The sequence below is a fragment of the Pseudofrankia asymbiotica genome (assembly GCF_001983105.1).
Lineage (GTDB): Bacteria > Actinomycetota > Actinomycetes > Frankiales > Frankiaceae > Pseudofrankia > Pseudofrankia asymbiotica.
This window is the reverse complement of record NZ_MOMC01000031.1, coordinates 57,672-148,614: the sequence shown is the minus strand read 5'-3', so window position 1 is coordinate 148,614 and position 90,943 is coordinate 57,672. Positions and strand designations below refer to the sequence as shown.

Annotated in this window: 73 protein-coding genes, 1 tRNA gene and 1 pseudogene (1 of these 75 running past the window's edge); 46 read left to right on the top strand and 29 right to left on the bottom strand. The window is 72.5% G+C overall.

Annotated features, from left to right (window positions below):
• Window positions 1-115: 115 nt before the first annotated feature.
• The 3 genes from BL253_RS16570 to BL253_RS16560 all read right to left on the bottom strand — a co-directional run bounded on the left by BL253_RS16570 (window position 116) and on the right by BL253_RS16560 (window position 2,643).
• Entirely contained in the window at window positions 116-1,843 is a 1,728-nt protein-coding gene (locus BL253_RS16570; RefSeq protein WP_076817893.1) for an urease subunit alpha, read from the bottom strand.
• Window positions 1,844-1,914: 71 nt separating this feature from the next.
• Complete coding sequence (locus BL253_RS16565) at window positions 1,915-2,280, bottom strand: urease subunit beta (RefSeq protein ID WP_241834857.1); 366 nt, start codon at window positions 2,278-2,280, stop codon at window positions 1,915-1,917.
• Between the two features lie 60 nt (window positions 2,281-2,340).
• Window positions 2,341-2,643 (bottom strand): urease subunit gamma, encoded by a 303-nt coding sequence (locus tag BL253_RS16560; protein WP_076817891.1) that lies wholly within the window; start codon window positions 2,641-2,643, stop codon window positions 2,341-2,343.
• Between the two features lie 353 nt (window positions 2,644-2,996).
• On the opposite strand from BL253_RS16560, the gene BL253_RS16555 reads away from it, so the two are divergent.
• From BL253_RS16555 to BL253_RS16535, 5 genes are all read left to right on the top strand, one after another.
• Window positions 2,997-4,097, top strand: coding sequence for an ABC transporter substrate-binding protein (locus BL253_RS16555; RefSeq protein ID WP_076817889.1), 1,101 nt, complete (start codon window positions 2,997-2,999; stop codon window positions 4,095-4,097).
• A 73-nt stretch (window positions 4,098-4,170) separates the two neighbouring features.
• On the top strand, window positions 4,171-5,061 hold the full coding sequence (locus BL253_RS16550) for an ABC transporter ATP-binding protein (protein WP_076817887.1): 891 nt from the start codon (window positions 4,171-4,173) through the stop codon (window positions 5,059-5,061).
• A gap of 16 nt (window positions 5,062-5,077) precedes the next feature.
• Window positions 5,078-5,935: an ABC transporter permease gene (locus BL253_RS16545; protein ID WP_076817885.1), complete on the top strand. Its 858-nt coding sequence runs from the start codon at window positions 5,078-5,080 to the stop codon at window positions 5,933-5,935.
• A complete protein-coding gene (locus BL253_RS16540; RefSeq protein WP_076817883.1) occupies window positions 5,932-6,837 on the top strand; it encodes an ABC transporter permease in 906 nt (301 codons plus the stop codon). Before BL253_RS16545 ends, BL253_RS16540 begins: the two co-directional genes overlap by 4 nt.
• Before the next feature lie 296 nt (window positions 6,838-7,133).
• Window positions 7,134-8,750, top strand: coding sequence for an adenine deaminase C-terminal domain-containing protein (locus BL253_RS16535; protein WP_241834856.1), 1,617 nt, complete (start codon window positions 7,134-7,136; stop codon window positions 8,748-8,750).
• A gap of 21 nt (window positions 8,751-8,771) precedes the next feature.
• Here BL253_RS16535 and BL253_RS16530 read toward each other — a convergent pair whose 3' ends face one another.
• Window positions 8,772-10,052 carry an ATP-binding protein gene (locus BL253_RS16530; protein ID WP_241834855.1) on the bottom strand — a complete coding sequence of 427 codons (1,281 nt, stop codon included), beginning with the start codon at window positions 10,050-10,052 and terminating at the stop codon, window positions 8,772-8,774.
• Window positions 10,053-10,201: 149 nt separating this feature from the next.
• Window positions 10,202-11,317, bottom strand: a complete 1,116-nt coding sequence (locus BL253_RS16525) for an aromatic ring-hydroxylating oxygenase subunit alpha (protein ID WP_076817930.1) — start codon at window positions 11,315-11,317, stop codon at window positions 10,202-10,204.
• A gap of 408 nt (window positions 11,318-11,725) precedes the next feature.
• On the opposite strand from BL253_RS16525, the gene BL253_RS16520 reads away from it, so the two are divergent.
• From BL253_RS16520 to BL253_RS16500, 5 genes are all read left to right on the top strand, one after another.
• Complete coding sequence (locus BL253_RS16520; protein ID WP_096336021.1) at window positions 11,726-12,772, top strand: FAD binding domain-containing protein; 1,047 nt, start codon at window positions 11,726-11,728, stop codon at window positions 12,770-12,772.
• Entirely contained in the window at window positions 12,769-13,380 is a 612-nt protein-coding gene (locus tag BL253_RS16515; protein WP_081438370.1) for a (2Fe-2S)-binding protein, read from the top strand. Before BL253_RS16520 ends, BL253_RS16515 begins: the two co-directional genes overlap by 4 nt.
• Window positions 13,377-15,824: a xanthine dehydrogenase subunit D gene (pucD, locus tag BL253_RS16510; RefSeq protein WP_241834854.1), complete on the top strand. Its 2,448-nt coding sequence runs from the start codon at window positions 13,377-13,379 to the stop codon at window positions 15,822-15,824. The genes BL253_RS16515 and pucD overlap by 4 nt, the downstream gene beginning before the upstream one ends.
• A gap of 41 nt (window positions 15,825-15,865) precedes the next feature.
• Complete coding sequence (gene allB, locus BL253_RS16505; RefSeq protein WP_076817877.1) at window positions 15,866-17,242, top strand: allantoinase AllB; 1,377 nt, start codon at window positions 15,866-15,868, stop codon at window positions 17,240-17,242.
• Window positions 17,243-17,487: 245 nt separating this feature from the next.
• Window positions 17,488-19,038 carry an allantoicase gene (locus BL253_RS16500; protein WP_076817875.1) on the top strand — a complete coding sequence of 517 codons (1,551 nt, stop codon included), beginning with the start codon at window positions 17,488-17,490 and terminating at the stop codon, window positions 19,036-19,038.
• A gap of 375 nt (window positions 19,039-19,413) precedes the next feature.
• Here BL253_RS16500 and BL253_RS16495 read toward each other — a convergent pair whose 3' ends face one another.
• A complete protein-coding gene (locus tag BL253_RS16495; RefSeq protein WP_076817873.1) occupies window positions 19,414-22,668 on the bottom strand; it encodes an AAA family ATPase in 3,255 nt (1,084 codons plus the stop codon).
• Window positions 22,669-23,057: 389 nt separating this feature from the next.
• Here BL253_RS16495 and uraH point away from each other — a divergent pair, with 389 nt between their 5' ends.
• The 4 genes from uraH (at window position 23,058) to BL253_RS16475 (ending at window position 26,766) form a co-directional block, all read left to right on the top strand.
• Entirely contained in the window at window positions 23,058-23,384 is a 327-nt protein-coding gene (gene uraH / locus BL253_RS16490; RefSeq protein ID WP_076817871.1) for a hydroxyisourate hydrolase, read from the top strand.
• 62 nt (window positions 23,385-23,446) lie between these two features.
• Entirely contained in the window at window positions 23,447-24,730 is a 1,284-nt protein-coding gene (locus BL253_RS16485) for a DUF6986 family protein (RefSeq protein ID WP_076817869.1), read from the top strand.
• 516 nt (window positions 24,731-25,246) lie between these two features.
• Window positions 25,247-26,131: a tetratricopeptide repeat protein gene (locus BL253_RS16480; protein ID WP_081438369.1), complete on the top strand. Its 885-nt coding sequence runs from the start codon at window positions 25,247-25,249 to the stop codon at window positions 26,129-26,131.
• 134 nt (window positions 26,132-26,265) lie between these two features.
• Complete coding sequence (locus tag BL253_RS16475; protein ID WP_131831503.1) at window positions 26,266-26,766, top strand: hypothetical protein; 501 nt, start codon at window positions 26,266-26,268, stop codon at window positions 26,764-26,766.
• Window positions 26,767-26,825: 59 nt separating this feature from the next.
• On the opposite strand, the gene BL253_RS16470 is transcribed toward BL253_RS16475, so the two are convergent.
• The 4 genes from BL253_RS16470 to BL253_RS16455 form a co-directional block, all read right to left on the bottom strand.
• Window positions 26,826-27,101 carry a GNAT family N-acetyltransferase gene (locus BL253_RS16470; protein ID WP_076817864.1) on the bottom strand — a complete coding sequence of 92 codons (276 nt, stop codon included), beginning with the start codon at window positions 27,099-27,101 and terminating at the stop codon, window positions 26,826-26,828.
• Window positions 27,102-27,356: 255 nt separating this feature from the next.
• The gene (locus tag BL253_RS16465) at window positions 27,357-28,400 is read right to left on the bottom strand and encodes a hypothetical protein (RefSeq protein ID WP_131831502.1); all 1,044 of its coding nucleotides are present in this window, start codon (window positions 28,398-28,400) and stop codon (window positions 27,357-27,359) included.
• A gap of 245 nt (window positions 28,401-28,645) precedes the next feature.
• Window positions 28,646-29,731 (bottom strand): adenosine deaminase, encoded by a 1,086-nt coding sequence (add, locus tag BL253_RS16460; protein WP_076817924.1) that lies wholly within the window; start codon window positions 29,729-29,731, stop codon window positions 28,646-28,648.
• Window positions 29,732-30,100: 369 nt separating this feature from the next.
• Window positions 30,101-31,552, bottom strand: a complete 1,452-nt coding sequence (locus BL253_RS16455; protein WP_076817860.1) for an 8-oxoguanine deaminase — start codon at window positions 31,550-31,552, stop codon at window positions 30,101-30,103.
• A 35-nt stretch (window positions 31,553-31,587) separates the two neighbouring features.
• Here BL253_RS16455 and BL253_RS16450 point away from each other — a divergent pair, with 35 nt between their 5' ends.
• Window positions 31,588-32,559: a TrmH family RNA methyltransferase gene (locus tag BL253_RS16450; RefSeq protein ID WP_081438368.1), complete on the top strand. Its 972-nt coding sequence runs from the start codon at window positions 31,588-31,590 to the stop codon at window positions 32,557-32,559.
• A 243-nt stretch (window positions 32,560-32,802) separates the two neighbouring features.
• Here the strand turns inward: BL253_RS16450 and speB are convergent, their stop codons facing one another.
• Window positions 32,803-33,873, bottom strand: a complete 1,071-nt coding sequence (speB, locus tag BL253_RS16445; RefSeq protein ID WP_420801676.1) for an agmatinase — start codon at window positions 33,871-33,873, stop codon at window positions 32,803-32,805.
• Between the two features lie 136 nt (window positions 33,874-34,009).
• Here speB and BL253_RS16440 point away from each other — a divergent pair, with 136 nt between their 5' ends.
• From BL253_RS16440 to BL253_RS16420, 5 genes are all read left to right on the top strand, one after another.
• On the top strand, window positions 34,010-34,606 hold the full coding sequence (locus BL253_RS16440; protein ID WP_241834853.1) for a DUF2752 domain-containing protein: 597 nt from the start codon (window positions 34,010-34,012) through the stop codon (window positions 34,604-34,606).
• A gap of 159 nt (window positions 34,607-34,765) precedes the next feature.
• Window positions 34,766-35,608, top strand: a complete 843-nt coding sequence (locus BL253_RS16435; RefSeq protein WP_076817858.1) for an ABC transporter ATP-binding protein — start codon at window positions 34,766-34,768, stop codon at window positions 35,606-35,608.
• Window positions 35,609-35,896: 288 nt separating this feature from the next.
• Window positions 35,897-36,382: a hypothetical protein gene (locus BL253_RS16430; RefSeq protein ID WP_076817856.1), complete on the top strand. Its 486-nt coding sequence runs from the start codon at window positions 35,897-35,899 to the stop codon at window positions 36,380-36,382.
• A gap of 293 nt (window positions 36,383-36,675) precedes the next feature.
• On the top strand, window positions 36,676-37,557 hold the full coding sequence (locus tag BL253_RS16425; RefSeq protein WP_131831501.1) for a ribonuclease E domain-containing protein: 882 nt from the start codon (window positions 36,676-36,678) through the stop codon (window positions 37,555-37,557).
• Between the two features lie 142 nt (window positions 37,558-37,699).
• Window positions 37,700-39,073, top strand: a complete 1,374-nt coding sequence (locus BL253_RS16420) for an ABC transporter substrate-binding protein (protein ID WP_198946283.1) — start codon at window positions 37,700-37,702, stop codon at window positions 39,071-39,073.
• A gap of 260 nt (window positions 39,074-39,333) precedes the next feature.
• Here BL253_RS16420 and BL253_RS16415 read toward each other — a convergent pair whose 3' ends face one another.
• The 8 genes from BL253_RS16415 to BL253_RS16380 all read right to left on the bottom strand — a co-directional run bounded on the left by BL253_RS16415 (window position 39,334) and on the right by BL253_RS16380 (window position 47,597).
• Window positions 39,334-40,107, bottom strand: coding sequence for an ATP-binding cassette domain-containing protein (locus tag BL253_RS16415; protein WP_076817852.1), 774 nt, complete (start codon window positions 40,105-40,107; stop codon window positions 39,334-39,336).
• A complete protein-coding gene (locus BL253_RS16410; RefSeq protein WP_076817850.1) occupies window positions 40,104-40,868 on the bottom strand; it encodes an ABC transporter ATP-binding protein in 765 nt (254 codons plus the stop codon). Before BL253_RS16410 ends, BL253_RS16415 begins: the two co-directional genes overlap by 4 nt.
• The gene (locus tag BL253_RS16405) at window positions 40,865-43,135 is read right to left on the bottom strand and encodes an ABC transporter permease (protein ID WP_076817848.1); all 2,271 of its coding nucleotides are present in this window, start codon (window positions 43,133-43,135) and stop codon (window positions 40,865-40,867) included. The genes BL253_RS16410 and BL253_RS16405 overlap by 4 nt, the downstream gene beginning before the upstream one ends.
• Window positions 43,136-43,138: 3 nt before the next feature.
• A complete protein-coding gene (locus BL253_RS16400; RefSeq protein WP_198946282.1) occupies window positions 43,139-43,699 on the bottom strand; it encodes a hypothetical protein in 561 nt (186 codons plus the stop codon).
• Window positions 43,700-44,030: 331 nt separating this feature from the next.
• On the bottom strand, window positions 44,031-44,378 hold the full coding sequence (locus BL253_RS16395) for a hypothetical protein (protein WP_076817846.1): 348 nt from the start codon (window positions 44,376-44,378) through the stop codon (window positions 44,031-44,033).
• Between the two features lie 77 nt (window positions 44,379-44,455).
• Entirely contained in the window at window positions 44,456-45,550 is a 1,095-nt protein-coding gene (locus tag BL253_RS16390; protein WP_076817844.1) for an NAD-dependent epimerase/dehydratase family protein, read from the bottom strand.
• A complete protein-coding gene (locus tag BL253_RS16385; protein ID WP_076817843.1) occupies window positions 45,551-47,074 on the bottom strand; it encodes a helix-turn-helix domain-containing protein in 1,524 nt (507 codons plus the stop codon).
• Between the two features lie 274 nt (window positions 47,075-47,348).
• Complete coding sequence (locus BL253_RS16380; RefSeq protein ID WP_241834852.1) at window positions 47,349-47,597, bottom strand: hypothetical protein; 249 nt, start codon at window positions 47,595-47,597, stop codon at window positions 47,349-47,351.
• A gap of 454 nt (window positions 47,598-48,051) precedes the next feature.
• On the opposite strand from BL253_RS16380, the gene BL253_RS16375 reads away from it, so the two are divergent.
• The 10 genes from BL253_RS16375 (at window position 48,052) to BL253_RS16335 (ending at window position 56,925) form a co-directional block, all read left to right on the top strand.
• Window positions 48,052-49,458 (top strand): nicotinate phosphoribosyltransferase, encoded by a 1,407-nt coding sequence (locus tag BL253_RS16375; RefSeq protein ID WP_076817837.1) that lies wholly within the window; start codon window positions 48,052-48,054, stop codon window positions 49,456-49,458.
• 338 nt (window positions 49,459-49,796) lie between these two features.
• Entirely contained in the window at window positions 49,797-50,531 is a 735-nt protein-coding gene (locus BL253_RS16370) for an NUDIX hydrolase (protein WP_076817835.1), read from the top strand.
• A gap of 75 nt (window positions 50,532-50,606) precedes the next feature.
• Window positions 50,607-50,897 carry an ATP-dependent Clp protease adapter ClpS gene (gene clpS / locus BL253_RS16365; RefSeq protein ID WP_076817834.1) on the top strand — a complete coding sequence of 97 codons (291 nt, stop codon included), beginning with the start codon at window positions 50,607-50,609 and terminating at the stop codon, window positions 50,895-50,897.
• Between the two features lie 61 nt (window positions 50,898-50,958).
• Window positions 50,959-51,513, top strand: a complete 555-nt coding sequence (locus BL253_RS16360) for a DUF2017 domain-containing protein (RefSeq protein WP_076817913.1) — start codon at window positions 50,959-50,961, stop codon at window positions 51,511-51,513.
• 103 nt (window positions 51,514-51,616) lie between these two features.
• The gene (locus BL253_RS16355) at window positions 51,617-52,021 is read left to right on the top strand and encodes a M67 family metallopeptidase (RefSeq protein ID WP_076817911.1); all 405 of its coding nucleotides are present in this window, start codon (window positions 51,617-51,619) and stop codon (window positions 52,019-52,021) included.
• A 47-nt stretch (window positions 52,022-52,068) separates the two neighbouring features.
• On the top strand, window positions 52,069-52,200 hold the full coding sequence (locus tag BL253_RS44750; RefSeq protein ID WP_274535216.1) for a putative leader peptide: 132 nt from the start codon (window positions 52,069-52,071) through the stop codon (window positions 52,198-52,200).
• A gap of 286 nt (window positions 52,201-52,486) precedes the next feature.
• Complete coding sequence (locus BL253_RS16350; protein WP_076817832.1) at window positions 52,487-52,768, top strand: MoaD/ThiS family protein; 282 nt, start codon at window positions 52,487-52,489, stop codon at window positions 52,766-52,768.
• Window positions 52,769-52,805: 37 nt separating this feature from the next.
• Window positions 52,806-53,753, top strand: a complete 948-nt coding sequence (locus tag BL253_RS16345) for a PLP-dependent cysteine synthase family protein (RefSeq protein ID WP_076817830.1) — start codon at window positions 52,806-52,808, stop codon at window positions 53,751-53,753.
• Between the two features lie 194 nt (window positions 53,754-53,947).
• Window positions 53,948-55,576, top strand: a complete 1,629-nt coding sequence (locus BL253_RS16340; protein ID WP_241834850.1) for an NAD(P)H-binding protein — start codon at window positions 53,948-53,950, stop codon at window positions 55,574-55,576.
• The gene (locus tag BL253_RS16335; protein ID WP_076817827.1) at window positions 55,570-56,925 is read left to right on the top strand and encodes a cryptochrome/photolyase family protein; all 1,356 of its coding nucleotides are present in this window, start codon (window positions 55,570-55,572) and stop codon (window positions 56,923-56,925) included. The genes BL253_RS16340 and BL253_RS16335 overlap by 7 nt, the downstream gene beginning before the upstream one ends.
• Before the next feature lie 246 nt (window positions 56,926-57,171).
• Here the strand turns inward: BL253_RS16335 and BL253_RS16330 are convergent, their stop codons facing one another.
• Complete coding sequence (locus tag BL253_RS16330) at window positions 57,172-58,041, bottom strand: 1-aminocyclopropane-1-carboxylate deaminase/D-cysteine desulfhydrase (protein ID WP_241834849.1); 870 nt, start codon at window positions 58,039-58,041, stop codon at window positions 57,172-57,174.
• 286 nt (window positions 58,042-58,327) lie between these two features.
• On the opposite strand from BL253_RS16330, the gene BL253_RS16325 reads away from it, so the two are divergent.
• Window positions 58,328-58,759: an ATP-binding protein gene (locus BL253_RS16325; RefSeq protein ID WP_076817908.1), complete on the top strand. Its 432-nt coding sequence runs from the start codon at window positions 58,328-58,330 to the stop codon at window positions 58,757-58,759.
• A 76-nt stretch (window positions 58,760-58,835) separates the two neighbouring features.
• Here BL253_RS16325 and BL253_RS16320 read toward each other — a convergent pair.
• Window positions 58,836-58,919 (bottom strand) — tRNA-Leu (locus BL253_RS16320).
• 587 nt (window positions 58,920-59,506) lie between these two features.
• On the opposite strand from BL253_RS16320, the gene BL253_RS16315 reads away from it, so the two are divergent.
• The 6 genes and pseudogenes from BL253_RS16315 (at window position 59,507) to BL253_RS16290 (ending at window position 64,937) form a co-directional block, all read left to right on the top strand.
• Window positions 59,507-60,181, top strand: coding sequence for a hypothetical protein (locus tag BL253_RS16315; protein ID WP_076817825.1), 675 nt, complete (start codon window positions 59,507-59,509; stop codon window positions 60,179-60,181).
• A gap of 1,163 nt (window positions 60,182-61,344) precedes the next feature.
• Window positions 61,345-62,088: pseudogene (locus BL253_RS16310) on the top strand (glutamate racemase); the annotation flags it as partial.
• Window positions 62,085-62,831 carry an MBL fold metallo-hydrolase gene (locus BL253_RS16305; RefSeq protein ID WP_076817823.1) on the top strand — a complete coding sequence of 249 codons (747 nt, stop codon included), beginning with the start codon at window positions 62,085-62,087 and terminating at the stop codon, window positions 62,829-62,831. The pseudogene BL253_RS16310 and the gene BL253_RS16305, both read left to right, overlap by 4 nt.
• Before the next feature lie 94 nt (window positions 62,832-62,925).
• Complete coding sequence (rph, locus tag BL253_RS16300) at window positions 62,926-63,681, top strand: ribonuclease PH (RefSeq protein WP_076817822.1); 756 nt, start codon at window positions 62,926-62,928, stop codon at window positions 63,679-63,681.
• A complete protein-coding gene (gene rdgB, locus BL253_RS16295; RefSeq protein ID WP_076817821.1) occupies window positions 63,678-64,334 on the top strand; it encodes an RdgB/HAM1 family non-canonical purine NTP pyrophosphatase in 657 nt (218 codons plus the stop codon). The genes rph and rdgB overlap by 4 nt, the downstream gene beginning before the upstream one ends.
• Window positions 64,335-64,511: 177 nt before the next feature.
• Window positions 64,512-64,937 carry an RpiB/LacA/LacB family sugar-phosphate isomerase gene (locus BL253_RS16290; RefSeq protein WP_096336019.1) on the top strand — a complete coding sequence of 142 codons (426 nt, stop codon included), beginning with the start codon at window positions 64,512-64,514 and terminating at the stop codon, window positions 64,935-64,937.
• 40 nt (window positions 64,938-64,977) lie between these two features.
• Here BL253_RS16290 and BL253_RS16285 read toward each other — a convergent pair whose 3' ends face one another.
• Window positions 64,978-65,748, bottom strand: coding sequence for a tyrosine-protein phosphatase (locus BL253_RS16285; protein WP_076817820.1), 771 nt, complete (start codon window positions 65,746-65,748; stop codon window positions 64,978-64,980).
• Between the two features lie 98 nt (window positions 65,749-65,846).
• Window positions 65,847-66,881, bottom strand: a complete 1,035-nt coding sequence (locus BL253_RS43780) for an LbetaH domain-containing protein (protein ID WP_241834848.1) — start codon at window positions 66,879-66,881, stop codon at window positions 65,847-65,849.
• Window positions 66,882-67,166: 285 nt separating this feature from the next.
• Between BL253_RS43780 and BL253_RS16275 the strand changes: the two genes are divergently transcribed.
• Entirely contained in the window at window positions 67,167-68,138 is a 972-nt protein-coding gene (locus BL253_RS16275; RefSeq protein WP_076817818.1) for an NAD-dependent epimerase/dehydratase family protein, read from the top strand.
• Between the two features lie 162 nt (window positions 68,139-68,300).
• Here BL253_RS16275 and BL253_RS16270 read toward each other — a convergent pair whose 3' ends face one another.
• On the bottom strand, window positions 68,301-70,268 hold the full coding sequence (locus BL253_RS16270) for a nucleoside-diphosphate sugar epimerase/dehydratase (RefSeq protein ID WP_076817816.1): 1,968 nt from the start codon (window positions 70,266-70,268) through the stop codon (window positions 68,301-68,303).
• Window positions 70,269-70,782: 514 nt separating this feature from the next.
• On the opposite strand from BL253_RS16270, the gene BL253_RS16265 reads away from it, so the two are divergent.
• The 3 genes from BL253_RS16265 to BL253_RS43775 all read left to right on the top strand — a co-directional run bounded on the left by BL253_RS16265 (window position 70,783) and on the right by BL253_RS43775 (window position 75,561).
• Window positions 70,783-71,916 (top strand): CpsD/CapB family tyrosine-protein kinase, encoded by a 1,134-nt coding sequence (locus BL253_RS16265; RefSeq protein ID WP_076817814.1) that lies wholly within the window; start codon window positions 70,783-70,785, stop codon window positions 71,914-71,916.
• Entirely contained in the window at window positions 71,913-74,195 is a 2,283-nt protein-coding gene (locus BL253_RS16260) for a DUF4012 domain-containing protein (protein ID WP_081438365.1), read from the top strand. Before BL253_RS16265 ends, BL253_RS16260 begins: the two co-directional genes overlap by 4 nt.
• Window positions 74,196-74,292: 97 nt before the next feature.
• Window positions 74,293-75,561, top strand: coding sequence for a hypothetical protein (locus tag BL253_RS43775; RefSeq protein ID WP_241834847.1), 1,269 nt, complete (start codon window positions 74,293-74,295; stop codon window positions 75,559-75,561).
• A gap of 214 nt (window positions 75,562-75,775) precedes the next feature.
• Here BL253_RS43775 and BL253_RS16250 read toward each other — a convergent pair whose 3' ends face one another.
• The 3 genes from BL253_RS16250 to BL253_RS16240 all read right to left on the bottom strand — a co-directional run bounded on the left by BL253_RS16250 (window position 75,776) and on the right by BL253_RS16240 (window position 79,445).
• Complete coding sequence (locus BL253_RS16250) at window positions 75,776-76,555, bottom strand: succinate dehydrogenase/fumarate reductase iron-sulfur subunit (protein ID WP_076817813.1); 780 nt, start codon at window positions 76,553-76,555, stop codon at window positions 75,776-75,778.
• A 2-nt stretch (window positions 76,556-76,557) separates the two neighbouring features.
• A complete protein-coding gene (locus tag BL253_RS16245; protein WP_076817811.1) occupies window positions 76,558-78,498 on the bottom strand; it encodes a fumarate reductase/succinate dehydrogenase flavoprotein subunit in 1,941 nt (646 codons plus the stop codon).
• Between the two features lie 122 nt (window positions 78,499-78,620).
• A complete protein-coding gene (locus BL253_RS16240; RefSeq protein ID WP_076817809.1) occupies window positions 78,621-79,445 on the bottom strand; it encodes a hypothetical protein in 825 nt (274 codons plus the stop codon).
• 750 nt (window positions 79,446-80,195) lie between these two features.
• Here BL253_RS16240 and BL253_RS16235 point away from each other — a divergent pair.
• Both BL253_RS16235 and BL253_RS16230 read left to right on the top strand, forming a co-directional pair.
• Window positions 80,196-81,581, top strand: a complete 1,386-nt coding sequence (locus BL253_RS16235) for an alkaline phosphatase PhoX (RefSeq protein WP_076817807.1) — start codon at window positions 80,196-80,198, stop codon at window positions 81,579-81,581.
• A 152-nt stretch (window positions 81,582-81,733) separates the two neighbouring features.
• Window positions 81,734-82,864: an amidohydrolase family protein gene (locus tag BL253_RS16230; protein WP_241834846.1), complete on the top strand. Its 1,131-nt coding sequence runs from the start codon at window positions 81,734-81,736 to the stop codon at window positions 82,862-82,864.
• A gap of 60 nt (window positions 82,865-82,924) precedes the next feature.
• On the opposite strand, the gene BL253_RS16225 is transcribed toward BL253_RS16230, so the two are convergent.
• Entirely contained in the window at window positions 82,925-84,715 is a 1,791-nt protein-coding gene (locus BL253_RS16225; RefSeq protein ID WP_076817802.1) for an adenine deaminase, read from the bottom strand.
• Window positions 84,716-85,079: 364 nt separating this feature from the next.
• Here BL253_RS16225 and BL253_RS16220 point away from each other — a divergent pair, with 364 nt between their 5' ends.
• Together BL253_RS16220 and BL253_RS16215 are read left to right on the top strand one after the other, a co-directional pair.
• Window positions 85,080-85,793 (top strand): NADPH-dependent FMN reductase, encoded by a 714-nt coding sequence (locus BL253_RS16220; RefSeq protein WP_241834845.1) that lies wholly within the window; start codon window positions 85,080-85,082, stop codon window positions 85,791-85,793.
• Window positions 85,794-86,047: 254 nt separating this feature from the next.
• Window positions 86,048-87,313, top strand: a complete 1,266-nt coding sequence (locus BL253_RS16215; protein WP_076817800.1) for an ABC transporter substrate-binding protein — start codon at window positions 86,048-86,050, stop codon at window positions 87,311-87,313.
• 75 nt (window positions 87,314-87,388) lie between these two features.
• Here the strand turns inward: BL253_RS16215 and BL253_RS16210 are convergent, their stop codons facing one another.
• Window positions 87,389-88,645, bottom strand: coding sequence for a CAP domain-containing protein (locus tag BL253_RS16210; protein WP_076817799.1), 1,257 nt, complete (start codon window positions 88,643-88,645; stop codon window positions 87,389-87,391).
• Between the two features lie 686 nt (window positions 88,646-89,331).
• On the opposite strand from BL253_RS16210, the gene BL253_RS16205 reads away from it, so the two are divergent.
• Window positions 89,332-90,943 carry the beginning of an ABC transporter permease subunit gene (locus tag BL253_RS16205; RefSeq protein ID WP_081438364.1) on the top strand. The gene runs 1,811 nt beyond the window's last position, so 1,612 of the gene's 3,423 nt are visible here — the first part of the coding sequence; the start codon lies at window positions 89,332-89,334; the stop codon falls past the right edge of the window.

The following is a 90,943-nucleotide window of genomic DNA, read 5'->3' as shown; positions in this document are numbered from 1 at the left end:
CGATCACCGCACTCCGCCCCAGCCAACGTAGGCGGTCAGCGCACTAGCCCGCCGCAGGAGCAGAAGCCGCGATCATGTCGTGCGGTGGAAGGGCTGAGCTCGCCGACGGCCGGAGTCAGAACAGGAAGTAGCGCTGGGCCATGGGGAGTTCGCGGACGGGGTCGGGCTCGATGGCCTCGCCGTCGATGGTGACGGTGAAGGTGTCGGGGTCGACGCGGATGTCCGGGGTGGCGGCGTTGCCAGGCATGTCGGCCTTGCCTCGGGACCGGACGTCGCGAACTGCGACCATCGGGGTCGCGAGCTGGAGCTTCTCGGCCAGGCCGTCCTCGATCGCGGCGGGGGCGACGAAGGTGAGCGACCCGGCGGCGGCGGGGCCACGTGCGGCGCCGAACATCGGGCGGGGGAGCACCGGCTGCGGGGTCGGGATCGAGGCGTTCGCGTCACCCATCGCGGCCCAGGCGATGAGGCCGCCCTTGATGACCACCGACGGGCGGACGCCGAAGAACGCCGGCTCGTAGAGCACCAGGTCGGCGAGCTTGCCGGCCTCCACCGAGCCGACCTCGCCGTCCAGGCCGTGCGCGACGGCCGGGCAGATCGTGTACTTGGCGACGTAGCGCCGGGCCCGGAGGTTGTCGGCCCGGCCGTCGCCGGGYAGGGCGCCGCGCCGCTTCTTCATGACGTGCGCGGTCTGCCAGGTGCGTAGCACGACCTCGCCGATCCGGCCCATCGCCTGCGAGTCCGAGCCGATCATCGAGATCGCGCCCATGTCGTGCAGGAAGTCCTCGGCGGCGATCGTGGACGGCCGAATGCGGCTTTCGGCGAAGGCCAGGTCCTCGGGCACCGTCGGGTTCAGGTGATGGCAGACCATCAGCATGTCGAGGTGTTCGTCGAGCGTGTTGACGGTGTGCGGGCGGGTCGGGTTCGTCGACGACGGCAGCACGTTGCCGGCCGCGGCGACGGTGATGATGTCCGGCGCGTGCCCGCCGCCCGCACCCTCGGTGTGGTACGCGTGAATCGCCCGGCCGGCGATCGCGGCCAGCGTGCTCTCGACGTATCCGGCCTCGTTGAGCGTGTCCGAGTGCAGCGCGACCTGCACCCCGGCCGCGTCGGCGACGCGCAGGGAGGCGTCGATCACGGCCGGGGTGGTGCCCCAGTCCTCGTGCAGCTTGAACGCGGCCGCGCCGGCGCGCAGCTGCTCCCAGAGCGACTCCTCGCTCGTGGTGTTGCCCTTGCCGAGCAGGAGGACGTTGACCGGCCAGTCGTCCATCGCGGACAGCATCCTGGCCAGGTTCCAGCCGCCGGGGGTCACCGTCGTCGCCTTGGTGCCCTCCGCCGGGCCGGTGCCACCGCCGATCAGCGTCGTGATGCCGGCGCCGAGTGCCTCGGGGACCTGCTGCGGGCAGATGAAATGGACGTGGCAGTCGATCGCGCCGGCGGTGAGGATCTTGCCGTTGCCGGAGATGATCTCGGTGCCGGGGCCGATCACCAGGTCCGGGTGCACCCCGTCCATCGTGTCCGGGTTGCCGGCCTTGCCGAGGGCGACGATCCGGCCGTCGCGGACGCCGACGTCGGCCTTCACGACGCCCCAGTGGTCGAGCACGATCGCGMCGGTGATGACCAGGTCGGGCGCGCCCTCGGCGCGGGTGGCCCGCGACTGGCCCATCGACTCGCGAATGACCTTGCCGCCGCCGAAGACCGCCTCGTCGCCGGTGCCGGCGCCACCGGGCCCGCGGCTGAGGTCCTCGGTGACCTCGATGAACAGGTCGGTGTCGGCGAGCCGGACCCGGTCGCCGACCGTGGGTCCGTACAGCGCGGCGTACCGCGACCGGTCCAGCCTGGCCATGCCTGACCTCTCTGCTCTCTCTAGGGACAAGACGACTCGGCCGCGGGCTGTGGGCAGCCGGGGCCGGCTCGTCAGGCCGGTGGCGTCGTCGGGGTGGCGCCGCGCTCGTCGAGTTTTCCGGCCCACTCGAGACGCAGGCCAGGCACATCGCGCGCGCCGGCGAGCGCCACCAGGGTCACCTCGCGCTCGATCCCCGGCTCGAAGCGAACCGCCGTGCCCGCCGGCACGGCCAGCCGGTGTCCCCACGCGGCCGCCCGGTCGAACTCCAGCGCCGGATTCGCCGCCGCGAAGTGGTAATGCGAGCCGACCTGAACCGGCCGGTCGCCCGCGTTACGCACCACCAGCGTGACAGTCGGGCGGCCTGGGTTGATCTCGATCGGGTCGTCGTCGTGCAGGACCTCGCCGGGAATGATCGGCGCCTGCTCTCCTGGCTGCATTCGCTCTCCTGGCTGCGTCGGTCGGCTCCTCGCCGCGGCGGCGCGGCCATGTCCTAGCCGCTACGGGATCGGGTCGTGGACCGTGACGAGCTTGGTGYCGTCGGGGAACGTCGCCTCGACCTGCACCTCGGCGAGCATCTCCGGGATGCCGTCCAGGACGTCGTCCCTGGTCAGCACCGTGCGGCCGGCGGCCATGAGCTCGGCGACCGTGCGGCCGTCGCGGGCGCCCTCGAGCAGGAAGGAGGTCAGGATCGCGACGGCCTCCGGGTAGTTGAGCCGCAGGCCGCGGGCCCGCCGCTCCCTGGCGAGGTTGGCCGCGACGTGGATCAGCAGCCGTTCCTGTTCATGCGGGCTCAGCAGCACGGCGCCAAACCTAGGGCCGGCAGATGACGGCGGCGTAACACCGATCGCCGGCGCGTCGCGCCCGGACGCCCCGGAGACCCACGGCCGCCCTCCGGATGATCGAGATCTGTCACTCTCCGTCGCGGATCGAGGTGTCCGCTCGCGGTCGGTACCTGCCCGGCGAGCTCGTATGGGCCGGTCGAGGGACTCCGGGGTCCAGCCAGGTCCGTCACAAAAGAGGTGGAGTTACCCGCTGTTCACAAAGGGGCGATGGACCCGATACGACCGCTTTCTAACGTCCGGGGAACCGCCCGGGTGGGCCGGACGTGCCGGCGGTGGGGATCTCAGCCCCGGGGCGATGTGATGGGGGTTCGGTGACAACTGGATTCGACAGGCGTGGCTTCCTGCGGCGCGGTGCGGGCGTCACGATGGGTGCCGCGGCGCTCGCGGTCGGCGGGAGCGGCCTGCTTGCCGCCTGCGGCGACGACGACGACTCGGGGACGACGGCGGCCGCCACGAGCGGGGGCGCGGCGTCGTTCGGCAAGCTGGACTACCGGCTTTCCTGGATCAAGAACGTCGAGTTCGCCGGCGCGTACATCGCCGACCAGAAGGGCTACTACAAGGCTGCTGGCTTCTCCGAGGTCAACCTGATCGCCGGCGGCCCGAGTGCCACTCCGCAGGACGCCGACGTGGCGACCGGCAAGGCGTTCATCGGCATCTCCGCCCCGGACATCACGGGCAACGCGATCCTCCAGGGCGCGCCGTTGCGGATCATCGGCGCCCAGTACCAGAAGAACCCTTTCGCGATCATGTCGCTGGCGGACAAGCCGCTGAAGACGCCGCAGGACATGATCGGCAAGAAGATCGGTGTGCAGGCGACGAACGAGTCCGTCTGGACCGCGTTCCTCGCCGCGAACGGACTCGACGCGTCGAAGATCGACAAGGTGCCGGTCGAGTTCGACCCGACGCCGCTCACCACCGGTCAGGTCGACGCCTGGTTCTCGTTCGTCACCAACGAGCCGAACCTGCTCAAGGTGAAGGGCGTCGACACCTTCACGTTCCTGCTCGCGGACTTCAAGTACCCGCTGGTGTCCGAGACCTACATGGTCACCGAGGACACGCTCAAGAACGACAAGGACAAGATCAAGGCCTTCCTGACGGCCGAGATCAAGGGCTGGGCGGACTCGATCCACGACCCGTCCGTGGCCGCGAAGTACGCCGCCGAGATCTACGGCAAGGACCAGGGCCTCGACGCGGCCGAGCAGACGCTGGAGTCGACCGCCCAGAACGCCCTGCTGCTCACCGACGACACCAAGAAGAACGGCCTGTTCACGATCACGCCGACGCTCATCGAAGAGAACATCGCGACTCTGAAGCTGGCCAAGGTCGACATCACCGCCGAGCAGCTGTTCGACACCAGCATCATCGACGAGATCTACAAGGAGAACCCGGCCCTGATCCAGCTCCCGCTCTAGGCACGTCCGAGATGTGCCCTGGGCACGGCGCCCGGACGGAGCGAACCAGCAGACACAGGAGATCAGAACTGACATGAGTGCTTCCGCCACGCCCACGCCGGAGCCCGCCCTCGACGAGGCGGGAGTCACGCTTGGCAAGGAGACGGCCGGCGCCGTGCCGGCCGCCGCCGGACCGGCCCCGGGGTCCGGGGTGAGCGTGGCGGGGCTGCGTAAGGAGTTCCGTCTCGGCCGCCGGTCGGTCGTCGCCCTGGACAACGTGAACCTGTCCACGACGGAGGGCTCGTTCCTCACGCTGATCGGGCCGTCCGGCTGTGGGAAGTCGACCGTCCTGCGGATCCTCGCCGACCTGGAGGCGCCGTCCCAGGGCGAGGTGCTGGTCCATGGCGAGCCGCCGTCCACGGCCCGCCGCAACCACCATCTCGGGATCGCCTTCCAGGACGCGGCCCTGTTGCCGTGGCGGTCGGTCGAGGCGAACATCCGGCTGCCGCTGGAGGTCAGCGGCGCCAGGACGGACAAGAAGGTGATCGCCGACCTGATCGCGCTGGTCGGTCTCAACGGCTTCGAGAAGGCGCGCCCGGCGCAGCTGTCCGGTGGCATGCGCCAGCGGGTCGCGATCGCCCGCGCTCTGGTGGTCGAGCCGAAGGTCCTCCTGCTCGACGAGCCGTTCGGCGCCCTGGACGACATGACCCGCCAGCGGCTCAACTTCGAGCTGCTGAGGATCTGGACGGAGCGGGCGACGACCACCCTGCTGGTCACCCACTCCATCCCCGAGGCGGTCATCCTGTCCGACAAGGTCGCGGTGATGAGTCCCCGGCCGGGGCGGATCGCCGCGATCGTCGACATCGACCTGCCGCGCCCGCGTACTCCCGAGATGCTGCGCACCCCTCAGTTCCACGACCTGCACGACCAGCTGTCGAGCCTGCTGTTCTCCGGCCAGGGCGAAGACGGCGTGCGGGCGGCGTGACGGCGGCGGTGCGGAGATGACCACGATTCAGGACACGCCGGCCGGCGCGGCCGTCGGCCYGGGGGGCGGCGGCCCCGACCAGCCAGGAGGCGCGGACGGTGCCCGTTTCGGCGGCGCGCCGTCGTGGCTCGGCGGCCTGATCGGCACCGTCGCCGTGATCGCCCTGTGGTGGATTCTCGCGGTGACCGCGTTCGAGCACGGCGGCGCGGTGCCGACACCCTGGGAGGTCCTCAAGGACCTGTGGACCGACCGGCACCTGTGGTCGAGCCCGGTCAGGTCGACCGTGTGGATCGCGCTCAAGGGCTATCTGATCGGTAACGGCCTCGCGATCGGTCTCGCCATCCTGTGCTTCGGAATCCCGGTCGTCGACCGGATCGTCCTGCAGATCGGGATCGCGTCGTACTGCCTGCCGATCATCGCGATCGGCCCGATCCTCACCACGGTGTTCGACGGCACCACGCCGCAGACGGCGCTCGCCGGGATCTCGGTGTTCTTCACGACGCTGGTCAACGTGCTTGTCGGCCTGCGCTCCGCGGACCAGACGACGCTCGACCTGATCAAAGCCAGCGGCGGCGGACGTTTCGCCCAGCTGCGCTACGTCCGGCTGCGCGCCGCGCTGCCGAGCACCTTCACCGGGCTGCAGATCGCGCCGCCGGCCGCGTTGCTGGGCGCGATCATCGGCGAGTACCTGGGTGCCGACAAGGGCATCGGGATCACGATGATCGCCTCCCAGCAGGGGTTCAACGTGCCCCGCACCTGGGCGCTCGCGCTCATCGCTTCCGCCATCGCCGGTATCGGGTATGGCATTACCTCGCTGGCCGCCCGGCTGCTCACGCCGTGGGCGCCGCGTGGCAACGTCGGAGGTGCATCGTGACGACGGCCGCCGCCCCGCCCGAGGCCAGGACCATGCCCGACCCCGCGCCGGCCACGGCCGTCGCGCCGCCGGTGGAGGAACGCGCTCCCGGCTCGTTGATCCTGGTCACCGCGCTCGTCCGGCTCGGCCGGACCTTCGGGTCCGTGCTCGCGTCGGTCGTCGTGATCCTTGTTCTCTGGTACGCGTTCCTCAAGGTCTTCGACCTCAGCCCGCTGGTCGCGAAGTCGCCGAAGGACGTCTACCACTATCTTTTCACCGTCCCCAAGGCGCCGGACAACCGCCACGCGATCTTCGACGCCCTGATGTCGACACTCGGCGACGCCCTGGCCGGCTATGTCGCCGGAACGGTCGCCGCCATCGTCGTGGCGGTGCTGTTCGTGCTGTACCGGCCCGTCGAGCAGGCGTTCATGCCCGTCGCGATGGTCCTTCGCTCGGTACCGCTCGTCGCGATGACGCCGATCATCACCCTGGTCTTCGGCCGTCATCTCGCGGGCGTCACGGTCATCGCGGGAATCGTGGTGTTCTTTCCCTCGCTGGTGAACATCGTCTTCGGTCTGCGCTCGACTCCGCGCGCCGCCGCCGACCTGGTTACCGCKTACGGCGGCTCCTCGTTCACCGTGCTGCGTAAGGTGGCCATTCCGAGCGCATTGCCGTCGCTGTTCGCCTCCGCGCGTATCGCCGTCCCGGGCGCCATCATCGGGGCGCTGCTCGCCGAGTGGCTCGCCACCGGCAAAGCGCTGGGCTACTACATGCAGCACGCCCAGCAGACCTTCAACTACGGCGGCGTGTGGGCGGCCGTCATCGTGATCACCGCGGTCAGCATCGCCCTCTACGGCGTCGTCGGCATCATCGAGACCGTCGTCCTCGCCCGCTATGGCCCGGCGCCGTCCCGCGGTAAATGATCCCCCCTCCCGGCCGGATGTCACCGCCCGCGTGACCGGCAGGTTTCCGGGCGCGTCAGATCGCCAGTAGGGGGCGGGGCCCGTGCACACCCAGAGTGACGCACCTGGATCCGACCGTGTTTTGGCGGGCTCGGCGTGTCCCGGCGTGACGGTTGTGTTTCGGCGTACTTAATGCTTGGCAGCAATCGGTGACTGTGCCGTACTCGCCTGCGACAATGGGGCGGCGGTCGTTCGGGTATGCCGAACGGCCAGCCCCCCGACGTCGAGCTTCGCTCGACCCCCCAGCGGAGGTGAGCGTGTCGACTCCTCGGGGGTTGGCGGCCGGATGGCCGGGCTCGGGTCTCGTCGTGGGACCAGCGCCGAGGCCGGGCGTGGCGGCGGGCGGCCAGGCGGTGGCCGGGGCACCCCGGGTCGTCGGCGGGAACGGGCTGGGGCCGAGCGGCGGGGAGCTCGCGCGGCTGCGGCGCGTCGCCGTCGGCGAGGAGGACGCGGACCTGCTGGTCCACAGCGGGACCGTCGTCGTCGTGCAGACGGGCGAGCTGCTGCGCCGCGACGTCGCGATCGTCGGACGGTTCATCGCCGCCGTGACCAGGCCGGGCGCCCTCGCCGGCCGGCGCTCGCTCGACGCCTCGGACCGCTACCTGGTCCCGGCCTACGTCGACGCCCACGTCCGGCCGGAGCGGACGCTGCTGACGCCGGGCGAGGCGGCACGGCTGCTGGTGTCGCGCGGGACGGTGACCGTGCTGACCGACCCGTCCGGGTTCGTCGCGCGCTGTGGGCCGCGTGGCGCGGGGCTCGCGACCACGACCGGCACGCCGCTGCGCGTGCTGGCGTGCCGTCCCGGCGCCGCCGGCCCCCCCACCGCCGACCTGCTGCCGGGGGAGCGCCCCGGCGCGCACCGCACGCTCGCCGACCTGGTCGGATACGGCCAGCTGGCCTGCGCCGTGCGGCGCGGGGTGGTGGCCGGCATGCCGCCGGCGGAGGCGATCCGCCGGGCGACGTTCGCGCCCGCCCGCCGCCACGGCCTCGACCACGTGCTCGGCGCCATCACGCCGTCGCACCTGGCCGACCTCCTCGTCGTCTCCCAGATCGGCGGCATCGAGCCGCCCGACCTCGTCGTCGCGGGCGGGCGGATCGCCGCCGGCCAGGGCCAGCCGTTGTTCGACAACTCCGACCTCGTGCCCGGCTGGGCGGTGGACACCCTGCGCCTGCCGGCGAACCTGCACGTCGGCTCGTTCGCGGCGGCGCGCTGGCCCGGCCATCCCGCGCCACTGCCACTCGCCGTGGAGATCGTGTCGCGGCTGTCCGCGCCGGTGATCTCCCAGCGGCCGGCCGGCATGCCCGGGCTGCTGCCGGGGCTGCCCGTCGCCCCTGGGGGGTCCGTGGCGCCGGGGATCGCCCCCGCGATCCCCGAGCTGCAGCCCGCGCCGGTGCTGCCCGCCGGTGAGCCGTCGCCCCGGCACGTGCGGTTCGAGCCGGCGGTGCGGGATGGCCGGATCGTCGCCGACCCCGAACACGACCTGCTCAAGGTGGCCCTGGTCGACCGGTCAGGCGCCCACGAGCCGGTGCGCGTGGGCCTGGTGCGCGGCGTCGGGCTCACCAGCGGCGCCGTCGGCGTCACCGTCACCGAACCGCCCGGCGACCTGCTGCTCGTCGGCACCAACGACGCCGACATGCTCACCGCCGCCCGGGCCCTGGAAGGCATGGGCGGCGGTTTCGTCGTCGTCGACCGCGGCTGGGTGCAGGCCGCGTGCCCACTGCCGGTGGCCGGCCTCGTCAGCGACGCGCCCTGGGAGGCGGTCGACGGCCAGCTGGCCGCGGCCGACGCCGCCGCCGCGGCGATCGGCTGCCGGCCGAGCAGCCCGCTGCAGACCCTCGCGGACCTCGGCGTCGCCCTGTACGTCCGGCCCTGATCGGTGGGTGGGGAGGGGTTGTCAGCTGACTGCCTCGGCGGCCGGCGGCTTGTCATCGGCGGCCGAAGCCGGGGACGGGGCCGGGTTGGCGGCGCTGGCCGCCGCCGGCTCGCGGACGGGTGACTCGGCCGCCGCGGCGACGGCTTCGGCGGACTCGCGCAGCGCCCCCTCGGCGTACTCGGACAGCATCCAGGAGCGCCGCGGGGTGGCCGCGTCCTGGATCTCCACCAGGCCAGCCCGCACCATGCGGAACAAGGCCCGGCGCGCCTCGGTCTTGGAGACGGCGAGCATCTGGGCGACGTCCTCGGTCCGCATCCGGGCCTGCCGGCGCATCCGGGTGATGATCTGAAGCTCCGGCAGCGACAGCGGCCGGCCGCCGAGCTCGTGGCTGAGCACGAAGCGGGCGAAGCCCAGGTCGGGGCGCCCGCCGGGGAGTACGACGACGACCGCGTGCTCACCGCTGCGGCCGTGGTCGGGCGGGGCGTGCCCATGCCGCAGCTGCTCGCGCCAGATGTGGCTGATGCCCCGGCCGGTGCGCGTGACGATGCCGGCGCGGCGGAACGCGTCCGCGAGCAGCGGGTTGCGCGGGCTCGGCGGGGCGGTCAGCAGGCTCTCGACGGTGATCCCGGCGGGCAGGCCGGACGGGTTGGAGACGACGATCTGGTCGGCCGACCACTGCACGTGCACCGCGCCGGGGGCCGTGTAGTCGCGGTGGATGAGCGCGTTGGCCAGCGCCTCGCGAAAGGCGCTCTCCGAGTACACCGGCACGCGCATCCGGACCAGGTCGAAGCGCACCTCCCGCATCGGGTTCAGCGCGCGGAACCGGGCCAGGAACTCCTCCACGAGCCGGAACAGCGGCCAGCGCAGGAACACGTTCGTGCCGGTCGCCAGCCCGTCGACCCGGTCGAAGACCTGGATCGCGGCCTCGTGGGTGGGCGCGAAGCGGCGCAGCGACTCCGGCCGGCCGAACAGCAGCAGGCCCGCGAGAAGGATCTCCACCTGCTCGGGGCCCACGGCCGCGGCACTGCCCGCGCCAGCCGCGTCGTCGGCGCCGGCATCGCCCGGCACGGTGCGTACGACGCCGAGCTCGCGGGCGAGCGCGAGGTCATCCAGCAGGGCGAGCCGCTCGTCGGCCTTCTCCCGGTAGGCGCCGACGAGGCGGCGCAGCCGGTCGAACTCGACCGGGTCGAGATCGTCCCAACTGGCGCCGGGCACCACCCGCCCGGTCACATCGACCGCGCCGGTCACCAGCATGCTTTTCCCAGGCCCGCGGCCGGGCGTGTCGCCCTCAGCGCTTCGCACGTCAATATCGTAGGGACGATCAGTGCCGCGCGTGCCGCTTCCGCGGTGTCGGCTAGCGGCTACCGCCGCGCTGCCGGTTACCGCCGCGCTGCCGGCCGCGGCCGCGGTGCCGGCCGGCGGCAACGGCCACGGTGGGCCCGCGGTCGTCCCTATCGGGCGGCACGGGTGGGTGGGCGGCGCGGCGCCCTGGTGTGGCGGCCGTCGGTGTCGGCGGCGCTCGCGCCGGGGCGGCGGGGGTAACGGGCCGCGCGGGTGACGAAGGCGGCCAGCACGCGGCGCAGTGCCACCCCGGCGGCGTCGGCGCGGATGCTGACCTCCTCGGCCAGCTCCCCGTCGCCGCTGATCAGCGGCAGGCCGTCCAGGGTGAACTTCTCCTGCAGCGCCAGGTCCTCGTCGAGGATCTCCTGCTCGAAGCGGGCGGCCTCGGCCAGGCGCGCCGCGTCGCCGCCGAGGTCGTCACGCAGCAGCCGGGTGTAGACCCTGGTCGCGCCTTCGCCCTCGGGCTGCAGACAGAAGTGGATCGCGCTGGTGATCCCGGCCTCCGGGTACTCGAGGCGCAGCCGCAGCATGAACGGCGGGCGGAACACGTAAGTGGACACGCGCCGCTGGATCAGCGGCCGGATCCCGGCGGCCACCCCGGGATCCTCGGGGTTGGCGACCTCCTGCTCCATGGTGACGCAGAAGCCGYCCCCGTCCGCGTCGACGCGATACGGCGGCACGACCATGTCCTCGCCCGCGCCGATCGTGCCCGCGTGCACGAACGGGAAGTGCGCGGTGTCGAGGAAGTTGTCGGCGAGCAGGCCGGCGGCGGCGGTGGTGCGTGACGGCTCCAGCCATACCGAGGCGAAGGCGTCGTCCGTGTCCTCCGGGAGGTCCATGATCTCCGAGAACGGCTCGTCCGGGGTCACCCAGAGCAGGCCGTGCCGCTCGGTCACGCCCCAGGCGGCCGTGGCATGGGCACGGCGCGGAGCGGGCACTCCTGGGCCGAGCGCGGGCACGGCGACGCAGTCGCCTCCGGCGGCGAACCGCCAGCCGTGGTATGGGCAGACCAACGTCGCGCCGTCGACCCGGCCGGCGGACAGCGGCGCGAGCCGGTGCGGGCAGCGATCCTCGAAGGCGGTGACGGCGCCGCCGAGCCGGGCGAGCACCCAGGGCTCGCCGAGCAGGCTCACCCCGAGCGGCTCGTCACCGAGCTCCGTGGAGCGGGCCACCGGGTGCCAGCCGTGACGCAGCGCTGGATCCGTGTTCGTCAGACGTCGCGACACGCTCACCTGCCTCCTTGCCCCGTGATCGCTGTCCTGTCATCGGCGTGCGGCCCACGGCCGAGCGACCCGTCCCGGCTGGTCCGGGGCTGGCCGGGACGGGCGGGTCTTCCGCACATCATCCACGTTCCAGGGCCGCGCCGGCCGCTAACCGACGTTCAGTGACGTAACACGCTGTGAGCACTCCCGGCCGCCTTTGGCAGCCCACGCGCAGGCGCTGGCCTGAACACGCCCGTAACCTGCGGGTCCTATCGTCGTCGGTCGAACGGCTCGTGCACGTAGGCGCCGTTCGCGTCGCTCGCGCTGGTCAGAGACCCGTGTCCAGCGTCGGCGGACGCGCCAGGCCACCGGTCGCCGGTGGCGTGGCTCCTGCACATGCTTACAGAGGGTGACGGGCGGGAGGCTGGCCAGGTGACAGGCACCAGGGCCGCGCTGCACAGGCCGGGCACGGTCGGAGAGACCGTCCGGATCCTCGCGGAGGCCGGCGACGCGGAGCTGCTCGCGGGCGGCACGGACCTGGTCCCGGCGCTGCGCGCGGGCACTCGCCGGCCGCGCGCGATCGTGGCCCTGCGCCGCGTCCTCGAGCTGCGCGCCCGGGGTGCCTGTGCCCAGGCACTCACCATCGGCGCCGGGGTGACCTACGCGGAGCTCGCGGACTGGGCCTGCGCGCCCGGGCTCGCCGCGACCGCCAGGGCCGTCGGCTCGGCCCAGATCCGCAACGCCGGCACGGTCGGCGGCGCGCTCGGCTCGGCGAACCCGCGCGGCGACCTGCTCACCTTCCTGACCGCCGCCGGCACGGACGTGCTGACCTGCTCGGCGCGCCGCGGCCCGCGCACCGCACCGCTGGACGACTTCCTCGCCGGGGCCCCGGGACGCGGACGCGGCGAGCTGGTGACCGCGATCCGCGTCCCGCGCCCCCGTGGGCCGCAGGTCTTCCTCAAGATTGGCGGCCGGCAGGCCGCCTACCCGGCGCTGGTGTCCTGCGCGCTGGTCGTCGACCGGGCCGGCGGCCGGGTCAGCTGCGCCATCGGCGGCGTCGCCTCGACGCCGCTGCGTGCCTCCGAGGCCGAGAGTTTCGCGGCTGCCGAGATCGACTGGACGTCCCCCGGGCGGGACGAGGCGGCCTGGGCCAGCGTCGCGCGCCGGTTCGGCGCGCTGGTCGCCGACGCGGCCCGCGCCGCGCCGGCGCAGCTTCCAGAGGGGCCGCGCGACCCCGCGGCCTATCGCTGGCACGCGGCCGGGGTGCTGGCGGGACGGGCACTCGCCCGCTGCTTCGCCGGCGGCGATCAGGAACATGGCGCACCAGCCGAAGGAGGAGCGAGAATGCCTCACCTTCGCTCCTCCGGCGGCGATCAAGGTCATGGCGAGTCAGCCGAAGGAGGAGCGAGAATGCCTCACCTGCGCTCCTCCGGCGGCGATCAGGGGCCTGGCGAGTCGACGGAGGGGCGGGGCCGGTGACGGCGGTGGGAACAGACACGGGCGCCGGTTCTGGCGGGGATGTGCCCGTCCGCCGGGTGCTCGACCGGGGGAGCGCGGCCCGCGACGACCACGCCGACGAGGACACCGACGCCGGGCCGGTCGTCCAGCCCTACCGCCTGCACGTCGACGGCGGCCTGCGCACCGTGGCGGGCGCCTGGCTCGGGGACTCGCTGCTGACGGTGCTGCGCGAGCGGCTCGGGATCACCAGCGTCAAGGACGGCTGCGAGCAGGGGCGCTGCGGGTCCTGCTCGGTGCTGCTCGACGGCCAGCTGGTCGCCGCCTGCGCGACGCTCGCCGCCGACGCCGCCGACGCGCGGGTGACGACGCTCGCCGGTCTGCCGGCCGACGGGCTGGCACCCGCCGTGCGGGCGGCCTTCCTGCGCCACGGCGCGGTGCAGTGCGGCTTCTGCACACCCGGCTTCGTCGTCGCCGTCACCGACCTGCTGGGCCGGCGCCCGCAGGCCGACGAGGACGAGATCCGGGAGGCTCTGGCCGGCAACATCTGCCGCTGCACCGGCTACGGCCGGATCATCGCCGCCGTCAGGGCCGTCCAGGCCGACATCACGTCGGCGGGGGCCGAGCCGTGAGGACCGAGCTGCCAGAGCCGGGGCGCGAGGGGATCAGGGCGTCGACCCTGCGCCCGGACGGGCCAGCCAAGGTGACGGGCACCTTCCCCTACGCCGGAGACCTGACACTGCCCGGGATGCTGCATGGCCGCACGCTGCGCAGCCCGCACGCGCGCGCCCGGATCCTCGCCGTCGACGTCTCGGCCGCGCTGCGGATCCCCGGCGTCGCCGCCGTCGTGACCGCGGCCGACGTCCCCGGTGTCGCCACCTATGGGCTGATCGGCCCCGACCAGCCGGTGTTCGCGGCGACCGAGGCACGCTACGCCGGCGAGCCGGTCGCCGCCGTCGCCGCCGCCGACGCCCGCACGGCCCGGCGGGCGCTCGCGGCGATCCGGGTCGACTACGAACCGCTGCCCCCGGTCACCGACCCGGAGCTGGCGATCACGCCCGGTGCCGAGCCGCTGCACCCGGGCAGCCCCGGCTACGGCCCGGGCGCCCGGTTCAGCGACCCCGGCCACCCCAACCTCTACCGGCAGATCGACATCCGTCACGGCGACGCCCCGGACCTCGTCGGGGAGGTCGCCGTCGAGGACACCTATGTCTTCGGCATGCAGGACCAGGCGTTCCTCGCCCCGGAGGCCGCGCTGGTCACGCCCGCCGCCGACGGCGGCGTCGACATGTCCGTGGCCACCCAGTGGCTGCACTCGGACCAGGAGCAGATCGCCGCCTGCCTCGGGCTGCCGGAGGAGCTGGTGCGGCTCACGCTGGCCGGCGTCGGCGGCGCGTTCGGCGGCCGCGAGGACATCACCCTGCAGGTCCATGGCGCGTTGCTGGCGCTCGCCGCCGGGGCGCCGGTGCGGATCGCCTACGACCGCGTCGAGAGCTTCCTCGGCCACCCGCACCGCCACCCGGCACGGATGTGGTTCCGGCACTCCGCCACCCGGGACGGAGATCTGGTCGCCGTACAGGCCCGGGTCGTCCTGGACGGCGGGGCGTACGCGTCGAGCTCGCGGGCCGTGATCTCGAACGCCGTGACCCACGCGGCCGGGCCGTACCGGGTGCCGAACGCGCACCTCTACGGCGCTTCCGTCCGGACGAACAACCCGCCGTGCGGGGCGATGCGCGGCTTCGGCGTGCCGCAGGTGACCTTCGGGCACGAGGCACAGATGGACCGGCTCGCCGACGCGCTCGGGATGAGCCCCGTCGAGCTGCGGGCTCGCAACGCGCTCGCCGCCGGCGACATCCTGCCCACGGGGACGCCGGTCCCCGGCCCGATGCCGGCTCGTGAGCTGATCGAGCTGGTCGCCTCCCGCCCGCTTCCGCCGCCGCTCGACCCGGCGAGCCCCGGCGTGGGCAGCTGCCTCGCGCTGCCCGGCGGCCGGCCGGCCGCCGCCGACCCGGCCAGGGTGCGCCGCGGCGTCGGCTACGCGCTCGGCGTCAAGAACCTGCTGTTCTCCGAGGGCTTCGACGACTCCTCGGTGGCGCGGGCACGCCTGGAGCTGGGGCCGGACGGCGTCCCGCGGGCCTGGGTGCACACGGCCTGCGCGGAGGTCGGGCAGGGCTTCGTCACGATCGCCGGGCAGATCGCGCGCACCGAGCTCGCCGTCGAGGAGGTGGTGCTCGCCCCGGCGGACACCGCCGTCGGCAGTGCCGGCTCCACCAGCGCGTCCCGGCAGACCTGGATGAGCGGGGGAGCGGTGCGCGGTGCCTGCGCCGCCGTCGCCGACCGGCTGCTCGCCAGGGTGGCGCGCGCCCTGGGCCTGCCGCAGTCGGTCATCGAGGCGCCGCGCCGGGTGCTCAGCCTGCGCGACGGGCAGATCATCGGACCGGAGGCCGGCGCGCGGATCCCGCTCGCCGAGGCGCTGGCCGACGGGCCCGTCGAGGCCGAGTACACCCACCACCACCGGCGCACCGAGGCGCTCGACGAGCGCGGCCAGGGTGACGCGCACGTCGCCTACGCCGCGGCGGCGCACCGCGCGGTCGTCGACGTCGACCTTGATCTGGGGCTGGTCCGGGTGGTGTCGCTGGCGCTCGCGCAGGACTGCGGGACCGTGCTCAACCCGCTGTCGCTGCTCGGCCAGGTCGAGGGCGGGACCGCGCAGGGCCTGGGCGTCGCGGTGATGGAGGAACTGGTCACCGTCGACGGCGTCGTCGTCAACCCGACCTTCCACGACTACCTGCTGCCGACCATCGCCGACGTGCCCGACCTGGACTTCGTCGCGGTCACCTATCCGCAGCCCGACGCGCCGTACGGGGTCAAGGGGGTCGGCGAGGCGCCGACCGGCACCGCGACCCCGGCGGTCGTGGYGGCGATCCGCGCCGCCGTCGGCCGCGACCTGCGCCGCGTCCCGGTCCGCCCGGCGGACCTGGTGATGCCGGTGGACCTGGTGGCGCCGGTGGACCTGGTGGCGCCGGTGGACCCCGTGATGCCGGTGGGCCTGGTGGCGCCGGTGGACCTGCCGTGACCGGCGGCGGCACGACATGACACGACACAGACGGGACGACGATGACGACTGAGCCGGACGCGCCGGCGCTCACGCTGCCGGAACGGGCGCAGGTGCTGCGCTCGCGGCGGGTCGTGACGCCGCGAGGCGTGATCGCCGCGGCGGTGCACGTMGCGGGTGGGCGGATCACCGCGATCACCGGCCCGGACGAGGTCGGCCCGGGGGTCGCCGTCACCGACCTCGGCGACCTCGCGCTGCTGCCCGGAGCGGTCGACGCGCACGTGCACGTCAACGAGCCGGGCCGCACCCACTGGGAGGGTTTCGCGACCGCCACGAGGGCGGCGGCCGAGGGCGGCGTGACGACGATCATCGACATGCCGCTGAACTCGATCCCGCCGACGACGTCGGTGGCCGCGCTCGAGGCCAAGCGGGCCGCGGCCGCCGGGCAGATCTCCGTGGACGTCGGCTTCTGGGGCGGGATCATCGGCGCCGACGCGACGAGCGCCCGCGACCTCGCCGAGCTGCACGACGCCGGGGTGTTCGGCTTCAAGGCGTTCCTCGCCCCCTCCGGGGTCGAGGAGTTCCCGCACGTGTCGATGGAGGCGCTCGCCGCCGCGACGAGGCACACCGCCCGGCTCGGCGCGCTCACCGTCGTGCACTCCGAGTCGCCCACCGTGCTGGAGTCGGCGCCGCCCGCCGCCGGGCGCGCGTTCGCGAGCTGGCTGCGCTCCCGGCCGCCGGCCGCCGAGACGGAGGCCGTCGCCGCGCTCGCGGCGCTCGCCGGCGCGACCGGCGCCCGGCTGCACGTGCTGCACCTGGCGGCCGCCGGGGCGCTCGACGACGTGCTCGCCGCCCGCGACGAAGGGCTGCCGCTGACCGTCGAGACGTGCCCGCACTACCTCAGCTTCACCGCGGAGGAGGTCCCGGACGGCGCGACCGAGTTCAAGTGCGCGCCGCCGATCCGGGAGCGCGCCAACCTGGAGCGCCTCTGGGACGGCCTGGCCGAGGGGCTGTTCGTGGGCGTCGTCTCGGACCACTCGCCCGCGAGTCCCGACGTCAAGTCCGTCGACACCGGCGACTTCGGCACCGCCTGGGGCGGCATCGCCTCCGTCCAGCTCGGCCCGCGCGCGGTGTGGACCGGCKCCCGCCAGCGCGGCCACGGCCTCGCGGACCTGGCCCGCTGGGTGGCGRCCGGGCCCGCCGACCACGCGGGGCTCGCCCACAAGGGCCGCATCGTGGTCGGCGCCGACGCGGACCTCGTGGTCTTCGACCCGGAAAGTTCAGATGTGGTGGACGCCGCAATGCTCGCCCACCGCCACCCGCTCACCCCATACGCTGGAATGACGCTGGACGGCGTCGTCCATGCGACCTACCTGCGCGGCCAGCGGATCGACGGCGGCCGGCCGCCGCGCGGCCAGCTCCTGAGCCGTGCCGACTGACCGAGCTGACCAGCCGTGTTCGCTGCCCTTCGGGCAGCTTCCCCGAGGGCCGCGATGTCTGCTCCGGGGGGCGACCCCCGGACCCCCGATGTCGAGCTTCGCCCGACCTGGTGGGGGACTCTGAGGGTGTGAAGGCACGCGTCTGACCGGGGGCGGCGTACATGGCGGCACCCCAGGAAGACGGACAGATATCGAGCATGCGTCRCCCGGGCTCAGGCCTGGGGGCGCAGGGAGGACAACCCCGGATGGCTGACGCCCCCGACCTGACCAATCTCGTCGACCTCGCCGGTGCGCGGCTTGGGGGCTCGGTGGTCGCGGTCAACGACGAGTTCTTCGCGTTCGCCGAGCGGATGCTGCTGCCGGAGCCGCCGATCGTGCGGCCGGGAGTCTTCACCGAGCGGGGCCAGTGGACCGACGGCTGGGAGACCCGGCGCCGCCGGGTGCTGCCGGGGGCCGACTGGGCGGTGGTCCGCCTCGGTGTCCCCGGCATCGTGCACGCCGTCACAGTCGACACCACCCACTTCACCGGCAACGCGCCGGAGGCCGTGGAGATCCAGGGCGCCACCGTCGGCGGCTACCCGGCGCCGGAGGAGCTGCTCGACGAGTCGGTGCAGTGGGTGACGCTCGTGCCGCGGACCCCGGTGAACGCGGACTCGGTCAACGTGCTGCCCGTCGAGGCCGCCGGCCAGATCCGGATCACCCACCTGCGTCTGACGATCCACCCGGACGGCGGTGTGGCCCGGCTGCGCGCCCACGGTCAGGTCGTGCCCGACCCGCGGCTGTTCGACCGGGTGACCTCCGACCTCGCCGCCGGCTACCTCGGCGGCGTGGTCGTCGCCGCGAGTGACATGCACTACGGCGACCGGCACAACCTCAACGCCTCCGGCGAGGCCCGGGTGATGGGCGAGGGCTGGGAGACCCGCCGCCGGCGGACGCCCGGCTACGACTGGGCGGTGATCCGCCTGGCGACGACCGGGCGGGTGGTGCGCRCCGAGGTCGACACCCGCCACTTCCGCGGCAACGCGCCCCGTGCCGTCGCGCTCTGGGCGGCGAACGCGCCCGAGCTGTCCTTCTCGGACGACGTCTCGTCGATCACCGAGTGGCGCCCGATGCTGCCGCCGACCAGGACCCAGCCGAACACCAGGCACCTGTTCGACCTGGAAGTGCCGGTCGAGGCGACACACGTGCGGGTCGACGCGATTCCTGACGGCGGCCTCGCCCGGCTGCGCCTGCTCGGCGCGCCGACCGAGCCGGGCCGCAAGTCGCTGGCGATGCGCTGGCTGGACGCGCTCTCGCCCGGCGCGGCCAAGGAGGAGCTGCTCGCCTGCTGCGGGTCGGAGGACTGGGCGGACGCCGTCGTCGCCCGCCGGCCGTTCGGCACCCTCGACGAGCTGCTCGCCGTCGCCGAGCAGGAGTGGTGGCGGCTGACGGAGGCGGCGTGGCTCGAGGCGTTCACCGCGCACCCGCGGATCGGTGAGCGCCCGGCCGTCGCGTCGGCCCCGCCGACGTCGGCGCGCGCGACCGTCGTCGGGCTGGACGCTCCGCGCCGCGAGCAGGCCGCGCTGGAGTCCGCGAGCGCCGAGGTCCGCGCCGCGATGGCCGAGGGCAACGCGGCCTACGAGGAGCGTTTCGGCTACATCTTCCTCATCCGCGCGGCCGGCCGGTCCGCCGAGGAGATGCTGACCCTGCTGCGTGAGCGTCTGGGCAACGAGCCCGCCCGCGAGCTCCGCGTCGCCGCCGGCCAGCAGGCCGAGATCACAGCCATGCGCCTGCACCGTCTGGTGACCGGTTCGTAGGGCCGCAGGCGAGCCTTCCTCCGGGGGCATGACCTCGGAGACCCGGAGGAAGGTCCTTGTCCGGCAGTCCTGGTCCGACGGCCCTGTCTGGGCACTGTCTGGCGCGACCCCCCAAGAGGGGTCGTCGTACATGGGATTTTCTACTGTTAGTGGGCTCTTCGGGCCGCCTAACATCATCCTCGGTGCCGCTCGGAAGGCCGCTGGGGGGATGAGTCCTCCGGGCGCTCCAACCCCGCGGCCCGGGCCGTCGCATCACACGGGGGGTGGCGGCCTGGGCCGCGGGGTATTCGGATTCGCCCGGGGTCCAGATTCCCTTCGCGGCCGCGCGTCAGCGTCACCTGCCCGCCGCCCGCGGCGGGCGGCGGGCGGCGCTGGTCAGCGGCCGGTAGGAGTGTCGGGGCCTTCGCCCGGCGGTGACGCGGGCCGGTGCTCCCCTGCCGCGTCCTGGCGTGGCGACAGGGGAGGCAGCGGGTAGACCGGGAAATCGGCGGGATCGCGCAGCCCCAGGTAGATGCCGGCCAGCTCGGCGCGGGAGGTGACGCCGTGCATCCGGTACAGCTCCCGGGCGACGTTCTCGGCGTGGCCCTTCGAGATGTACAGCTCCTTGGCGATCGCCTCGAAGTCGTCGCCGCGCAGGATCCTGGCCAGCAGCGTCAGCTCTCGGTCCGTCAGGCCCTGGCGGCGCCCGGTGACCTCGGCCCGGCCCGGCCCAGCCCGGCCCAGGGCCGTTCCCGCCATGGTGCCAGCCGTGTCGGTGGCCGGCCGGCCACCGCCTCTGGTCGACGCCTGGCGGCGCAGCGACTCGCGCAGGTCGCGGCAGCGCCGCGCGTACGTCGCCGCGCCCAGCCCGTCGAGGATCTCCAGCGCGGCCGTCAGCGCCTCGTGTGCCCGCGGCGTCCGCCGCCTGCGGCGGTGGACCTCGGCGACGCGCATCCGGGCGAGCGCCGCCGGCAGGCGCATGCCCAGCCGGTCGGCCTGGGCCGTGGCGTCGTCCAGCGCGACGACCGCCTCGTCCAGCCGGCCGCGGGCGGTCAGCAGCGTGCCGCGCGCCCGCAGCGCCTGCGCGCTCCCGTCCGGCGACGCGCGCTCGCGTGCCTCGGCCTCGAACAGGTCGAGCTCCCGCTCGGCGTCGTCGAGCCGGCGCAGCCGGATCAGCGCCTCGATGTGCAGGTCCCGCCAGTCGAAGACGCCGGGGGCGAGCGCGCCGGCCGGGTTGCTCAGCGCCGAGACGGGCGCGCAGGCCGCGACGACGCCCGCGGGGTCGTCCAGCGCGGCCGCGAGATGGGCGGTCGCGGTGGCGTAGTAGGCGCGCATCGCCGGCAGGTCCTGGGGGAGGTAGTCGGCCGCCCTGGCCAGCAACGGACGGGCCGTCGCGGCGTCCCCACGCGCCGCCGGCACCAGCGCGGCGATGGGATAGACGAACGGCAGAATCCACTCGTGCCCGGCCGACTCGGCCAGCGCGACGATCTCACGGCCGCTCGCGGCCGACTCCTCCCAGCGCCCGGCGCGGAAGGCCGCCTCCGCGTAGTGGGCGGCGGCGAGGAACCGCCCGTGCAGGAAGTCGACGCCCGCCCACGCGGACGGGTCAAGCTGGCCCAGCGCGCCGGCGAGGTCACCCGCCCACAGCAGCACGATGCCGCGGGCGATCCGGATCATGACACGCAGCTGCGGTGTCTGCTCCAGCCGCCGCTCGCCGGCGTCCAGCTCGGCGATCGCGCGCTCGCGATCACCAGTCGCGGCCACGAGCGCCGAGGCGTACATGCTGAGACCCGCGGCCTGCATGGCGGACGGCGCGCCGACCTCCTCGAAGGCGCGCCGCGCCCATTTTGTCGCCTCGTCGTAGTAGCCGGCCGGGATGAGCGCCTGGGAGAGCCATACCCCGCACTGCGAGGCGGTCTCGGCGTCCCCGACCGCGCGGGCGGCCTCCCAGCTGGTCATGAAGCCCATGACGGCCTCGGGCCCGCGGTTGGCCAGCATGTCGAGGTGCGCCCGGACGTACAGCCGCCGTGGCGAGGGCTCGCCGCCCGCGCCGCCCGCGCCGCCCGCGCCGCCCGCGCCGCCCGCGCCGCCCGCGCCGCCCGCGCCGCCCGCGCCGCCCGCGCCGGGCGGGCCGTCGGAGTCGTCGCCCAGGGCGGCCTCCGCGTCGGCGCGTTCGCCCGCCTGCATGAACGCCATCGCCGCGTCCAGGCGCAGTGCCCTGGCCTCGGCCGGGTCGGCGGTGAGCGAGGCGGCCAGCAGGCGGTGGTCTCCGGAACGGGCGAACTGCCCGGCGGCCGACTCGGTGGTCGCGCAGGCCGAGAGCTCCGCGGCGAGCCCGGCGTCCGGGCCGAGCGCCGCGGCGGCCCGATGCTCCAGGGCCGTCGCCAGGTCGGAGCTGGTGGCGGCGACCGCCAGGTGCAGCGCGGTCCGTTCGGCGACGTCGAGGCGGTGGTAGATCGCGGCGCGGACCAGCGCGTGCGGGGGCGCCACCCGCGGCGGCGTCCCGACCGTGCTGACCAGGTCGCGTCGCACCGCCTCGTCCAGCGCCCGCGCCGGGTCCGCCAGGCCCGCCAGGGCCGCGGCCTCCGCGAGTGGGACGGTCCGGCCGAGCACCGCGACCGTGGCGGCGAGCCGGCGCCCAGCCGGCGGGCAGGCGCGCAGGTCACGGGCCACCAGCGCCGCGAGTGGCTCCGGCGCGGGTGGCGTGCCCACGGGAACCTGGCTGACGGGGTCCTGGTAGCCGTCCCAGCCCGGGCCGATCGCGGCGCCCTCGCCCGGGGTGATCAACTTGGTGAGCCACAGCGGGTTCCCGTCGGTGGCGTCGACGAGGGAGCGCAGCCGCCGGGGTGGCGGTGGCTCGACGCCGGCCACCGCGCACAGCTCGGCGAGCTCGGCCACGTCGAATCCCGGCAGGTCGAACGTGACGCCGCGGGAGGTGGCCAGGCGGCGGACGCCGTCGATCCACGGCGACTCGTGCGGCCGGCCGGCCAGCAGGAGCAGCAGCGGCAGCCGGGGAGCGTGCAGGACCAGGTACTTGAGCGCGCGCAGTGAGGACGAGTCGCACCAGTGCACGTCGTCGACCCGGACGACGACCGGCCCGCGCCCACAGGCCTGCGTCACGGCGTCGACGAGTGTGTCGCCAGTCCGCCTGACCTGGTCGACATCCACGATATCCAGCACCGCCTGGCTGTTACGGACGCCCTTGGCGGGCGGATATGCGCTGGGGGAGCCGTCCGAGAGTGCGTCGATCAGCCGGTTCGCGAGGTCCAGCTCGTGCGTCCGCGCGCTCTGCGTGGCTTCGACCCGCACGATGCTCGCTGGGCGTCGGCCGCCCGGTCGACGCGGCTGGCGGCGTGCGTCACCGGCCAGGCCGCCGTGGGGGCGGCCGTGGGGGCCACCGCGGAACGCCCGGTTGCCAGGCGCGCTGTCGTGCGGCGGCCCGTCAGCCAGTGCTCTCGGGCGCGATGCGCCGCCAAATCCGGACGGCGGGGCATCGGCCGCCAGATCGGTGAGGAACCGGTCGAGCAAAGTGGTCTTGCCGATGCCGGCTTGGCCTTCGAGGACGACACAGCGCATGCCGACTGAGACCGCCACCGCGTATTGCTCATGAAGTTGATCGAGCTCGGGTCCACGACCGACAAATCGCACCATTCCTGCTTGCATCGACCCGCTTCCGTCGGAGCCGTCCGGTTCACCCCCAACCCGCTTCCCCCAGAGCGCGTCCGCCGATCCGGCCGGACGCGCTCAACGGCGGATAGTAGACGCTTGGTGGTCAAATGGTGACGGCAGCCGCCCGATTGTTCGCCTGGCAACGTTCTCGCCGGTCGGGCCGTTGGTCGGGGTGAGACGGCCGGATCGTGCGCCCGCCGGGACAGGAGTTCCAACCCGCAGGTCAGGTACGGTCGGCAGCGGCGTCGGGTGGCGGATCCGGCCCGGCCGGCGTTCTCTCCTCTGTCGGGCGCCAGCCGTCGTTCTCGCTACCGGCCGGTACCACTCAGGTGCCACGTGGTCCCTGCCCGCCCACGAGTCGTGAGGCCCCGATGTCGCTGTCCACGCACGTCCTCGACACCGGCGCCGGCTGCCCCGCGGCCGGGGTCGCCGTCCGGCTGGAGAAGATCATTCTTGGCTTCGACGGTCAGTCCAAGGGCTGGAGGCTCGTCGCCGAGGCCACGACGGACGACGACGGCCGGATCGCGTCGCTGCCCGCGGACGCGGCCGGACGATGGCGGCTGGTCTTCGACACGGCGGAGCGCTCGGCCTTCTTCCCCGAGGTGACCATCACCTTCGTGATCGACGACCCGGCCGTCCACCTGCACGTCCCGCTGCTGCTCGCCCCTTACGGCCTCTCCTCTTACCGGGGCAGCTGACGCGCAGTTACCGGGACAGCTGACGCGCAGCGCCGCTTCCGGTCAACGTCCACACTGGGGGTGTGCCCACGCTGTCGGAACATCTGCTCACCCGGCTGACGGCGCCGCTCGCGCCGGTGGACGCGGCGCTCGCGGCGCGCCACCCGGGTGAGCCCGGCACGCGTCAGCCGGTACACACCTGCTACGTGTCGGCCGAGCGGCTTCATCCCGACGTCGTGCTCGAGTGGGGTGAGTGCGCCCGTGAGGCGCTCGCGGAGCACGCGCCCTCGCCCGCCGACCTCGCCAAGGCGACCGGTCTGGCGGAGGCCACCGGTCTCGGCGCGGGGATGGACGGCGTGGCCAGGCGGACGGGCGAGCTGGACCCGGAGCTGGCCGAGCGCGTGTACGCCCACGTGCGGCGCGTCCTGTCTCTCGACCCCATCCAGGACCTCCGCGTCGACCTTGAGGACGGCTACGGCATCCGCACGGACGACGTGGAGGACGAGCACGCCATCGCCGCGGCCGAGGCGCTGCGGATGGCCTCGGAGGCCGGGGCCCTGCCGGCCAGCTACGGACTGCGGCCCAAGTCGCTCGACCCGGCGGTGCGCGACCGCGGGCTGCGCAGCCTCGACCTGTTCCTCACCGCGCTCGCCGGTGACGACGGCGGCCCGCCAGGCCTGGTGATCACTCTGCCGAAGGTGAGCGCGCCGGAGCAGGTCGGCGTCTTCCTGGCCGTGCTCGACGAGCTGGTGCCCCGGATCGACCTGAACCCGCCGGCCGTCGAGCTGCAGATCGAGACCCCGGCGGCGGTGCTCGCGCTGCCCGCGCTGGTGGAGGCCGGCTTCGGTCGGGTGACCGGCCTGCACGTGGGAACCTACGACTACTCGGCGGCGCTCGGGATCGCCGCCGAACACCAGGCCAGCGACCACCCGGCCGTCGAACACGCCACGACGCTCATGCAGCTGGTGACCGCCGGCACCGGGATCCGTGTCGCCGACGGCTCGTCCAACCTGCTGCCCGTCGGGTCGACCGACGTCGTGCGCGCGGCCTGGCGCCGGCACGCGGGGCTCGTCACCCGCGCCTGGCGACGCGGCATCTACCAGGGCTGGGACCTGCACCCCGCCCAGCTCGTGAGCCGGCACGCGGCCGTGGCCGTCAACCTGCTGGCGGGCCTGCCCACCGCGCTCGCCCGGCTCGCCGCCTACGCGGAGGCCCGGTCCGCGGGGGCGGTCGCGGACGAGCCGGCGACGGCGCGAGCCTTGGCTGGACATGTGCTGCGGGCGTTGGACGCCGGGCTGCTGGACGACGCGGGCCTTGCCACCGCGGACCTCGATCGCGCCGTTGTCGCGAGGCTCGGCGGTCGATAGCGGGCATTGAGACGCTGCTTCGTGCCGAGTCCAAAACTGATGGTCTCATCACGCCCGAGCATGGTAGAGCGCAGGTTTCGTGCTTGCTGGGAAGCCACAGTTGGCGATTCACGAGGCGCTGAGGGTTGGATTGGCCAAATTGGTCCATCGCGTCTCCTCCTCGTCGCCTCGTTTTTGGCCGGTTCCGGCGCGATGGCGATCTAGCCGACCACCCTTGTTCCCTCGAGGGTGGTGTCGATACGGTAGATGCGTGTCTTCACCGCGCGCGAGACTCGACCTCAATTTCGATGGTTCCGGTGAGGTCGCTACCCAATCAGGCTAGACTGATCTGGGCGCCCAGCCGGAGGAGTATACGATGGATCTTGAGCGGTTGTTCAGTATTCCCGCCTCGTCTGCCGTTACGGCTCATGATGTCTTCACGAATAGAGAAGCCGAGAAGGCTGCTTTCGTGGCCGCATCGGGTCAGCTCCATTGGGAAGACGACGCACCCATGGGGCTCGTAGTGTCGAATCCTTGATGAGAGAAGCGGTATCTCACGAAACGCTTGATATCTACGCGCGTGAACGGATCGATCTCATGCTCGCCGAGGTGATGGTCCGAGAAAACCGAGACAGCGAGGCCGAGCAAAAGCTGACGCCTATCGCGCAATCGCAAGGATCGCTGAGTGATCGGGCCGCTTCTTGGTTGGCGGTCTTGAATGAGCGTCGAGGACGTTTCGATGAGGCGGCGCGATGGATAAATCTTCCTCATCCAGACGAAGATTTGTTTCGGTTCTCACGGAACTTGAAAGGTCATATCCTGCTCGCCAGCGGCCGATTCGAGGAGGCAGAGACCGAGTTTCATGTTGCTCGCGATCATGCCGAGCAACGCGGATTGGCTGCCAGTGCAGCTGAGATGCTCATTGACGAAGCCTGGGCGGCAAGCTTCTTCGACCCGTCCCGTGGTCGACAATTGGCGAGATCGTCCATGGAAATGAGCGAGCGCTTTGGAAACGCGGTGTCAATTGGGCGCTCTAGAGCACGCCTCGCCCTGTCGATGGTCGGAAGCGCGTCGGCGGAGAGGGTTCTGGAAGAAGCCAGGAGAAGCTTCACTGAGATCGAGGAATCGGGTTATAATTCAGATTGTGCCGATCCTTTGCTTGTCGAATGGCTCCAGCATTGCGTGAGTGGCAATGCGCCGGACGCCTCAAGGATAGTCGAGAAATTCTCGGACCTAGTCCAGAATTATGAGGCGCACGCATATATGCTTCTTGTCGGTGAGTGGTGGATGCGGCTTGCGTTTACAGACCTTGGAATAGTGTTTCCTGTTCGTGGTGTATTCAGCTGGATCGATCGCGAGGATGACGGTCAAGTGAGACGACGGTGGGAAGGGATATTTCGCGACCGTTCGGAACCCGCCTGAAAGTTTGCTCTGATCGAAGCCCGCTGGTGGCTGCGTGTTGCACTGGTTAGTCCGCCAGTGTGCGAATCAGGTACAGCAGCCGTACCAAGGAGGTCGGTTTGATTGCGGAGCGCGAACCTGAGGAGTCCTCTGGCATGGGAATCGCAGCGCATTCATCGGACGTCACTCACTGGACATCACATCGGGAGTTGCTGCGCTGGTGCCGCCCGGGGAAGGCTCACCGGCTCGACGCTATCGTCGTTCCCGCATCCCRCCCCGCCTACAATCTGATTCCAGCGATGGAGCTCGCGACGCAGGTTGGTGCCACGTTGCTGGTGTTCTGCAGCGGTCGGGCGAAGGCTGCCGAGGTCCTCGGGCTCGCGGCTGAGGTGCCCGGCCTGAGCGCCACCGTGGTCGACCTGAGCGCGGGCTACCACGGCATGCTGTTCGACGGGCTGGCGACATCGGCGGTGCGCGGCCCGGCGCCGTCGGATCTCGGTGACCTGAGTACGAAGAGAAATCTGGGACTGCTCGCCGGCGCCGCGGCGGGCTGGCGTTCCATGCTGTTTCTTGATGACGATATCCGGGATATCAGGCCGAGACTGGTCCTTACACCTTTGGACGCGCCCGTCGAGGCGAAGCCGAGGTGCCTGTAGAAATCGATGGCCGGGCGGCTCTTGATGAAGACCCACAAGGAGACAGCGCTCGTCTTGTCCTAGTAGGCCCGAGCGATGCCCTCTTCGACGAGGCGACGGGCTACACCAATACCGCGCCAGGGCGACGAGACCCACAGGCTCGTGAGGTCACGTTCGTCGGCGGCGTCGTGTGAGATGCTGCCGCAGACCAGCCCGACCGGGTTGCCGGACATGTTGGCGACGAGCCAGGTCGAAAGGTCGGTCTTTTTCTGCCAGCCGGACCTCGTCCTGACGCGCTCGCGGACGGTGGTGGAGGCGAATGCGCCGGGGTCCGGCCTGAGCGTCCGGATGCGCAACTCGCGTAGTAGGGCTCACTCACCCCGCTCGAGAGCACGAATCTCGATGCTGTGGGTCATCACCCAACGGTGACAGAAAGCCCCCATATGTTCATCTGATGCCTCGTGTACCGCCCCGCGGGGCGGTACACGCGGGCACGGCCACCGATGACCCGGCTCACCAGCCCTCCTACTGGAGCCGAGAATCCTTTCCCAGCAGCGCCGAAGCTGTGCCCAGCTGGTGTCGGACGCGCTCCGGGTGAGGTGTCGGTCTGGTCAGGGGTTGGTGCCGGGGGCGGGGGCGGCGGTGGGAAGTGTGCTGGGGTCGGTGTCAAAGGCGAAGGGCACGATGCTGTCGGTGGTAGTCAGGGGGCCCCGGTAGAGGTCGTCGTCGTCATACGTGACCGTTACGATTCCGCCGTTTCCTGTCACGACCAGGCTCGCCTGGACGGATCCGTTCCCGACTGGCTCCGCGACGCGCCGGCCTTCGAACTGGAAGGACACCCGGCCGACCAGCGCGGGGCCTGGCCCGGTCGGACTCACCTGGGCGGTGATGGTGAACGGCTGCCCTCGCCTGGGTTGGTCGGGAATCGGGCCGACGGTGATGGACACCGCGTAGAGGGGCTGTCTCAGGGTGGCCGAGCGCGTCGGCGTGTACCGGTCGTCGCCCGCGTAGTCCGCCCAGATCACGTGGTCCCGCTTCGCGACGTGGACACTTGCTGTGGATATGCCGCCCTGGCCCGATGCGAGCGCCACGGTGTAGACGTCGGAGAGGGACTCCCCGTCGGTGACGGTGACCGTGCCGCTTGGCGGCGGGCCGCCGGTATTCCCGCTGGCTCGGATCGTGATGGTTCCGCCTCGTACGTAGGCCAGGGTCACGGTCGGCCGAGTTTTCGCTCCCGGTCCGGCCGCCGCCGCGGCAGCGGGACCGGCACCAGCACGGGCACTGGGAGCGGACGACGCCGGGGCGCCGGGCCGTACGGGGGGAGTGAACCCAGCCGCGGGCTTGTCGGTGGGTGTCGTCGCGGTCGGGGCTACGGCGGGAAGGCCGTCCCCCGGAGTCGTCAGGGGCAGGTCGGTGCTGGCCGTCGGGGAGGCGCTCTCATCGGCCGTCGCGGCCAGTGGCGTGAGCGCGGAGTTGTCCTGATCGATGGAGGTCGCCGAGCAGGCGGCGACCATCGCGACGCAGAGCGCGGTCAGTCCACACAGGAGGCTCAGCCCTCGGCGGCCCCGCGTGGTCGTGGTCGGTACGGCGGCTGCGCGCGGCCCGAAGATCCGCGTCTGGGCATGGCGCCTGCGCGCGCGGGGACGTTCGTGCATCGCGGTGGGTCTCCAGCCGGCGCCAGGCCCGCGTCGGCACGCGAGGCGGACATATGGGACGAGCGACGCGACGTTACGCCGCTTCCCGGCCTGCTTCCAGCCAGGACGGCGACGTTGAGCCCCTACCCGCGCACGTCGTGTTCAGGTCGGTGCGCCGTTGTCTCACGTCTGCTGGCGCCTGCCCGGTGGCGCCTGGCGGTGCCTGCCTGGTGGCGCGCGGTGCGCTACGAGGCGCCGTCAGCCGATCAGTCCATCCGTGTCGCCAGTGCGGCGGCCTCGGCGGTGACGCGGGTGCGCAGGGCGTGCTTGGCGTCGTCGGCGAGCCAGGTGGCGTCGACGCCGTCGAGGGCGATGGTGACCATGTCGTCGAAGGTGTAGTCGAAGGCCTCGGCGACGGAGGCGTACTCGTAGCCGAGGTCCAGGTCCGTCATCGCCGGGTCGTCGGTGTTGAGGGTGGCCAGCAGGCCGGCGGCGCGCATCGCCGGGTAGGGATGCTGAGCGAGCGCGGGGAACGCGTTGGCGATCCGGATGTTGGAGTTCGGGCAGACGGTGAGTGGGATCCGTTCGGCGGCGAACCGGCGTACCAGCTCCGGGTCGTCGACCAGCGAGAGCCCGTGGTCGATGCGTTCGGCGCCGAGGACGTCGATGACCTCGGCGATGGCCGAGGCTGGCGAGTTCTCGCCCTGATGACCGGTCAACCGGAAGCCGAAGCCGGCCGCGGCCCGGTACGCCTTGGTGAATGACTTCGGGTCGACGCCCAGCTCGGTGGAGTCCATCCCGACGCCGAGAACCCGTTCGATGCCCGGCGAGCCTGATCGGCGTAGCTCGCCCAGCTCGGTCACCATCTGCAGCCCGGGCGCGGGGCCGAACGCCCGGTCGATGTCCGCGATGAGCATCGCCCGCGCGCCGGTCTCCGCCTCGGCGGCGGCGATCCCGTCGGCCAGGCCCGAGACGATGTCGGCGAGCCGCTGTCCGGTGTCCAGGTGCCGGGCGGGGGTGAAGAACATCTCCGCGTAGACCCGGCCGTGCGCGGCGGCGTCGACCACGCTTTCGTACCCAAGCCGGGCCCAGTCGTCGCGTCCGCCCAGCGTCGACTGCACGAGCCAGAAGATCGACAGGAACTCGTTCAGCGAGGTGTAGGAGTACAGCTCGTCCAGGTTCTCCGTCGGTAGCGCCAGTCCGTGCCGGCGAGCCAGCTCGAGAACCGTTCCCGGCCGCATCGTGCCCTCGACGTGGCAGTGCAGCTCCACCTTCGGCAGCAGGTCCAGCGCCTCGGCCAGGTCGAGCGGTCCCGTGCTCGCCGCGTCTCCCGCGCCCGCCGTGTCTCCCATGGCCGCCGTGTCTCCCATGGCCGCCGCGTCTCCCATGCTCGCTGTGCCTCTCATGCCCCCTGTGCCCGTTGGGCCCCTTGTGCCTTCAGGGTTCGCCGTCGTGCTCTGCTCCATCGCGGTGCCTCCGCGGCTAGAAAGATCTCATCCGGGCATGGCCTGTGGTGGCGAAGACCGGCGTCTTCGCCACCACAGGCCATGCTCACGTCTCCCGCCCTGGTCGTACGAAGGGCCGGTCCCGCCCAGGCCGTACGAGGTGGGCCGACCGAAGGAGGCGCGCCAGCGACGATGGTGCGGCCTCGCGGTGTCTCTCGGCCGGACCTGGGCCGCCCATCAGGCGCGCGTCGCGCCATCAAGGTTCGCGTCGCGCCATCAGGTTCGCGTCGCGGCGGCCGGAGCGGGGCCCGCGTCCTCGACGGCCGCCTGCATGCCGGCGGCGATCGTTCGGTGGCGGGCCAGCATCTCGGCGAGCGCCGGGTGGGTCGGCGTACCGTCCTCGACGACCAGCCTGCCCGCGACGACCGTGTGCCGGGCGGCCACCGGACCGCAACGCAGCCACGCCTCGACCGGGTCCGACAGGGCACCGGCGAACGCGACCCCGGTCAGCGGCCAGACGACCAGGTCGCCGACGGCGCCGACCGACAGCTCGCCGATCTCGCCGACCCGCCCCAGGCAGCCCGCGCCGCCCCTCGTCGCGATCTCGAGCGCGTCCCGCGCGGACATCGACGCCGCGCCGTGCCGCAGCCGGCCGAGCAGCATCGCGTTACGGGCCTCCATCCAGAGCGACGCCGAGTCCGCCGAGCTAGACCCGTCACAGCCCAGGCCCACCGGCACGCCGGCGGCGCGGAACTCGCGGACCGGGGCGAGGCCACCACCGAGAATCATGTTGCTGCTCGGGCAGTGCGCCACCCCGGTGCCCCAGGCGCCGAGCCGGGCGATCTCCTCCTCGTTCGGGCAGACGCAGTGCGCGACCCAGGCGCGGTCGCCTCCCCAGCCGACCTCGGCGAAGTGGTCGATGGGCCGGCGGCCGTAGACCGAGAGGCAGTACTCGTCCTCCTCCGGATCCTCGGCCAGGTGGGTGTGCAGCCGGACGTCGAGCCGCTCCGCCAGCTCGGCCGTCGCCGTCATCAGCTCGGGGCTCACCGAGAACGGGGAGCAGGGGGCGAGCGCGATCCGCACCATCGCGCCGTGCGCCGGGTCGTGATGCGCCGCGACCAGCCGCGCCGACTCGGCGAGGATCTCGTCCGCGTCCTGGACGACGGAGTCCGGCGGCAGCCCGCCGTCCTTCTTCGACAGCGACATCGAGCCGCGCGTCGGGTGGAAGYGCATGCCCAGCTCGCGGGCGGCGGTGATCTCCGCCGAGATCAGGTCACCGCCACCCTTCGGGTGCACGTAGAGGTGGTCCGTGGTTGTCGTACAGCCGCCGAGGGCGAGCTCGGTGAGCCCGACATACGCGGAGACATGCACCGCCTCCTCGTCGAGGCGCGACCACAGCGGGTAGAGGGTGGTCAGCCACTGGAAGAGAGTGCCGTGCAGCGCCGGGGCGAAGGCCCTGGTGAGGTTCTGGTAGATGTGATGATGGGTGTTGACCAACCCCGGGGTGACCAGACAGCCGTCGGCGCGCAGCACACGCCTCGCCGGCGGCGGCTCGTCACCGGCCGCGCCGACGCCGCTCACCAGCCCGTCGGTGATCGCCACCCAGCCGCCGGGCAGCTCGCGGCGCTCGGTGTCGACGGTCGCGACCAGCTCGGCTCCGGCCACCAGCAGGTCGACCGGCTGGCCGTTCGGGGCGGCAGGCGAGGGGGAGTCTGGGTGCGCGGTCATGAGGGCCGATTCTGCTGGTCAGGGGTTACATCTACATGACGGCAAACAGCCGGCGCCCGGGGGCCACTCCACCAGATCCGGCCACCCCGGCTACCCCGGCGATCCCGGCGATCCCGGCGATCCCGGCGGGTCCGGTCACCTCGGCGGGTCCCGTTACCCCGCCGGGTCCGTCAGGATCGCCCGCCCCACTGACGGTGGTGCCGGTCGACGACCCGGCCGACCCGCGCGTGACCGACTACGTCGCCCTGACCGACGTCACCCTGCGTCGCCTCAGGGAGCCGGCGGAGGGCATGTTCATCGCCGAGGGCGAGCGGGTGATCCGGCGTGCGCTGGGCGCTGGCTACCAGCCACGGTCGGTCCTGGTGTCGCCGGCTCGGCTCGGCGCCGTCCCCGCCGAGATCGGCCCGGACGTTCCCGTCTACCTCGCCGGGCCGGAGGTGCTCGCCGAGATCACGGGCTTCGAGGTGCATCGCGGCGCGCTCGCGGCGATGGCGCGTCATCCTGCCCGTGACGCCGCCGAGTTGCTTTCGTGGGCCCTGCGCGTTCTTGTCCTCGAGGACCTGGTCTCGCACACCAACCTGGGGGCGGTCTTCCGGTCGGCCGCCGGCCTCGGGATGGACGCCGTACTGCTCAGTCCGCGCTGCGCCGACCCGCTGTACCGGCGGTCGGTGCGGGTCTCGATGGGCGAGGTCTTCGCGGTGCCCTACGCCCGTCTCGACCCCTGGCCGGCGAGCCTGGCCACGCTCACGGAGCGCGGCTTCGAGCTGCTCGCCCTCACCCCGGCGGCCGACGCCACCGACCTCTCGGCGCTGCGCCTCGCGCCCGACGCTCGCGTCGCCGTCCTGCTCGGCACCGAGGGCGAAGGCCTGTCCGCCGCCGCGCAGGCCGCCGCCAGCCACCGGATACGCATCCCGATGGCCGCCGGCGTCGACTCCCTCAACGTCGCCGCCACCGCGGCCATCACCTGCTACGCCCTGGGCCGCCGCCCTTCCCCGCCGACCGGCTGACCGCGTCTCCCGCGTGTCGCCCCGCGACACCTGGGTGATCCTGACGTCTTGTCAGACGTCAGAGCTACGAAACGCCGCTGGTGGTGGCTCTGACGTCTGACACGATTTCCCGTGACGTCGGACAGGACGAGCGCGCGGCCGCACGCGGACGCGGGCGAATGCCGGGGTCACGGGCCACGGCTCACGGGCCACGGTCAGGGATCACGGCTCACGGGTCAGGGCTCACGGGTCAGGGCTCACAGGTCAGGGGGCCGTTCCCGGCAGGTCCGGGGTGCCTCCGGCGGCGGTGCGGCGGCGGTGGGCGAGGGCGGCGAAGACCTCCATCGCGATGCGGTGGGCGCTGTTGACGGTGGTGTCGGCGTGGTCGAAGGGCGGGGAGACCTCGACGATGTCGGCGGCGACGAGCGGCGTGTCCAGGGCGATCTGGCGGACGGCCCGCAGCAGATCGGCCGGGTTCATCCCGCCGGGCTCCGGAGTGCCGGTGCCGGGCGCGAACCCGGGGTCGAGGACGTCGATGTCGACCGACAGGTACAGCGCCTTGCAGCCGTCCACCGCCTCGGCGATCGCGTCGGCGATGACGGCGCGCGAACCGCGGTCCCAGACCTCGTGCATCAGGTGCCAGCGCAGGCCGTTCTCGCGCATCCACGCGAACACGTCAGGCGGCGGCCAGTAGCCGCGCAGCCCGACCTGGACGAAGTTACGGCCGCGGATCGCGCCGGACTCGATCAGCCGGCGCATCGGGGTGCCGTGCGAGGCCAGGTTGCCGTCGATGATGTCGGCCGTGTCGGCGTGCGCGTCGAAGTGCAGCAGGCCGACCTCGCCCCAACCGACCGCCTCCGCGACGGCCGTCGCCGCCGGCCAGGTGATCGAGTGGTCGCCGCCGAGCACCAGTGGGAAGACGCCGGCCCGGGCGACCTCGTGGACCTTCGCGCGGATGTTGGCGTGGGACGCCTCGGTCAGGCCGTGCGGGCAGTGCGCGTCGCCCGCGTCCACCACGTCGAGCCAGTCGAAGATCTCGATGCCGAGGTCGAGGTGGTAGGTGCCGGGGTCGTAGGCCGAGGCGCGCAGCGCGCGCGGGCCGAACCTGGCGCCCGGCCGATGCGTCGTGGCGACGTCGAAGGGGGCGCCGACGACCGCGACGTCGGGGCGGCGGGCGAGCAGCTCCGCCTCGGACTCCAGCCACGGCCGGCCGCAGAACGTCGCGAGACCGGCGTAACCAGGCCCGTCGGGATTGCCCACGGCGGCCTCCCTCGCCGCGTAGGGCGGCACTGGCCTGTCGGTGGTCCTGAACGCCTCTTCGGCCCCGTCGGTCACGTTCCCGTCCCCTCCGTCGCCGTCTACGCTGGTCAGTATGAGTCTGGCGGACCAGCCTGGCCCCTCGGTGGCCGCGCCGCCTCCGCGGCCCGCGCCGCCCGCGCCGCCTGCGCCGTTTGTGCTGTCCGAATCTTCCTTGTCGTCCCCACCGTCCGCACCGGTCGGACAGACCCAGCCGGACCGGCTGGAGCAGCCGGACCGGCTGGAGCAGCCGGACCGGCTGGAGCAGCCGGGGCGGCTGGAGCAGCCGGGGCGGCCGGCCGGCATCGCGGCGTCCGTCCCGGGCCGTGGCGGCGTCGGCGCCTTGCCGGGGTGGCCGGTGCGCCGCTGGTCGCGGCGCGCTCGGCTCGCGGGCTACCTGGGCGTGGCGGCGCTCGCGGTAGCGGGCTCGACGATGATCTACTCCGTGGACCCGGCCGAGCCTGGCCACTACCCGACCTGCCCGTTCAGGCTGGTGACCGGCCTGGACTGCCCCGGCTGCGGGTCGATGCGCGGGCTGCACCAGCTGCTGCACGGCCACCTCGGCCACGCGGCGAACTACAACCTCCTGCTGATCGTGGCCGCGCCGTACCTCGTGATCGGCTGGACCGTCGCCATGGCCCGGCTCCTCGGGCTGCGGGTCCCGCTGCCGCGGATGCCCGCGGCGCTCTACAGGGCGATCCCGGTGCTGGTCATCGCCTTCTGGATCGTGCGCAACACGCCGGGGCCCATCGGCCACTGGCTGCATTCTTAGCCGCCAGCCGCCAGCCGCCGGGGTCCATCGGCTCGAATCAACCCGTATGAAGCCGTCGAYGGTTGATCACCGTGCCCGCTCGGCGGGGCGCCACAATCCGGCACCTTGGCCGGCTTCGCTACAGTTCGGGCGGATGCTGCTGGGACCCTGGGGGTGAGAATGGCGCAGGGCATGGGCCGGTACGCCGGTGAGGTCCAGCTGATCGGGCTGACACATCACCATCCCGGGGCCGCGGCCGCGGCGGTGTCCGGCGTCGACCTCACCGTCGCCCCCGGCGCGGCGCTGGCCTTGGTCGGCCCCGCCGGGGCCGGCAAGACGACCGTGCTGCGCCTGGTCGCCGGGCTCTGTGCCCCGAGCGAGGGCCACGTGCTGCTGGGCGGGGCCGAGGCGGCGGACCTGCCGGCCGCGCGCCGGCACGTCGCCGCCGTGTTCGGGCACTACAGCCTCTTCCCGTTCCTCGACGTCGCCGCGAACGTCGCCTTCGGCCTGCGGGGCGGCGCCCTCGGGTCGCGCGCCCGCGCGCTGGCCACCCCGTCCGGCCAGGCGGTCGCGGCCCGGCGCGTTCGGGAGGCACTGGAGCTCGTCCGGCTGGGTGACTACGCTCGCCGCCGCCCGCCGCAGCTCTCCCCGGCGCACCAGCAGCGGGTGGCGATCGCCAGGGCGCTCGTGCTGCGCCCGCGGGTGCTGGTGCTCGACGAGCCGCTCGGCACGGTGGACGACGAGGACCTGCGCGTCCGGCTGGCCGCCGACCTGCGCACGCTGCACCGCCAGCTCGGGGTCACCCTGCTGTACGCGACCAGGTCGGCGGGTGAGGCGTCCGCGGTGGCTGACCGCGTCGCCGTCCTCTCCGACGGTCGCCTCCTGCTGGAGGCCGAGCCAGCCGAGGACGCGGCCGCGCGGCCGCGTGACGAGGACCCGGCCGCGGCCGACGAGCAGCCGGACGCGGGACGGCGGATGCTGGCCACGACCGACACCCCCGAGGCGGGTGCGCCGGCGGCCTGAGACCGCCGTTGGTTTTGGCCGTCGCGTCTTTGGCCATTCCCTTCGACATTCCCACCCCGCGCGCCCGTAACCGCTGATCACGGCTCCGTCGAGAGCGGACCGTTCCTCGATAACGGCCGACCGCCGCGCGGGAAACCCGATGAGCTGGGACCCTCGGGCCGGGAATCGGTGGGAAGCTGATTACTGTGGTCAACGCCGGGAACGGGCGAGGCAGCACCCAGTGCGCGACGTCCGAATGAGCGGGGAAACACCGCCGGGGCCCCGACCCAGACCCACCGGGAGGCAACGATGACCGAGCCCGCCGACTACGCGCGGGACGCGTTCGACTCGTCTGGCGTTCTCGACGACGTGCCGTTGACTGTCGAGGAGAGCCTGGACAGCGACGACCTGGGTGACACGGACGCGGGCCTCGACCCTCTCGACGACAGCTGGGACGCCCCGGACCGGCCGAGCGCCGAGACCAGGCACCGCCCGACGGCCACCGAGGGACGGGCAGGGGCCTCGCTGGACGACCAGCTCGCCCAGGAGGTCCCGGACGTCGACCCCTACCTGGAGGCGGAGCGTTCCGAGTCGGGCCTGGTCCTCGACGACGACGTCGAGGGGATCAGCACGCCGTTCAGTGAGGACGGCAGCGGCTCGCGGCTGACCGGGCTGGTGGCCGACGACGCGAGCGGTCCCGGCGGCGACGTGCTGACCGGCCGCCGGACGGAGTACCTCAGCGACCGGGAGACGTGGCCGCTGGCCCCGGAAGAGGACGCGCTCCACCTGGACTGACCGGGCCGCCTGGGCGGGCCCGGGCCACCGGGCGCCGGCATCGCGGCGGGGTGGCTGCGGGGGCGAGCCGTGGCGCGATGCCGGCGATGATCGCCCAGTAGCCAGGTGTGTCGGGTGAAACCGTTCCTTTTCGCGACAGTCGGTACGTAGAGGTCAACCTTGGTGACATAAGGTGACCGATGGCGGGCTGACAGGCGCCGACGGGGCGGCGGCGCGCGCCGGAACGAGTACGCCGCGCGGGCAGTTCCACCCCGCTTGTCGGCGAGGGACGGATAACGTATAGCGTCCGCTTCGTGGCTACTGTTGCGGACCGGATTCTTGGCCATCTGACCGAGGTCCCGGCCGGTTTGGACGACGGCAGGCTCGCGGAGGCGATCGGCGCCAGCCGCAGCTCTGTCAACAACGCGTGTCGCAAGCTCGCCGACCAGGGGCGGCTCGTGCGGATCGTCGGCCCCGACGGCAAGATCCTGAACCGGGTCGCGGTGGGCGCCGCGGCCGCCCCGAACGGGCAGGCCGCCGAGGAGCTCCCCGCGGACGTGCTCGCGGCCGAGGAGATCATCGCCGAGTCCCCGGCCGCCGAGGCCCCCGATGCCGAGGCGGTCGACGTCTCGCCGATCCCGGCCGCGCGCCAGGGACCGGACGACGTCCCCGGCATCCCGGCGGCCCGCCTTCCGGGTGACGACGAGATCGCGCCAGCCGCGCCGCCGGCCGAGGAGACCACGCCGGTCGCCGAGCCGGCCGTGGACGCCGCCGAGCCGGCCGCGGATGTCGCCGAGCCGGTCGTCGAGGCCGAGCCCGTGGAGCAGGCCGTCACCGAGACCGACGCGGTGCCGGCAGCCGGGGCGCCAATCGTGGTGGCTGAGCCCGAGCCGCCGGTGCCGGCCGAGCCGGCGGTGGCCGCCGAGTCGGCGGCTCCCGAGGAGGAGCCGGCCGCGTCTGCCACCGAGGCGGCGGCCGACCCCGAGGTCGAGCCCGCCGCCGCGGCCGTCGTCGAAGGCGAGGTGGCCGAGGCGGAGATCATCGGGGAGCCGGTGCCGGCCGCCGCCTCGGAGCCGGAAGCGGACGACAGCGACGTCGAGGATGTCGAGACGTCTACCGACCCAGACCCGGCCGCGTCCACCTCGACCTCCGGCGCCCGGCGGCCATGGTGGCGGCGTCTGCTGCCGCTGCGCTAACCGGCCCACCGGCTGGCCTGGCCCAGCCCGCGAGATGTCTCGCGCGCCGCGCGGGTATGAGCCGCGTCCCGATTGGCTGGTGCCGGCGGGGTGTCGGCGCGAGATCAGCGTGACAGCGTCACGGAACTCACCAGGGGAGAGCATGTCCATCCGAGCCCGAGCGCTCGTCGCCGCTGTGGCGTTGTCGACGTTGGCCCTGACCGCCTGCGGTAGTCGGGTCGACAATGCCGGGAGCGACACCGGAAACGGCGGCGGCACTGCCACCGGCGACACCACGCAGGCGGCGTCCGCCAACACGGCGTCCGACACCGGCGTCACCCCGACCGACATCAAGGTCGGCGTGATGGCGGCCGCGAACAGTGCCCTCGGCCCGGACACCTTCTCGGCGACCTCGTTCGGCGCGCAGGCCTACTTCAAGGCGCTCAACGACGCTGGTGGGGTCAATGGCCGGGAGGTCACCGCCGAGACCTGCGACGACAAGGGCAACGGCGACGGCAACGTCGAATGCGTCCACAGCCTGATCGACGACAAGAAGATCTTCGCCTTCGCCGGCACGACGTCCTTCGACTACGCGGGCGCGCCGTACGTCAGCCAGAAGGGCGTTCCCGACGTCGGCGGCGAGCCGGTCTCCGGAACCGCCTACTACCAGTACCCGCACCTGTACTCGATCTACGGCGGCTTCGGCTACCCGCGGGACGGCAAGGCGCCGGGCTACGACGGCAAGCTGTACGCCGGCACCGAGAACTACCGCTGGTTCAAGGAGAAGCTCGGCGCCAAGACGGCGGCGGTCGTGTACTTCGAGATCGGGCCGTCCAAGCAGTACGCGGACTCGATCGCGGCGGGCCTGCAGAAGGAGGGGTACAAGGTCGTCAAGGAGTCGATCGATCTTGGTCTGCAGAACTGGGACGCGGCCGTGCTGGACATGAAGCGCCAGAATGTCGACCTCGTCTTCGACGCGCTGACCGCCCAGGCCAACGTCTCGCTGTGCCAGTCGATCCAGGCCAACAACATGCCGCTGAAGGCGAMGGTCACCACCACGCAGAGCTGGTCCGACACGGCTGGTCAGGCGTACTTGCTCACGCCGACGTGCAAGAACAACCTGTACGCCATCAGCCAGAGCCAGAACTACAACAACGTGGATGACCCGGAGGTCAAGAAGTACCGGGACGCCATCGCGAAGTACTTCCCGGAGCGGGTCAGCAAGATGAACATGTGGATGTTCGAGGGCTACATCTCGGCGATGTGGCTGACGGACGCGATGAAGTCCTGCGGAGCGGACCTGACCCGCAAGTGCGTCGACAGCTACATGAGCACGACGACCTATGACGCGAACGGCCTGCTCATCCCGCACAACTTCAAGGTCGTCGACCCCCCGCCGGCGACCCACACCGGCTGCCTGAACGTGGTCCGCTGGACCAACAAGGCCCCGACCGGCAAGGAAGGCTGGACGTCGCAGACCGACGACATGACCAAGAACTGCTACACCACTCCAATGTTCAGCTTCAACGCCGGCTGACGGTCTCACCCGGCTGAAGAAATGCCCCCGAGGGGCATCTGTAGGGAACTTTCGAGGGGCGTTGGCCCCGGCGGACCGCCGGGGCCAACGCCCCTCGGCGTTCCCGACGTGGTTCCAACCTGGGCGACCATGGAGATCCCCAGCCGCCTGGACGGGCAGAGGACGACGGTGGGAGTCGGAAACAGCTGACCCCGCCTGTCCAGAGGACGGGCGGGGTCAGCGTCGTTCGCGGTCACCGCGTCGCGGCGCGGGTGCGGGGCCTAGGCGTGCGCGAGCTCCGCGGGGTCGCCGACGAAGGAGCGCTCGCCGCGGTGCAGGACGTAGGCGAGGTCGGCCATGCCGAGCGCCGCGTCGGTGTACTGGTCGGCCAGGATGACCGTCGTACCGCTCGCGGCGACGGTCGAGAGCCACTCGAACAGCTCGGCGGCCACCTTCGGCGACAGGCCCAGCGAGAGCTCGTCGACCATCAGCACGCTCGGGCGGGCGAGGAGGGCGCGGGCGAGCGCGAGCATGCGCCGCTCGCCACCCGACATCGAGCCGGCCCGCTGGGGCAGCCGGTCACGCAGCTTCGGGAAGGCCTCCAGCGCGGGCGTGATGTCCGGGTACCCGGCGGCCTCGGCGACGACGAGCAGGTTGTCGCGCACAGAGAGGCTCGCGAACACGGCCCGCTCGTCCGGTACCAGCAGGAGGCCGCGGCGCGCCCGCTCGACCGYGGGCATCTTGTTGATGACCTGGTCGCGCCAGGTAAGCGTGCCGCTGCGCAGCGGCACCAGCCCGGCGAGTACCCGCAGCGTCGTGCTCTTGCCGGCACCGTTGACACCGAGCAGCGCGGTCACCTTGCCGGACGGGATGACGAGGTCCAGGCCGTGCAGCACCTCGACGACGCCGTAGCCGGCGCGGGCACCCGACAGCCGCAGCTCGATGCCGTCGGGGGCCGCGGAGCCGGCGCGCGCCGTCGCCGCGGCCGCGGCGGCCAGGGCGCTGGCCGACGAGCCGGCCGCGATGGCGTCGGACGAGGAGTACGGAGCGGTCATGCCTTCGTTCCCTGCGCGAGGTAGACGGACTGGACGGTCGGGTCTGCGCGGACCTCCGCGGGGCTGCCATGGGCGACGACCCGGCCGCCGACCATCGCGTAGACCTGGTCGCACACGGTGAACACGAGGTCGACGTCGTGGTCGACGAGGACGATCGCCACCCCGTTGGCGGCGATCCGGCGCAGCAGCTGGGAGAACCGCTCGGTCTCGGCGGCGTCCAGGCCGCTGGCCGGTTCGTCGAGCAGCAGCACGTCCGGCTGGGTGCACAGCGCCCTGGCGCACTCGGCCAGCCGCAGCGMTCCGGTGGGCAACGACCCGGTGATCACGTTGGCCACGTCGGTCAGGCCGAGGGAGGCCAGCATCTCGTCGACGACCTCATCGTGCCGAGCGTTGCCGCGTAGACCGCGGCCGAACAGGCCGCCGGCGTAGTCCCGGCGCCGGTTCTCGACGCCGACCAGCAGGTTGTCCCGCACGGTCATGCTGGTGAACAGCGACGGCACCTGGAACGTCTGCACCAGTCCCAGCCGGGACCGCTTGTCGGGGCGGAGCTTGGTGATGTCCCGGTCGCCGAGCAGCACGGCGCCCTCGTCGGGCTGCTCGACGCCGGTGAGCAGGCTGAACACCGTCGACTTGCCGGCGCCGTTCGGACCGATCAGCCCGGTGATCAGCCCGGGCGGCGCGGACATGTCGACGTGGTCGACCGCGGTGAGCCCGCCGTAGCGGCGGACCAGGCCGACGGCGCGTAGTTCGGCGCGGCTCACCGCCGGCCCCCTTCCAGGTGGTTGCTGCTAGCGGCGGCCGGCAGGGAGCCCGCCGGCCGGCCAGCGGCCGGTGCGGGGATCTGGGCGGATGGCCCGGTGGCTCCCGGGCCCAGCGCGCCGAGCAGTGCCCGGCCGAACAGGGTGAGCGTGAGGCCGCGCTCGGCCGCCACCCGCTCGGCGGCCGTCACGCCCGCCAGCGGGCCACTGACCCAGACTGCCGCCGGGGCCGTGGCCAGGATTCCAGCCCGATCGGCGTCGCCTGTCCGGGAGGCCCAGGGCGCTGCGTCGGCCGGTGCGGCGGGGCGGGGGATCGCCGCGCCGAGGCCCGCCGTGGTCGGCGTCCGCCGCACGGGGCGGGGCAGGTCCTCGGGCTCGACGAACTGGTCGGCGAGGCGCTGGGCCACGAACCGCACCAGGCCGCGGACCGCGGAGGCGAGGCCGCCGGGCATCCARCTCAGCGAGAGCGCGAGGATGCCGATCGCCAGCGTCGACGAGCCGGACGGGGCGAGCACGTCGATCGCGACGATCAGGGACGCGCCGATGATCGCGCCGACGGCACTGTCCGCGCCGAACACCACCATCGCGGTGAACCACAGCAGGCTCTGGATCGGCTGGAAGGTCGTCGACGAGAAGGACGAGGCGCCCTGCACCAGCAGCGCGCCGCCGAGGCCGGCGACGACCGAGGACATGGTGAACGCGATCAGCTTGAGGTTGCGCACGTCGACACCGACCGCCGCCGCGCCGCCGGTGTTGTCCCGCACCGCGAGCAGCGCGCGGCCCAGCCGGCCGCGGTGCAGGCTGCGCACGGCGAGCAGGCCGAGGCCCAGGCCGACCAGCTCGATGATGTAGAACGCCTTGTCGTTGAGCTGCCAGCCGCCCAGGTACAGCGGATTGACGTAGAGGCCGCTGGAGAACTTGGGCTGCTGGAAGACGAACTGGCTCACGACCGCGCCGACGGCGAACGTGGTCAGCGCGRGCGTGAGGCCCCGCCGGCGGATCGCCGGGTAGCCGGTGACCAGGCCGACCGGGGCGACGAGGATCGCTCCGACCAGGATGGCCAGCAGTCCCGGCAGCCTTGGCAGGCCGAGGAAGTCGCCGTTCGCCAGCTTCAGCGAGAACAGCGCGCCAAGCCCCGCGTAGCCGGCGACACCGAGCGACACCTGGCCGCTGTAGCCGGTGACGATCACCATCGACAGCAGGATCAGGGCGACGGCCGGGACGTCGAAGGCCGAGCGCAGGTCCGAGGACCGGAACAGCAGCGGCGCGAGCAGCATGATGAAGCCCGCGAGCTTCCAGACGACGTCCTTGCTGCGTTCCTCGACCGTGCCGGCCGCGTCGGGCGCGCCGCGGCTGGAGAACCGGCCGGCCGAGCCGGCGTCCCCCAGCTCCTTCAGCTTCGGAATGGCCAGCAACAGCACCAGCAGGGCGACGACGAAGAGGTTCGACTGGAGCGAGCGGTAGACGTCCGCGAACTGGCCGTCCACTTTGAACTGGGTCAGCTCGCTCTGCAGGATGCCGATCGCGAGGCCCGCGAACACGGCGATCGGCAGGCTCGCGAGGCGGGCGGCGACGACGACCGCGAACGTCTCCAGCACGATGAGCGACAGCCCGTACGGGGAGAGCTGCAGTCGGGGCGCCAGCAGCACGCCGGTGAACCCGGCGAGCGTCGTGCCGATCGCCCAGCCGACGGCGGCGACCCGGTCGGCCGGCACCGAGGACAGCTCGGCGAGCTGGYGGTCGTCGACGACGGCCCGCATCTGCCGGCCGAACTTGGTGCGGTTCTGCACCACTCCGAGCGCGACGCAGCTCACGACGATGAGAACGAGCGTGCTGATCGTGTCGACACCGATGCGGTGCCCGCTGATCCCCACCGACTTGTTGGGGAACAGCGGCGGGGTGTCGTTCTTGGAGCCGAGCCCCCAGATGCCGGCGCACATGCCGAGCGTCAGCACCAGCACGCCGAGGCTCGCGACCAGCGACTCGGCGGCGGAGGCGCGCCGCCGAGCGAGCGGGCGGAAGACGAACCGTTCCAGCAGCAGGCCGAGCAGGGGCGAGAGGATGGCGAGCGCGATCACGGCCGAGAGCCACTTGGGCAGGCCCCACTCGACCGCCATCTCCCGGTACACGTAGGCGACCAGGGCCGCGATGCCGCCCTGGGCGAGGTTCAGGACGCCGTTGGTCCGGTAGGTGACCAGCAGGCCGATGCCGGACAGCGCGGCGATCGCGCCGATGGCGAGGCCGGCGAGGGCCAGGTCGACGCTGATCATCGGTTAGCCGACCAGGATCGGCGCGCAGACCGAGCACGGCGAGAGGCCCCGCCCGCCCACCTGCGACGCCTCGACCCGCTGCGCGGCCTTACCGGCCAGCAGCTCGCAGCCGGGCCGGTGGAAGGTGCGCCCGCCCGGCACCGCGTAGACCGAGCCGTCGTCGACCGTCTGCGCCAGCGGCTGGACGGCTGCCGGCGTGGGTGCGCTCGCCTGCGCCGCCGGGGCGGCGTTCGCCGCGGCGACGACCAGCGCGTGCAGGTCGTCGACCTGCGTGGCGAGGCGCGTCTGAGCGGCCGTCGCGCGGCTGGCCTGCGTCGAGTCCAGCCGGTCGGCGATCAGCAGGCCACTGCCGACAAGCACGAGGGCCAGCCCACCGAAACCGCCGGAGACGACGTAGGGCAGCTGGAGCCCCGGGTCGGTCTCGCCCGAGACCCCCAGGTAGCAGCTGAGCAGCAGGACGGCGCCCGCCGCGATCACCACCCAGCCTCGTAGCGCCCGGACGACGTCCACCACCAGCCGCGAGGTGGTCCGCGACTCCGTCGCGCCAGAGCTCTGTTCGTCCACCGTGTTCCCCCAGGAACGTGTTCATCCGGAAGCCGGACGGGATAGTCCGCCGGTCCTCCGCCAAGGCGACCGATCTGGCGACACGCGGACACGTGCGCCAGGGAGATCGCCAGCCATTAGACGCCAGATTAGTGTGCGGAGGTGGCGACGTGTGTCCATGGGGGTGGTCGAGCGGAATCGCGTGTACGACTGCTCTGTCTGCCGACCAGCGATTTCGCCGGAACTGGTCGTCTTCATGACTCTGCGCGATCCGCTGTCGGGCCCGCCCTTCAAGGCGATTCTCGCCCGCGAGCCTCCGAGGAGACGCCCGGATGGTCACGGACCGTCCACGTCAGCTGGGGCGGCGGGGGTGCGGCGGGGTAAACGCGAAGGCGGTGGCGGCCTGCCCGTCGTTGTCGTTGTCGCCGGTGGTGTCCGCCGTCTCGGCCGGGGCGGGGAAGGGCGCGCAGTAGTCGGCCCAGACCTGGCGGCGGCTGTCGCGGTGGCGGTCCTCGACCTCGAGCGGCGCGGGCAGCGCGCTGAGGGCCACCTGGAGGTGTGCCCACTCGTGGGCGGTCTCCCAGGCGGTGAAGGAGCCGAGATGCTCTCCTTCGTGGTCGTACACGTGGTACGGGCGGCTCGCGTGGGCCGCGGGCACCGGATCGTGACCTTCCGCGTGCTTCCAGAGGCAGCTGGTCATGGGCCTCGCTTCCGGCGCGACGACAACGACCTTTCCAGGGTTCCGGCGGCCGATGGCGATGGTCCAAGGCCCTGGCGTCATAGCGGTGCGGTTCTTCTCACATCGGTGTGGGCGTCCGTCGCGCCGCCTACTCCGCCCACGCCGCCGCCACCGCCGGCGCTGGCGGCGCTGGCGGCGCTGGCACCGTCCAGCGGGCCGTGCAGGAGCGACCACCGCCACGCGTCGGCGATGATCTGGTCGAGCTTCGAGTGGCGGGGCTGCCAGCCCAGCTCCGCGCGGATCCGCCCGCTGTCGACCACCAGGGACCGCGGCTCGGTCACCGGCGGCCCGAACTCCCGGCGCACCGGCCGGCCGGTCACCCGCTCCACGGTGGCGAGCACCTCGTTGACGGACACGCCCGCCCCGCCGCCCACGTTGTAGACGCGCCGCTCGCCGGGCGGGACGGCCGCCAGCGCCAGGGCGTACGCCTCGGCGACGTCGCGTACATGCACGTACTCGCGCAGCGCCCGCCCGTCACCGTTGATCCGGAAGGTGTCCGTCCTGCCCGCGGCGACCAGCAACGCGGCCGGGATGATCCTGGTCGTGTCGCGGTCGACATGCCCGGGCACGCCACCGGACACGTTGAACGAGCGCAGCACGACGGCGCCGATCCGGCCGGTGGCGGCCTGGTGGGCGATCGCGTGCTCCGCCGCGAGTTTCGAGGCGGCATACGGCTGCACCGGCTCCGCCGGCTGGGACTCCGGTACCGGGGCCAGGCCGGGGTCGCCGTAGACCGTGCCGGTCGAGCCGAACACGACCACCGGGCGCGGCCCGCCCCCCGCGACGCCCCGGTCGAGCGCCACCAGCAGGTTGACCGTCCCGGTCACGTTGGTCTCGAAGTAGCGCAGCGGCTCGTCGCGCGACTGGCGCACCCGGGTCAGGGCCGCCAGGTGACAGACCCCGTCAAAGCCCCGGTCCAGGCGCGCCTCGGCCAGCGAGCGCGGGTCGAGCAGGTCGCCCACGACGACCTCGATACCCCGCCGGAGTGCCGGCACGTTCTCCGCCGGCTCGCCGCGGCGGACCAGCGCCGTGACCTGGTGCCCCCGGGCCGCGAGCAGGTCGGCGACGACCCCCCCGATGAATCCGCCAGCCCCGGTGACCAGGATCTGTGAACGTCCCCCGCGAGACGGCACTCAGGACGCCGCTCGAAGCCGAAGCCCCGGCATCAGCTGCTCACGGTGGCGCCAGGCGAGCTCGAGGCAGGCGGCCGCGGCCGGTGCGAGCGGCTCGCTGTCGATCAGTCTGCGCAGGGTGGCGTAGGTGAACGGGATGCCCTCGGCGACGGCGCGGTGCGGCCCCGCGGAGACGACGGTGCCCTCCGCGTTGCTGTGCACCATGTCCGCGAACAGCGCGTCGAACGTGTCGGCCTCGATGACGACGACGGTGAGGATCTCGGCGAACAGGGTCAGCGCGTCGACGCCGACCCCGAAGCAGGACACCCGCACCCGGCCGTCGCGCCGCGCCTCGTCGAAGGTCCGGAACGGCTCGTCCGCGTCGTAGTCGATCGGGGCGGACGAGTTGCCGTCGTGCTCGGTGTTGCCCAGCAGCTCCTCGGACAGCTCGCGCATGATGTTGCGCCACAGGTCGAAGTCGGCGCGGTGGTGGAACGGCGTGATGCCGGACGGCTGGAAGACCCCGGCCGGGATGACGTGGTAGACGCCGCCCGCGGTGGCCACCGACCCGGCGCTGCGCCGGTGCAGCAGGAAGCTCGCCGAGTCGCGGTCGGCCCGGATGGTCAGCGTGTTGATCGACGGCAGCACGGGCCGGCTGGCGAGGTCGAACGGGTCGCCGACGCGGCGGCGGAACGGCAGCGACGGCCAGGCGAGGCCGCCGGACATCATCGCGGCGGCGGTCTCGTGCGCCACCGTCTCGCAGACGTCGACCGGGTCGAAGTAGGTGGTGTGGCCGAACGTGAGCATGGGGCGCCCGGCGTCGCCGCCGCCGGGCCGCGCCACGCCGCCGGTGAGACGCCGCGGCGCGTCCTCGTCGCTGGCGATGTCGACGAGCCGGAAGCTCAGCCGGTTCTCGAACAGGGTGGGCCGGTCCAGGTCGCGCATCGCGCGGGTGTAGCGCTGGTAGCGCACGTACGGGCCGCCGTCGGCGATCAGCGGACGGGCGCCGTCGGTCTCCGGCTCGCCGCCGGTGAGGACCGGCTCGGGGACGTCGTCAGCCCAGCGCAGCCCGACCTCGTCGATGTCCAGCGGGCGCGGCCAGACCCACCCCGGCCTGGCCAGCAGGCCGGGGAAGAGGCGGTAGGTCTCCGGGTAGAGGCCGGAGGCGGCCTTGGCGAGCTTGATCCGGTTGCGGTTGAGGGTGTCCCGGGTGACTCGCCAGGCGCGCTGGCTCGCGGCCGCCTGCTCGGTGAACGCGTCCCGCGCGGCGTCGCGGCGCCGGTCGCTGAGCGTGCCCGGCGCGAGGCCGACGTCCTCGGGCGAGAGGTCGAGGTGGCGGGCGATGTGGCGCAGCGTCGAGATGTCGTGGATCGCCCGCCGGCCGCTCTCGACCTTGGAGACATACGACTGGTCGAAACCCAGCTGATCAGCTAGTTGTTGCTGGGTGAGGCCGTGCGCCTGCCGGTAGGCGCGAAGCAGCTGGCCGACGCCGACGGGAGCAGGGGTCGGCCGTGGCGGCGTCCACAGCCAAGTCTGACCGGTCACCCGGTGTCCTCTCGGGTCGTAGCTGGGTTACAGGACGTGAGCCTAACTAGTCGGGCATCTGCAGGCGCATAGGACAATTGGTACATACGTTCCGGGAGGGCGGCCGTAGGGGTGTGGATCGCCGGCTGCCTACGCGGGCGGACGCGATGCGGACCCACCGGGATCCCGTCGTGGCGAAGGGCCCGCGTCGTCGACCACTGCGTCACCTTCGTCAGGCGCCCGTCGATGTCCCGGTGTTCCTGAGATGTTTTGTTGCTTTTTAGTTGTTGGCGGGTCACTTGTTCGGGATGCCATCCGCCAGGTCGAGGAAGACGACCACCACGATGGCGATGGCAACCCAGCGCAACAGACCCATACGGCCCCAGATCTCACGCGCGAGGCTTCTTCCAGCTCGGCCACCGAGCACCAGCAGGGCAAACAGTGYCCCGCCGACGACGACCAGAAATACCCCCGCATAGTTCCCGTGCACGCTCACAACGATCGCATGCCGCCCTCCGTGGACGGTCACGTCATCCGGGATCACGCCGTCGACCGCGACGCTGGCGGCACGATCCCCGGGCGGCGCGGACGCCGGTCGACCAAATGAGGTGACCAGTTCATCAGCGCACGTCCGGTGAGCCCGCGCACGTCCTAGCCTGCCCGAACCCGCCCGGCTTTCGACGCGGCCCGCCCGTGTCGGGCGTGATCTGCCTGTGTGCTCCCCTCGTGTCGCCCCCGCCCGGCGCCGCGGGGGCCGCCGGAGACCCCATGGCGGCGGGTATTTCCCGGTCGCGCTCCCATCGCTCGTTCTGGGCGCCGCCTGCCCAGTCCAGACGGGCATGGCCGGGCTGAGCTGGGCCGACGCGACGTGCCCGCGTCCCCGCCGGCCCCTTGAACCTCGCGGCGCCAGCGCCGGCCGGTGACAACGCATCGGCGAGGTACTCACTGTTCGGACCATTCCCGCACGTCGAAGCGTGGGGATACCTACCCTGGTCCGGATGTCCACGGCGCTTCTTACAGATCATTACGAGCTGACGATGCTCCGCGCGGCCCTGAAATCGGGTGCCGCCGGGCGACGGGCCACCTTCGAGGTGTTCGCGCGGTCACTGCCCGCCGGCCGCCGGTACGGCGTCGTCGCCGGTACCGGCCGGCTGCTGGAAGCGCTCGCTGACTTCCGATTCGGCCCCGACGAGCTGAGCCTGCTCACCAGTACCGGCGTCGTCGACGCCGAGACGGCTGACTGGCTCGCCGGCTACCGCTTCTCCGGGGAGATACATGGCTTTGCCGAGGGCGAGCCCTACCTGCCGGGAACTCCCGTGCTGGTGGTGGAGGGGCCGTTCGCCGAGTGCGTGCTGCTGGAGACGCTGACGCTGTCGGTGCTCAATCACGACAGCGCGATCGCCGCCGCCGGCGCCCGGATGGTGCAGGCCGCCGGCGACCGGCCGCTCATAGAGATGGGCTCCCGGCGTACCCACGAGGAGGCCGCGGTCGCTGCCGCCCGGGCGGCCTACCTCGTCGGCTTCGACGCCACCTCGAACCTGGAGGCGGCCAGGCGCTGGGACGTGCCGACCAGCGGCACCGCCGCCCACGCGTTCACGCTCATCCACGCGACCGAGCGGGACGCCTTCGCCGCGCAGGTCGCCACCCTCGGCGTCGGGACGACCCTGCTCGTCGACACCTACGACACGCGGGAAGGCATCGCCGCGGCGGTCGCCGTCGCCGGCCCTGGCCTCGGCGCCATCCGCATCGACAGCGGCGACCTGATCGCCGAGGTGCGCGCGGCCCGCGCCCAGCTCGACGCGCTGGGCGCCACCGGAACCCGGGTCATCGTCACCGGAGACCTCGACGAGCACGGGATCGCCCGGCTCGCCGGTGTCCCCGCCGCGGGCTACGGGGTGGGCACCAGCCTGGTCACCGGCTCCGGCGCGCCCACCGCCGGCTTCGTCTACAAGCTGGTCGAGGTCGACGGCCGGCCGGTGGCCAAGACGTCCGTCGGCAAGGCCACCCGCGGCGGCCGCAAGGAGGTGCTGCGCCGGCACGACGCCGACGGAGTCGCGGTCGTCGACCTGGTGGTGCCCGCCGGGTACCGCCCCGGCGGCGGGGGTGGCAGGCGCGCGGCGGGCGGCCTGGCCGACGCGGTCGACGGGCTGGCCGCGGCGGCGCTCGACGGGCCGCTCCCGTCGGTCCTGGCCCCTGGCCGTCTGGGCGCCCCCGGGTATGACCGGCCGCTGCTGGTGCCGCTGGTGCGCGCCGGCACGCCGGTGGATCCCGCGTCGACCGGCGCGACGGGGCTCAGGCGCGCCCGCGAGCACCATCGCGCCGCGATCGCGGACCTGCCCGCGCACGCCCGCTCCGTCACCTTCGGCCAGCCCTGCCTGCCGGTCATCAGCGCTGTCCCAATCTGATGTTGACATTGGTTCGCTGCGCTCGTGCCGGGTTCACGTCCGGCCAGAGGCCGGTCCCAGGGTGGTGACGTTCCGGCGGCACGGCACCGGGCTGGCCCGGAGGCGCGCCTCCGCGGAGGCGCGGCCCCGAGCGAAGCGAAGGGGTTGGGCCGCAGCGGAGGTCGCCGGAGGGCACGTGAGCGGAGGAGGACGCGGCGCGGAGGTCCCTTGGGAGCGACGGGGTCCCTGCGGAATCGGCGAAGCCGATTTCGGAGGTCGTGAGTAAGGGGCCGGAGCGCCGCGCCCGGACGGAGCGAACCATGTCACAGCTGCGGCCGGTCGTGCGAGAAGCTAGATCGGTGAGCCCAGCGACGACCCGCGACGAAGGTGGAGCCAGGGAACACGGCCCGCCGAGTACCAGCGTCACCGTCGACGTCGTGCTGCTGACGCTGCGGGCGGGGCGGCTCTGCGTGCTCGTCATCCAGCGCGACGAGCCCCCCTTCCAGGACTACTGGGCGCTGCCGGGCGGCTTCGTGGACGCCGACGAGGACCTGGACTCCTCGGCGCGCCGCCAGCTCGCCGAGGAGACAGGCGTCACCGCGGCGGGCCACCTGGAGCAGCTCTACACCTACGGCGACCCGGGACGAGACCCGCGCACCCGCGTCGTCAGCGTCGCCTACCTGGCGCTGCTGCCGAACCTGCCGCAGCCGGAGCCGGGCCGGCGCGGCCAGCAGGCCCGCTGGTGGCCGGTCGAGGACCTGGACTCCCCGGAGGGCCCGACGCTGGCCTTCGATCATCCGCGCATCGTCGCCGACGGGGTGGAGCGCGCGCGGAGCAAGCTCGAGTACACGCCGATGGCGGCGGCCTTCTGTGAGGAGCCGTTCACCCTCGCCGACCTGCGCCGGGTCTATGAGGCCGCGTGGGGAGTGAGCCTGGACCCGCCCAACTTCCGGCGCAAGGTGCTCAGCACACCGGACTTCGTCGTCCCCGTCGGCGCGGTGAGCTCCCCGCGCGGCGGCGGCCGTCCCGCCCAGCTCTACCGTCGCGCTTCCGCCACCGCCCTCTACCCTCCGCTGCTGCGTCGCTCCGTATAGCGACCTGCTCGGGTGGCGGGCGTGGAGCTCCCGCCCAGCGGGAAGGTGGCGGCGGAGTGGGTAACAATAGGGATCGTGACCGCGACAACCGTCTCACCCGCCGACATCGAGGAGATCGACGAGGAGCTCAGCGACGACCGGCCGTGGGTCACGGTCGTCTGGAACGACCCGATCAACCTGATGTCGTACGTGACCTACGTCTTCCAGAAGCTGTTCGGCTACGACAAGGCGACGGCGCAGAAGCTCATGCTCGACGTTCACCGCAAGGGCAGGGCCTCGGTGAGCAACGGCACCCGTGACGAGATGGAGCGCGACGCGGCCCGTCTGCACACCTACGGCCTCTGGGCCACGGTCATACAGGATTAGCTGGCTCGTGAGTTCGATGCGCCCCCAGAGCGGGGGCATACCGCTGGATGAGGACGAGAACGTGGGGTTCTACTACAGGTTCCCGGACTGCTTCCGGCGTACGGCCGACGGCGTGGAGCTGCGCCTGCCCCGCTGGGAGGGCACGATCCTCGCCGAGCTGGTCCGGCTGATCGACGGGATGCTGGAGCCGCCGCCGGTCGATGACCCGCTGGAGGCGCTCGTCGGCCTCCGCGACACCGCCCCGCCGCCGCCCGAGGACCCGGCGGTGGCCCGCCTGCTGCCGGACCCGTACCCCGATGACCCGCTCGCCTCCGGCGACTTCCGCCGCCGCCGCACCGACGACGCGCTGGCCCACAAGCGGGCGGCCGCCCGACGGGTGCTCGCGACCCTGCCCGGGCCCGACGAGGTGCTGTTGCTCGACGAGGAAGCCGCCCAGGACTGGCTGACCACGCTGAACGACCTGCGCCTCGTGCTCGGCACCCGGCTCGGCATCACCGACGACAACTACCTCGACGAGCTCGGCGAACTGCCACCCGACGACCAGCGCGCCCCGTTCGTGGAGATGTACGAGCTGCTGACCACCCTCGTCGACAACCTCGTCCAGGCTCTCTTCTAGGCGCCTGGCCACCAGGCGCCTAGCCGTCCAGGACCTTTCAAGCCAGGACCTTTCAAGATCTTCCGTGGCGGGGTCCGTGGATCGGTGGGGTAGCTTGTTCGGCGTGCTGCGAATTGAGCGCGCCCTGTATCAGGCGATCGTCGACCATGCGCGCCGTGACCACCCGGACGAGGCCTGTGGGGTGATCGCCGGCCCGGCCGGCTCGGACACGCCGGCCCGGTTCGTCGCGATGGAGAACGCGGAGCGTTCGCCCACGTTCTACCGCTTCGACTCGATGGAACAGCTGCGCGTCTGGCGGGAGATGGACGACCGGGACGAGGAGCCCGTCGTCATCTACCACTCGCACACCGCCACCRAGGCCTACCCTTCGCGCACGGACGTCTCGTACGCCTCCGAGCCGGGCGCGCACTACGTGCTGGCCTCCACCAGGGAGCCCGACGTCACCGAGTTCCGGTCGTTTCGGATCATCGACGGCGCCATCACGGAGGAGCCGGTCGAGATCGTCTGAACCRCTGTCCACGGTGTTCGTGTCATATCTGTGCAACGATGGCTGCTATGACAGCGCCCCGCCACCCGATGCGGCCCCACGCCGCGGTGGCCGAGGGCGTTCCGGAGCTGCGCCTCTTCGCGCGTCTGCACGTCGACCTGCTCCGGGTCGCCAGTGCCAGCTGTCGCGGCGCGCACTGACCTTCGCCGCGCTCGTCCGCGCCGCCGGGAAGCGAAGGCAGCGCCGACGGTGTTCCAGCTAGGGATCGCCGAAGGCGCGATCATCTCCCTGGGCGCGGGCCCCCGAGGCCCTGAACCCTGAAACACTGGAGGCCGCTCGCCGCGCMGGTCAGGCCATCCGGCCGCGAGCTTGGACGCTGGTTACGACGCCGCTACTACATGCACATTTCGCGCCCGGACGCGCCGGGCGCGCCGCCGTCGCCCGCGGGCGAGAGGCGTGAGTGAACCGAGGGAGACGAGGAACACCATGGCAGTCAAGGTCCGCGTGCCGACCATCCTGCGCACCCACACCGGCGGTTCGAAGCTCGTGGAGGGCACGGGGGACACCCTCGGCGCGTTGTTCGTCGACCTCGACACCCGCCACGAGGGTCTCCGCGGCCGCCTGGTGTCCGGCGAGGGCGCAGGCGAACTGCACCGCTTCGTCAACGTCTACATCAACGACGAGGACGTCCGTTTCCTCGGCGGCCTCGACGCGAAGCTCTCCGACGGCGACGAGGTCACCATCCTGCCCGCCGTCGCTGGCGGCTGACCGCGGCCGCGAGCAGGTCACAGATCRGTAGCAGATCATGCGTTACGACTCCCTGGTGAGCTCCGTCGGCCGGACACCGCTCGTCGGCCTGCCGAGGCTGTCACCGTCCGCGGACGTGCGGCTGTGGGCGAAGCTGGAGCAGGACAACCCCACCGGTTCGATCAAGGACCGGGCGGCGCTGTGGATGGTGCAGGACGCCGAGAAGCGCGGCGTGCTCAGCCCCGGCGCGATGGTGCTCGAGCCGACGTCCGGCAACACCGGGATCTCGCTGGCGATGGTCTGTCGCCAACGGGGCTACCGCCTGACCTGCGTCATGCCGGAGAACACCTCGATCGAGCGCCGGCAGCTGCTGGCGATGTGGGGCGCGGAGATCATCTTCTCGGCGGCGGCCGGCGGCTCGAACGAGGCGGTGGCCGTCGCCAAGCGGCTGGCCGCGGAGCACCCCGACTGGGTGATGCTCTACCAGTACGGCAACCCGGCGAACGCCCAGGCGCACTACGAGACGACCGGCCCGGAGATTCTCGAGGACCTGCCGAGCATCACCCACTTCGTGGCCGGCCTCGGCACCACCGGCACCCTGATGGGCACCGGCCGCTACCTGCGGGAGCGGGTCCCGGGCATCACAGTCGTCGCCGCGGAGCCGCGCTACGGCGAGCTGGTCTACGGCCTGCGTAACATCGACGAGGGCTTCGTGCCCGAGCTCTACGACCCGGCGGTGCTGACGTCGCGGTACTCGGTCGGCCCGAAGGAGGCGCTGCGGCGCACCCGCGAGCTGGTCGCCGAGGAGGGCATCTTCGCCGGCATCTCCACCGGCGCGATCCTGCACGCCGCGCTGGCCCAGGCCGACCGCGCGGTCAAGGAGGGCAAGCGCGCCGACATCGCGTTCATCGTCTGCGACGGCGGTTGGAAGTACCTGTCCACCGGCGCTTACGCGGGAACGCTGGAGGAGGCGGAAGCCGCCCTGGAGGGCCAGCTCTGGGCCTGACGGCCTGACGGCCTGACCGCCTCCGCCCGCCCGCCTGCCTCCGCCCGCGGGTCTCTGCCCGCGGGTCTCTGCCCGGCCGCTCCCGTTGCGGCCGGGCTCGCCTACTTACAGCCCACGTGACGAAGCGTGAACGAACCGTCGCGAGGAGAGTTGAAGGGGCTGAGAGCGGGAAGCGCCAGAGCATGAGATGCGTGGTGGTCGGCGCGACTGGCTATGTCGGCAGCCGGCTCGTCCCCGAGCTGCTCGACCGGGGGCACACGGTGCGAGCGGGTGCGCGTACCCCCGCCAGACTGGCCGACGCGCCGTGGCATCGCCGGGTCGAGCCCGTCGCCGCGGACGTGACCGACCCGGACCAGATCGCCGCGGCCCTCGCCGGGCAGGATGTCCTCTACTACCTGGTGCACTCCCTGCACGAACGCGACTTCGTCGACCGCGACCGCGCCGGCGCCCGTACGGTCGCGGCCGCCGCCCGACGAGCCGGCGTGCGGCGGATCATCTATCTGGGCGGAATCAGCCCGGTTGGGGAGCAGCTGTCCCCGCACCTCGCCTCCCGTGAGGAGGTCGGACGGATCCTGGTCGACTCCGGGGTGCCGACGGTGGTGCTGCGGGCCGCCGTCATCATCGGCTCGGGGTCGGCGAGCTTCGAGATGCTTCGCTACCTCACCGAGCGGCTGCCGGTTATGGTCACGCCACGCTGGGTGCACACTCGCGTTCAGCCGATCGCCATCCAGGATGTGCTGTACTACCTCACCCGCACCGCCGACCTCATGCCGGCGCACGTCAGCCGTGGCTTCGACATCGGCGGTCCCGAAGTCCTGACGTACTGGGAGATGATGAAGCGGTACGCCGCGGTCGCGGGCCTGCCCCGTCGGGTCGTGATCCCGGTGCCGCTGCTCACCCCGTGGCTGTCCGCCCAGTGGGTCAACCTCGTGACGCCGGTGCCCCACAGCATCGCCGTCCCGCTGGTGGCGTCGCTCATCAACGAGGTCCGCTGCCGCGACCGCGACCTCGCCGCCTACGTCCCCGATCCCGCGCGCGGCCTCACCGACTACGACCAGGCCGTCGCCCTCGCCCTCGCCAGGACCCGGGAGGCGGCCGTGCCCCCCAGCTGGTCGCGGGCCGCGACGTCCGCGACCTCCGCGACCTCCGCGACCTCTACGACCTCCGCCGGGCCCGCCGGGCCCGCGGGGCCGGCCCGGTCGCCCTCGGAACCGCTGCCCACCGACCCGGCCTGGTCCGGCGGCACCGTCTACCAGGACGTCCGTGAGCTGCCCACCACCGCCGACGCCGGGCAGCTGTGGCGGGCCATCGAGTCCGTGAGCGGTGAGCACGGCTGGTGGCGCGTGGACGAGGTCGAACGGCTGGATGGCGTCGAACGGCCGGGTCGGCTGCGACTACGGCCGCGGTTTCGCCTGCCCGGCCATGCCTGGCTTGAGCTTTCCGTCGCCCCGGGTGCCCCGGGTGCCCCGGGTGCCCCGGGTGCCCCGGGTGCCCCGGGTGCCCGGGGCGCTCCGGGTTCCATCTACCGGCAGCGTGTGACCTTCGAGCCCCACGGCCTCGTGGGCCACCTGTGCTGGAAGTCGCTCGCGCCGCTCCACAGCGCCGCCCTGGGCCGGATGGCGCGTGGCATCACCGACCTGGCGGAGCGTCCGCCGCCGGTCGGGCAGCCGCCGGTGCCAGCCGGGCAGTCATCGCCGCCGACGGGTCAACCGTCGGTACCGGCGGGGCAGTCATCGGCACCGACCGGGCAGTCCTCAGTACCGGCGGGGCAGTCATCAGCGTCTGCCGGGCAGCCATCGACACCAGCGGGGCGATCATGGTGACCACGCTGGCGGTCTTCACCCGTGACCTCCGGGTGCACGACAACCCGATGCTCGCCGCCGCCGCCCACCAGGCCGAGTCCGTGGTGCCCCTGTTCGTGCGTGACACCGGAACGCGCCGGACCTTGTTCGGCTCCGGTAACCGCGAGCGGTTCCTCACCGAGAGCCTCGCCGATCTCGACCACTCCCTGCGAGGGCTCGGGGGACGTCTCGTGGTCCGCGAGGGCGACCCGGTCGAGCAGGTGTGCCGGCTCGCCGACGAGGTCGGCGCCGCCCGGGTCCACATCGCCGCCGATGCCTCCGCGTACGCCCAGCGCCGCCAGACCGCCCTGCGCACGGCGCTCGCCGAGCGCGGCCGCGAGCTGCGCTGCCATGACGAGGTGCATGTCGTGGTCGCCCCGGGCCGGGTCACACCGGCCGACCGCGACCATTTCGCGGTGTTCAGCCCGTACCACCGGCGGTGGGAGGACACGTCGTGGCGACGGCTGGTTCCGCCGCCCGAGCGGATCCGGCTGCCGAAGGTCGATCCGGGACGCCTGGCGTCCGCCAACGCCGACAGGGGGACGGGCAAAAGCGGCGGGTTCGCCGGTGGCGAGGCTGAGGGCCGGCAACGCGCCGAGCTGTGGCTGCGTCAGGACGTCGAGGGCTACGACGACCGCCGCGACCTGCTCGCCGAGGAGGACGGCACGTCACGGCTGTCGCCGTACCTGCACCTGGGATGCCTGTCCGTGCGCGAGCTGGCGACCCAGGCGGGGCGGAGTGACGGGGCCCGGGCGTTCGTCCGGCAGCTGGCCTGGCGGGACTTCTACTACCAGCTCCTGGCCGCGCGCCCCGACGCCGCCCACGACGACTACCGGCCTGACCGGAGCGGAGCGCGCGACTGGCGCGACGACCCGGAGGCGCTGGAGGCCTGGCGCACCGGCCACACCGGCATCCCGATCGTCGACGCCGGCATGCGCCAGCTGCTCACCGACGGCTGGCTCCCGAACCGCACCCGGCTGATCACCGCGAGCCTCCTCACGAAGACCCTCGGCCTCGACTGGCGCGCCGGCGCGGCGCACTACCTCGAGCACCTGGTCGACGGAGACCTCGCCAACAACAACCTCAACTGGCAGTGGGTCGCCGGCACCGGCACCGACACCCGGCCCGGCCGCGTCCTGAACCCGCTGCGCCAGGCCGAGCGCTACGACCCCGACGGCACCTACGTCCGCCGCCACGTCCCCGAACTCGCCCACCTCAAGACGCCCGAGATCCACCAACCCTGGCGGCTGCCAGCCGGCGAGCGCCGCGCCCTCGACTACCCGGCACCACTCCCAAGCCTGGCGGCCGGCCCAAGACCACTGCGCCTCTGATCGGACACCAGCGCGAAGAGAACGGATCCGACCGGCCAGCCAGGAGAGGGCAGAAACGCCGATCATGTTCGGGGCCGAGTGAGGGCGAACCTCTGCGGGGCTGGCACTGGTACKGCAGATGCGGCGCGGCGCGGATAGCCTCGATCGGATGGTCCAGTTGGCCTCAAGGTCAACAGAGGAGACTGGACTGGACACTGCCGTGAGTCGACAGGTCGGTGTCCGCGCAGACCGCCCGCGAGTATCACCTTAAGGTCTGACCGCGTCCGCGCATCGGCCGGTGATGACCGCGACGACCGTCGAACCTGCAGGGATCCGCCCATCCTGGACCATAGCGAAGAGTCCGCACATCATCTTTGCGACGTACACCCAGTCCAGAACTAGGCCGTGTCGCTTGGCGAAGTCGTCGATGAAAGCGTTCAGCGCCGGCGTGCGACGGGCGTAGCCGCCGAAGTGGAACTCCTCGACCACGCGCCAGTTTGTCGTTTCGTGGCCGAATGCCGCGCGCTGGAGGGATGCGACCTCCTCTGCGAGGAAGCCGCCGCCTTTGAGCACTGAGACCCCGATCGCCCGCCGATCTGGGCCGAGGCCGCCGGCGAGGCCAGCGAGCGTGCCGCCTGTCCCGACCGGGCACACCACCACGTCGACGTCGGGGACCTGGCCGACAAGCTCGGCCGCCAGCTCGGCGCAGCCATGGACGGCGAGTTCGTTGCCGCCGCCTTCGGGGAGCAGGTAGAACGGGCCGAACCGGGCAGCCAGCTCGGCCAGAAGGGCCGGGTCTCGCTTGGCGCGATAGCGAGTCCGGTCGAGATAGGTCAGCTGCATCCCACGCTGCTGGGTCGCGCGGGCGAGGACAGGGTTGAGCGGCAGGTGCTCTTCCCCACGAATCACGCCGATCGTTCGGAAGCCGAAGTGCCAGCCGGCCGCCGCGGTCGCGGCGATGTGGTTCGAGTACGCCCCGCCGAACGTCAACAGCGTCTCCGCACCCTGCTCGGCGGCCGCGGCCAGGTTGCCAGCCAACTTCCGCCACTTGTTACCTGGGAAGTCGGGGTGGATCAGGTCGTCCCGCTTGAGCAGCAGCCGCACTGCGCCCAGCCGGTCATCAGACAGCTCGGTCACCGGCGACCGCACTTCAAGCGCCGGTCTGTGCTCTCCGGTCTGTCCGCCCACCCGCGAAGCGTGCCATCTGGCAAGCCTGCCCTTGACGGGTGCCTCGACGCCGACCATCCGAGCGAGCTCGGACACCCGCCGCGTCACTGGGTCCGGAGGTTCCGAGATCCGGAGGCACGCCTCCGGTCGGCGCGTCCGGCGTCGCGATAGACAGGCGGCGGACAATTCGAACTTGACGCCGGCGACGAGTCTCGGGGCCGGAACGACCCAGCACTGGGAGTAGAACGTGGATCTGATGCCTTCGGCCGATGGCACGGGCGACTCCGGCGATGTCCACAGTGGCGGCCTGCGCGACGTCGTGCAGCTCGCCATCCCTGCTGCCGGCGCTTACCTGGTCGTCCTGCGCACCGCGACAGCTTCTTTGGCCGCACGGGCGGACTTCACCCTTGACGACATCGAAGACCTGCGGATCGCCGTGGACGAGGCCTCCGCCCTGCTGCTGGTCTCCGCGATCCCGGGATCGGCGCTGGAGTGCCTCTTCACGCTGTCGCCAGGCCTCATGCGGGTGACCGTCTCGGTCGACAGCCTCGACGGCGAGCCGCCGTCGAAGGACACCTTCGCCTGGACCGTGCTGAGCGCGCTGGCCGGCGAGGTCGGCAGCTCCACCGGGCCGGGCCAGCGAGTCACGATCGAGCTGACGAAACGGCGCGGCGACTTTGGCGGGTAGCCGATCCTCGCGTCCGTGGATCTTCGCTGAGCCTCGACGCGGCTGACGACTCTGGCAAAACGCCTGGTGGTAGGCCTGGTGCGGGAGGGGGGACTTGAACCCCCACGCCCTAGGGCGGCAGATCCTAAGTCTGCTGCGTCTGCCATTCCGCCACTCCCGCGCGGCTCTAGCGTATCGATCGGTGGGAGGCCGGCGGGCGGGTCCGGTAGTCCCGGCGGCGCGTGGCGGTCTCGGCCGCTCGATGGCGGGCGAATCGGTCGCAGTGGGTGTTTCCGTCCACGCGGAGAGCGAGATCGGTGGCTTCGCAGTAGTCCCACCGTGACGCGACACGCTGCAACGTACAACGTGACTGGCAACGTGCGCGTCAGATGACATGAGAAGGGATTGGAGCGCCCGCCCGGCGGGACGTCGTAGGACCGCATGACTGGCAACACCGCGCCGGCGACCGCCGGCACGGCGAACGGTGGCAGGCATCAACCGTGGTTCCTGCCGGACCGGTGGCAGGGTCCTGCCGATCGGCGACAGGGTTCTCCGGATCAACGACAAGGTTCCAGCGGGATCGGCGACAGGGTTCCTGCCAGCTCGCGAAGCGATCTGGAAGGTCGGTGATCTGGCGGGTCGACGGTCTGGCGGGTCGGCGATCCGGGGATGCCCGTGGTCCGGCGGGTTGACGGTACCGGAGGCGTGACACGCTCACCCACTTCCGGCGTTTCCTGCCGCGGCGGACCCCAGAGGGGGAGGCATCCGGTGAGGCGAGCTGGCGGGCTTGTCGACGGCGAGCTGATTGACATCCTTTTCCCGGGGCGCTGGGTGGTCAGGGCCGAGCTCGATGGCCGGGCCGTGGACGCGGTGTTCCGCCTGGATGCCGTCGAGCACGAACGACGCGTCCGGTTCGGGCTGGGCGCCCTGAGCTACCCGCGCCTGCTGCGCCGACTCGCTGGGATGCCCCCGGGCGTACTCGTCGAGGACCCGGACCTGCTGGTCGAGGCCAGCCTGCTGCCGGATGGCGTGGTCGCGTGCTCGGCGGACGGGGTCGGCCGGCTCGTCGAGCCTCCCCTGACCCTGGACGCGGTGGTCGTGGCCGCCCTTGGGATGGCGCAGACCCGGCACGTCCGGGTTGCCGAGCGCTTCGCGCCGTATGCCAGCCGCTGGGTGGTCAGCGGCGATGCGCGGTTCGATCCCGCGGTGTTCGTCGCCGCGTCGGTCCACGGCGTCGGCCTGGCTGGCCGCCGGCCCGACGTGGACGTCGTCGCGGTGGCGGCGCCCCCCGCTGGGCGGGCCAGGCCGGGGCACGCGTGGCTGCTCGCTGAGCAGGTCTACGGCGCCTGGCTGACCACCGGCGCGCGCGTCGGACGTACGCGCACCCCGAACGTCGCCACGGACGTCGGCGAGACACCCGCGGGGCTGATCTCGGCCAACTGATCGGCCTTCGGCGATCGCCGAAGGCCGAACGCCGACGGCTGGGGCCGCGCCAGCCGCGCCAGCCAAGGCTGACCCGGTGGCGTCGCCGAGCCATGAGCCTGATCGGCGGTTGTGTACGCGGATCCGAGTCAGCCAGCGGAGTTCGGATCCGGGTACAGTTCTGGCGATCTTCCGCGCCGAGGGCGGGTGAGCGTCGCCGGGACGGCACCAGGCGCGGGCCCACCGGCTGCGGCCCGTCGAAATCGCTGAATCGCCTCTACAACGTGTTCATGTAGCCCATTTGGGCGGCGGAAGCGTTCCCGTCACGGGCGAGCGCCAGCGGATTGGCCTCGCGTCGCATGGTCTCGCGTCGCATGGCCGACGGCCTCGCGACGCCTGAGTGTCAGTGCCGGCCCTGTGCCGGCACTGACACTGGCGCAGGCATCACGTGAGCGCCAGCGCCAGCGCCAGCGTCAGCGCCAGCGTCACGTCATCGGGTGAAAGGCACCGAAGAGGGCCGGGCTGGGATGAACCAGGATGAAGGATGCGACTGGGGTGCCACGGTCCGGGGACGGATGGATCGGCCCGGACACCTCAGCCGCGTCCTCAACCTACCTGCTCGATAGCTGATAGTCACTGATCGATTACAGGTTGTTTCCAGGTTACACCCTGAGGTCGGTCGTTGCCGGACGACACACTGTTTGGTCGTCATATCGTCACTGAAGCGCCCATCCGTGCTGTTCTTGCCCACGGGGCGCGGGCGCGGCCGCGGGACGCCGCCCGAACGGGCCTGAGGCCCCGTGGYGTGCCGCACATGGCGACCTGCCCCCCGACACCGCGGTGAACTGTGATCAAGCTGGCGGACCCGGGGACCCGCGGACCTGGGGGCTCGAACCGGCTCGGCGGCCTTGATGGAACGGCCTTGGCGGAACAGCCTTGGCGGGGCGGCCCTGGCGGGACAGGTCGGCGGAGTGGGTCTGGTATGCGACGTGCGCACCATCACGGGCGGTTCATAGCGGGCAAGATCGGGACACTTCCGGACGTCCCGCCCAGAGATCCACGGTCGGTCAATGCTCGGGTGATGACACCCACAGAGTGATCCACGGTTTTCCGGCTTAGTCTTTGCCTTCATGAGCGACGCGCCGATTGGGGTATTCGACAGCGGCGTAAGCGGTTTGATGGCGGTGAGGGTCGTCCCACCGGCCGCTAGCCGCGCGGTCTCGGCGAGTCGTGTCGGGCGCATTCGGACGACCGGCGCCGTCGCGCCCGTCGCCACCCGCACCTTCGGCGGTGGCGCTGACGCCGACACGGACGACGTGGCCATGGCGGCGACGCCGTCGGCGGCGGCGGMGGCGAACGTGACGCTCACGAGGGTGRCGTGCCCGGCGCACGTCGACTTCGCCGAGAGCGGTGCGACGACCGGCCGCCGGTTGTTCGGCTTCTCCGAGGCATACCTGGCGCCGTTGCAAGAGGCCGACGTAGATGCCCTAATCCTCGGATGTACCCATTATCCGTTGCTGGCCGGGGTTATCGACCTCGTGATGGGGGAAGGGGTCACGCTGGTGAGCAGCGTTGACGAGACCGCGAAGGACACCTACCGGGTTCTGGCCCGGGGCGGGCTGTTCGGCGATCCTGATCTGCCCCCACCCGTCGATCGGCTCCTCGCCGTTGGCGACCCGGATTCTCTCAACCGGGTCGGCCGCCGATTCTTCGGCTCCGGGCTCGCCGCCGTCCTGCCTGCGTATCCGGCTGGTAACCCTCAGATCGTGTCCGTCGCTGGTATTCCGGCTCCGCGCGCCAGCGGTGCCAGCACCGGTGGCGCGCGGACCCCTTCGCCCCTGAGCATGGCCAGGAGCACAGAGGAACCGGACGGGAGCGGCGACATGACGACGGCGATCCTGGCGACGGCGGAGGCGGTGCGCCAGTGAAACTGACGATCCTCGGCTGCTCTGGTACCTATCCGGGCCCGACGTCCGCATGCTCGTCCTACCTTGTCGAGTCCGAYGGGTTCCGCCTGGTGCTCGACGCGGGCAACGGGTCGCTCGGAGAGCTCCAGCGGCACTGTGACCTGCGCGACGTCGACGCCGTCCTGCTCAGCCACCTGCACGGCGATCACTGCCTGGACCTCGTGGTGCAGAGCTACGCGCGCCGCTACCACCCGCAGGGCATGCCGCCCAAGCTGCCGGTCTATGGACCGATCAACACCCGGGAGCGGCTGTGTGGCGCCTTCGAGCGCTGGCCCGAGGACTCCCTGGCCGACATCTACGACTTCCAGACGATCGGCCCGGGCCGGGTGCACATCGGACCGTTCCTCGTCGATCTGGCCCGCGTCGCCCACCCCGTGGAGGCCTACGGCGTGCGGATCAGCGCGGACGACAAGGTGCTGACCTACTCCGGCGACACCGGCCCGTGCGAGAAGCTGGTCCGCCTCGCCAAGGACAGCGATCTGTTCCTGTGCGAGGCCGCCTTCCTCGACCATGAGGACAACCCGCCCGACCTGCATCTGACCGGCCGTGAGGCCGGCCTGCACGCCGAGGCCGCCGGCGTCGGCCAGCTGGTCGTCACCCACCTGGTTCCCTGGGGCGACGCCGCCCGCAGCGAGGCGGAGGCCACCGCCGCCTACAGCGGCAGGACCACCGTGGCCGCCCCGGGCGCCTCGTACGAGATCTGACGGCGGCCCGCCGACCGCCGGGCCCGCCGACCACCGGGTGCGCCGGGTGCCCGGCTGGCCTGTCCGGGGGGAAGGTCTGGATAAGGTCCGGGACGTGACCAGACATGACGGCAGAGCCGCCGACCAGCTCCGGGACGTCACCATTCTTCGCGGTTGGCAGGAGCACGCGGAGGGATCCGCGCTGATCTCGGCGGGCAGGACGCGGGTGCTGTGCGCCGCCTCGGTGACCGAGGGGGTGCCGCGCTGGCGCAAGGGCAGCGGTCTGGGCTGGGTGACGGCCGAGTACTCGATGCTGCCGCGGGCGACGAACACCCGCAACGACCGCGAGTCGGTCCGCGGCAAGATCGGCGGGCGTACCCACGAGATCTCGCGCCTCATCGGTCGTAGTCTGCGCGCCTGCATCGACCTCAAGCAGCTGGGTGAGAACACGATCGCGATCGACTGCGACGTGCTGCTCGCCGACGGTGGCACCCGCACCGCCGCGATCACGGGTGCCTACGTCGCGCTCGTCGACGCCTGCGGCTGGCTCGGGCGATCGAAGGCGATCATCGACGGGGTGAGCGCGATCAGCGTCGGCGTCGTCGGTGGTCTTCCCATGCTTGACCTGGCCTATGTCGAGGACTCGGCCGCCGACACGGACATGAACGTCGTCTGCACCCACGGCGGCGCGTTCGTCGAGGTCCAGGGCACCGCCGAGGGCGCCGTCTTCGACCGTGCCGCGCTCGACGCCCTGCTCGACCTCGCCGTCGCCGGCTGTACGCAGCTCGCGAAGCGACAGAACGAGGCGCTCGCCGGCCCGCTCCCCGCCGGCCCGCCGCCGCGTTCCGCGAGCGCCGGAGGCGGCCGGTGAGTGCCGCCGTCCAGGGCGTGCCCGCACGAGTCGTGCTCGCCAGCCGCAACGACGCGAAGCTCGCGGAGCTGGGCCGGATCCTCGCCGCGAGCGAGGCGCCCGTCGAGCTGGTACCGCTGCCGCCGGGGCCGGAGGTCCCGGAGACCGGCCGGACGTTCGCCGAGAACGCGCTGATCAAGGCCAGGGACGCCGTGGCGATGACGGGCCTGCCGGCCGTCGCCGACGACTCGGGGCTCGCCGTCGACGAGCTGAACGGCATGCCCGGCGTCCGCTCCGCCCGCTGGGCGGGCAGCCCGCCCGGCGCGGGCCGGCTCGCGCGCGACGAGGCGAACAACGCGCTGCTGCTCGCCCAGCTCGACGATGTCCCTGAGGAACGCCGCGGCGCGGCGTTCGTCTGTGCCGCGGCGTTCGTGAGTCCCGACGGCCGCGAGCACGTCGTCCACGGCGAGCTGCGGGGCCGGCTGCTCACCGCCGGGCGCGGTGAGAACGGCTTTGGCTACGACCCGCTGTTCATTCCCGATGGTGAGACCCGGACCAGCGCCGAGCTCACCGCCGACGAGAAGGACGCGATCAGCCATCGTGGCCAGGCTTTCCGCGCCCTCGCCGCCGCTCTGCCGTCGCTTCTCGGTATTCAGGGTGCCCAGCCGGACTGAAGTCGTTCGATGGCGCTCCCGCGTCGCCAGGCAAAGGTGACGAGATACAGAGTGGTAGGCGGGTGTAACATTGCGCTACGAAACGGGCGTCGACGCCGCTGGTCGGCGCTGTTTTCGCCGGGCGACTTCACGTCGCCGGGTTGGTAGGCCGGGTAGTGGAAAGGTGCGGCAGAACTGGTGACTGCCGAGAAGATCAAGGTAATTTTCGGCGCGGATGACACCAACGAGTGCGTGACGACCGTGGCGGCCTATCTCGAGGCGAACTTCGAGACGAGGATCGTCGATCTGACGAGCTGGCCGGAGCTCTCTGAGGCCGTCGCCAGAGGCGTCGCTGACGGTGAGTACCGCTTCGGCGTCCTCATGTGCTGGACGGGCACGGGCACCGCGATCTCGGCGAACAAGGTCCCCGGGGTCCGCGCCGCGCTGGCGTGGGAGCCCTGGATCGCCAGGAACGCCCGCCTCTGGAACGACGCCAACGTGCTCACGATGAGCCTGAAGAGAACCGCGCCGGACGTCGCCGTCGACTGCCTGAAGGCGTTCTTCGCCGTGGACGGCCCGGACCCCGAAGAGGTCCCGCAGATCGACAAGATCCGCGGCCGGTAACCCGCGTTCCGCGCGTGTCGGGGGCGATCAGTCGGGGCGATCAGGAGGCGTCGGCGGTCACCAGGCGCTGGCGCAGGGAGGCGACCGACTTCTCGGGGATGCCGGCCTGCAGCGCCCAGGCCTCGGCGCTGCCCCAGTCGGCGTCGACGCCGTCGAGGAAGCCGGCCATCACGTCGGCGCGGACGCGGAGCTGGTCGGCCTCCGACCTCGTCTGGATACCGCGTTTGTAGGACGGCAGCTGGGAGAGCCGGGTCTCGATCAGGTGAATGCGTTCGTTGGTGGCGACATAGTCGGCGATGATCGCGTCACGTTCGACGCCGGCGATGGTCAGCACAAGGGCGGCGAGCACGCCGGTGCGGTCCTTGCCCGCGGCGCAGTGGAACAACGTCGGGCCGCTGGTCGCGTCGCAGACCAGGCGGACCGCGGTCGCGACCGCGTCGCCGGCCAGGCGAACATAGTCGAGGTAGTGCGAGACCCGGTCGTCGCTGGTGCGGGTGCGCACGAGCGCGTCGTAGGTGGGGTCGTCCGGCATGACCCAGCGCGTGGTGAGAAACGACAGATTGTGGTACCTGACCGGCTCGAACTCGAGCAGCCCGCGGCCCTCGCGCGCCGCCTCCTCGACGGCGCGCAGGTCGAGGACCGTGCCCAGGCCGAACTCGTCGCGCAGCCGGGCGACGCCGGCGGCGGTCAGGTGCTGAAGGGTGTCGCTGCGCAGCAGGACGCCGTAGCGGGTCTGGCCGCCATCGACGGTGGGCAGCCCACCCAGATCACGGACATTGTCGCAACCATCGAGCTCGTACCAGCGATCCACCCGTTCGATGCTAGTCGTCCGCTCGCGCGCGGCGCCCGGATTGCTCCGCCCGTGCGATCCCGTGTGCCCGTGTGCAGATCTGACCGTTCCCTGCCGATTTAGGCGATCTCGACCTGCTCGGTGAGGCCCGTGCGGTGCTCATCGGCCGGCAGACGCCGAGGTGGCGGCCAGGTCGGGGTACGCAGGTGATCCGGCGGCAGGCCCGCGAGGGCGGCGGCGTCCGCGGCCTCGGTGCAGCCGGCGCCGAGCGCGGCCGGCCCGGTGGCGGCGATCGGCCGGGCGGGCACGCCCGCGACGACGAGGTCGGGCAGGACGTCGTCGACGACGACGGCCCCGGCGCCGACGACCGCGCCGGCTCCGACGCGGCGCATCCGCACGACAGTCGCCTGGCTGCCGATCCACGCCTGGGCGCCGATCTCGACCTCGCCGGAGACGCGGGCCCCAGGGGCGAGCGTCGCGTAGTCACGCAGCCGGCAGTCGTGCGCGACGCTCGAGGCGACGTCGAGGAGCACGTGCCGGCCGGTCGCGACGTTCGTCGTGATGCTGGCGAGCGCGCAGACCACCGTGCCAGGACCGAGCTTCACATCGCCGCCGACGGCGGCCCGCGGATGCACCAGCGTCGCGGGCCGGCGGCCCAGGGCGCTCGCGTAGCGGTCGATCCGGGCGCGCGCCCCCGGAGAGGCGACGCCGATGAGGTAGTCGGCGTCGAGATCCGCGAGCAGGTCCAGGCCGCCGAGCAGGCGCGCGCCGCGCCGGGCCAGCAGGTCCTCGTCCGTTGGCCGCCGCCGGCCGCCCCCGCGGTCCGCGGTCGGGAGTTGCTCGCCGGGTGCCAGTCGATCGTCGAGCGAGACCGACGCCTTGAGGCCGGCGAACGGGCCGGCGGTGTGCGGGCCAGCGGTGTGCGGGCCGGCGGCGCGCGCGTCGACGGCGCGGGGGCCGACGGCGCGGGGGCCGGTGGTTGCCGGTGGGCCGGCGGGACGTTCGCCGGTCGGAGCGGCGCCGCCGCCCGGACCGCGACCGCGCGGCTCCTCGGTCAGAAAACCCAGGAGCTGGTAGGCGGGCTGGTCGGGAGAGGTGGCGTTGACGGCTTCGACCACGTCGAGGAGCTCGCGGCCGTAACCGCCAGTCCCCACGATGACTAGTTGCCGACGGTGGCGGCTTGTTGGCACAAGGTGACCGTAGAGCGCCTCGCTAGCGAGTTCAACGAGGCGCCGCGCTCGTCCGGGCTTCGTGGGCGCGGAACTGGCCGCCCGGGTGGGCGGACCGCCCTGTTGATGCCCGGTGTCGGGCTGGCGCGTGCTCCAACCAAGGAGACATCGCTAGTTGTTCCGTGTCAACTCTCAATGGTGACCGTTGATCGGGAGGTTGGCAAGCATACTACTGATGGCATCTGCTCGACTCCGAAGGGTGATGATACGATGAAGGTCGTGGTGACCGGCGGAGCCGGGTTTCTCGGATCGCATCTGACCAGGGCGCTGCTCTCGGCCGGCTGCGACGTGATCGTCGTCGACGACCTGAGCACCGGAGCGGTGTCCAACCTCTCCGGGCTGCCGGTGAAGCTCGTCGTCGGCAGCGTCACCGACCGGGCCATGCTCGAGGAGGCGGCCGCCGGCGCGGACAGCATCGTCCACCTGGCCGCGAGGCCTTCCGTCGAGCGCTCGCTGCTCGACCCGCTGGCCAGCCACGACGTGAACGTCACCGGCACACTCACCGTGCTCGACGTCGCCCAGCGGGCGGAGGCGCACGTCATCGTCACCTCCTCGGGCTCCGTCTACGGTGACGCCGGGCCGTTGCCCTGCCGGGAGGACGGAGCCGTCGCCCCGCGCAGCCCGTACGCGGCGAGCAAGCTCGCCGCCGAGGCCTACGCGCTCGGTTACCAGGCGAGTTTCGGGCTGCCGGTGCTGGTGGCGCGCCTGTTCACCGTCTTCGGACCGTTCCAGTCGGTCGGGCACGCGTACTCCGCGGTCATCCCGTCCTTCATCGACGCGGCGCTGTCGGGCCGTCCGCTGACCGTGTTCGGCGACGGGCGCCAGACCCGCGACATCGGCTACGTCGAGCCGATCGCGGCGATGCTCGCCGACGCGACCACCCGCCGGCTCGCCCACCCGCGGCCGGTGAACCTCGCGTTCGGCAACCGGGTGGACCTGCTCACCATGGTCGCTCACCTGGAGGAGATCGTCGGCTACACGCTGCCCGTCGCCTTCGGACCGGCGCGCGCCGGCGACGTCCGCGACCTCCAGGCCGACGTGGCGACCGTCAGAGCGCTGTTCCCGCACGCGACCAGCGTCGACCTCGCGACCGCGCTGGACGCCACCGTGGCCTGGTACGCCGCCCGCGGCGGCCATCGCGCCACCCCCCAGGGCCCCCCGGCCGTCCGCGGCCGAGCCTGAACCTCGAAGCCCTCCGAGCCGGCCCCGCCCGTCGGCCGCCCGTCCGGTTGCCCACCGGCCGTCCGGTTGCCCACCGCCCGTCCGGTTGCCCACCGCCCGTCCGGTTGCCCGCCGGTCGTCGGTCGCCCACCGGCCGTCGGGCGACCGACGTCTGGCCGCGGGTCAGCCTTGGCGGCGCGGAGTGGCCGAGTCGGGGCTGGTCGGCTGGTGGGGGATGCGGGTGAGGCCGGCGGTGACGGCGGCGAGATCCCCGTCGCGGCCGAGCTCCCGCAGCGCGTCGCGGACCTTCTCGTCGTCGGCCCACGGGTCCAGCTCGACGGCGAGGCCCGGGTCCAGCGGCGGCACGCGGACCTCGGAGATCAGCGGATGGCGCGGGCGGTCGTCGGTCTCGCTGATGCCGAACAGCGCCTCGTGCAGCTTCTCGCCGACGCCGAGCCCGGTGTAGATGATGTCGATCTTCGGGCTGCCTGGCTTGGACTCGGCGCGGGCGGCGAGCCGGCGCGCCACGTCGTCGATCCGCACCGGCTCGCCCATGTCGAGCACCAGCACGTCGCCGCTGGAGCCGAGCGCGCCCGCCTGCAGGACCAGCTCAACGGCCTCCTGCACGGTCATGAAGTATCTGGTGACGTCGGGGTCGGTGACGGTGAGCGGGCCGCCGGCGGCCAGCTGGCTGGCGAAGATGGTCAGCACCGAGCCGTTGCTGCCCAGGACGTTGCCGAACCGCACGCTCACGTAGGGAACGCCGCGCTCGGCGGCGACGTGCGCGGTGAGCCGCTCGGTGATCCGTTTCGAATAGCCGAGCACGCTGCTCGGGTCGGCCGCCTTGTCGGTGGAGATGTTGACTAGCCGCTCGACCCCGCTGGCGACCGCCGCCTCCAGGATCGACAGCGTGCCCCAGACGTTGGTCTTCACCGACTCGCCGGGGTAGCGCTCCAGCAGCGGCAGGTGCTTGAGCGCCGCCGCGTGGAAGACGACCTCTGGGCGCCGCTCGGTGAACAGCGTGGTGATCATGTCGACGTCGCGGATGTCGCCGAGCACGACGCAGTCGTCGTCCAGGCCGGTGTGGCCGTAGATCGAGAGCTGGACGGCGCGCAGCGCCGACTCGTCCCGGTCCAGCATGATCAGCTCCGCCGGCCGGTAGGTGTGCAGCTGGCGGCACAGTTCCGAGCCGATCGACCCGCCGGCGCCGGTGACCAGCACCCGCCGGCCGGTCAGGTAGCTGKCGGCGACGGCGATGTCGGTGCGGATCTGGCGGCGCCCCAGCAGGTCGGCGATGTCGATCTCACGGATGTCGCCGACGCCGACGTTGCCGCCGAGCAGGTCGGCGACCCGCGGGAGCACCTTGACCGCGAGCCCGGCCTCCTCCGCGAGCACGGTGATCTCCCGCAGCAGCGCGGCATCCGCGCTGGGGATCGCCACGAGCAGCGTCTCGGCGCCGGTCGCCCTCGCGACGGCCTCGACCTGGTCCCGGCCGCCGCGCACGCGCACTCCGTGCAGCTGCAGGTTCCAGCAGCGTGGGTCGTCGTCAAGCAGTGCCACCGGGTAGTAGGGGCTGTCGGGAGTACGCAGCATCGCGGCCAGCACCTGCTCGGCGCCCTCACCCGCGCCGAAGACGATCAGCGCCTGCGCGCCCTCGGGAGCGGGGCGCAGCAGCCGCTCCTCGGTCAGCCGGTAGAGATAGCGCACGCCGAACATGATCGAGAGAGTGACCGTGCCGCCGAGCGGCGGTACCGACAGTGGCAGCGGCCTGGGTGGCCCGAACGCGAACACCGCGATCTCGATACCGATCACGGTCAAAGTCACCGAAGTGAGGATGCTCAGCACCTCCTCGAACCCGCCGAACCTGTATCGGCCGAGATAGAGATGCAGCGCGGTGCCGAGGAAGTGCAGCAGGCAGACGGCCAGCAGCACGATCACCCAGAACCCGGGATCGTGCAGCGTGCCGACGTCGAAGTTGAACCGTCCGGTCTGCGCGGCGGCGAGTCCCGCGACCAGCGCGAGGCTGTCGAAGGTGATCTGGAGACCGACCCGCTGGCGTAGCTCGAGGCGCGACACGAGGCGCGACACGCGGCGCCCGACGGCCGCCGTCCACAACGGGCCACGCGTGCCTTCTACTCTACGTCTCCACATGACGCCATAGAGTAAGCGCATACGAAGGTCGATTAGGTGCTACGGATCGGTGGCATGCGCGGGCGTGGCGAGTCGTACAGAGGTCCTGCCTGGTAGCGCGACGAGGCGGGGCGCCGCGGCCGGCGTGTCCTGGGCGCCAGTCCTGGTCCGGCCCTGGCGGAACAACGAGACGGCGCGGAAAGTGAGCGGACGCGTGGAACTACCGGATCTGGGACCGCGGAACTCCAAACTCCGGGCCTCGCAACCACGGGACCCGGAAGCACGGGACCCGGAAGCACGGGACCCGGAAGCACGGGACCTGGAAGCACTGGACCTGGAAGCACGGGCCGCGAAGCCAAGAGGCTCGGAAGCGAGGGTTCCGGAGCCGCGGAGCCTGGATCCGAGGCCCGCGGACCCGAGGCCCGCGGACCCGGGGAGTCAGGACCCGCGAATCCAGGGTCCGCGGATCCCGCGGCTGCTGGACTGGGCGTGCGCCGGGCAGCGCGGCTGGCTCCTCGCCCTCGGCTGTGCGGCGTTGGGTGGGCTGCTCTCCGCCGCGGCCGTCTGGCGGCCGGTGCGAGTCGTCGCGTTCGGCGTCCTGATCGGCCTCGGGGTCGGCGGCGTGGCGGCGTTGGGCCGCCGGCTGGGCGACATCCCGCGCGATCGGGCACGCGTCGGTGAGCGCGACGTCGTCCGGATCACCGGTGCGCCGGTGCTGGGGTCCGTCGCTCATGAGCCCGACGCGGCCAGGCGCCCGCTGGTCGTGTACGGGAGCCCGCGGTCGCCGCGCGCCGAGGCGTTCCGCCGGCTGCGCGCCACCCTGCCCTTCCTGCACGTGGACGGCCCGCCGCGCGCGGTCGTCGTCACCAGCGCCGTCGCGGCCGAGGGCAGGTCCACCACCTCCTGCAACCTGGCGATCACGGCGGCGTATGGCGGAGCGCGGGTCTGCCTGGTCGAGGCCGACCTGTGCCGGCCCTCGTTCGCCGGCTACCTCGGCGTCGAGTCGTCGCCAGGGCTCACCTCGCTGCTCATCGGCGCCGCCGAGCTGGATGCCGCGGCCAGCCCATGGGGCGCGGGCCGGGTCGGCGACGGCTGGCTCGACGTGCTGCCGAGCGGGCCGATACCGCCGGACCCGAGCGGGCTGCTGGCCTCGCGCGGCATGGCGGACCTCCTGGAGAGGCTGACCAGCCGCTACGACCTCGTGGTCGTCGACGCGCCGCCGCTGCTGTCGGAGGCCGGCGCGGCGGTTCTCGCCAGCAGGGCCGGCGGCGCGTTGCTGGTCGCCCGGGCCGGGCACACTCGGGGTGCTCAGCTGCGATGCGCCACGGCGGCGCTGGCGGCGGCTGGCGGCCAGGTGCTCGGAACGGTGCTGACCATGGTCCCGGCCGCGGGGCCGGCCGGCGAAGGCGCGTCCTGGCGTCTCGGTCTCTCTCGCGGTGACACGGCTGGCCGCCACTGGTGGCCCCATGTCGCGCTGCCCGCGCGTCGGATGCGCCCAACCGCCGATCCCTTCAGCCGGGGTGAACCTGCCGCCGCGCTGGCCGGACGCCCGGTTGGYGCGACGCGGGCGGGCGACGAGCCGGTCAGCCTTACCGCGATCGCCGAGCAGAGGGCGGCCGCGCCCGACCAGCTCGTGCCCGACCGGCTCGCACCCGGCGTCAACGCATGACCGCCGGCGAGGAGCGAGCGGCTCCAGGCACCTCGGCGCAGGCGGCCGACGAGGGCGCGGTAGGCGGCGAGGGTGTGGTGGCTGGCGAGGTCACCGTACCGGCCCAGGTCTCGCGGGCCGACGTGACGTCGCGGCGCGGCTCGTTCCAGGCGCGGAAGGTGTCCTCGGAATCCACCGCGACGCGGGCCGGCGCACCCGGTGTACCCCAAGCCGTGCCCACCGAGTCGGCCGCGATCGAAGCCACCACGCCGGTCGCGACGGACGGCACGACCGCATCCGTACAGGCGAACGCAGCCGTCAACCCGGCACCAGGGCCCGAGCCGGCCGCCGGACCCGAGCCGGCCGCCGCGACCGAAGCGGCTCAGTCCGAGGGCGCCGGAGTGGAGGAGGGGGCGGGTGAGTCCGGCCGGCGTGGCGGCGTGCCACTGGCCGTGGCCGGCCGGGTGGCACGGTGGCCGCGGCGGCTCGCGCGCCGGCCGGGCCGGCGGGTGTTGCTGGTCGGCGCCTGTGTCCTCGGGCCAGTGCTCGCGTTGGTCGGCTGGGTCGGCGTGCGCGGCCTGCTCGCCCACTCGGAGCTGAATCACGCGCGCACGGACATCGCCCGGTTGCAGCAACGGCTGCTCGCCGGCGACGTACCGGCGCCCGCCGACCTCGCGGCCGAGGTACGCCGGATCAGTGACCGGACCCACTCGGCGGCCGACCTCACCGGGGACCCGGTGTGGTCGGCCGCCACGCACCTTCCCGGCGTCGGCTGCCCGCTGCGGTCCGCCCACTCGCTGACCGTCGCGGTCGACGCCATGGCGGGCGGCGGGCTGCCCTCCATCGCCCAGGCCGCCGACACCCTCAACCCGGCGTCGCTGCGGTCGGGCCTGACGATCAACCTGGCGGCGCTCGCCCGCGGCAGGAAACCGGTAGGCGCGGCCGCGGCGGCCGTCGAGAGGTTCCGCGCGGCGCTCGCCGCCGTCCCGGACTGTGGCTGGCTGGGCCGGCGGCTGGGGCTCGCGCCCGCCCGCGCCACCGCCGCTGGCCAGGCCACCGGGCTCGCCGGCTCGCTTGCCGGCCTGAAGCTCGCCACCGAGATCGGGCCATCGATGCTGGGCGCGGGCGGTGAGACGCGCCGCTACCTGCTGATCGTGCAGAACCCCGCCGAGTCCCGCGCCAATGGCGGCATCATCGGCGGGTTCGGTGTACTGACCGTGCGCGACGGCGAACTCAGCCTCGGCGACATCTCGGGGAACGGGAAGCTGCCGCAGCTGCCCCCCGACTCGGCGCTGGGGGCCGATGAGCGGCTRCCGGCCGGCCTTGCCGCCAGATATGGGTCTTACCAGCCGACCGAAATCTGGGCGAACGCCAATCTCACGCCCGACTACCCGACGGCTGGGCGCTTCTACTCCGACCTCTACAAGAGGACCACGGGTATCGACGTCGACGGCACCGTCAGCATCGATCCCACGGCCCTGTCCTACCTGCTCGCGGCGACCACGCCGGCCGTCATGCCGGACGGACGGGTGATCAAGGCGAGCGACCTGGTCAAGCTGGTGGAGTCGGACGCCTACGCGCTCATCAGCGACACCAACGAGCGCGACCAGTTTTTCGCCGATGTAGGCAAGTCCGTCTACCGCGCGGTGACGTCGGGCGGTGGCAGCACGCCGAAGCTGCTCGAGGCACTCGGCCGAGCTACCGGCGAAGGCCGGCTGCTGGTGTCAACCAACCACGCCGATGAGCAGCGCATTCTTTCCACCACTCCGCTCGGCGGGGCGCTGCCGAGCGCGCCCGGGCCTTTCCTGGCGGTGGTCACCCAGAACGCGGCGGCCAGCAAGCTGGACTACTGGATGCRCCGCGCCGTCGGTTACCGGATGGACCCGGCGCCAGGCGGTGGCGGGGTCGCGACGATCGCCGTGCAGGTGCTGAACGATGCTCCGGACGGCCTGCCCGAGTACGTACGCTACCGCCTCGATCTCGGCGGGCCCGGCGGAAACCCGGACGCGCAGAACCAGGTCTGGCTGTCGGTCTACACCGGCGTCGGTAGCCGCCTGCTCGGTGCCACGTTGGACGGCAGGCGGGTTCTGCCTACCAACGAGACCGAGCGCGGGCACTCCATCGTGTCGGTGTTCCTGCCGCTGGACCGGGGCCGGCCGAGGACGCTCGTGCTGCGTGTCTGGGAGCCGGTCGCGGGTCCCGCCCTCACTGTGCGTACCCAGCCGCTGGTGAGTCCGGCGGGACTCGCCGTCGTCGGTCTGCCCGTTCGACCGCCATGGTCACTCACAGCAGAGAAGTGACTCCGCAGGGTTCTGGACACTGACGGTAACGCTCAGTAACCTCCGCGTAGTCAATCGTTCTACTGCTTGCACTGATCACCCGTTGGGGAGTGCCTCGATGAAACTCCGCGCCCTAGGCGTCGCGCTGCTCGCAAGCTGCGGGCTCGCGATCGCCGCCCTACCGGCGACCGCCGCCTTGGCGGTCGATGACGCTCCACCGCTCAGTGACGCGGCCACCAGCGACCCTTCGGTCACCTCCTTGGCGGTCGATGACGGTTCGCTGTTCGACGACAAGCAAGGCCTGTTCGACGACAAGCGAAACAGGGAGCCGTACCCGCCGTCGAAGACGTGCGGCGGTCTCTTCGGCCCGCTTCAGGTGAGCCAGACCGTGATCGAGTCCGGCCACTCGTTGCTGTTCGCGGGCTGTGGCTTCGTGCCTGGCGCATCCGTCGCGGTCAACACCAGCGGAGGCGTCGAAAGCGCCTCAAGCCCGTCGGGCCTCGCGGCTTCGAGCGTGGTCGCGGACGGTAGCGGCTACATCAGTGGTCAGCTGACCCTGACGGCCGTGGGCAGCAACACGATCACCGCGACTGGCCCGGGCTTCGCGGCGGCCGGCATCCTCGGCGACGAGGAGCTCGACCCGGTGTTCAAGGAYGAGCTCAAGACTCCGCTGGCCGCCGCACCGATCAACCGGACCCTGACGGCCACGGTCCTCGTGCTCGGCCCCGGCGGTGTCGGTGGTCCTGGTGGTCCTGGTGGCATCGGTGGTCCTGGTGGCATCGGTGACATCGGTGGCGTCGGGGACCCGGGCCTCGGCGGCGCCATCACCGACGGCAAGGGCAACATCACCGTGATCAACGGCATCCCGGTCCCGATTCCGATCCCGATCAACGGCTGGGACGACAAGAACAAGGACAAGGACAGGGACTGCTTCAAGGACGGCAAGGACGGCAGGGACGGCAGGGACGGCAACAGGAACGTGCTGGCCGGCCCGATCGATGACAAGGGCAACAGGGACGGCAAGGACGGCAGGGACGACAAGGACGGCAAGGACGGCAGGGACGACAAGGACGGCAAGGACGGCAGGGACGACAAGGACGGCAAGGACGGCAGGGACGGCAAGGACGACGGCCTGTTCGACGACAAGAACAGGGACTGCCGTGACGGTGTCGGCGGCGTCGGTGTCGGCGTCGGTGTCGGCGTCGTCGGCGTAGGCGGTGTCGGCGGCGCCGGCGGCGCGACCCCGGCCGGCGGTGCCCTGCCGTTCACCGGTGTCGAGACCGGGGCCATGGCCTCCATCGCCTTCGCCCTCCTCGGCGGCGGTCTGCTGCTCCGGGTCGCGGCCCGGCGTCGGCGCAACACTCTCGGCGCGCACACCGAGGGCTGACAGCACCACCGGTAACACCCACTGGTAACAAGCCAACGGCGGAAGCGGTGCCGCCTCAGCCTCGCTGAGGCGGCATCCACCAGTCCAAAGCGGCTGGCAGGCTGGCCGAAGGGCCGGCCACGGCGCCGGAGGAGACCAGACACAGAACGGCCGCCCCCGCGGATGCGGGGACGGCCGTTCTCTTTTGGCGGATCGGCTCGAAGGCCGCCGGGTGCTAGGCGCCGCCTGTGCCGTCGTCGGCGGGGGAGTGGCGGCGCAGGCGACGGCCGAGCGCGGCGATCGGGTCGAAGGACGCGTCAGCCACCCGCTCCTTGAGCGGGATGATTCCGTTGTCGGTGATCTTGATGTGTTCCGGGCAGACGTCCGTACAGCATTTGGTGATGTTGCAGTAGCCGACGCCAGCCTCCTCTCGCAGCAGGTCACGCCGGTCGTTCGTGTCCAGCGGGTGCATCTCCAGCTCCGCGTAGCGGATCATCAGCCGCGGCCCGGCGAACACCTTCTTCTTGTCCTCGTGGTCGCGAAGCACGTGGCAGACGTTCTGGCACATGAAGCACTCGATGCACTTGCGGAACTCCTGGACGCGGTCCACGTCCACCTGCTGCATGCGGTGGTGCCCGTCGTCGCCGGTGGGCCGGCCCGGCGCGAAGGTGGGCACCTCCTCGGCCTTCTCGTAGTTGAAGGCCACGTCGGTGACGAGGTCGCGAACCACCGGGAACGTGCGCAGCGGGGTGATGGTCACCGTCTCGCCGGGGTCGAACAGGTTCAGGCGGGTCATGCACATCAGCCGGGGCTTCCCGTTCACCTCCGCCGAGCAGGAGCCGCACTTGCCGGCCTTGCAGTTCCACCGGACGGCCAGGTCGTTCGCCTGGGTGGCCTGCAGCCGGTGCACCGCGTCGAGGACGACCATGCCCTCCTCGACCTCGACGGTGAAGTCCCGCAGTTCGCCCCCGTCGGCGTCGCCGCGCCACACCCGCATAGCCAGGTCGTAGCCCATCGTCAGGCGTTCCTCTCGTTGTTCGTCCCGGCGACCGGGGGCGTCTCGGGTGGGGTCTGGGCCTGCCCCGCGTCGGCCGACTGTGGGGGCACGTCGGATGCCGGCGGCGCGGCCGGCGCCGGCGGATCGAACAGCGAGGTGAGCTCGGGTGGCATCTCGGGCAGCGGCTCGGCGGTGAGATCGACGGCGCCGTCGCGAAGCCGGACCACGTGGTTGATCCTGGCGAACACCGGGTCGGTGCCCGGGTAGTCGTCGCGGGTGTGGCCGCCGCGGCTCTCCCGGCGGGCGAGCGCCGCGGTGGCGACGCACTCGGCGACCAGCAGCATCGAGCGCAGGTCGAGCGCCAGGTGCCAGCCGGGGTTGTACTGCCGGTGCCCCTCGACGGCGACCCGCTCGGCGCGCTGGCGCAGCTCCGAAATCTCCTTGAGGGCCTGGGTCAGCTCGTGCTCGGTGCGGATGATCCCCACCAGCGACTGCATCACGGCCTGCAGGTCGGACTGCAGCTGGTAGGGGTTCTCCGTGTCGCCGCCGGCCGCGGCCCGCTCGAACGGGAGGAGCGCCTGCGCCGTGGTCTCGGCGACCTGAGCCTCGTCGGGCACCGGCCGTTCGGTGCCGGCCAGCGTTGCCGCGTAGGCGGCGGCACCGGCACCCGCGCGCCGGCCGAACACCACCAGGTCCGACAGCGAGTTGCCACCGAGCCGGTTCGACCCGTGCAGCCCGGCGGCGCACTCGCCGGCCGCGTACAGCCCCGGCAGCGTCGTCGCCTGGCTCTCCGGGTCGACCTTGATCCCGCCCATCACGTAGTGGCAGGTCGGGCCGACCTCCATCGGCTCCTTCGTGATGTCGACGTCGGCCAGCTCCTTGAACTGGTGGTACATCGACGGCAGCCGGCGCCGGATCGTCTCCGCGTCGCGGCGGCTGGCGATGTCGAGGAAGACGCCGCCATGCGGCGTGCCGCGGCCGGCCTTCACCTCGGAGTTGATGGCGCGGGCGACCTCGTCGCGCGGCAGCAGCTCCGGTGGGCGCCGCGCCGTCTTCTTGTCGGTGTACCAGCGGTCGGCCTCCTCCTCGGTGTCGGCCGTGTCCGCGGCGAACACCTCGGGGATGTAGTCGAACATGAACCGGCGGCCCTCGGTGTTGCGCAGCACGCCGCCGTCACCGCGCACGCCCTCGGTGACGAGGATCCCGCGCACCGACGGCGGCCAGACCATTCCGGTCGGGTGGAACTGGACGAACTCCATGTCCATCAGCGCGGCGCCGGCGCGCAGCGCGAGTGCCTGGCCGTCGCCGGTGTACTCCCAGGAGTTCGACGTCACCTGCCAGGACTTCCCGATACCGCCGGTGGCGAGCACCACGGAGGGCGCGTCGAACCGGACGAACGTGCCGGTCTCGCGCCAGTAGGCGAAGACGCCGGCGACCCGCTCGCCGCCGGTCGCCGGGTCCGGCGCGGTCAGCAGCCGCTGCACGGTGCATTCCATGAAGACGTCGAGCTTCTTCGCGACGACCCGGTTCTGCAGGGTCCGGATGAGCTCCAGGCCGGTGCGGTCGCCGACGTGGGCGAGGCGCGCGTAGCGGTGGCCGCCGAAGTCGCGTTGCAGGATCTTCCCGTCGGGGGTGCGGTCGAAGACGGCGCCCCATTCCTCCAGCTCCCAGACCCGATCCGGGGCCTCCTGGGCGTGGATCTGCGCCATCCGCCACTGGTTGAGCATCTTGCCGCCGCGCATGGTGTCGCGGAAATGCACGCGCCAGTTGTCCTCGGGCCACACGTTGGCCATCGCGGCGGCCATGCCACCCTCGGCCATCACGGTGTGCGCCTTGCCCAGCAGGCTCTTGCACACGATGGCGACCCGCGCGCCCTGCTCGTGTGCCTCGATCGCGGCCCGCAGGCCCGCTCCGCCGGCGCCGACCACCACGACGTCGTAGCTGTGTGTCTCGGCTGTCACAGGTGTTTCCTTCTCTCGTTCCTGGCGTCTGGCTGGCGAACTCCGGCAACCTCGGCCGGAGCGCGACAGTGGCGGGGCCTCACGTGCCGAGGCCGCTCATGAGACCTCCGGCCGGAGGCCGCTCATGCGATCCAGTGCGCGTCGGTGAGATGGCCGGACGCGACCAGCCAGATGTAGAAGTCGGTCGCCATGATCCACAGCAGGCTCGCCCAGGCGAAGAACATGTGGTGCCGGTTGAGCACCGAAAGCCTGGCCCAGACGCGGCGGCGCAGCGGGGCCGCGGACAGCCGTTTCAGGCCGCCGCCGCACAGGTGCCGGCACGAATGGCAGGAAAGTGAGTACAGCCAGATCAGCGCCGCGTTGACCACCAGCACGCCGGTCCCCACGCCGATGCCGAAGTGGCCGTCGTAGATGAACGCGAGCACGGCGTCGTAGGTCAGCAGACCGGCGAAGATGATCGCGAAGTACCAGAAGTACCGGTGGATGTTCTGCAGGATCAGCGGGAAGCGGGTCTCGCCCTGGTAGCCACGGCGGAAGTCCGGCACCGCGCAGGCCGGCGGCGCCCACCAGAACGAGCGGTAGTAGGCCTTCCGGTAGTAATAGCAGGTAAGCCGGAAGCCGAGTGGGAACACCAGGATGATGAGCGCCGGCGACACCGGCGAGATATCGCCGAAGATATGCGGGGTCGCGTTGTCCAGACAATTATCCGTCAGACACGGCGAGTAGAACGGCGACAGGTACGGGTCGTGGAAGTAGTTCCCGTTCCGTAGCGCGGCCCACATTCCGTAGGCGACGAATCCCACGAGCACGACGACGGTCACCAGCGGTTCCACCCACCAGTTGTCCTTGCGCAGCGTGCGCGCGCCGACGGCCGCGCGGGGCGCGGGTACTGGGCGTGGGGTGACGGCCGGGTCCGCGGTCGGCGCGGGTCTGGTCCGAACGGGCATACATGTCTCCTCGGCTCCTGGCGCCGCGGTTTCGCCGCCCTCGCCGGATCGCGCGCGCCGGCGGGCGTCCCGCGGCGGACGCGGGTTCCACGCGGGCCCGCACAGGCGCGGCGCCGCGTGGCCCGTGGCGCGCGGCGGCGCGGACCCTCAGCCCGGACGCCGTACACCATGGCCGGGGCATAGAGGGTCCGTGTGCTGCACATCACGGCCCACGGCGCAGTCTGGCCGATCCCCGATCAGATGGCCAGAGTCTTTGAGGAACGTGTTCTCATCGCCGCGGACGAATCGGCCCGCGCCGGGCACCGTCTCCCCCCATCGCCCCGGCCCACGGCCCTGACGGGCCGCCGCGCGCCCGCCGACGGTTCGGCCGGGTGGCCGCCCGCCGAACGCGTTCTACACCGTTGTAGAAATATGTGGGGTGTCCGGTGCCGCCGCCTTCGGGTTCGCGCCGCCGGGCCGCCGCCCGGTCTCCGTCGACGCCGACTCCGTCGGGGCGCCCGCCCACCGCCGTCCCGACGGATGGCCGTTCCGGCTGGAGGGCGTCACTCCTCGCCCACGGAGACCGTCACCTCGCCCCGCGCCACCCTCCGCGCGGGGCGAGGTGACACCGGGAGACCGGTCGGGCCGCATAGGCCACCAGATGGGACCCGTTACGCGTCGGTCGACTGCGCTACCTCGGTCATTCCGCTTCTCGTCGTCGACCGGACACGTGGGGCTGGAAACCTTACCGCCGGCCGAAGGAGGTTCCACATGTCTGTCAATCGTCGTCACGTGCTCGGCACCGGCGCTGCCGGTCTGGGCATCGTTCTCACGGGTTCAGTCGGTTCCGTGTTCGGTGGCACCGCGTACGCGGGCGGCCCGCAGGGCGGGCACGGCGGCCAGGGCCACGGCCCGGTCTTCAAGGGCTACGGCGACCTCGTCCCCGACCCGAACGGCGTCGTCGACCTGCCCAAGGGCTTCAGCTACACCAAGGTCTCCGTCCAGGGCACGCCGCTGGCCGGCGGTGGGCTCAGCCCGACCTTCCAGGACGGCATGCACACGTTCGCGGCCGGCCGCAACACCGCGATCGTGCGCAACCACGAGCTGACCCACGAGGCGAAGTACCCGGTCCCGCACCTGGCGGGCCTCACCTACGACGAGGGCGCGGACGGAGGCAACACCGTCCTGGTCGTCGACGGCGGCAAGCTGCTCTCGGAGAAGGTCGGCCTCGCGGGCACCGTCCGCAACTGTGCCGGCGGCCCGACCCCGTGGGGCACGTGGCTGACCTGCGAGGAGACCGAGCTCGTCCCCGTGGGCGACCCGTTCGCCCCGGACACCGCCAGCCTGCACGACGCGAAGCTGACCAGGCGGCACGGCTACGTCTTCGAGGTCGACCCGTTCGGCCGGCTGCGCGACGCGGCGCCGGTGCCGCTCGCCGCGCTCGGCCGCTACGCCCACGAGGCCGTCGCCGTCGACCCGAAGACCGGCATCCTCTACCTGACCGAGGACGCGAGCGGCCCTTACGGCCTCGTCTACCGGTTCCTGCCGAACAGGCCGCTCGGCGGTCCCGGCAGCCTGCGCGCCGGCGGCAAGCTGCAGGCCATGTTCGCGGGCGGCCTCGCGGACCTGTCCGGTGTCACCGAGATCGGCACCAAGCTGGCGGTCACGTGGGTGGACGTCCCGGACCCGGACGCCACCACCACGTCGGTGCGCAAGCAGTTCGCCGCGGGCACCGTCTCCCAGGTGCCGAAGGCGGAGGGCATCTACTTCCGGGACGGCTCGGCGTACTTCGTCTCCAGCTACGCCAAGGCGGCGCCCGCCGTCGGCCTGCACGAGGGCCAGGTCTGGAGGTTCGACCCGAAGCGGAACACCATCGAGCTGCTGGTGCGCTTCGCGCCCGGTGGCACGTTCGACGGGCCGGACAACATCCACATCTCCGCCTGGGGCGAGATGATCCTCTGCGAGGACGGTGACGGCGACAACCACCTCGTCGTCATCGGCGACGACGGCAACCCCTACCCGCTGGCCCGCTCGGTGAGMCAGGCGGAGTTCGCGGGTGCCACCTTCTCGCCGGACGGCAAGTACCTCTACGCCAACATCCAGGAGGACGGCGTCACGATCGCCATCAAGGGCCCGTGGCAGTCCAGCCGCCACTAGCGGTCCGGTAACTGCGGTAACGCGGAGGGCCTCGCCCGGGCGGACGTCTCCCGTCCTGGGCCGGGCCCTCCCGTTCGGCACCCACATGACCAGCCGGTCCAGCGCGGCGAAGTGCCCGGTCGCCGACCACCGGGTGGGATATGCATTGTCCCGTGGGGAACTCATCGCGGTCACCGTCCAGGGAAGTCCTGCGGCTGGCCGGCCCGGTGCTGGCCGGGCCCGAGGACGTCCGCGACGAGCTGTGGGTCGTCGACGGGAGGATCACCTTCTCCCGGCCCGCCGCGCCGGCCGGGACGGTGCGTGGCTGGGTGCTGCCCGGCCTCGTGGACGCGCACTGCCACGTGGGCCTCGACGCGCATGGCGCGGTCGATGAGGAGACCACGCTCGCGCAGGCGCTCACGGACCGTGACACCGGCGCGCTGCTGCTGCGCGACGCGGGCTCACCGGCCGACACCCGCTGGATTGACGACCGCGAGGACCTGCCCCGCCTGGTGCGGGCCGGCAGGCACATCGCGCGCACCCGCCGCTATATCCGCAACTACGCCGAGGAGATCGAGCCGGAGGGGCTCGTCGCCGAGGTCGCGCGGCAGGCGGAGCGCGGCGACGGCTGGGTGAAGCTCGTCGGCGACTGGATCGACCGGTCCCACGGAGACCTCGCCGCCTGCTGGCCGGCGGACGCCGTCACCGAGGCGATCGCGGCGGCACACGCCGCCGGCGCCCGGGTGACCGCGCACTGCTTCGCCGAGGACGCGCTGGCCGACCTCGCCGCCGCCGGTATCGACTGCGTCGAGCACGCCACCGGCCTCACCGACGACACCATCGCGCTCTTCGCCGCCCGTGGCATCGCGATCGTGCCGACACTGGTCAACATCGCCACGTTCCCCGGAATCGCCGCCGATGCCGAGGACAAGTTCCCGCGCTATGCCCAGCACATGCGCGCCCTGCACGCCCGCCGGTTCGAGACCGTCGGCGCCGCGTACGACGCAGGCATCCCGATCTACGTCGGYACGGACGCCGGCGGGTCGCTGCCGCACGGCCTGGCCGCCGCCGAGGTCGCCGAGCTTGTCAGGGCAGGTCTGCCACCGGAGGCCGCGCTCGACGCCGCGACCTGGTCGGCCCGCGCCTGGCTCGGCCACCCCGGCCTGGAGGAAGGCGCCTCCGCCGACCTGGTCGTCTACCCGGACGACCCCCGCGCTGACATCTCCGTCCTCGCCGCCCCCGACCTGGTCCTCCTGCGCGGCCACCCCGTCGCCGGCGCCGGCGCCACCGCGCCGGCCGCTTGACGCCTGACCGCCCCGCGCTCGAGCCACGCGGGTCAGCGGTCCCGTCCGCGGCGGGTGAGGTCAGCCGCCGGAGGTGAGGAGGGGGGAGGCGATGCGCTCGCCGGTGGTGCCGTCGATGAGGCCCAGGTCGGTGATGTGCGGGCCAGGGAGGCAGGCCAGCGAGGCGACCATGACGGTGAACAGCGGCTGGGTGAGGATCCGGAGCGTGAGGCCGATCGCGCCCGCCGCGTCCTGGACGGCCCGCTGGGCCTCGGCCACCTCGGCCGCCGGCAACGGCGACAGCAGCCCGGCGATCGGGAGCGCCACCCGGGCCACCACCTTGCCGCCGGACGCGACCGCGACGCCGCCGCCGTCCGCGATCACCTGGTTCGCCGCGGCCGCCATGTCGACCGGGTCGCGRCCGAAGACGACCAGGTTGTGGGTGTCGTGCGAGACCGACGTGGCGACGGCGCCCGTCCACTCTCCCCAGCCGGAGATCAGCGCGGCCTGCGGGCGCGGGGCGATCCGGCCGTGYCGGTGCACCGCGACCTGCAGCATGTGCCCCGCGGGCGGCACCACGACGCCGTCGCGGACGTCGGCGTCGACCTCGCCCCAGGTGGTGAAGACCGGTCCGGCGAGCACGCGCAGCCGCGTCGTTCCGTTGTAGACCCCGCCCGGAATGTGGCCGACCCGCAGCACGAAGTGGTCCGGGGTGAGCGGGTCGATCTTCATCGTGTCCAGCGGTGGCACGCTCGGCCCCTCGACCACCGGGACGATCATCTCGCCGGCGGAGGCGACGTGCTGGCCGGCGGCGAAGACGTCGTCGACGGCGACCGTGGCCAGGTCGGACAGGATGATCAGGTCGGCCTGCCGGCCGGCGGCGACCAGGCCGAGGTCGGTGCGCCGCAGCCGGTAGGCCGCGTGGTACGTGGCGATCCGCAGCGCGCGCACCGGGTCGAGGCCGTAGCCGACCAGGCGGCGCAGCAGGTGGTCGATGCCGCCGTCGGTGAGCAGCGTCAGCGCGAACAGGTCGTCGGTCGCGGCGCACAGGTGCGTCGGCAGCTCCGGCAGCTCGTTCAGCTCGGCGACCAGGCCGGGCAGGAGATGCTCGAACGCGCCGCGCAGCTCGACGGTCAGGCCGGCGCGCAGCTTCTCCATCGCGTCGTCCTGGGTCACGATCTCGTGGTCCGAGGTGATCCCGGCCGCGAGGTAGGCCTGCAGCTCGGCGCCGGTGAGGCCGGCGGCGTGCCCGCTGACCAGCTTCCCGCTGGCCAGGCCCGCGGCCACGACGTCGACCATCCGCCCGTCGCTGGTCAGCACACCGAGCATGTCCATGACCTCGGCGAGCCCGCCGACCTCCGGCCAGGCGAGCATCTCGGCGACCTCTGGCCCGTGCAGGTCCGCGCCGGACAGCTCCAGCCCCGGCATCGGCGGCACGCATGACGGCGCCTGGACGATGAAGCGCACCGGCAGCCCGCGGCTCGCCTCCACGGCGTAGCGCACCCCGGCGACGCCGGCGACGTTCGCCAGCTCGTGCGGGTCGCCGAAGATCGTGGTTGTGCCGCGCGGGCAGACGGCCGACGCGTAGGCGCCGGGTGTGAGCATCGAGCTCTCGAAGTGGACGTGCATGTCGATGAGACCCGGGGCGATGAACCTTCCGGTCGCGTCGAACGCGTCCAGCGCGTCCGTCCGGCTGCCGCTCGGGTGGACCGAGGCGATCAGCGGGCCGACCAGCCCGACGTCCGCGGGCCGCACCTCGCAGGTGCCGACGTCGACGACGCTGCCGCCGGTGATGAGCAGGTCGAACGGCCCGACGCCGCGAGCGGCGTCGACGGCGCGGCGGCGAAGGGCCGGGTCGACAGCGTCGTTCATGAGATCAAGCTAGGCCGCGGCTATTACAACTGTCCGCCGATTCCGCTCACCGTTGTTACGGGACGCCGGCGACCGAGACCGCCGCGGACCGTCGCCCGTCCTCGGCTGGCGGCGGCACACAGGCGCGGCACCACCTCGGCCACCCTCCCGGCCACCTTGTCGGCCCGGAACCGGCCCGGAACCGGCCCGGAACCGGCCCGGCCACCGTCAACTGCCCGGGCCCGGAACCCCGTGGGAGGGCAACTTGGCACTCGCCAAGCCACTGGAACGTCATGGGACAAACATGCCTACTACCCCCGTATTGGCCATGGACGTCACCGCCATAGGCTCACTGCATCACGGCTGGTCGGGAGGGAGCGGGCTGGTGGACGGCTTCGGGACGGGCCCGTCGGTAGTGCGCGACAGTTCCCCCTTGACGGTCCGTCGCGGCAAGGATGCGTCGGCTGATCGCATACCTCCTCCCGGGCTCGAGCGCCGCAACTCCGGTCACGGCCCGGGGCAGTCGGGTCGCCGCCGGCCGCTGATCGTCGGCATCGGCGGATCGGCGCGGATCGACTCGCCGACCATGCGGGCGCTGGGTGCCGCGGCCCGGATGCTCGCCCAGGCCGGCGCCGAGACGGTGATGCTCAGCGTCGCCGAGCTGGACCTGCCGCCCTATCAGCCGGACGGCAAGGAGCGCTCCGCGGCCGTCCGCCGGCTCGTCAGCGAGGTCCGCCGCGCCGAGGGCCTGGTCATCGCGGCCCCGGACTACCACGGTGGCACGTCCGGCGCGCTCAAGAACGCCCTCGACTACCTGTGGGACCTGGGTGAGACGCCCCGGCCGGGCCTGGACGCCCGCCCCGTGGGCCTGCTGGCCTGCGACGAGGGGCCGGGCGCCGGTGGCGCGCTGGCCACGCTGCGGGCGACGGTGCACGCCCTCGGCGGCTGGCCCACGCCGCTCGGCGTCAGCCTGAACCGGCAGGAGTGCGCCACGATCGACCAGTACGGCGCCATCTCGAGCCCGGCGATCGCTGGCCGGTTCGACACGCTCACCGATCAGATCATGGGCTTCGCCTACGCCTGGTCGCATCTGATCTGAGGGCGATCCCTGATCTGACAGTGATCCGGGTAGGCCTCGCCGAGTGTTGGCGCCGACCCTCACGTAACGGGCGAACCAGCGCCAGCTAACGTGTCTTTGCTCTGACCGCCGCGTCAGGATCACCCGCGAGCCCAACGGATTCGCGCGGTTGTGGCGTGTCGGCGCCGCCAGTCGCTCCCCGCGGCCAGGCGGCGCGCGGTCGCGAGCTCACAGTCGACGAGATCTCCGTCGACGAGGATTGAGGAGGGTCCCTGGTGGGACGACGGCACATGCTGCGCCTGGCGGCCGCGGCGCTCGGCTCCGCGCTGGCGCTGGCGGCGTGCAGCGAGTCCGCTGGCGACGGCGGCGGCACCGGAGCAAGCACCCCGGTCGCGGCCGGTGCCACGGTGAAGCTGATGACCATCCTGCCCACCGGGACGGCCGGCTCCAACTACCCCGACATCCTCGCCGCCGGCTATGCCGCGGTGCGCGGGCTCAACGCCCGTGGCGGGATCAAGGGGCACAAGGTCGAGCTGGTCTACTGCAACGAGAAGAACGACGCGACCACCGCCAAGTCCTGCGCCCAGCAGGCGGTGGACGACCACGTGCTCGCCGTCGTCAACGAGGTCAGCGCGACCGGCGGGATCATGCCGATCCTCGAGGCTGCCAAGATCCCGTCGATCGGCTCCAGCGGTATCTCGATCGACCAGTCGGAGCTCACCTCGCCGGTCAGCTTCATGCTCAGCCCGCTGACCGACTATCCGGCGGTGTGCCCGGCCCTGCTGAAGAAGGCGGGCGCGACGAAGCTCGGCGCGGTCGGCTACAGCCTGCCCCAGGCGGACCGGCTGATGAAGATGGCCGAGATCGGGGCGAAGGACGCCGGCTCGCCGCTCGCGCTCGAGCCGCGGGTCCCGATCGACACCAGCGACTTCACGCCGACCGCGACCCAGCTCAGCCGGGCCGGCGTGAACGGCACCGTCCTCGTCGTCGTCGACCAGGGTGCCTACGCGGTGATCAAGGGTGGCGGCGCCGGCGGCGGCACGTACTGCCACGCGCTGGGTGTCCTCTCCCGGGACTGGCTCATCGGCGAGGGCGCGGGGGCCGACTCGATCGTCTTCGCGAGCGCCTTCCCCGAGCTCAGCCAGGCCGGCCAGTTCCCCGAGATCGCCAGGGCGGTCAAGGAGCTCGACGCGGAGGCCGCGGCCGGTGACGCCGACGCGGCGAAGGACAAGCGGATCAGCTCGACGAACACCGTCGGCTCGTGGCTGTCCGTGCAGGTCGTCGAGAAGGTCGCGAACGCGATCCCGGGTGACGAGCTGACGTCGGCGGCGCTGCTCGACCAGCTCAACAGGACCTCGGGCCTCGACCTCGGCGTGCTGCCGCCGCTGGACTTCTCCAAGCCGTCGCCGATCCCCGGCGCGCAGCGGCTGTTCAACACCACCATGCGCGGCGTGCGCTGGGACTCGGCGACCAGGACCTACGTGCCGCTCGGCACCGAGGCCTACGACGCCCTGAAGATCCTCACCCAGACCGGCGCCTGAGCGCCTGACGACAGACCGGGCCTGACGGCGAAGCGTCGGGAGGGGCGCAAGCGCGCCCCTCCCGACGCTTTTGCCTTACCAGGTTCGGGGGGCGCCGAAGACCTGGGTCCAGTAGCAGCCGTAGACGTCGTCGCTGACGGCGTAGCCGACGCCGATCTCGGTGATCTCGGGTAGCAGGATGTTGCGGCGGTGGCCCGGGCTGTTCATCCAGCCCGCGACGACCTCCATCGGGGTGCGCTGGCCGGCGGCGATGTTCTCGGCCACCGTCGCGTACTGGTATCCGGCGGCCTCGACCCGGTCGGAGACCTGCCTGCCCTCCGGGCTGCTGTGGTCGAAGAAGTGGCGGCGGGCCATGTCCGCGCTGTGCGCCGCGGCCGCGATGGCGAGCCGGGGCTCAGGCGTGAGCGGACGCAGGCCGTGCTGCTCGCGTTGCAGGTTCGTCAGCATGATCACCTCGGCGAGCCGGTCGGCTTCGCCCGGCGAGACCGGCGCCCACGGCGGGCCTGGCTCAGCCCGCCGGCCGGGCGAACTGGGCGTGGGCGGCATGGGGGGCATGGGCGGCGGGCCGGCGGCGGGCGGTGACGGTGGCCGCGCGGGCCGGGGCGGCGGCGCGGGCGCGGGGCTTCTCGACGGCGCGGGCCGTGGTGGGACGGGCCGTGGTGGGCCCGCGGGCGTCGTCGCGGGCGCCCTGGGTGCCCGTCGGTCAGGTGGGGCCGCGGGGGCGGGACGTCCCGGTGCGCGTGGCTGGCGGGCCGTGGGCACCGGCGCGACCGGCTCGGGCTCCACATCGACGCCGAAGTCGCGCGCGAGCCCGGCCAGCCCGTCCGCGTACCCCTGCCCGATCGACCGGATCCGCCACCCGCCGGCCCCGTCACCGCCCGCGGCGGCCCTCCCGCCGGCGTTGCCGGCGGGGCCGGAGGATCCGCGCTGGTAGAGCTCGCCGATGAGCAGGGCGGTCTCCGGCCCGAGCCGCGGCGGTCGCAGCCGGATCAGGGTGACGCCGGCGAGGTCGTGCACGGTCGCCGCCGGAGCGGGCAGCCGCCCGAACGGGGTGACACGGTCCGCGGGACTCGCGACCAGCACCACCCGCGCCGCGCCACGGCGCAGCCGGCGCGGGTCGATGGTCAGCTCGTCGACGCCGCCACCGGGGCCGGCGGGCGCGAGCCGGACACCCGCCGCCGCCGGCTGGTTGTAGAAGACGAAGTCCTCGTCGTCGCCGACCCGGCCGCCGTCGCCGATGACGATCGCCGACAGGTCGAACGGTCCGCTCAGCCGGACGCGGACGGCGCCCGCGGGCAGCACCGCGTTGGCCCCGGCCACCAGTTCGAGCATGCGCACCCCCTTGGACCGTTCAACGATCGACGCCGGCCCGGGTTCCGCGGGGGCGCCACGTGGCTGTGTCGGACGGTCGCGCGGCCGGGGGCCGTGACGACTCCCGCCGACGGATGGTTACTCGGCCATTTCATTCCGTCGCATGGTCGGATCTCGCTTCCGAACCTTGCCCCGAACCCTCGACACCCTCGAAAAAGGGTGGTGCGGCCGTGTTCTCCGGTCGTGCCGACGGCGGTTATCCGGCGACCGGTCCAGCGTGCGTGAGCACGTCATTCCCGCCGGCGACCGGGGGCTGTCGGAGATCCGGGCCGAGGGTTGCGCGAGCATGTCGTTTCCGTGCGCGGCGGCGATCGCCGGAGGCTGTTGAGGATCTTTGTCGAAGGTCGTGGGACCATGTTGTTCTCGTTCGGCTGGACTCTGCTGGAGACTCGGTCGGAGGTTGTGCGACCATGTTGTTCTCGTTCGGCTGGACTCTGCTGGAGACTCGGTCGGAGGTTGTGCGACCATGTCGTTCTCGCGGGGCCGGGGGCCGTAGGAGGCGTGGTCGTGCGGAGCATTGCGGGAGCCGTGGGCTTCTCGATACAGAAATGCGGCGGAGGCGCTGAATTGCTGGCCATGACGCGTCGTCGGGTCCCGGTGTGCCGGTACCGCGTTTCCGGTAGTGCCGGCAGCGAAGGTGGGCCACGGTGAACGATGCGATCGGTTACGCCCTGCTCGGCCTGGGGACCGGCGGCCTGTACGCACTGATGACGGCCGGGATCGTGGTGGTCCAGCGCGGTGCGGGCGTGCTGAACCTCGCTCATGGCGCGCTGCTGGCCTGGGCGGCCTACTCGTTCCACGGCGCCGCCGAGGTGTGGGGCCTGCCCGTGTGGCTCGCCGCGTTCGCCGCCGTCATCTCGACAGCTCTCATCGGCCTGATCTTCCACCTGCTGGTGATGCGACCGATGCGCGACGGCTCCGCGCTGACCAGGGTGATGGCCACGCTGGGGCTGCTGATCATCCTGCAGTCGGCGCTCACGTTGATGTACGGCACGCCGGTGCGGGCCGCGCCGACCGTGCTGCCGACCGGCAAGGTGACRCTCGCCGGCATGCCGGTCGGCTGGGACGTCTTCGTCCGGCTCGCCGTCGTCGCGGCGGTGCTCGTGGCGCTGTGGGCGCTGTTCCGGCACACCACGATCGGGCTCGCGGCCACGGCCGTCACCGAGAACCCGCGAGCGGCCGCGACGTTCGGCTGGTCGCCCGACCTGGTCGCCGCCGGAGCGTGGACGCTCGGGGCCGCGCTCGCGGGGCTCGCCGGGGTGCTGCTCGCCCCGCTGCAGATGCCGCTGTCGGCGCCGAACCTGATGCTGCTGATCGTGCCCGTGCTCGCGATCGGCCTGCTGGCGGGGTTCCGCTCGCTGCCGGCCGTGTTCGTCGCCTCGGTGGTGCTCGCGCTCATCGAGGTGGAGACGCAGGTTCAGCTGGTCACCCGGCATCCGGCCTGGCGGGGTGTCGACCGGGCGATCCCCCTGGTCGTGATCGTCTTCTACCTGGCGATCCGGGGCCGGCATATCCCCGACCGGGGGCACGTGAGCGAGCGGCTCCCGGCGCTGGGCAGCGGCCGGATCCACTGGCCGGCGCTCGTGCTGACCGTCACCACCGCGATCTGCCTGGTCTGGTACGCCCTGCCGGTGGACTGGGTCAACGCGCTGAACGCCAACGCGCTGTGGGCGATCCTCATCCTCTCGGTCGTCGTGCTGGTCGGCTTCACCGGTCAGCTCTCGCTCGCCCAGCTCGCCTTCGCCGGGGTGGCCGCGCTGATCGCCGGCCGRCTCGTGGCGGTCCACGGCTGGCCGCTGGAGGCGGCGCTCGCGCTCGGCATCCTCGGGACGTCGGCGCTCGGGGTGCTGTTCGCGCTGCCCGCGCTGCGCACCCGCGGCCTGCAGCTCGCCGTCGTCACCCTCGGCCTCGGCGCGGCCGCGGACGCGATCCTGTTCCAGCGCGGCTACCACACGCCGCCGCCGCCCGGCTCCGTCGCGGCGGCGCTCGGCGAGCTCGGCCAGACGGAGGGCACCGACGTCGGGCAGGCGCGGCTGTTCGGCGTCCGGCTGGACACGGTCGTGGCGCCGCGCGCGTTCGCGACCCTCGCCGTGATCTCGTTCGTCGTCCTCGCGGTCGCGGTGGCGAACCTGCGCCGCGGGCGGGCGGGCCGGCGGCTCATCGCGGTGCGGACCAACGAGCGCGCCGCGGCGGCGCTCGGGATCAGCGTCATCGGCGCGAAGCTCTACGCGTTCGCGCTGTCGGCCGCGATCGCCGGGT

What these genes read in the sequence shown, in the direction of transcription:
- BL253_RS16435 (WP_076817858.1), top strand. Translation starts at nt 34,766, where the DNA reads ATGGCGCAGGGCATGGGCCGGTACGCCGGTGAGGTCCAGCTGATCGGG.
- BL253_RS16250 (WP_076817813.1), bottom strand. Translation starts at nt 76,555, where the DNA reads ATGGGCTACGACCTGGCTATGCGGGTGTGGCGCGGCGACGCCGACGGG.
- BL253_RS16495 (WP_076817873.1), bottom strand. Translation starts at nt 22,668, where the DNA reads ATGGTGCGATTTGTCGGTCGTGGACCCGAGCTCGATCAACTTCATGAG.
- BL253_RS16550 (WP_076817887.1), top strand. Translation starts at nt 4,171, where the DNA reads ATGAGTGCTTCCGCCACGCCCACGCCGGAGCCCGCCCTCGACGAGGCG.
- BL253_RS16375 (WP_076817837.1), top strand. Translation starts at nt 48,052, where the DNA reads ATGTCCACGGCGCTTCTTACAGATCATTACGAGCTGACGATGCTCCGC.
- uraH (WP_076817871.1), top strand. Translation starts at nt 23,058, where the DNA reads ATGTCGCTGTCCACGCACGTCCTCGACACCGGCGCCGGCTGCCCCGCG.
- BL253_RS16350 (WP_076817832.1), top strand. Translation starts at nt 52,487, where the DNA reads ATGGCAGTCAAGGTCCGCGTGCCGACCATCCTGCGCACCCACACCGGC.
- add (WP_076817924.1), bottom strand. Translation starts at nt 29,731, where the DNA reads ATGGGAGACACGGCGGGCGCGGGAGACGCGGCGAGCACGGGACCGCTC.
- BL253_RS44750 (WP_274535216.1), top strand. Translation starts at nt 52,069, where the DNA reads ATGACAGCGCCCCGCCACCCGATGCGGCCCCACGCCGCGGTGGCCGAG.
- BL253_RS16240 (WP_076817809.1), bottom strand. Translation starts at nt 79,445, where the DNA reads ATGCCCGTTCGGACCAGACCCGCGCCGACCGCGGACCCGGCCGTCACC.
- BL253_RS16450 (WP_081438368.1), top strand. Translation starts at nt 31,588, where the DNA reads ATGACGGCAAACAGCCGGCGCCCGGGGGCCACTCCACCAGATCCGGCC.
- BL253_RS16395 (WP_076817846.1), bottom strand. Translation starts at nt 44,378, where the DNA reads ATGACCAGCTGCCTCTGGAAGCACGCGGAAGGTCACGATCCGGTGCCC.
- BL253_RS16335 (WP_076817827.1), top strand. Translation starts at nt 55,570, where the DNA reads ATGGTGACCACGCTGGCGGTCTTCACCCGTGACCTCCGGGTGCACGAC.
- BL253_RS16565 (WP_241834857.1), bottom strand. Translation starts at nt 2,280, where the DNA reads ATGCAGCCAGGAGAGCAGGCGCCGATCATTCCCGGCGAGGTCCTGCAC.
- BL253_RS16210 (WP_076817799.1), bottom strand. Translation starts at nt 88,645, where the DNA reads ATGCTCGAACTGGTGGCCGGGGCCAACGCGGTGCTGCCCGCGGGCGCC.
- BL253_RS16430 (WP_076817856.1), top strand. Translation starts at nt 35,897, where the DNA reads ATGACCGAGCCCGCCGACTACGCGCGGGACGCGTTCGACTCGTCTGGC.
- BL253_RS16480 (WP_081438369.1), top strand. Translation starts at nt 25,247, where the DNA reads ATGAGAGAAGCGGTATCTCACGAAACGCTTGATATCTACGCGCGTGAA.
- BL253_RS16465 (WP_131831502.1), bottom strand. Translation starts at nt 28,400, where the DNA reads ATGCACGAACGTCCCCGCGCGCGCAGGCGCCATGCCCAGACGCGGATC.
- BL253_RS16345 (WP_076817830.1), top strand. Translation starts at nt 52,806, where the DNA reads ATGCGTTACGACTCCCTGGTGAGCTCCGTCGGCCGGACACCGCTCGTC.
- BL253_RS16325 (WP_076817908.1), top strand. Translation starts at nt 58,328, where the DNA reads ATGCCTTCGGCCGATGGCACGGGCGACTCCGGCGATGTCCACAGTGGC.
- BL253_RS16275 (WP_076817818.1), top strand. Translation starts at nt 67,167, where the DNA reads ATGAAGGTCGTGGTGACCGGCGGAGCCGGGTTTCTCGGATCGCATCTG.